Below are 112776 nucleotides of genomic sequence, written 5' to 3'. Positions count from 1 at the left end.
CGCCTCGCCATCAGCCTCGGCATTCCGGCGAGCTACCTCTCTCGTTTGATCTCTGGTGACCGCTCCATCACTGCCGAGCGAGCCATTGAAATTGAACACGCAACAGGCGGAACGGTGACTCGGCAAGAGTGCCTTCCGGATATCCAGTGGAAGAACGCTTCGTAAGTTCGACCCGTCACGCCAATCCGTTGAAGCCAGATTAGAAGAGAGCGGTCCCCATGGAAACGTCCAGTCCAAGACATAGCGCCCAAACCCGTGACCAAGTGCTGGTGGCGCACGCGGCAAACCAGATCGCCCGAACCAGCCTGAGCCAGGACGATTTCGCGCAATCACTGGCCCGAGAGATCTATCTGCGAGTTCCGACGGAGAAGATCAAGGAATCGAAAGTTCCTGACTTCAATGAGTTGGCTCGCCTTAACGACGTGAGCGAATTCGTGAAAGCGACCGGCCGCTGGCTGAAGCGTGTGCAGCGCTGGCTTTCGGGTGACCAGGAAATGCTGTCGTGGCTGGAAGAGTCTTGGGTGAATGCTCTTGAGCCAGAGTATCGCGACCACTGCATCAACGAGCTGGCAGGTCGCCATGGCCTGACAGGCGCCCGCCAGATGCAGAGTGATCAATGCGCCAACAAAAGCTTCGGCGCGCTGATCCGTGCCCTGGGCGACGTGATCGATACCGGCAGCGAAGTATTTGACGACCAGGTGATGTGCGAAGAGGACCTGCCGCATCTTCCGGCGTTCGCCGAGCAATGCCGCCAGGTTGAAGCGCGGGCAGGGGAGCTTGGTCGGAAGGCTGAAGAGCTGATCAAAAAGCACCGACCGAATTTGAAGATTGCCTGAATCCCGGGCACAAAAAAGCCGGGATTGCGCCCCGGCTGATTCATTACCACTTGATGAGGCCGATTATGCAGAGCCAACCCAATTCGAGCAATACCCCTACCAATGTCGCGCCACGTTTTCAGAATTCGCAAAACGTGGCGCGGACTATGTCGTCTGTCGAGATCGCCGAGCTGACCGGGAAGCTGCACAAGAACGTGCTGGCTGATATCCGCTCGATGCTCGCTGAGCTTGAAATCGACTCGGCTGATTTTTCAGCCCAGTACAAGGACAGCACCGGGCGCTTCCTGCCGTGCTTCAACCTCAACCGAGAGATGACCGACACGCTACTGACCGGCTATAGCGCCAAGATGCGCCTGGCTGTCGTTCGCCGCTGGCGCGAGCTTGAAGCAGTCATTGCCCAGCCTCGCGAGCTTTCTCGCATGGATCTGATCCAGCTGGCCTTTGAGGCCGAGCAGGCCCGGCTTCAGCTGACCATCCAGGTCGAGGCCCAGGCTACCAAGATCCATTCCTTGGAGAACCTTTTCAAGGAAGGCATGACCCACACCCAATTCTGCAAGGGCCTCAATGGGGTCAACGTCATGCAGGTGGGCAAGTACCTGGAGAGCCGTAACTGGCTCTACAACGAGAGCAAGTTCGGCCTGCGCCTTCGTGTGGCTTCCTACGCCCGTGACAAGTACATGACCGAGCACCAGCACGAAGTCACTCCTCACGGCAAAGAGGCCTTCATTTCCTTCACGCCAGTCTTGCTCAAGAAGGGCGCTGTGCGCCTGTACGACCTGTATCTGGCTGGCGAGCTGCCTATGAAAAAGACCTGGGACGGCCTGTTTACTCACGACAAGGCCTTGCGAGGTGCCGCGTGAGCATGGTGCCTACGACTTCATGCCCTGTCTGCGGCGACTCCAGCCAGGAAGCTCGCAATGCCATGTATTGCTATTCCCTTGAGGTGCCAGGCGCATCTGTCTGTGGAGAGTGCGCGGAACGAATTGCGAACGCCTATAGCAAGAAGCATGGCGGTACCTGGCTTACCTGGCCGAACGAAGAGGCGCCAAGGCCCAAAAAAACTGTTATCGGCCAATCCATAAGAACCCAGGTTTTCGAGCGCGATCTGTATCGCTGCCTGCGCTGTGGCGATCACAGAAACTTGCGGGCCGATCACATTTGCCCTGAAAGCTTGGGCGGGGAGGCCGTTTTAGAGAACCTCCAAACGCTTTGTGCCAGCTGTAATAGCTGGAAGGGCGTGAAGGTCATTGATTTCCGCAGATCGGCGGAGGCCTGAAATGCAATTCACCATCACGATCAACCAGGTGAAGGCGCTCGAATGGGGGCTGAATTCTCAGCAGGCCCTGCTGTTCGCCTTTATCTACGGCTGCCCGAGCTGGACCAAGCCGGTCAAGACTGACGATGGGATCTTCTTCGCGCTGAGCAAGGCCAAGATCATCGAGGAGCTGCCGCTTCTCACCGACAAGCCAGATACCGCTTACCGCATGCTGAAGGCCCTTGAAGAGGCCGGTTTGATTGAGCTTTCCAGCACTTCTAACATTACGCTTTTTCGCCTAACCGTGAAGGCTATCGAGTGGAACCAGAAGCTTGATGGGTCGGAGAAATATCCGACCCCTCCAAACAATAAGGGTCGGAAAAAAATCCGATCTACCTCGGAAAAATCTCCGAGCAAGGTCGGAAAAAAATCCGAGCAAGGGTCGGAAAAATCTCCGACAAATCAGGATACCAATCATCAGGGTACCAATCAGGAAACCAATCAGGATTTGCAGGACGCCACCGGCAAGCCGGCTCAGTCCCGCGGCTTGGTGCTGGTGGTTGATCGCACCGACACTCCACGGGTCGAGATCCCCGCCGACATGCCTGGCCCCAAAGACCAGGCCTGCAAAACCTTCAAGGCCTGGGCGAACTACGCCATGGCCTACCGCAAGCGCTACAGCACTTGGCCGGTGTGGAATGCCAAAGTCGGTGGCCAACTCGGCCAATTGGTCGACCGCCTCGGCGCCGATGTCGCCCACCATGTCGCGGCTCACTTCCTGAAGAACAGCGATGCCGGTGTCGTGCGCAAGTGCCACAGCCTCAACGAGCTTCTGGCCAATGCCGAGAGCTATCACACCCAGTGGGTCACCAATCGCCAGATGAACGGGACCACCGCTCGGCAGATCGAGCAGACCCAAACCAACTTCAGCGCTGCCGAGCAGGCCATTGAAGCGCTTCGAGCCAAGAGGGTCGCGACCCATGCTGAATGACGCACAGCAAGAACAACTGCTCCTATCCCTGTTTGCCACTGCTGAGGTCATGGGGCAGCAACTCACCCAGGCTGCGGCATTGGTGATGGTCGAGGATCTGCGCGGACACGCCGAGCCTGTGCTTGCCGCAGCGCTTCGTAGCTGCCGTATCGAAGGTGGTCGACTCACGGTTGCATCGATTCTGAAACATGCCCAGTCGGCTGATGGGCGCCCGGGTAAGGACGAGGCCTGGGCCATCGCCATGACCACCAACGACGAATACGAAACCGTGGTGCTGACCGATGAAATCCAGTTGGCCCTGGCCGCGGCAAAGCCTGTCCTCGATGCCGGCGATAAGGTAGGCGCGCGGATGGCGTTCATCAGCGCTTACGAGCGCTTTGTGGGACAGGCTCGTGAGGATGCGAAGCCGGCCAACTGGCACGTCTCTGTGGGATTCGACGCCAACCGTCGTATTCAAGCCGTAACCAAGGCGATTGAGCTGAAGCGTATCCCGAGCGAGCACGGCCAGAAGTACCTGGCAGACCTGAGTGTTGAGCCTGTCTCCGAGGACGGGCGGGCAATTGCCGGGCTGCTCACCGGTGCTGTTACCCAGCCTGCACCGGAGCTTCGTAACAAGCTTGAACTGGTGAAGAACTCAATGCTTGAAATGCGGAAGGCTGCGGCCGAACAACAAGACGAAATCCGGATAAAAGCGGCCAACGAATTGGCGGATCGCCGGGCGCTTCTGATCAAGCAGGCCCAGGAATTGGAAGAGAAGAGGGCGGCGCAATGACCAAGCCGGCCAAACCCCGCCCGATGCCCGTTTACCTCGTGCTGCGCCGCCTGGTCGATCCGGCCACTGGCAAAGAGGTTGCCGCGTTCGTGCCTTGCTCCGACGCTGACCGCTCGCTTCTTCGGGAACGGGAGTTTCGGATCAACACGAAGATACGTGCAGACCTCAAACAGCCACGTAACCCACGCTTTAACGGTCTGGTTCACGGCCTTGGCCGGGTTCTGAGCCAGAACATCGATCGGTTCTCTGGAAAGCAATCCCACGACGCGATCAAGGCGCTGCAATTGGAGTCGGGCGTGTACTGCGACGAGGAACTGTTCGATATCCCCGGGCTCGGCCAGCTCACACGCAAGATACCCCGTAGCCTTTCCTACGACTCGATGGGGGAGGAGACATTCCAAGACTTTTGGCGCCAGTGCTGCGCATACCTGGTGCTGCATGACTGGCCGACTCTCACTGAAGAGCGCCTGACCGAAATGGCCGAGTTCGAAGCATTCAAGGAGGCGGCATGAAGCGCACCCCACTGCAGCGCAAAACCCCGCTCACTTCCGGCGGTCCACGTCGCAAGCGCTGCCCGTCATGCCGAGTAATGTTCACGCCCTCCAGAAGCTCGCAGGCGGTGTGCGGCGAGATCGAGTGCGCGATCGCTCATGGAAAGTCGGAGAAAGGTCAGGAAAGAGCGGGCAAGGCCTTGGCGGAAGTAGGTCGCCGCGAGATCAAGGTCCGCAAGGAGAAGCTGAAGAGCAGGGCGGATCACTTGCGCGAGGCCCAGGCGGCCGTGAATGAGTACGTGCGCCTGCGTGACGCGCACCTGCCGTGCATCAGCTGTGATTCGACGTCGAATGACAGCGACCTCATGACCGGGAGCCGTTGGGACGCCGGGCACTACCGTTCCGTCGGCGCCTGCCCGGAGCTGCGCTTCGAACCGCTGAACATCCATCGGCAGTGCGTGAAGTGCAATCGGAATCTGTCCGGCAACGCCGTGGAGTACCGCATTCGCCTGGTGCTACGCATCGGCGCCGAGAAGTTGGCTTGGCTTGAAGGACCACATGAGGCACGCAAATACACCGTCGATGAGATCAAGGCCATCAAGGCTGAATACCGAGCAAAAACCAGAGAACTCAGAAAGGATGCAGCAGCATGAAGATCAACTCGGCGCGCCAGGCATGGCATGACTGCGGTTATAACCCGGCCCCCGGCCAGACATCTGACACAGAGATACTTGGGGTAGTGGTTCAGAAGACAGAACGAGGCCCCACAGCGAATCATGCCGTACATGGCGCACTGGCAGGACATATCCAGTCGGCTATTGCGAGGCTGCATCCTCAGATACGTGTGTTCGGCGACTACATGTACGCAGCCGACCAGGATGACGATGTCCGGGAGGCAGCGGAGGAGGTGGTATTCCTGATGGTGCAGAGTAAGTCGCCGCGGATGACTGCGATCAAACGGGAGAAGCTTGAGTTCGTGGTGAAAGGCGTAATGCGTCGGTACCGGCACATGCACCAGGGCGGCCAATCTTCTAGCGAAGACCCATTGGCAAACGCGGAGAAATTCCGATCCTGGCTTTGGCAGGTGTACGAAATTCGTCTTGAGTCGTGCAACTGGGAGCGCGATTGGGGAGGTGTAATCCAATTGATTTTCGAGTGCTGTGAGGATATTGATCGACGTGCACTGAGTCCTGTAGCTGCAGTAATTTATAAGATGAAAGAGGCTGCTTGACTTCCCGTGCGGCTGGTGGCAATATTTTCCCACTGTTAGAGTTTTGCCTACGGCAACTCTCTTTGAAAAATTGAAAACCCGGCCCGTGAGTCGGGTTTTTTATTGCCCGTTCATCGACTCAAATGCACGCGGCTCGCCGGCAAGCTTCCAACTCATACGGCCCAGATAGTCTTGGCCTTAATGGTGAGGTGGCTATGTCTACCAATACGAGTTTTCAAGATCAAACCCAGAGTTCTATCCCATCCAGCCCTGAACCTGGTTCAGACGAGCCAACGCTCGATCCTGAAGATCCCAACAAGTACGATCCTTTGAAGAATCCAACAGAAGATCGTCCGGACGATTGGAAGGATCCAGGTGAAAGGACGACGCCAGAGGCGGATGAACAAACGCCGCTATCCGACGATATGCGGTAGAAGAGATACCCGCCAGAAAGCAAAAAGCCCCGACAAGTTCGGGGCTTTTTCATGGGCGCGGTAAAGAGAGGGCGACTTCAGAAGGTGCGCGAACACCCAACGAAGCCGCCAGATCGCAGAGCTAGCCTGCAAGCCGGCCAAGGCCCTCACTGCTCGCGCGAGCGGTACGGAGCCTAGCAGAAAAACAAATGGACTTGCAGATGTTAAAAGAATGCAGATGTGGCAAATGCAGAAGATTACTCGCCCGTGTGGGTGAGTTCACAGAGCTCCAGATCAAATGTTCCCGATGCGGGACGTTGAATCATGTGAAGGCCTCGAGCCTCGAGCAATCGCCTTTGAGCGACATGAAAGCGGAATTCTCCGCGACCAATCATTCGACTCAATAGGTGACAATATGGCTTGGATTCGATACGACTTTACCGACAATGGCTCTTCTATACTGCCGGCTCGCTACTACATGGCGCCGAATCAGTATCTGCAGTCTCCCAACAAGCGCTTCAAGCTGATTTTTCAGGCTGATGGCAACCTTGCGCTCTATGACGGCGCCCAAGCGGTATGGGTCGCCGACCAGAACACTCCCTTCACGAATTTGAGCAAGGGCAACAAAAAAGACCCCATGATGGTCTTCATGAACTATGGCTTCGTCCTAGATGACCCATTGCGTGGTCGTATTTGGTCGACTACCCCGAGCGATCCCACTATGGGCTCCCGTGAAGATGCATCGCTGCGCGCGTTCACTCAGGTTCAGGATGACGGGAACATCGTAACTGTCGACACCATCCCTCACTGGTATGCACCTAACGGCCGTCCGTTCACTCCAGGAGTGGGGGCCGCAATGATTATCGGCGGTAATACTGAGCTGGTTCCGGGTCAGTTCTATAGCGCCGGTGACCACTCCCTTGTTTTCCAAGGTGATGGCAACCTGGTCGTTTACGGTCCGAACTCCAGCGTTGTTTGGGCGACTTACACCCAGAACAAAGGCGCCGTGAAGTGCGTGATGCAGGCCGACGGTAACCTGGTGATCTACGCAGCAAACAATGTCCCAGTGTGGCAGAGCGGCACTGGTGGTCATCCTGGTGCAACTATCCGCCTGCAGGCGAATGGTAGCTTCTCGATCGTAACCGAGCGCCCGATCTGGGCTCGTTTCGGGTACACCCCGACAATCAAGCCGCCTCGTGTTTTCTATCCGGACCACAAGTGGAAAACCGGTAGCTACACCTGGGACAACGTGTTCTAAGAAACCACATGGAGCCCCGCGATAATGCGGGGCTTTTGCATATTGCCTTCAAGGTCCCGGTGGGTTGCTTCTGCAGCCCGCCATTCGAGAAAGCCAAGAGCTTCAATTCATCGCCTTTGAGCGACATGAAAGCGGAATTTTCCGCGACCAATCATTCGACTCAAAAGGTGAAAAAATGGAACCAGTAAAAATTGGCACGCACTTCAAGTCTGACTCTTTTTCTCGAGTCACTCAGATCATTAATCCCGTTGATAACGTGAATGGTGTGGTGATCAGAACAGGCGTTTTCAGTGGCTCTGGCGGTGGTTCCGTACAAACCGGAACCGCGGCACCTATGTATCCATATGACACAACCAAACCGGTTATCGCTCGATTGGAGCAGACTGCGAGTTATCTGCAGTATCCAATTGAAATTCCGGCGGGTCATGGATTGTGGGTCAGTCCAAATCCTTCCGGATATGTGTGGATCACATATGACCTGCTGTAACCTAAAATAGATGCGGCGATCCATTTAGTGCGGCCACGTCGATAAGGATAGTTGTGGTCGCAGATTGGAACATCGACCCAGCTCATCAGAAGGTCATCATGAGCCCTCGGCTTTCGTCGAGGGCTTTTTCGTTTTCGGCTCCACCACACCCATCGCTCCGAGCCGGGAGTGCTGCTGGGGCTGATTCAAATCTGTAGGTCACGGCCTGCAACATTCCTAACTCCCTGACGGGGAGGAACCGAGATGTCCAACATGCCAGACAAACCAGACACCTGGGCGATTGCGCTTGCGTGGTTGAGCCAGCACTCGCCAATCCTCTATGCGGCTGCGTTGTCCTGCGCGATGGCAGTGCTTCGAATTACCTACGGGGGCGGCACTCGACGCCAAATGATCGTGGAGGGTGCTATCTGTGGCGGCCTGTCCTTGACGATCATCAGCGGTCTTGAGTTCTTCTCGCTACCCCAGAGTATGGCCACCTTTGTGGGTGGCTGGGTTGGCTTCCTGGGTGTTGAGAAGATCCGATCGATAGCTGACAGGGTGACTGACTTCAAACTGCCCAGTCGGAAGGTGGAGTAAGTCGCGACACGTTTCGCGAGTAAGCAAATTGTGTCGCGACATTGGAACATTACCTGCGAGCGCCCAAGCAGATGTTCAGTGTCTTGTTTTTTTCCGAAAGGGAGAGTGCTAGCTGTTCTCTCTGTGCGCCTTTTGGGGAAAACGCATCATGGCTTGAGCGCTGAAGCAGTTTCTCGATCTCGGCTATCTGAAGCCTTACCGGAGTGCAAGGATCACTTGCCTTTGCCAGTCGAGCTAATTGCTCCAGCTGAATTTCTTGAGCTTTGATTTTTGTGTCCGCTTCTTCCAAAAGTTTTTTTGTGTATTTGTTATCGACCTGCTCGGTTAGCAGCTGCTGATGGAGGGTATCTATCATTGACTGTTTCTGTTTTTTTTCTTCTTGGAGCTTCAGGTTTTCAGTCTTGCTCTCTTCAAGCTGTTTGATCGTGATGGTAAGCAGGGCTTTGGTTTCGCCATTTGTAGTTGACTCAACCTTTGAATCGTTCCACATCGTGTAAGCAATTGTTATGAGCGCTGCGGCCCCGGCTCCTTGAATTGAGATTCGAATGATGGTCCGAGCGACTGCGGGGATGGAAAGTGCCATTCATGTAATCCTAAATAAAGAATCACCAATACCGGCAACACGCCACTATTTCAATTCTACCTTCGGATCTACCTGAGACAATTTATGACAACCAAGCAACCCGACTGGGAGGCAATCGAACGCGCCTACCGGGCCGGTTCGCTTTCCATCAGGACTATTGCAGAGCGCCAAGGCGTGAGCGACACCGCAATCAGGAAGAAGGCCAAGGCCCTTGGATGGGCGAGAGACCTTTCCGACCAGGTGCGCAAAGAGGTTCGCAGCAAGCTGGTTCGCGGAGAGGTTCGCAACGACCAAGGCGCGAACTGCGAACTTGACGCAGAGATCATCGAAGAGGCCGCAGAGGAAGGCGCTCGGGTGGTTCGCAGTCATCGCCGCGACATACGCAAGGCCTCGAACCTTGCGAACCTGCTGATGGATGACCTACTCAATACCATCCAACGTCGCGAAGAGATCGAAGACGCGATCATCGACGAGACAAGCGAGGACAACAACGGCATGCGCCGGGCTTCGATGCTTGCTGCTGTCGCGCTACCCAGCAATTCCAAAACCTTGTTCCAGCTTTCCTCTGCAATGAAGAACCTGCAAGTCCTGGAGCGTCAGGCATTCAGCCTGGACGAGAAGGAGAAAACGGACGACGCCGATGAGATCTCGAAGATGATGGATGAACTAACACAGGACGCCTGACATGAAACCCGAGCACATGAAGCTGCTTCGGGATCGATTCTGGCGACTGAATAATCTCTACTTCATCACCGACAAGCAGGGTAAGAAGGTTCGCTTCCGCATGACGCAGGAGCAGATCGATTACTTCCGGGGGATGCATACCCGAAACATCATCCTGAAGGCTAGGCAGCTCGGCTTCACGACACTGGTGTGCATCGTCCAGCTGGATGCGGCGCTGTTCGAGGCTGCGAAGTGCGCCCTGATCGCTCACACACTCAACGACGCGAAGCGGCTTTTCCGGGAGAAGGTCAAGTACGCCTACGACAACCTCCCGAAAGAGCTCCGTGCTGCAAACCCGGCGCGTAACGACGCTGCGGGTGAGCTGGTGTTCAGTAAGGGCGGCTCGCTCTACGTCTCAACCTCGTTCCGGGGCGGCACGCTGCGCTACCTGCACGTATCCGAGTTTGGGAAGATCTGCGCCAAGTTCCCGCATAAGGCGCGGGAGATCGTCACCGGCGCTTTCGAGGCGGTGGCCGCTGAGTGCTTCGTCACCATCGAGTCAACGGCAGAGGGCCGGGCGGGGTATTTCTTTGATTACAGCCAATCGGCGGAGAGGCAGCAGCTTTCCGGTGTACCGCTGGGCCTGCTCGACTGGAAGTTCTTTTTCTTCAGCTGGTGGAACAACAAGGCCTACAGCCTTGACGCGACCGACGTGGTCATCCCGCAGCGCCTGACCGATTACTTCAACGAGCTGCACGCCAAGCACGGGATCGTCACGAACGACGGCCAGCGCGCCTGGTACGCAGCTAAGGAGAAGATGCTCGGCGACGACATGAAGCGGGAATACCCGTCCATTCCTGCCGAAGCCTTCCAGCAGTCGGTCGAGGGCGCTTACTACGCGCAGCAGCTGACCAAGCTTTACGCCCAGCAGCGGATCGGGGTGATACCCGACAATAGCCACCTTCCAGTGATGACCTTCTGGGACATCGGTGTCGGCGACTCCACGGCCATCTGGTTCGTGCGCCAGGTCGGCGAAGAGTTTCACGTCATCGACTACTACGAAAACTCAGGCGAGGGCCTGCGGCACTACATGAAGGTGCTCAAGGACAGGGGTTACACCTACTCCGAGCACTGGGGACCGCACGACATCGACAACCGAGAGTTCGGCAGCGATGCCAAGACCCGTCGAGAGCTGGCCCGTGAGGGCTATGACATCGACGGTCAGAAGTACTGCATGACGTTCCAGGTCGTTCCGAAGCTCGGCGTCAATGACGGCATTGAGCAGGTTCGGGAGATCCTGCCCAAGTGCGCATTCGATGACTCGAAGTGCGAGCAGGGAATTTCCTGCCTTGAGAACTACCGCAAGGAATGGGACGACAAGCGCGGCTGTTGGAAAGACAAGCCGCTTCACGATTGGACCTCTCACGGCTCCGACGGATTCCGTTACTTCGCTGTGGCGAAGAGCGCTAGGAAACCGGCCACCTCTATCAAAATGGGATACGCCCGATGAGCAATGACGTCTCCTTCAAACGGGCGGACTACATTGAAGCGCTGGCCCGCTGGGCGACAGTGCGCGACGTGTGTGCTGGTCAGCACAGGGTTGTCGACCGACTGCCGTACATCAATGCACACGACAAGTCGTCGGAGAACCAAGATCGTAACCGGGCTTACCGTGAGCGCGCGGTGTTCAAGAACGCCACCGGGCACACCCGTAACGGGTTGCTGGGCCTGGCCTTCCACAAAGACCCGACACTGACGGTATCGAAAAAGCTGGAGTACCTGCAGGACAACGCCAACGGTTCCGGCGTGAGCATCTACCAGCATTCCCAGGGCACGCTTGAGAAAGTGCTGGAGGCTGGACGGCATGGGCTCTATGTCGACTACCACCAGGACAACAGCATCGGTGGACACTCAGTGATCCTGTCCTACTGCGCTGAGGACATCATCAACTGGCGTACCGGGATGGTGAATGGTCACAGCGTGCTGACCCTTGTGGTGCTGCGCGAAGCTCCGGAAGAGGAGGACGGATTCGGTTTCAAGGTGATTGAGCAGTATCGAGAGCTGGCATTGGAGCCTGATGGCTTTGTCTGCCGGGTCTGGCGTCGGTCTGGCCCGAAGGGCGGCGGCCCGCTGGCCATCGTTGAGGAGTTCAGGCCGGAAGGCATCACGGGTCGATTGAAAGAGATTCCGTTCACTTTCGTGGGGGCCCAGAACAACGATCCAAGTATTGATGAGTCGCCGCTCTACGACATTGCCATGATCAACTTGGGACACTACCGAAACAGCGCTGACTACGAAGATAGCGTCTTCTGGTGTGGCCAGGCTCAGCCATGGATTTCTGGCTTGACTGAGCAGTGGGTGAAGCTGCTCGAAGAAAAGGGCGTTTACGTCGGCTCTCGTGCGCCCATGCTGCTTCCGGTCAATGGAGCTTTCGGCTACGCGCAGCCTGCGCCAAACACGCTGGTCAAGGAGGCCATGGCTGACAAGAACCAGATGATGATCGAACTGGGAGCGAGGATGGTGGTTGCTTCACTTGCCACCAAGACCGCCACTGAGTCGCGCGGTGATCAATCGGCATCGACATCGGTCCTGGCTGGCTGCGTGGCAAACGTCAGCGAGGCTTATACCCGGGCAATCATGTGGTGCTGCGCCTACATGGGTATCGCTGAAACGAAGGTCGCCTACCAGGTGAATCAGGAGTTCGTCGAGCTGACGGCTGATCCGCAGATGATCACGGCCTTGGTTGGCTTATGGCAGAACGGCGGCTTCGCGAAAGCGGATCTTCGGGCCTACCTGCGCAAGCTTGGCCTGATTGCGCCAGAGCGCACCGACCAACAGATCGACGGCGAGTTGGAAGAGCAGGGCGATGGCCTTGGCCTGGATGACGAGGTAACACCAAATGGCGGCAAACCAAGCAATCCTTGACGCCACGATCCGGCACGCTGTCTTCCTCGAAAAGCTGAAGGCGGGGGAGGTGGGCAAGTTCGCCCCCTTCCTCAAGGAGATTGACCGCTCGATCCGGGACCGGCTTACAAGATCGGACCTGACCGAGTACAACGTCAAGCGCCTGGAAGCGCTGCTGAAGGAGGTCGATAGCCTGCTGCTGGGCATCTTCGATCGCTACAGCGCGCAATTGAATCTCGACCTGGTGGATATCGCCAACTACGAGGCTGAGTTCGAAGCGACCAGTTTGGCCAGGTCGGTGCCGGTTGGTGTGTCGCTCGATGTCGTAGCGCCGACGGCTGCTGCAATTCGCACAGCAGTGCTGACGAATCCGCTCAGTGTGCGTGGTACCGGCGGCGGAAAGCTGCTGAAGGCCTTCATCAAGGGCTGGACCGTTGCTGAGCGCGAACGCGTCACTGGCACGATCAGGCAGGGTTTCTTCGAAGGACACACCAACTTCCAGATTATCCGCAATATCCGAGGCACCAAGGCTGCTGGCTACAAAGATGGGATCCTCGCAACCACCAGCCGCAACGCAAGCACTGTCGTGCACACCGCGATTCAGCATGTGTCGTCACAGGCGCGGATGGAGGTGGCCAAGGCCAATACGGACATCGTGTCCGAGATTGAGATGGTCGCCACGCTGGACAGGAAGACCAGTCAGCTCTGCCGAACGATGGATAAGCGACGGTTTCCTGTCGACTCCGGTCCTCGGCCACCGTTTCACCCTAACTGCCGCACGACCTTCGTTCTGCTGACCAGACTTAGCCAGGTGTTCGCCAAGGGCGCTACCCGGGCTTCGGTTGGCGCGAATGGCCCCGGGCAGGTCAGTGCCAGTATTGATTACTACAATTGGCTCCAGCAGCAGCCGGCATCGTTTCAGGATGCAGCGATTGGTCCAAAGCGGGCGAAGCTGTTTCGTGAGGGCGGGTTGAGCGTGGAGCGCTTTGCTGAGCTGCAGTTGGATCGCAACTTTGCGCCACTGACTCTGAAGCAGATGAAAGTGCTGGAGCCACTCGCGTTCGAACATGCGGGCTTGATACTTTAAGGGGGGGAATAGTCTTAAGGTAAGTGGCGATGTTCAGTAAGCTGCAGGATCATGAGAAAGAGGAGTTATGTGCGCATTTTGTCGACGCTATGACTGGCGACCCACATGGATTTTCAGCGATTTCTGGTAGGAAGGGGGTAAAGCGTTTTTTTGAAGATGCTATTCAGCGCGGAGTGCTCATTCCAGAGCAAGATCTGTTGCTGGTTCTGGATCATTTTTTGAATTTCAATTTTTTGAATGACAATGTCCTGCGTCAAGTGAACATTGTGAATGACCTAAACTCGTCGGAGTCAGCTATTGAAGCAGCGAAGGTTGCGATTTTGAGCACTATAGCGCGTACCCATGAATTTCATGAGTTTGACCCAAGTTTGACTGTTCTTGATTGGAACGACATTTAAAACTCAATTATTAGAAACCCGCTTCGGCGGGTTTTTTTATGCCTGCAAAGCGGGCGAACAAACCCAAGGGGTGCATCAACGTGGCAGAAGAAAACGAAATCGACCTGGAAAACCCGGCAATCAAGGCCGCTATCGCGACTGCCGTTGAAGCATCCGTTTCGGGCTTGAAAACCAAGAACTCGGAACTGCTGGGCAAGCTGAAGGAAACCACCGGCAAGCTCACCCAGTTCGAAACCCAGTTTGAAGGCATCGACATCGATGCCGTGAAAGGTCTGCTCAGTCGCGCGGGCCAGGACGAAGAAACCAAGCTGCTGACCGAGGGCAAGGTGGATGAGGTCTTCAACCGTCGCACCGAGCGCCTGCGTGGTGATTACGACAAGCAGCTGAAGACCATCAGCGAACGCGCCGAGAAGGCTGAGTCCTTTGCTGCCAAGTTCCAGGGCAAGGTCCTGGGTGACTCGGTACGTGGTGCCGCACTGAAAGCCGGTGCACTGCCTGAGGCAACCGACGACATCATCCTGCGCGCCAAAGGCGTGTTTACCCTTAACGAAGATGGCGATGCAGTCGCTGTTGATGAATCCGGCCAGGTCATCCTCGGCAAAGACGGCAAGACCCCTTTGACTCCGCTCGAATGGGCGGAATCTCTGCGCGAAAGCGCACCCCACCTGTGGCCAAGGGCTTCAGGAACATTTGCCCCGGGCGGGGGTAGCGGCAAGGCTGCATTCAAGCGCTCCGAAATGACCTCCGAGCAAAAGCGCGACTTCCAGCGCAAGCACGGCCAAACCGCATATTTGCAATTGCCCAAGTAAGGGGATTGACCCATGGCTACAACCGTAAACAGCGACCTGATCATCTACAACGATGAGGCGCAAACCGCATACCTGGAGCGTGTCCAGGACAACCTGGATGTGTTCAACGCATCCTCCAATGGCGCGATGGTGCTCGATAACGAGCTGATCGAAGGTGATTTCCGCAAGCGTGCTTTGTACAAGCTCAATGGCTCGCTGGAGCACCGCGACGTCAACTCTGACGGCAAGGTAACCGCGAAGAAGATCAGCGCCGGCGAAGCTGTCGGCGTCAAGGCTCCCTGGAAGTACGGCCCGTACCAGACCACCGAGGAGGCGTTCAAGCGCCGTGGTCGTCCGGTCGAGGAGTTCTCCCAGATCGTTGGCGCGGATGTGGCCGATGCGACTCTGGAAGGCTTCATCCAGTACGCCACTGCTGGTTTGCGCGCCGCGATCGGCTCCAACGCTGAAATGGTGGTTTCGGCCAACATCGAAACCGATGGCAAAAAGACGCTGACCCGTGGCATGCGTAAGTTCGGCGACAAATTCGGCCGGATCGCTCTGTGGGTCATGCACTCCAGTGCCTACTTCGACATCGTCGACGAAGCCATCACCAACAAGATCTACGAAGAAGCGGGCGTTGTGATCTACGGCGGCCTGCCTGGCACTCTGGGCAAGCCGGTACTGGTGACCGACACGGCTCCGGCCGACGTGATCTTCGGCCTGTTGCCAAATGCGGTGACTATCACTGAGTCACAAGCCCCAGGCTTCCGTTCCTACGACGTGAACGACGAAGAAAACCTGAGCATCGGCTACCGCGCTGAAGGCACTGTGAACATCGATGTGCTGGGTTACAGCTGGAAAGCCACCACTGGCGGCTCCAACCCGACCCTGGCTGCAGTTGGTTCTGCAGCCAACTGGGTCAAGCACGCTGGCAGCAACAAGGTCACCGCCGGCGTGATGATCAAGCTGACTGCAACGCCTCCTGCCTCTGGTGGTTAAGCCTCAACTCAGCGCGCGGCCAGTTATGGCCGCCTTGGAGAACCCTATGGAACTGACTTACAGCAACCAGCTTGACGGCTTCGACCCGGAGAAGCGTTACCGCAACCCAGAACACTTCGATAAACCCGAAGCGGGTGTGACCAGTGTGCTGGTGATTGGCGATTGGCCGAGCGTGGTCGACGCGTATGGAGCGCTCGGCATCGACGTGTCGGTGAAGGAGGCTAAGCGGGTGCAGATTACTGGCGCCGCCAATCAGGCCGATCTGGAACAAGTCATCGCGCTTTTGCGTGATGAACATGGATCGATCCAGATCTTGGTTGACGGCCTGGGCGCTGGCGAGATTCATCGACCCGAGTCTGGCGAGCTGGCGTTGCGCTTGTTTGATGTGCTCGGCACCATCCATGCTTCGGTTGGCGAACTGACCACCGAGCGCGATGGGCTGCTCTCGACCGTCGATGCACTGCGCGGTGAGGTCGAAGCGTTGAAGAAGGCCGCTGCTCCGCTGGCTGATGACGCAAGTGAAATTGCCGCGCTGAAAGCGAAGCTTGACGAGGCGAAGGTTCAGTACCGTGCCAATGCCTCAAAAGAATCCTTGGAGAAGCTCGTCGCTGATCTGCCCGGGGCGTGATACTGATGGCTGCTGGTGATCCGGCGGCCAATCTTCAAACCATTCCAGCGAGTTGACGCATGACACTCATCATCGAGGACGGCACCGGCAAGCCTGAGGCAGAAAGCTATGCGAGTGCCGCGGATCTGGCCATGTATGCCGTGAAGTTCGGCGTTGCCATTCCCGCTGAGATACCTGCACAGGAAGCATTGCTTCGCCGAGCCGCCTTGGCGATGGATGGCATGACCTGGAAGGGGCGCAAGACCAACAGTGAGCAGGCCCTGTCCTGGCCCCGCCGGGAAGTGCTGTTGGATCAGGAGATCAAGCCAAACAACTACCTGCCAGCGCGGATTCAATACGGCCAGATGGCCCTGGCCGCCGAGATCCATCAGGACGACATTGATCCGGTGGAGAAGCGCAAGGGTGCGGTGCTGCTGGATCGTGTTGAGGGAGCGGTGACGCGGCAGTATGCGGCGATCCCGTCCACCAGCAACAGGCTCTTGCCTGCGGCGCCGGACCGGCCAAGTGCTACGCAGTTTGCTGATTACTTGCTGCGGCGTGGGCTGTTTGCCATACGCTCCTAATCAGTACCTTTGGGCGTGATCCACTAGATATTGTCCGAATACGTCATAAAGCATTTCGTCTGTGCTTTGAGCTATTGAGTTGCATAGCGCATTAAATTTGGTGTGATCAAAAGGTTGGGAGCGATGAACAAAGTCGTTGCATATTTGCTCCAGATAATTCTGTGCACATGTGCTTTCAAGGAGAGTAACTAGCTCCTTCCGAAGTCTTAATTTCACAATTAGCTTTTCGGCAGAGAACGTTGCTGTAGCGAGTTCAACAACGTCTCCTCCCAGTCGAAGACGTTCAGCAATGTCAGCATTATCCATTTTCATTCCTGCCGAGGGGCTTAAAGTGTCATTCTACTTTGAGATGGCTGCGGTTGCTCTTGAGATGATCTCCGAGTTCGGCCAGGCCGTGACCATCCGCGACGTCATCAAGGGTGAGTACGACCCGGATACCAGCACGACCTCACCTGACTCAGTGGTTGAGCGCATAGCCCAAGGCATCCTGCTGGACTTCACCGGGCAAGAGTTCCAAACCAACTCGCTGATCAAGGTCGGCGACAAAAAACTGAAGATCGCGGCCGCCGGTTTGGGCCCGGCTCCCAGCCTGCTCAGTAAAGTGGTGGCCCAGGGGAAAACCTGGACGATCATTCCCCCGCTGAAAGAAATCAACCCCGCCGGTACGCCGATCCTGTACGAACTGCAGGTCCGATCATGAGCAGTCGGTACGCGGGTATGAACGGCAGCTTCGCCGAAAACATCCGCCAGTTCGCTGAGCAGGCCCAGGCAGGTATAGACGCCACCATCCGTGAAGTCGTGATCGAGATCGGCAGCAGCGTGATTCGCATGTCGCCAGTGGGCAATCCGGAGATCTGGGCAGCTAACGTGGCGCATCGAGCGAGCAATACACGTGCAGCTGACGAATACGACTTCAAAGTGGCCGTCCGCAACACGCTGATCAATCTGGACGAAGGCAACTTCACCAAGTCGGGCAAGCTGCGACGCGGTGTGAAGTACGCCAAACCCCTGACCAAGACCGAGCGAGACCAAAACTTCAATGTGAACGGTCTGGTCGCGGGCAAGGATTACGTTGGCGGGCGTTTCCGGGGTAACTGGCAGTTCTCGATCGATATCCCGGCCGACGGCGTGTTGGATCAGATTGACCCGTCGGGCGGTGTGACAATCGCGGTGCTTCGGACGCAGGTGCAGTCACTGACGGCGGGGCAGACGGCCTACATAGTCAACAACCTGCCGTACGGCATTCCGCTCGAGTACGGCCACTCCAGGCAGGCGCCCGGCGGCATGGTGCGAGTGACACTGGCCCGCTTTCAGCAAATCGTCGCCGAAGCCATCAGGAACAACCAAATATGAGCCACTTGATCATCCGGCAGCTGTACGAGAAACGCCTGAGGGACTGGGCTTCGGCACGGCTTAAACCGCTGCGAATTGCCTATGAGAACGTCGAGTTCACGCCTGCGGACGGTGAAACCTACTTGCGGGCCTTTGCTATCCCGGCCGGCACCGACAGCAACACCCTCAGCGGTGATCACAGAGCGTTCACGGGCGTGTTCCAGGTTAGCGTCGTGACGCCTTCGGGTTCCGGCGCCGGCGCTGCTGAGTCAATCGCTGAAGAGCTCGCTGCGTTGTACCCGATTTACCTGCGGCTACAGCGAGCCAGCTTCGAAGTGGTGACCATGACCCCGGTCGAACCAGGCCCAGGCATTCCGGACGACAGCAGCTACACAGTCGCCGCGTCGTTCCAGTACCGCGCCGACACCAACTGATTCCGCCCATCGGGCAACCCCACAGACCCGCCATTGAGCGGGTTTTGTTATTTCTGAAGAGAGGAAACACCCAATGGGATACCGAATTCCTAACGGCGGCACCTTCCAGCACGCAGCCACCTATGAGGTTGCGCTGCCGTTTACCGCCATCTCCAACGCCGCAGAGGCGGTGGCCACGGTCGTCGGTGCTGATCTCGATGCCGGTGACATCGTGCTGATCACCTCCGGCTGGAGCAAGTTGGATAACAAGGTCGTGCGCGTGAAGGCAGCGACAGCGACCGCCATCACCTTGGAAGGTATCGACACCATCGATACCCAGATCTTCCCGGCCGGCAACGGCGCGGGTACCCTGAAGAAGGTGCTGACCTGGGTACAGATCCCGCAGGTAACTGACCTGGCCTTCTCCGGCGGCGAGCAGAACTACCTGGATGTGGTGTTCCTCGAGAACGACCAGGGCAAGCAGATCCCCACCGACAAGTCGGCGGCCAGCATGGTTCTGACTATCGCTGATGATCCTGCACAGCCTTTCAACGGTGTGCTGATGAAGGCCGATGCCGGGAAGCAGGTCGAAGCCGCTCGCTTGAACCTTCCAGGTAACGACACGCTGTTCTACGGGGCATACACCTCGTTCTCCAAGCAGCCGGCCGTTTCCCGCAACAACCTGCTCACTCGTACTGTGAGCCTGGCGTTGCAGTCCGAGCCCACTCGCTACCTGACTGCGGTGATCTAACCCATGGCCAAGTTCACGCTGATCCAGAAGCCGACCTTTCACACCACCGTAATGGTTCCTCAGGTGGCCGGTGATCCAGTGCAGGTCGGGTTCGAGTTCAAGTACCTGGACCGAACCGCGCTTGCCGATCTGTATGCCGAATGGGGGGAGCGCCACAAGGCGCTTGGCTTGAAGGTCGAGGAGATGGACCTCAAGTCGTTTACCGCGGCCCAGATCGATCTGCAGGTGGACCAGGTCAAGGCGGTGGTGGCCGGCTGGGAGTTTGAGGAGGAGTTGAACGACGAGAATATCCGCATCCTCGTCAGCTCCATTGTCTCGGTACCCAGCGCTGTGTTGGGAGCCTACTCCGAGGCGTTCAACCAGGCCCGCCTGGGAAACTCCTAAGCGCCGCACGCGCGCTCTACGCGCAAGGCCCTTCGGCTGAAGAGCTGAAGACCTTTGGCTTCTTGGTCGGCGATCTCTCCGGACAGGACTGTGAGGTCTGGCCAGATAGCTGGCCGGCCTTCACCGTCTTCGAAGCAATGAGCACCCAGTGGCGCGTGGGTGCGTGCGGCGCTACCGGTTTGGACTATGCCGTCCTTCCGAGCGTCATTCGAATGTGTGGTGTGCCCGCCAGCGAACGGCAAAGCATCTTCAGCGATATCCGGCACATGGAAGCTGAGGCCCTGCAGGTGATGGCGGAACAGAGAGACAACAAATGAGCACCAACTTCGCATCGCTTGGCATTGCAGTTGAGTCGTCGGAAGCCGTGAAAGCGGCCGAAGATCTGGGAAAGCTGGTAGTCGCTGCCGAGGGCGCGGAGAAGGCTGTAGATGATCTGGGCAAGGCCGGCGATGGATTGGCCAGCACTGGCAAGAAGATTGTTCAGGCCGAAACAGAGGCCGCTCAGGGGATCGACAAGTCCACCGGCGCGCGGGAGCGGCAGGCCGGCGCCCGGCGGAAAGCTACCGAAAGCGCCACCAGCGAAATAGCTGTTATCAGCCAGCTCGACAAGGCGATGACGGGTAGCCTCGACAGCATCCAGCAACTGATTCAGGCCGAAGGGCTGCTGGAGCGCGCACGCAAGGGCGGCCTGGTCACGATTGAGGAGCAGACCCGCTACCAGGATCAACTGGGCAAGGCCTACGACAAGATCGAAAAGGCGGAAGTTAAAGAGGCGGCACAGAAGCAACGACTGATCGAGGCTGAGAATCGCCAAATTGAGGCTCTGAAGCGCACCGTCAACAGCATTGATCCAGTAACGGCAAAGCTCGCCAAGCTCGAGGCGCAGGAGAAGGCCCTGGAGGCCGCTCACAAAGCCGGTGTGGTTGATGCCAACCGTTACAACGAGGCGCTATCGAAGATTGGGAGTGATCGCGCTGCACTGACCGCAACTGAAACTGCTTTCGACAAACTGAAGCTTGGCTCTCGTCAGGCTCAGGAAAACGTAATGCAGCTCAGTAATGCGCTTTCCTCGGGCGACTGGGGAAGTGGGGCCAGAGCAATTGCACAACTGGGGGCTGGGGCGGGGGCTTCTGCGAAAAGCATGGCAGCATTGCTACTGCCTGCTGGCGCGCTTGCCGGAGTGATTGCCGGACTGGGCTACGCGTTCTTCGACGCAATGAAGCAGGCCCGGGAATTCAATAGCGCAATCAATGGCGGATCAAATGACGCAGGTCAGACGATATCTAGCCTAAAGGCTATGAGCGAATCGGCTGGCATGCTGACTGGCAATTTGTCAGGCGCTCGCGAAGCCGTGATCGCCCTGGCTTCTGGAGCCGCTACCAGCGGTGTTCAGATGCAGAATCTGGCACAGGCTGCCGCTGCGATTGGTGAGGTCACCGGTAAAGGAGCAGGTGATATTGCCAAGTCGTTGGCGAACGCTGGCGACACCGCTACAGAGGCCGCCTCAAAGATCAGTGATCAGTACGGCCTGCTGACGCTTGAGCAGTACCAGGTGATCAAGGCGATCGATGAGCAAGGTGATCATCAACGCGCCTTGGATGTGTTAAGCGAGAATCTGAACCAGTCGGCTCAGGAGCGGCTGAAAACCTACCGGGCATCGTTGTCTGATATTGAACGCGACTGGGATGACATCAAGGTCGCTATCAAGGGGGCTTATTCGGCGATTCGGTCGGAAGTCTTTCCTGATCTTGCCAAGCAAATCGAGATCACCCAGCGGGTGCTGGACACGCGCAAAGGTGGCGGTGTTGCGGGAGCTGTTTCCAACGGGCTCAGTTCGCTCAACTCCTTCTTGGGTTTGGGTGACGGCGAGAATGACGACTCGACGCCGGCATTGGAGGCCAAGCTCGCTGCGCTCAAAGCTCGGCAGTCTGCCAGCGAAGGACTGACTGCAACGACAGGCGAGAACACTCACGCGAACAGAGAGCTGATTGCGGTCCAGAAGGAACTGGACAAGCAAATGGAGAATTTGAACCCTCTCGCTAAGCGGCAGGAGGCATACAAAAAGCTCGACGACCAGTTCACCACGCTTTATCAGGACGCCGAAAAGACTGGCCAGAAGTCGGCGCTGCTGGATGGCGTTCAGTTTGACGGGAAGAAGTTTTTCGGCGGCGCATACGACCAGTTGCGCAAGGCGATCGACGAGCAGAAGAAGGACCCAAAGTCTGCCGCTAGTGCAATAGACCTGACTGCGTTCAACGACTCAAAGAACACGCTCACCGGCATCCTGGCCGAGTACAAGAATGCCCAGAAGGAACTGGACGCCGCGCAGAAGGCTGGCCTGGTCTCTCAGGCCGATTACCTGCTGAAGCGCCAGGCCATGATTGGCAACGAGCGCGACGAGGTTTCGGCGGCGTATGACGCCGAGATCGCAGCGCTCGAGGCTGCGAAAGGGAAGGCCGGCACGTCGGCTGCGCAACGTATCCAGCTGGACCAGAAGATCGCAGATGCGCGCGCGGCCATGGTCAAGGCGCAGAAGGATGCCGACAGCGAGCAGGAAGTGCTGGCCACAGCCGAGAAAGGTCGCCTCGACAAGCAAACGTACGCCGTCAGCCAGTACGTTGCAGCCCTTGGGCAGCAGCAGAAGGCTTTGGCGCTTGCAGGTCAGCGCGCCGTCATCGGCGTGGGCCAGGGTGATCGGCAGAATGCACTGTCCGGCGAGCTGAACAGCCAGCAAGACCGGTTTGCTCAGCAGTCCCTGGAGCTGGAAAACCAGCGTTCCGACCCATCCAGAAACATGGGCCCGGAGGAGTTCAAGCAGAAGTCGCAAGCCCTCGCAGATGCAAACAAGGCCGCCACCGACCAGATCCGGCAGAACTATGCCGACGTCGAAGCGGCGCAGGGTGATTGGACGAAGGGGGCTACATCGGCCTGGGCCAACTACCTGGATTCGGCGCGGGACATTGCCGGGCAGACCAAGAGCCTGTTCACCAACGCCTTCAGCTCGATGGAAGACGCGATCGTCAATTTCGCCATGACCGGGAAACTCTCGTTCGCGGACTTCACCAAGTCGATTCTCGCTGACATGGCTCGCATTGCAACACGCCAGGCCAGCTCGGCGCTGTTGAGTAGCTTGGTGGGTGCAACAGCCAGCTACTTTACCGGAAGTGGCTCAACTACGACTTCTGCTGGCTCCACCCAGGCTGGGTATACCGGTGTCGACTTCTCTGGCTACAGAGCTGCTGGCGGACCGGTCGATCCAAACTCTCTGTATCAGGTGAACGAGCTTGGCCCCGAACTCTATAACGAGGGTGGGAAGTCCTACCTGATGACCGGTGCAAACGGCGGTAGCGTGACGCCGCTTACTGCTGGCGGTGGGCCTGCAATGGCTGCGATGACTGGTCGCGGTAGCGGCGGAGGGACCTCGGTGAGCCTCACCATGCCGATCATGGTCATGACGGACGAAGAGTCGGGCAAGTCGGAGGGCGACGAGCTTGATACAGAGCTGTTCCAGCGAAACATGCAGGAGCGGATGCGGACTGTTGCTAGGGAAGAAATCGCCAAGTCGTGGCGCCAAGGCGGCGTGAGCAGCCGAAACGTAAAAGGATGATTTATGGCAATCGAACGATTTACCTGGGCGACGGAGAAGGGCGCGGAGGGTGAGATCAAACAGCGCGTGCGCACCAAGCAGTTTGCCGACGGCTATGCGCAGTCAATCGAGGACGGGATCAACAACAAATCCCAGTCCTGGCCGGTTACCTTCACCGGCATGAAGGATCGGATCAAAGACATCATGGACTTCATCGATCGGCACAAGGGGGCAAAGGGATTCCTCTGGGAGCCCCCCCTGGGCGATCTGGGCCTCTACAAGTGCAACGGCTATAAGCCAGTCCACCGCGGCGGCTCGGTCTACGCAATCACCGCAACCTTCGAACAAACCTTCCACCCCTGAGATAACCACCCATGGCACTGATCACGGACATCCAGAAACTGGAGCCCGGCGCCGAGATTCGCCTGTTCGAAATTGACGGGACGGAGTACGGCGCGGATTACCTGCGTTTCCACGGGCACGCAATTCCGCATACGGCCGAAGAGCTGCTGGCTTATGAGCATTCGGACCAGGATCTGCCCGCTAAGTCGATTTGTTGGCAGGGCGCCGAGTACGCAGCCTGGCCCGTGCAGATCGAGGGCATTGCCTCGGGCAGTGACGGCACGGCGACCAGGCCAACCTTCGCCGCCGGCAACGTCAATGGGCGCGTCACGGCGCTGTGCCTGGCCTTCGAGGACATGCTCAAGTTCAAGCTGACGGTCCGCGAGACCCTGGCCCAGTACCTGGACGCGGCCAACTTCCCGGACGGCAACCCAACCGCAGACCCGACTCAGGAGGCGCTGGAGATCTGGTACATCGACCAGAAAACCAGCGAAGACGGCGAGGCGGTAGTCTGGGAGCTGTCTTCCCCGGGCGAGATCGATAACCACGGGCTGCCCGGCCGGCAGATGACAACGTTCTGCCACTGGGCGATGACCAATGGCTACCGTGGGCCAGATTGCGGCTACACCGGCGCGGCGATGTTCGATGACGAGGACAATCCGACAGCTGATCCGGCCAAGGATCAGTGCAAGGGTTGTTTGTCGTCCTGCAAGTTGCGCTTCGGCGAGAGCAACGAACTTTCCTTCGGCGGATTCCCCGCCGTGTCCCTTATTGCCCGGAGCTGACCATGCGCAAGCACATCATAGCGGCGATCCAGGCGCATGCGGCGGCGGAGTATCCGCACGAGTGCTGCGGCGTGCTGTTGGCCGTTGGGCGTGCGCAGAAGTACTTCCCGTGCACGAACATCTCCACGGAGCCAAACGAAGAGTTCAGGCTCGACCCTGAGGACTACGCCGCGGCGGAAGACTTGGGCGAAGTGATCGGCATCGTTCACTCACACCCGGATGCCACCAGTAGGCCGTCACCGCATGACTTGGCCATGTGCGAGGCCACCGCCTTGCCCTGGCACATTCTGAGTTGGCCCGAGGGCGACATAAGGTCGATCACGCCCACGGGCAGCACGCCGCTGCTCAAGCGCCCGTTCGTACACGGCGCCTGGGACTGCTGGCAGGTTTGCGCTGATTGGTATCAGCGGGCGTGGGGGATTGAGTTCCAGGCCTTCCAGCGCATCGATGGCTGGTGGGAGAGTGCAGAGAACGTAAGCCTGTACGAGAAGCACTACGAAGCAGCCGGCTTTGTGCGCGTCGATCGACCGCAACGCGGCGACATGATCGTCATGCAGGTTGGCCGGACAGCTCACCCGAACCACGCTGGCATATACCTTGGCACCGATCCGTCGCTGCCTGGTGAGGATTCAGGTGCGTTCGGTCTGGGTCCGTTCCTGCTGCACCACCTTTACGGCAGGCCGTCCGAGATCATCGTCTACGGCGGCCCCTGGCATGACAGAGCGCGCCTGATCCTCAGGCACAAAGACGCAAGACAACCAACATGACGCGGCGTGGCCGTGGGAGGCGAGCATGGGCGATCTATCAGATTGGCTCGAAAGTGAGAGTCTCGCAAACCTTGCAAGATACGCAGGCCGACCTGCAGAGCATTTGCGTTGCGTAATAGTCACCGAAGCGATGAAGGATGCGGCTATGGAGTACGTCTATAGCTTGTACGACCAAAATATAACGACCTTCATGCTGGACGACATTTACAGGATCATGTCAGCTCTTCATCCGGCAGATCTGGTACGCAAAGCAGAGCTTCCCTCACCCGTGCATGCGTGTCATCAAACGATTCAAGCGCCTTGTCCTTCACAAAACTAGGAACGTCAGGAGCTGATAGTGTTGCAATTGTCATCATCAGAGTGTTGACGTGAAGCAGGCCAAGCGAAATTGATTTGAGCGCTTGAATGGTGAATAGCTGTGTCCCGGTAGCGTTTCCGTGGTTCATGCTCAAGAAGTTGGTGGCTGTTGCAGACTCTTCACCTTCCGGTGATAAGCCCCAATGCCAGTGAGCAACGACGTTTCGAGCGCTTGAGAGCTTTCGGTAGTCAGCAACACATGAATCAATACGCGAAAGGAGGGCTGGGTAAATCAGTGATTCGTTCGACCTACGAAACGCAATGAGCAAATCAAGCAACGCCCCGGCTTTGAGCTTCAAGGATCGAGTAATTACAACGGACTGACTTTCTTTCAATCCGGAAATCGCTGCGAAAAGACCGTATAGCCCTTGATCGCATAAGGCATGGTTTATCACAACCTGACCAATTTCCTGCTTCATTGCATCGCTAGGGCCAGCGAGATAGCCGTACTGTTCACTCACATCGACCTCCAGGTCATAAACGCGCCGATATTGGCGCAACCCCAGTCCTTGGGCTTACAGGCGAAGGACTGGGACGAATCCTATTCCTCGCCAGCCTCGCTTGAGTCGATATAAAGCTTGCGGGAATCTTCTTCGAATCGGACTTTACGGCCCTCGTCCTCCAGCCTTTCGGTCAAAACCTCCACAAACTCTACGTCCGAAGTGCCAATTCTGACGATGGTATTGAGCGATCCGGACTTGGCATCGTCCGCGATTTCCATTTTTACGCCCATGAAAAGGTCTCTGAACTGTTCATTCTTCTTGCCTTGCTCTGCGCGTGCGCGAGTGTCTTCCGCATCATCATCGAACATCTTTTTGTCCTTAAAGCCATTTGAGGTTACGCCGCCCGAAAATAGCAGCCATCAAAAAGCTACTACGCCTGAATGAAATCCCGCTACTGGCATTCCATCCACGCTGGATGGGTGCACAGGGTCTGATATGCTGACGCCTATAATTTGTGACGGAGTCGTAACGTGACTAGGTTTAGCAACGATGAGCTTAGGGAACGCTTCATTGCAGCGATGGGAGAGGATCTAGGCATTTGCTTCTGGCACCTCAACCAAAAAGTGCTGAACCTTCATATTGTGTGGCAGCAATACACGCAGTTATATGGCGATAGCGAAGACACTGTGAGTGTGCTGAATCGTCGCGCTGGATTCTTTTTCCGAGTTGTGCAGGGCGAGTTATGGGATAGCGTTTTATTGGGGATATCCAGGCTTACAGATGCGGCCGAAACACGAGGAAAAGTGGTTGGGAAAAACCTCTCCGTGCGAGCGCTCCCAGGACTTGTTTCGGATGTAACCTTGAGTACTCGATTGCTTGAGTTGAGTGAGGCTGCATTCCAGGCTGCTGAGTTCGCCCGAAAGCATCGAAATAAGCGTATCGCTCACCAGGACAGGGACTATCTCAATAGCGATACACATCCACTTGAGCGAATCAGTAGGCAACGAATCGACGCAATGCTCCAAGCGCTACGCGATGTTTTGAATGCTGTGAATCTTCACTTCTTCGAGTGCACTACTTTTTACGAAGACGTATCAGCGCCTGGTGGTGCCGCATGGCTCGTCGAGCAACTTCGTGAAATCCGTTAGCTATTACCAGCGGGCAATGATCGACAGAAGTCAGTATGTGGAGCTTTTTTGCTTCAAACCGTCGTTGTTGCCATCCCGCTAAACCAAAGAGGGACCGATATGGATGTGGCGCTGAAATTTATCCCGGATAGGTTGACACATGGGCAGGCTTGATCAGTTAAACGAACTGCTATGCGAGCATGATTGTGTTATGTCGATCAACATCAAATTCGACGATTTCAAATACGATTTGGTTTTGGTGCTTTCTGCCAATGCGTCAGATTTGGATGCGGTGACACTAATTTTTCATGATGTCAGCGCTCTTGATTTGAGCGGGTTTGGAGGTGGACTGACCCAGTTCATGCATCTTGAGGCGTCTCGTGTAGATGATGGCCTCGACAGAATCCGCTATGAAATTAGAGATCAGGGTGGCGAGAGGATATCGTTTAAGTTTTTCACTTTCAGCGGGTCAAATATTTAGGGGTGATCATGCGGATTTTGATAGCGGCGGCAGCGGTGGCGATGCTGGCGGGGTGTGCCTCGTCTGCGATTTCAGTGAGGGATGCGAAGCCGGTGCCTTCGGATGAGGTCTATGCCTTCCAGACAAAGCCGGCCGGTGAAAGCGGGAAGGTCACGGTTGTGCGTGACTCCGGCGCTGTTGGTTCAGGCTGCGATATCGTCGTCTATGTAGACGGGCGCAAGGCTGCGAAAATTGGCACCGGTCAGCGGGCGACCTTTTATCTTCCGCCAGGCTCACCAAGCCTCGGAGCCGGCCTTGCCGGATCAGGTCTGTGCGCAGGCGCTGCAATTCGCACCATCGCAGCCATGGTGCAGCCCGGCAAAGAAAGCCTATACCGCATCAGCGGCGACATGGCCGGCTTTTACATTGGTCCCTACGTCGACTACAACTAAAAAACGAAAATCATAAAGCCGCCTCCGGGCGGCTTTTTCATGCTCGGAGAAAATGATGCAGGCTTCAGCGATCAACTACCAACCGATGACAACGATTCGCCTGTATGGGCAACTCCGCCAGTTCGGGAAAACCTTCAGGCTTGCGGTGAAGTCACCGGCCGAGGCCATCAAGGCGCTTTGCGTCCAGATCCCTGGCTTCGAGCGCTTCCTGTCGAACGCCAAGTCGCGAGGGCTTGAATTCGCAGTTTTTCGCGATAAGCCCAACATCTTCGAGAAGGAACTGACCTACAGCGGTGCCGGTGATATTCGCATTGCGCCAGTGGTGGTGGGCAGCAAGCGGGGGGGAGTCCTTCAAACGATCGTCGGCGCGATCCTTATCGTCGTCGGTGTCATTTTTTCAGCCACGCCGTTCGGCACTCCGCTCATTGGCGCCGGTATTGGCCTTGTCGCCGGCGGCGTTATCCAAATGCTGAGTCCACAAGCCTCAGGCCTCAAAACCAGCGCCGCGCCCGAGAACACGCCGGGCTACGCTTTTGGCAGCGCCAAGAACACCACGGCGTCCGGTAACCCAGTTTCGCTCTGCGCAGGCCGCCGCCGGTGGGGTGGCGCAATCATCAGTGCAGCCATCTACGCCGAAGACCAGATGTAGTCGCAACGCTTAACACCGCAGCCGCCCATGAGGCGGTTTTTTATTGCCTGGAGAAAAGTATGGGCGCAGCAGAGAAGATCGAGATCCACGGCGCCAAAGGCGGTTCAGATAAACCCAAAACACCTACCGAGGCGCCGGACAGCCTTCGCTCTGTTGCCATCGCCAAAATGCTGATCGCTGTGGGTGAGGGGGATTTTGAAGGCATCCCCACAGGCCGCGACATCCTTCTCGACAACACGCCACTGCAAGACCCTCAGGGGAATATGAATTTCCCGAACGTGAAGTGGGAGTGGCGCACCGGTGCCGTTGATCAGCCCTACATTCAGGGCATCCCTTCGGTAGAGAACGAGACTACGATCAGCACCGAATTGCGTAGTGGCACGCCGTGGGTTCGGGCGATCTCAAATATCCAGCTTTCGGCTGTGCGCGTGCGTTTCGCATGGCCGGCTCTGCAGTCCGTTGATTCTGGCGGCAACATCAACGGTTATTCGATCGGCTACAAGGTCGAGTTGGCCACAGACGGCGGCGCTTACCAGGAAGTGCTGAACGAGGCTGTATCTGGCAAGACCACCAGTCTCTATGAGCGCACCCGTCGTATCAATTTGCCGCGAGCCACGACTGGTTGGCTGCTGCGGATCACTCGTCTGACCCCAAATCAGAACAACAACAAAATCTCCGACACCATGCAGATCGCTGGTTTCACGGAGGTAATCGACGCCAAGATCCGGTACCCGAACACTGCACTGCTTTACATTGAGTTTTCAGCCGAGCAGTTCCGCAGCATCCCTGCGGTAACCGTCGAGTGCGATGGCCGGAAGTGGCAGGTACCGACTAACTACGATCCTCGGACTCGCACCTATTCGGGTATTTGGGACGGCACCTTTAAAGAGGCGTGGACCGACAACCCGGTCTGGCACACCTACGGCATCACCACGAACGACCGCTTCGGCCTGGGCCGGCGCATCAAGCCTTGGATGGTGGACAAGTGGGAGCTGTACCGGATCTCGCAGTACTGCGACCAACTGGTGCCGGACGGGAAGGGGGGCCAGGAGCCGCGCTTCATCTGCAACCTGAACCTGCAGAGCAAGGCTGATGCCTGGTCACTGCTGCGTGACATCTCGGCGATCTACCGGGGCATGACCTACTGGGCACAGGGCCAGGTCTTCACCCTGTCGGATATGCCGCGCGCCACTGACTTCGACTTCGCCTACACGCGGGCAAACGTCATTGATGGCAAGTTCACGTATTCGAGCGCTTCGGAGCGCACACGCTATAGCCGGGCGCTAATTAGCTACGACAACCCAGCAAACAATTACGACACGGACGTCACAGCTGTGACCGATCCGAAGCTTCAGCGCCGCTACGGCGACAACCCACTTGAGGTCAGCGCAATAGGGTGCACGCGCGAGTCTGAGGCGCAGCGCCGCGGTAAGTGGGCATTGCTCACGAACTCCAAGGACAGGGCTGTTACGTTCAAAGTCGGTCTGGACGGACGTATCCCGCTGCCTGGCTACGTGATTCCGATCGCTGACGAATTGCTTGCGGGTCGGCCGGTGGGCGGGCGCATCTCGGCGGTGAACGGCAAGGTCATCACGCTGGACCGTGATACCCAGGCCAAGCCCGGCGATCGTCTGATCCTTAACCTGCCAGATGGTAAGTGTGAGGGGCGTACCGTTGAGCTTGTGAGCGGCCGGCAGGTCACCGTCACGGTGGCTTACTCCGTGGCGCCCGAGCCGGAGTTGGTGTGGGCGCTGGATGCTGATGACCTGGCCATCCCGCTTTATCGAGTAGTGAGTGTTGCTCGGCCAGAGCCTGGCGTTTTCGAAATCTCGGCAGTTCAGTACGACCCGAGCAAGTTCGATCACATCGACACCGGCGCGCGCTTGGAGGAGCGGCCAATCAGCGTTGTACCGACCACCGTGGTGCCGGCGCCGTCGAGTGTCGACATCACGTCGAACTACTCGGTGGACCAGGGCCTAGCGGTCAATACCATGAACGTCTCCTGGCCTGCTGTGACCGGTGCAGTCGCGTATGACGTGGAGTGGCGCAAGGACAACGGAAACTGGATCAAGCTGCAGCGGACTGGATCGACCAGCGTAGACGTCACTGGCATTTACTCGGGCGCTTACCTGACCCGGGTCCGCTCGGTGAGCGCCTTCGAGATATCCTCGATCTGGAAGAGCTCCAACCTGACCAACCTGGAAGGCAAGACGGGCCTGCCGCCGGCGGTGGCGTTCCTGTCCACCACCAGCGAACTGTTCGGCATCGGCATTCGGTGGGGCTTCCCGCCCGGTGCCGAGGACACCCAGCGTACTGAGCTGTGGTACGGCCAGGCCAATGATCTGTCGGCGGCCACCAAGCTGGCCGACTTGGCGCACCCGCAAAGCAACTACAGCATGCAGGCGCTTTCTGCTGGTGCTCAGTTCTTCTTCTGGGCGCGCCTGGTGGACCGCACCGGCAATGTGGGTCCTTTCTATCCCGTCGGCAATGGCGTGATGGGGATGGCCAGCGCCGACGCGGCGCCGGTGCTTGAGTTGATCGCCGGGCAGATCGGCCGCACTGAGCTGGGCGACGACATCAACGATGAGCTCGACAAGATCCCAGGCTTGCAGGCGCAGATCGATGCGCTCGACGGGCTGTCGGCCTATGACCCCGATTCGGTCTACCTCGAGGGTGACCTGGTGGTGGTCGGCAAGCGGATCTATCAGGCCACCAAGCTGGTGCCGGTCGATACCTCGCCGCCGAACATCGACTACTGGGTGGACGTTGGCCAGGTGCTGGTCACGGCCAATGGCCTGGCGCGCCAGGTGGAGACCAACACCACCAGCATCACTGAGCTGGATGGTGTGGTCACCGCCCAGGCGTCGAGCCTCCAGGCTCTGCAGGCGTCCTATCGGGACGACAACGGGGAGGGCGATCTTGCCGATGCGCTCCAGGGCTACAACGCTTCGGCGAGTTTCGCGCAGGAAGTGAAGACGCGCGCCTCGCAGAACGAGGCCTTGGTGCAGCGGCAGACCGAGCTTACAGCTGAGGTGGGCGATGTCAGTGGTTCGGTGAGTGAGCTCGAAAGCGTGGTGGTTACGGATCGCGAGGCGACTTCTCAGGCAATTCAGCAGGTCAGGGCAGAAATTGGAGAGACTTCGGCGGCCGTGCAGGTCGTGAGCGAGGCCCAGGCCGATACCGACGGCAAGTTCAAAACGATGTACTCGGTGAAGATGCAGGTTAACGCCGACGGCCAGTTGGTGGCGGCTGGTTTTGGTCTGGGTATCGAGCAGGACGAAGAGGGAGTGCTTCGAAGCCAGTTCCTGGTGAGTGCTGACCGTTTCGCGATTGTCAGCACGCTGGCAGGCGGGCAGGTGTTCACGCCGTTCACGGTGGATAACGGGCAGGTCTTCATGCGCTCGGCGTTCATCCAGGACGGCAGCATCACCATGCTCAAGATCGGCCAGGCCCTGCAATCGGACAATTACGTCGCCGGCGTGCAGGGATGGCGCCTTGATAAAGCCGGCAACCTGGAGTTCAACGGACCTGCACCTGGTGGTGGACGCCTGACCATGACCAACCGTGCAGTCAAGGTCTACGACGAAAACGGAGTGAAGCGCGTACAGCTTGGAGATCTGACGGCATGAGTTTCGGTATGAGGATATGGGGCGCCACAGGCGCCCTTGAGTTGGATGAGAGCTCCTTTACCGTCGGGATAGTTTATTCCGCAGTAATCTCTGGTTCCGGCAGAAGTGTATTTATATCAATTCCCGGAATCACACCATCTACACATTCCGCTGTTTGTGTTCCTGTAACGGATTACAGAACGGATGGCCAAAGCATTGCGGCGATTCAATTCACTCCGGTTGTCTCATCCGGCGGGGTCACTGTTTATTTTGGCTGCCCAGCAACCTCAACCGGACCTGTAGGGATTACCCCACAAAGGCTCCTAGTTATGAGGTACAGGTAATGTCTTATGGACTGACATTTGTAAATAACAGCAATGTTGTGGTTTTGGACTCTGAGTTTTCTAGGCTCGTCGTTGTCGCTCGTGGAACCTGGAGTGGTAACGGTTCTGGTGTTGGGGTTTCCTTCCCTGCTGTAGTGACAACCGCAGAACCGCCCTTGGTTTTCGTTAGGCCAAATCAGTCAAACATGTTCTGTTTTTGCAAGATATCGGGATCTCCTGGTGCTTGGACAGGATTCTCGTTTGTTGGTATTTCAGGGCAGGGAACATCGGGCTCATGGTTTTCTGCTGCCTTCAAGTCTAACGAGACGGCAAAATTTGGCATGAGGCTTTGGGATGGTGCATCAAAATTACTATTTGATAATGGTACGCCGGCAGCCCAGTTTACAAGGACAATCGTGGGCTGGACCTACCTTGGCGCCGAACAAACAAGCCAAGGAGTGTACAGGTTAAGTTGGACCGCTTATTCGCCACTTAGCACGGGCGACTATATGTTGCTTAATAATATTGCGATGGATGTTGCAGGCAGTACTTCCAGGCAAGGGAATATGTACGCTCTTTGGCAGTATGAAAGCGACAGGTTGGTAATTCAGGCTGTAGGCGTTGATTTGCAGAGAACTCTATACACCCCGGTAGTATTTGCAAAACCTATTTCCTAGGGGAAAGAAATGACATGGTATAAAACGGGTACGGTTTCCGTTACCCAAAGTTCCAATGCGGTTATTGGTACGGGCACCTCTTTCATTGCAAACTCGCGTGTGGGTGATGCGTTCCGCGGGCCTGATGGTGAGTGGTACGAAGTTACCAACATCGCGAGCGACATCGCTCTATCCATCGCGCCGAGTTATCAGGGCGAGCCTGTTTCAGGCGGGATCTACTCGCTTGCACCGATGCAGGGGTACGTCAAAGACTCGGCCGATGCTCTGCGCGCTGCGACCGGTGTGATTGCCAGCGGCGTGGCGGACATGCAAGAGCAAGTCACGGCTGCAACCGAAGCTGCCGCGACTGCGGTTCAGGCTGAAGCCGTGGCTGTGGCCAAGGCGGATATCGCAACTGCTGCCGCTGACCTGTCGACCCAGAATAAGGAGTCGACCTCGCAGGATGCGACGTCAGCCGGCCAAGCGGCTCTGCGGGCTGAGGCGGCAAGGGATGCCGTTGTTGGCTCTGAGGAAGCAGCTGCGGCGTCGGCTAAGGCTGCCGCGGAGTCTGCGGAAGAAGCCGAAATGGTCACCCGGGGTAAGGCGGCCAGCGGCGCGAACAGCGATATCACTTCGCTCTCCGGGCTCACCACGCCGCTGAGCATGGCGCAGGGCGGTACGGGCTCGAAAACGGGCGTTCCGACCATGGTCGGGGCTACGGCTTCGACTGCAGGCGTTAAGGGCCTGGTGCCGGGTTCGGCGGCCGGGGACCAGGTAAAATTTCTGCGCGCTGATGGGACGTGGGGCGCCCTCACAGATCAGGCAGATTTACAGACAGCCTTGGCGGTCAAGGCTGACACTGCGAACCTGGTGTTTTCCAAGAAGTGGACGAGTTCACCATTCAATCCTACCTTCGGATCCATGAATGTGCTGACCCACAACTTCGGGATAGAACCTAAGTCTGCCAAACTTACTTTTACGTTTACGACCGCATACGCCGGATGGGCTGTAGGGGATAGGGTATTGCTACAGCAGAACGGGGATTACTACGGAGTTGCACAGAAGGGTTTTGGGTCACAACTCGCCAGACCCACCACAACTCAGCTAACCCTTGTCGTGGCCGAAGGTGGGTTGATTGTGCTATCTACTGCGGGTCAGCCGCTAAGTATTCCGGCAGGTAATTACGGCAGCCTTATTGTGGAGCTATATGCATGATTACCGAAATATCGACTGAAGAACAATCGATCTATGAAACTGTTGGTGGCACACGCCGCTACTACGTGTCAGAGGCAGGGGTTTATTTGGGGTCGACCGACGACGCTCCCCTTAGCGAGTTTGAAGTGCCGGATGGCCCCGGACGAGCTGACCAGCCTTGGCAGTTTCCTGGATGGGGCAATAGCCCATCGGCGCTCAGGGATATCGAAAACGAATGGCGCGAAGCTGAGATGCCCCACGCCCGCGAAAACGTGACCGCTATCGAATTTGGCGACGACTCAATCCCCGGCACATCGGCTCAGTGGAAAGCCTACTGGCTCGCACTGCGAGCTTGGACCGAAGGCGCCGAGGGTTACCCGGACGCAACCCACCGGCCACTCAAGCCAACCTAATACACCGCCACCCGCCATCGAGCGGGTTTATTTTTGCCTGAGGAAACACCATGCCCATCACCCAGCAGCAGTTGCTGCAGATCCTCCCCCAAGCCCGCCAAGTCGCGGGCTTTTTTGTGCCCGCGCTGAATGCAGCGATGACACGTTTCAAGATCAACTCCCCGGTGCGCATGGCGGCCTTCATCGCCCAGGTCGGGCATGAGTCCGGCCAGTTGACCCGAATGGTCGAGAACCTCAACTACAGCGCCGATCGGCTCCAGGCCGTCTGGCCGAATCGCTTTGATGCCGCCCTGGCCGCGCAGGTGGCACGCAAGCCGGAGCAGATCGCGAATATCGCGTACGGCGGCCGGATGGGTAACGCGTTGCCTGGTGACGGCTGGAAGTATCGAGGCCGGGGCCTGATCCAGTTGACCGGCGCGAACAACTACCGCGCCGCCGGCGCCGCCCTGGGCCTGGACCTGGTAAATCGCCCTGAACTGGTGGAGCAGCCCGAGACTGCCGCCCTGGTCGCCGGGTGGTTCTGGCAGTCGAACGGCCTCAATGAACTGGCCGACTCCGGGCAGTTCGCCAAGATCACCCGAACCATCAACGGCGGCCTGACTGGCCAGGCGGACCGCGTCGCGCTGCGCGACCTGGCCGCGAAGGTGCTGGCGTGAGTGGCGCAATCTGGCGCCTGTGCGGCGTGGCTCTCGTCGTCCTGTTGCTGATGGCCGGGAGCGGGTGGGCCGCCTGGGAGTGGCAGGCCAACAGCTACGAGCGCCAGTTGGCCACCCAGGCCGAGGTGCATCAGCGTGAGCGTGAGCAGGCGGCGGTGGCGGTGATCGAGTGGCAAGACCGCCAGCAGGTTGAACGCCGAGCGCTGGAAGACCGCCTGCAGGCGAATGACAAAACCCATTACCAGGAGTTGACCAATGCTCAAAAAAGCCAAGCTCGGCTGCGTGACAGGCTTGCTACTGCTGACCTGCGGCTGTCAGTCCTTGTCGAAGCCACCACCCCGAGTAGTTGCGATGGGCTGCCAGCCGGCCCCGGCACCGGCAGCTTGGTTCATGGAACCGCGCGCGGTGAACTTGACCCAGCGGCTGCTCAACGAATTGTCGCCATCGCCGGCGACGGTGACCAAGGATTGATCGCGCTGGCAGCTTGTCAGGCCTACGTCAAAGAAGTTGACTCGTGTGCTGACTGCTATCGGCCGAGCCTGTAAAAGTGCACAACTATTTTGAAACCCTTGTTTCTAAATTGAACCTACCAACGCTTGGTAGTGTTTCTGCACGGCTTTGGTTGACCAATTGCAAGGCTTATTGAGCTTTTTCATCATATGCCTCAAGAGCAGGAGACAGCGCGGCAATAACCGTCGAACCAACGGCTGGAAGTCCAATCAAGACGGCGCTAAGAACCTCTTGCCTTGAGGCCCCATGCGACCTTGCTGAATGCACATGAAAGGGCACGCCAGATATGTTTCCCGTGGCAGCAAGCACCGCAATATATGCCAGCTCTTCGGTTTTTTTATCCAAAGCACTAGCCTCATCAAGAGCCTTTACAGCTTGCATCCATGCGTCTGCATGGGCGGGTGCGTCCTGGATAAACGTTGTGAATGCTTTAGAGATACTCATTATCTACTCTCTTGGTTCATTGGCTCTCGGACCGTTATTTCAAGATATACCAAGTACGCACTTCTCTCAAAAGATCTTAATGAAGCATGTTTCACTACTAGTAGTTCATGGAGTGCGCCAGACTTGCCCCAACGCATGCTCAACGAATTGTCGCCATCGCCGGTGACGGTGATCAAGGACTGATCGCTTTGCGGGCGTGTCAGGCGTACATCCTTAGCCCGAGCACAATCGGCGTATGGGTAGAGCAAGGTGATGGGTTGCCTTCGACCGATACCTTCCATTTGCGACGGCAGCAGTCGGCCAATTGCTGCCGCTCGCAGAAAGACAGTATCCGACCCATAGCGGACTCTGACCAGCATTTGGTTAAGGGGGTAGCACGTCCCATTGAGCGAAGTGAACGATTTGAACCAGTTGTTATGTAAGTTTTACTAGCCGTTTCTTTAAATGATACAGATTAGTCCCGATTGGGCGATCCTCAAGAACACCATAAATCTCATACCCATGCCGCTCATAGAACTTTTTAGCATCAACGGTTTTTAAGAATGCAACTACCGCCCCATTGTTGGCACCAATCGCTTCTGCTTTTTCCAAAAGCATAGATCCTACTTTTTTACCGCGATGAGATTCCTTAACCCAAAAGGTGTCAATTTCTAAGCCATCCCAGTAACAATTACAGCTTATTGCACCGATGTAGTCGCCTGCTTCATCGTGTGCAACCACCATAAATATTTTATCTTCCGATTCTGGCGGAAGATTTGGATATTGAGTTCGAAGATATTCTGAAAACCTATTATTCAGAACTCCTTTATCCTTTTCTGTTGGAGAACCCAATATATCAATCTTGATTTCCACTTTATTACTCCTTAAATTAAACTTTGAGGCGCCGAACGGATTTTGGCATAACATTCCATGTTCATGCTTAATGCCTTGAGCAATCAAAAAATCGAGATTGCAAACGCGACATCAAGAAGGGGAAAAGCGACACATTACTTTGCACATTACTGACGTATTAGCTGCGTGTCCATGGTCTGCTTCTGGCCGAAAGCAGCCTGACGCGAAGGGCTACAACCGGCCAGAAGCGAACGTTCGCAAGTGGCCGCTAACGGCCAAAAGCGGTCACTCGCGACCGACTGTTTTCGACCCATAGCGGACATCGGCGAAACTTAGGTGTACGAGTACTGAGTAAGCGTCCGGAAACTCACTTTCCGAACGGTAAGCACCAGTGGAAATTCGCTAGCTGGCCCAGTTTTTGTTGCTGGCGCTTGCTGTAGCGTATGCCTACACTCCAAAAGCCTATCTTACCAGTGCAGGACGGCGGACAAGCTCTTCAAGGGCGTTCACAAGGATATGTCGAGTTGGATCGTGAGCAATTACCTACCAGCAGGTGCATTTTGAAAACAAAGCCGCGCTGGGGAGCGTTGCTTGCGCTGGGAGGCTTGTTGGTGCTGAGTATGCCCTGCGTGGAAGCACGTACGCTGTCCCAAATTCGGGAAAGTGGCGTCCTGCGCGTATGCGTGGCTGGCTCAAGCGCTTCCTTCTACCGGACCAATGCGGAGGCGTTCGCGCAATCACTTGGTTTACGCCCACAGGTAACGGAACTGCCGAGTTTCGATGCGCAGTTTCACGACGATCGGGGCGAGACTGTACGCGAGGCAAGCTACGACCCGAAGCTACTCGCCGACGGCAGCTGTGATCTTTATCCAAATGACTTGCAGATCGTCCCTTGGCGCGAAACGAAGATGTTGCTTGTGCCCTACTACAGGGTGCGCAACCTGGTCATCGCCCATCGCTCCAACCAGTCCCTGGGCAACGAGGTGTCTGATTTGCTCGGTCTGACGGCGGCAGTGCAGAAGGGCACGGGCTACGAGCAGTGGATCGATGAAGCCAACCGCGGACCTCTCTCCAGTCAGCCGGTCAGAATAGTCTATGCGCCAACCGAACAGGCGGTGAAACTGGTCGCCGATGCGAAGGTGGATTTCACGGTGTTGGGTAGCGAAAGCGCGCTCCGCTGGGCCCGTGAAGATCCCGAACGTCTCTCCATTGCGTTTCCGGTCAGCGAAGCGACCAGCGTTGGGTGGGGTGTTGCGCGCAACGCCCCGGATCTCGCGCGAGCGCTGGAGCGGTTCTTCCAGTCCAGCAATCGCATTGATTCGCCGCTCGATGCGAGCTGGCGGCGGTACTATCGCGTATCGCTCATGGAATACCGGCTGTTCGAGGAGTCCTTCAACGAGGACGGCCTCGATATCAAAACCGTAATGAGCTGGGCGATTCCGAGTTTGGTCGCGGTCCTGCTGTTGCTCGGCGCCATGCTGGCCTGGAACCGACGCCTCAACCGCGAAGTGGACGAGCGCAAGCGCGTTGCCGCAGAGCTAGCCGAGCGCGAGGCTTTCACCCGCGCGCTCATGGATACCAGCCCCGCCAGCCTGGTGCTGGCAGATCGAAACGGGGTCGTCAGGGAAGTAAGCCAACGCTTTTCACAGGCGACCGGTTATGTCAACGAGGACCTGCTCGGGCGCAACGCCACGAGCCTGTATGTCGACCCTGAGGAGCGCGAACGCTTCCTCGAACTGCTGACACGAAACGGCAAGGTCGAAAACTTCGAGACCCGCCTGCTGCACAAAAATGGATCAATTCTCTGGGTTCTGGTCGGTGCATCATTCGTGACAATCCACGGTGAGACTCTGGTCGCCAGCTGGGTGCGCGATGTCACGGACCATCATGCGGCAGCAGTGGCGCTTAGCGAAGAACGCGCGCGGCTGCAGGCAATCCTCGATACGAGTCCAATCAACATAGCCTTTTCTACCCAGGGCGTGATCCGCTTCGCCAACCCCCGCTTTTGTGAAACGTTCGGCGTAGGCGTCGGTGACGCTGCTTCGCAGATTTACTCGAATGGGCACGATCGCGAAGCCATCGTCGAACGCCTCACGGACGACGGCATCGCAAAGGACCAGGAAGTACCGATGCGTGACCGGCAGGGGCGCGAACGCACCATACTTGTCACCTACCTGCCAATCCAGATCCAGGGGGAGCAGGGGCTGCTCCACTGGCTGCAGGACATCACCGAGCGCAAGGCAGCAGAGCACGTGCAGCAGCGGGCGAAGGAGATTGCTGAAGAGGCGACGCGGGCAAAAAGCGACTTCCTTGCAAACATGAGTCACGAAATCCGCACGCCCATGAATGCGATCATCGGCATGTCCTACCTTGCGCTGAAGACTTCGCTGGACCAGCGGCAGCGCGATTATGTCTCGAAGATCCACAACGCGGGCACTTCGCTGCTTGGCATCATCAACGACATCCTCGACTTCTCCAAGATCGAGGCCGGCAAGCTCAGCGTCGAGGCAGTGCCGTTTGAGATCGATGCGGTGCTCGACAACGTGTCCTCGCTGATTGCGCAAAAGGCCTACGACAAGGGCATTGAGCTGCTGTTCGACCGGGCGTCGGACGTTCCCGAGACGCTGCTTGGAGATCCGCTGCGCCTGGGCCAGGTCATCCTGAACCTGGTAGGCAATGCAGTGAAATTCACCGAGCATGGGCAGGTGACGGTCGTGGTTCGCAACCTGGGCCGCACCGGCGACAAGGTTCAACTGCAGGTTCGTGTACGCGATACCGGTATCGGCATGACTCCCGAGCAAGCCGGGCGACTCTTTGAGGCCTTTGCTCAAGCCGATAGCTCCACCACGCGACAATTCGGCGGTACCGGCCTGGGCCTTGCCATCTCGAAGCGCATCGTCGAGCTGATGAGCGGAACGATCGCGGTAGACTCCGAACCGGGCACCGGCAGCACGTTCTCTTTCAGCGTCTGGCTTGGTCTTGACCAGCACATGCGTACGCAGCGCCAGATTGTCCCTGCGGAGCTCGCCGGAGCGCGCGTCCTGGTCGTTGATGACAATGCCGACGCGCGCCAGATCCTTTCCGACATGCTTCGCGTAGCGGGACTTTCGCCGGTCGCGGTGGCGTCAGGCGAGGCTGCTCTGGAGAGCCTTCGCGGTGCTGCGGCCGACGACCCGTTCCGGGTGCTACTGGTGGATTGGCAGATGCCAGAGATGGATGGCATCGAGACGACGCGCCGGGCGCTTGGCCTGCAGCCTGCACTGTACGCCGTCATGGTCAGTGCATTTGGGCATGACGAAATGCACGCCGCTGCGCAAGCGGCCGGCATACGCGCGTTCCTGGTCAAGCCGGTCAACCAGTCCTCGCTGGTAGAGGTACTGGTCAACTTATTCGCGCCGCAAACGGGCGTTGTGGCGGCAACCGTACCCATTGCGCAGGCGCGGGTGCTCGCTGGAGTGCGCCTGCTCGTCGCGGAGGACAACGAAATCAACCAACAGATTGCCAGGGAGCTTCTCGAGGCTGCCGGTGCCCTGGTGGAAGTTGCCGGCAACGGCTGCGAGGCGCTGTCGATGTTGGCTGCAGCACAATACGACGCGGTGCTGATGGACGTACAGATGCCGCAGATGGATGGTCTTGAGACGACCCGGCGTATTCGCGTCGAGCCTCACTGCGCACAGATCCCGGTGATTGCTATGACCGCACATGCCAGGGTCGAGGACCGGGAGCGCTGCATCGAGGCGGGCATGGTCGACCATGTGACCAAGCCCGTGGATCCGCAAGCACTCATCGCGACTGTTCTGCGCTGGGTCGTACCTCGGTCGGTTGCAGTGGAGCCGTCCAGCGCCGTATCGGGCGAGGAGCGCCTACCGGACATTCCAGGGCTAGATAGCGCCGACGGACTGAGGCGAGTGGCAGGCAATCGCCAGCTATACATCAAGCTGCTGGGTCAATTTGCCGACCGCAGGGCTTTGGAAGGGCAAGTGCTGGGGAACGCGCTGCGCGCGGGTGATCGGGCGACGGCCGAGCGAATGGCCCATACCGTGAAAGGTGTTGCAGGCAACCTCGGTTTCAGCGGCCTGCAAGTCATGGCCGGTAAGCTGGAAACCGCAATCAGGGAGCACGCTGAGTCGGACGTATTGGTGAATGAATTGATCGAAGCGCTCTCGCTGGCTGTGCATGCGATCCGCCAAGCGCTGGGTAGCGATCAGGCAGCACCGGCAATGGTATCGAGCGTCGACTGGGCACAGCATGCCATAGCGCTCATGCACCTGCTGGAGGCCAATGACGGAGCAGCGCCGGATTATATTGAGCAGTATACGGATTCGTTGCGCGGAGCACTTGGCCAGGACAGTTTCGAGCAGTTGCTGAATGAGGTGAACAACTTTGACTTCGAGGCCGCACGGCTAACACTCAAACGTGCATCGACGGCCCGCGATACCCCGTGTTGGAGGGAGCATCATGAGTGAAACGCTAAACTACTCACTTAGCCCGATCATCCTCATTGTCGATGATACGCCGGAGAACATCACGCTGATCAATGGCTTGCTGAAGGACACCTACCGTACGCGGGTGGCCATCAGCGGTGAACGCGCGCTGAAGGCAGCGGTGCAGGAGCCTCGCCCGGATCTGATTCTGCTCGACATCATGATGCCTGATCTGTCGGGGTATGAGGTGGCAGAGCAGCTCAAGCGCGATCCGCGCACCGCTGATATCCCGATCATCTTCATCACCGCCATGGCGACAATGGAAGACGAGATCCTGGGTTTGCAGATGGGCGCCGCGGACTACATCACCAAGCCGATCAACCCACCCATCGTGCTGGCAAGGGTGGAAACCCAATTGAAGATCAAGGCGGCCGCCGACTTTTTGCGTGATCAGAAGGCTTACCTTGAGCAGGAAGTCCAGCGCCGCACCGCCGAGGTCATCGCCATCCAGGATGTGACCATTCAGGCCATGACCTCGCTGGCCGAAACCCGCGACAATGAGACGGGTAACCACATTCGACGAACTCAGCACTACGTCAGACTACTGGCCGAGATGCTTCGCGAACATCCGAGGTTCCAGCATTTTCTCAATGACGAGAGCATCCTCCTGCTGTTCAAGTCGGCTCCGCTGCATGACATCGGCAAGATCGGCATACCCGATGACATACTGCTCAAGCCGGGACGCCTCACGCCGGAAGAGTTCGAGACGATGAAGACACATACGGTACTGGGGCGCGATGCCATCCGGCATGCCGAAGAGCAGTTGGGCACCTCGGTGGCATTTCTGCGCCTTGCCAAGGAGATCGCCTACAGCCACCATGAGAAGTGGGATGGTACCGGTTATCCCGACGGGCTGAGGGCCGATGACATCCCCATCAGCGCCAGGCTCATGGCGGTGGCGGATGTCTATGATGCGCTGATTAGCCGACGCGTATACAAGAAGAGCATGTCACACGATCAGGCGCTAGAGATAATCCGCCAGGGACGTGCTACGCATTTCGATCCAGAAATCTGCGAGGTTTTCCTGGCCAACCATGAGCAATTCCAGGCTATCGCGGTGCGTTTTGCTGATAGTGGTCAGGATGGCTAAACAGCGCATCGCCGTGAAATCAATGCCCAGGGCTTTTGGTGATATTTTTGAGGCTTTGAAATGCCCCGCAGAGGCAATGCCCACTCCATCGATCATTTGGTATCACATCTGCTTGAACGTCCGTTATGGGTCGAAAACGGACAAGGCGAGCGGCTGCTTCCGGCCGATTCTGTTGAAAAAGTCGGATTTTCAGCTCGCCTGAACTCAGGCACGACCACCACCGGAGAACCTACTCACCACATTGAGTGGTTTTTCGGCCCTTCGTTGAGCTTTGCAGCTCGGTTAGTGGGTTAGTTTGAGGTTTTTTGCTTCGTGCAGGCGCACCTATCCCGTAGCAGGTGGCCCTTGAGAGGTAAATTTGGCCAGACGTCGCAGGTTCTGCACCGCGGCGGCCAGCGTGAACTCATCGGACGCGCCACTCATGCCACGTAGTCGCAAGCGATCCAGTTTCAGGATGCGCTTGAGGTGGGCAAACAACATTTCGACCTTCTTACGTTCGTGGCGAGAGCGCTGATACGCCGGCGTCGCCGCGATGCGTCGAGCCACATCACGAGCGGCTTCATGGACGCTGCGGACGATCTTGCGAATCGGAGTGTTCGGGCAGCACTTGGCTTTCATCGGACATGTCGCGCAGTCGGTCTGCCGGGATCGGAAGATGATGGTGTTGGCTTTGGTGACGTGCGAACGCTCGTTCTTGAAGGCTCGCCATTCGCTGCGCAATACGTTGCCGGCCGGGCAGCAGTATTCCTCAGCCTCTTCATTCCAGTGGAAATCGTTACTCGAAAAGCTGTCGTTCTTGCGCTTAGTTTTGTCCCACACCGGCACATGCGGTTCGATGTCTTTGTCCTCCACCATCCAGGCCAGCATCGGCGCTGTGCCGTAAGCGGTGTCGCCAATGAGGCGCTCTGGCTTGATGTCGAACTGCGCTTCGACCCGATCGATCATCGTCTTGGTGCTCTCGACTTCTGCGGTGCGATGAGCCGGTGTGGGTTCCACATCCATGATCACGCCGTGCTCGGTATCGATCAGATAATTCGTGGAGTAAGCGTAGAAAGCTGGGCCGCCTGGAGCCGCGGTCCAGCGAGCTTGAGGATCCGTCAGCGACAGGCGCTTCGGTAGCGTTTCGGCCAAAGCCTCTTCATCGAGGCCTTCAAGGTACTCACGCACGGCGCGGGTGCTCAGGGCCGGATCGCTCCAGTTGATCGGTTCATCACCCGGTACGCCGCGCTGTCGACTCGCATCCGCTTTGATGATGCTGGCGTCCACGGCAAAGCCTTCGCCTTTAACCAGGCCTGCGTCCATGCAGCGACGCAGCACTTCATTGAACAACCAGCGAAACAGATCACTGTCCCGAAAACGGCCGTGTCGGTTCTTGGAAAAGGTCGAGTGATTGGGTACTTCATCTTCAAGGCTTAACCGGCAGAACCAGCGATACGCCAGGTTCAAATGGGCCTCTTCGCACAACCGCCGCTCGGAACGAATGCCGTAGCAATAGCCCACGATCAGCAGGCGGATCATCAGCTCAGGATCAATCGACGGACGCCCAATCGGGCTATAGAAATCGGCGAGGTAATGGCGCAGGTCGTTCAGATCGAGACACTGATCAATGCTGCGCAAAAGGTGATTGGCTGGGATGTGATCTTCAAGGTTGAACGAGTAAAACAGTCGCTCCTGCCCACTCGATAACTGTCCCATCATGCTGCGTGCTTCCCTGCTGGCCAATGCAGAGATTTTGCCGCAGGCCAGACAGGGGAGCTACTCTTTCAACAGAATCGGCTAAAAGTAGTCACTCATTTTCTCACTGCGCAAACGACTTACTGATTGCCACCTTAAGCATAGGTTTTGCTGCCTCACGCAATAGCTGACCATGAGCGCCGACAACATGTTCAAAATCAAGCGCCAGCAATCTCTCGAAGTCAGGGGCCAGGCTCCCACCCTGCGGAGTAACCCGTTTCAACCATGGCCCACCAATCAGTAATGTCAGCTCAAAACCCATCAGCCGCAGAATGCATCGGGTCAGGAAAGTCGTGTAACTCCAGTCGGCCCAATATTGAATGCTGTCAGTGGTGATCAGTAATTTCAGATCCTCCAGAAGCAGGCAGGCTTCCGGGAACCTCGCCGCCTCGTACACAAAAAACTGCGCATTGGGCACCGGTGGAATTGCTGCGCTGCTGATTACATGACTTGCTATGGGGAGCTTATAAGTATCCGGTGGTGATTGGCTCCAGAATTCTGCCTGATATCGATCCACGTAAAATCGATCATCCAGACCATGGAAATCCCCAAGGCGCATGACATGGCTAACGGAGCCCAAGCGTTCCAGCGTAATGAGTGCTTCATCGTTCAGGCGCACAGGATTGATGAGGGTCAGCTCGTCCCCATTTTTGACGATGACCATGTTCCTGTTCATGCGCATTCCGGGGCCGATCCTGATGCTGCCATGTACTAGATAAACGTTTTCGAAAATGGGGGTGATCGGGTCGTGAGGGAAGGCGGTTGGGTACACTGTCTATTCCTTGTGAAGTTCATTCCATCCACTCCCTTGCGTGCAAAAATCAACACAAGAGTGGGAACGCTAACCTTACCTTGGGACGGTCCGAGCATCCATAACAAGACATGGCCCGACAACGCTCGCCGACCGTTCTCTGTTTGACGTCGTTGTTTTCCTGTCTCGAAAGGCGCCTTCACCGATCAGTCTTCTGGCAATTTGAGAAAACCGACTTTTTCAACAGAATCGGCCAAAAGCAGACGTTCACGAATGGCTGTCAATGGCCATTTCCGGTCAGTTGTGACAGGTATCGGTACATCCCTTCTTCTCAATGCCACATTTTTTACATGTCATGTCGCAGATAATTGATTACCTGCGACAGACTCACGCGACATCGAAATGCCTTTGCCATCAGGCCCGAATGAGTCGTCGTATAACTCAGGAGTAAGGCGACAGCTAAGGCTTGGCTCGACGTGTAGGTCGGGCCAAAAGCAAACGGTGGACAGTCCACTAATGCATCAGTAATGATGCCCCCATCACTGCCGCGCTTACACAATCAACTTTTAGGGTAATCAAGAGGTTATGTGTGGCGACGGAAAGTTATACAACGTGCACTCAGCGAGTCTGCGACAGAGACGTCGCCTAATGAATATTCAGGAGTAATTATGAAACTTACCGCCGCACTTACAATTTTGTTATTTTCATTAGCAGGATGCGCTACAACTGGGAGCCAATCGCCACAGCAAGCCGCACAATCTGCGGCAATTTTATTTGAGCAACAAAAATTCAATTTAGTTTGGGTTCCCGCGGCGAATAACGGCATTTCCGGGGCTATGGCATCCGCGTTTATCGGAAGTGCAGGTTTAGACTCCCCAATTGTATCAAGCATCCACCAAATAATTGCTCCTGCAAGCAAAGTTGATGTTCGTGTCGCCATCTCAGGAACTGATAGTTCTTTTGCAGCCAACTCAGCCATTGCTGCCTTAAGTAATACATCAAACATGCTCCCTAAGTTGCAACTTGCATTTATCGGCTCGAAATCAGACGCACAGGCAGTGCGCTCGGCAGTTGAAGCTAAAGGCGGTAAATTCTTGAACTCCACACCAAATGGCTCCTAACTAGCGGTTGCTGCCTGTCCTGATAGACGTCTGTCGGCCAGAAGCGGACTTTCGAATCAGTCCATGAATTTAAGAGCAATTCACCTTTTAATGCCGCGTGGTGCTTTATCTAGCTTTATTAATAAAGCCCTGCAGACGTTGTTATTCGGAGTTGTTGGTTTTTTTCCTTAATGCCAGAGCACAACCGGCGTGTCGCTGGTGAGGCAGCTTCCCGCGCCGTCCTGGTGCTTGCCGACGTGTTCAAGCGCGCTGATGAAAGAGCGGGAGACCTGGCGGCTGATGCTGATCAAAGCCGGAGCAGGGGAGTGACGTGCGAGCAGGCTTATGACGGAGTAGTGAAGGCCGCACACGGCGCGCCTTTATAGACTTGGGCCATTACGGCGCCGCCAACAGCTGCTGTCGCTGTAGGCCGGCGGCTTCCAAGGCGATGTGGAGGTTTTCCAGATCCTGGGGGTTGAGGGCGCTGAGCAATTCTAGGGCTTCGCAAAAGCCCACGCCGCGCGCGGTGGCGATCAGCACTGCCTGCGGGCTGTCGGCGCGCTGTATGTCGCCCAGCAACTGCAGGGCCTTCGCTAGTATGGCGGGGCTCAGAGCTAAGTGGCCTAGGATACTGTTGTAGGGGGCACGGTCGCTCATGGGGTATTGACCTTCAGACGCCGAATCGCCTGGGCGCTGGCCTGCTGCCGCGCCTGCTCCAAGGCCTCGAAGTTTTCGTTGTCGATCACCTGGGCTACCAATAAGGCGCTGATCCAACCGCCAGTGCGCCCTAGTCTGAATGCTAAGGCATCCGGACTTGTGACCTGGTTGAACGCATGCAGTTCTTCAGCCCAAGCATCTTGTAGCTCAGGGGTTGGTAGAGGTGATTGATCAAGCATGGGCATAAGGATCCTTTCGAGCGAGGGAGAGCTGTGCGTAAAGGCAGCCTAAGTGGGACTGGCCTGCTCGTCTAGGGATGTTGGTTTCGACGGCTCAAAAAAAGGCCCCCGCACCTGGGCAAGGTGTGGGGGCCTGTTTTACATAATGGGCGATATTCGAAGCGCAATTACACCCGGCCGGCCTTTTCGATCAGCTTGATCAGCGTGGCCTTTTTGGTATCCGACTTTTCATAACGAGCAAGCTCACTCAAATACGCCTGCGCTACATCACCACCAGCCTCGGCTAGCGCTGCATAGATCGCACTGCGTTCATGGCCGGTCGTCGCGCGCTCGGCGCACACAATCAAATTTTCCACATCTACGTTGCCTTCATTTGCCATGTTGACTCCTCGTATTGCGGGACGGCCGCTCCATGATGGCCCGACCGGGATTCCTTTCTCACGGCTTCAAATACCCTGCAAAGGGTGGGGAATTCCTTTCAGGCGTATGTCAGGGTAGTCGCTCCTTGAGCATCATGTCGGTTCCAAGCCCCATTTCCCTCAATAAGTGATCGCGCTGGTGTCTGATCTGCTCAAGGCTTCCAAGCTTACTGAGCATTTCAGACGCCTCACCGGTCAGGCGCGCGATCTGAATTTTCGCGTTTTTCATTTCGGCAATGAGCCTCGACTTGTCCTTGGCAAGCTGGTCGTTCATTTGAACCAGGCCGAAGATGTCGGATCTGGCTTTGCGCAGCTGACGGTTCAAGTCGTCGACCTCATTCTCCAGCAGCAGAATGTGTTGCTTGCAAGACTCCAGGGGAGTGGGCAGGCCAAGCCAATCGTCGGTGTTTTCTATCTCGATGTGATCCATAGCAAGGCCTTAATTACGCTGTATGCACATACAGTAATTGAGGCATAGGCAAAGCGCGATTTACGCCGACGAGCTGTAGAGGTTTGGGATTGTGTTCGGTCGGCAGGACGCCGAGGAGGCAGGGAAATCTGAATAGTTTTGTAACGAGCGCCAAATAGTTTTGTAACGCATCGCCTCCGAGTGGCTTTTCACCAAACCACAGAAACGAAAAAGCCCTGAATAATCAGGGCTTTAACGTACAAATATGGCGGAGGCGATGGGATTCGAACTCATGGACCTGTTACAGTCGACGGTTTTCAAGACCGTTGCCTTAAACCACTCGGCCACACCTCCGTATTGCGTTGCGGGCGCCATAATACCCGAATGAAACACACTGTCAAACTCTCTGCGTAGCTTGTTGCAGAGCGTCTGTTATGATCTTTGCCACTGAACGTTTCAAACCAACAGGAGTGTCGCCATGCGCGAACAGGATTACGCAGTTAATAACGGCGTGCAGGCTGAGCAGCTAGAGGTTAGCCGCGTCCTGCGCAACACTTACGGCTTGCTGGCTCTCACCCTCGCATTCAGCGGCGTGATGGCTTTTGTGGCTCAGCAGATGCGTGTCGGTTACCCGAACATTTTCGTGGTGCTGATCGGCTTCTACGGCCTTTTCTTCCTCACCAACAAACTCCGTGATTCGGCCTGGGGCCTGGTGTCGGCGTTTGCCCTGACCGGTTTCATGGGCTTCCTGCTGGGCCCGATCCTCAACCGCTACCTGGGTATGCAGGGCGGCGCTGAAGTGGTCAGCTCGGCCTTTGCCATGACGGCGCTGGTGTTTGGTGGTCTGTCGGCCTATGTGCTGATCACCCGCAAGGACATGAGCTTCCTCGGTGGTTTCATCACCGCAGGCTTCTTTGTCTTGATGGGCGCAGTGCTGGCCAGCTTCTTCTTCCAGATCAGCGGCCTGCAACTGGCGATCAGCGCGGGCTTCGTGCTGTTCTCGTCGGTGTGCATCCTGTTCCAGACCAGCGCCATCATCCATGGCGGCGAGCGTAACTACATCATGGCGACCATCAGCCTGTATGTATCGATCTACAACCTGTTCATCAGCTTGTTGCAGCTGTTTGGCATCATGGGTCGCGATGACTAATCGTCTGCCCTGAATAGAAAAAGCCCGCTTCGGCGGGCTTTTTGTTGCCTTCAGTTTTGTGTGGCGCACATAAAAGGCGCTCTCGCGGGCGATCAGCCCATGGGCGGCAGGCGGCGTTTGACTGGGGTTTTCTTGACGATGGCGGTGTTGGTTTCAGCGTAGGTGTTCAGGTGATCGAGGAGGGTGTCCAGTTGCTCCATGGAGCGCACGTGCAGGCGGGCGATAAAGCAGTCATCACCGGTGACCTTGTCGCACTCGGTGAATTGGGCGATGGACTGGATCTGTCGTTCGACCTCCTGCAACTTGCCCGGCAGGGGGCGGATGCGGACGATGGCCTGCAACTGGTAGCCAAAGAGTTTAGGGTCGACTTCCACCGTATAGGCCTTGAGCACGCCGCGTTCTTCGAGGCGGCGCAGGCGTTCGGCGACGCTGGGGGACGACAGGCCGCTGATCTGTGCCAGAGCCTTGAGCGAGCGGCGTGAATCCTCCATCAGGGCGCTGATCAGCGCCTGGTCTATTTCGTCGATCATCGCAGCCTCTTAGGTGAAGTACGGATTGTGCCTTGATAAAAAAGGCATACGGCGGTTTTTGCCTATCGCAAGCGCTGGAGCGGCCCAGGGCGGCATTGTCATACTTTTGGCACCTGTTGAGGAGCCTGAAGATGGACAAAATGACACGCCGCGGTTCGCTGGAAATGACCGCCGCCATGCTGATTTCCGGAACCATTGGCTGGTTTGTGCTGGTGTCTGGGCAGCCGGTGCTGGATGTGGTGTTCTGGCGCTGTGTGTTCGGCGCCGGCACCTTGCTGCTGATCTGCGCCGGGTTCGGTTTCCTGCGCCCGGGCATCCTGACCCGCACCACCTTTGCCCTGGCAGTGCTCAGCGGGGTGGCCATCGTCGGTAATTGGCTGCTGCTGTTCGCCTCTTATTCCCGCGCCTCCATTGCCATCGGCACCGCGGTGTATAACGTGCAGCCCTTTATGCTGGTTGGGCTGGCGGCGCTGTTTTTGGGCGAAAAAATCACCGCGCAGAAGCTGTTCTGGCTGGGTGTGTCGTTCGCCGGGATGCTGGCGATTGTCAGCGCCCATGGCCAGCAGGGCGCCGGTGGCGATGATTATCTTGCAGGCATCGGCCTGGCCCTGGGCGCGGCGCTGCTCTACGCCTTTGCTGCGTTGCTGATCAAACGCCTGACGGGCACGCCACCCCATCTGATCGCCTTGATCCAGGTCTGCACCGGGGTGCTGTTGCTGGCGCCCTGGGCCAACTTTTCGGTGTTGCCGGCGCAGCCTTCGGCCTGGGCCAGCCTGCTGACCCTGGGCATGGTGCACACCGGCCTGATGTATGTACTGCTGTACGGCGCGATCCAGAAACTGCCCACCGCGTTGACCGGCGCCTTGTCGTTTATCTACCCGATTGCGGCGATCTTCGTCGATTGGCTGGCTTTCGGGCATCGTCTTGAGTGGCTGCAATGGCTGGGGGTGATCGCGATTTTGCTGGCCGCTGCCGGCATGCAACAGGGCTGGACCTGGCGTTTGCGGCGTGCGATCACGCCCTGAATCAGATCTTCCAGTGTTCCGCGCTTTTGGCCAGACGCTGGCGCATATCGCCCAGGTTGGCCACCAGTTGCCGGGTCAGCAGGCGGTAGCCATCGAGCGCCGAGTACACCGGGGTAGTGTTGGAGGGCTGCAGCAGGCTGTCGTCAAGGCGTCGCCCCAGGCGTTTCGAGGCGCCGGATTGCAGGGCCCGGGCCATGCCGATCAATTGCACGCGCACCAGGCGGTTTTCCTGTTTCAGCAGTTGTTGCAGGTGCGCCAGGGCTTGTGGGTCGCTGACATCGGGGCGGGTGTTGGCGAGGATCTCCAGGGTGCTGAAGCACATGCGCAAGTTGCGCTGGATGGCGTCGAGCTCGGTCATGGAAATACGCACCTCCTTGGACACCGAGGGCATCAGCGAGCGCAGTTGCAGCAGAGTCGCGTTGAGCCGGCTGAGCAGCTTGAGGTGTTCATCGTCGGTGACCGACTGGCCGTTGACGATGCGTCCGTACACGGTGGCGCAGTCACGCAGGGCGCTGGCCAGGTTGTAGCGCCAGGAATAGACCGCGTACAGCGGGATGGCAAAGGAAAACGCCAGCGCCAGGGCGATACCGATCAGGATATCCACCGCCCGCCACAGGCCGTCGGTGATCTGGTTGTCACCATGGCCGGCCACGATAAACACGGTGATCGCCGACAGCAGGGCGGTGTAACCCCCCTTACCGATGGCGTGATAGGAAAAGAAGCCGCAGACCACCGACATCCCCAGATATGTCACCCAGGGCAGGCCCAGGTAAGCCTGTTGCAGCACCAGCAGCAGGCCGACCCCGGCCCCGATCAGGGTGCCGATGGCCCGCTCGGCGGCCTTCTTGCCGATATTGCCGTGGTGCTGCAAACCGCCGATCACCACCAGCATGGTCACCGACGCCCACTCACCGTGGGGCAGGTTGATCCCGGTGGTCAGCAGGATGGTCGCGATCAGGCCCAGGGAGACCCGTACCGCATGGATCAGCCTGGCGTGGCGGTAGCGCCGATACGGGTCCAGCAAGGGACGCAGGAGTCGGCGCAACAGCAGGGGCATTCGGGAGGTTCGCAGGTCGCTCATCGGGCTCGGCTATGGGCTCCAGTCAGGGGTTTTAGAATATGTAATCGGTGGTCAAAAAGCTCGACTCGCGATTACGGATGATGTCGCTGATCAATTCCTTGTTGCTCTCCAGGAACTTGGTCGCCACCAGGGTGCGGATCGAGAAGGTGCGCAACGCATCATGTACCGACAGCGTGCCCTCGGCGGAGTTCTTGCGTCCGTTGAACGGGAACGTATCGGGCCCGCGTTGGCACTGGGCGTTGATATTGATCCGCCCGACCTGGTTGGCGAAGGTGTCGACCAGGCGCCCGACTTCAGTGGAGTTGGTGCCGAAGATGCTCAACTGCTGGCCGAAGTCGGATTCGAGTACGTAATCGATCACGGTGTCGAGGTCGCGGTAGGGCACGATCGGCACCACCGGGCCGAATTGCTCCTCCTGGTACACGCGCATCTGGGTGGTCACCGGGTACAGCACCGCCGGGTAGAAGAACGAGGCCCGGGCTTCGCCGCCGCCACTGTTCACCACCTTCGCGCCTTTGCTGGTGGCATCGGCTACCAGCGCGTGCAGGTAGTCGACCTTGCCCGACTCCGGCAGCGGCGTCAGGGCTACCCCCGGCTCCCAGGGCATGCCGGGCTTGAGGTTCTGCAGCTTGGCGTTGAATTTCTCGATAAAGCGCTCGACCACCTCTTCATGCACGAAGAGGATTTTCAACGCGGTGCAGCGCTGGCCATTGAACGACAGCGAGCCGGTGACCGCCTCGTTGACCGCGTTGTCGAGGTCGACCTCGGGCAGCACGATGCCCGGGTTTTTCGCATCCAGGCCCAGGGCGGCTCGCAAGCGGTGGGGCTTGGGGTGGAGTTTTTTCAGGTCGCTGGCGGCCTTGTTGGTGCCGATAAACGCGAAGATGTCGATCTTGCCGCTGGCCATCAAGGCGCTGACGGTCTCGCGGCCGCTGCCGTAGATGACGTTGATCACCCCGGCCGGGAAGCTGTCGCGAAAGGCCTCCAGCAGCGGTCTGATCAGCAGCACCCCGAGCTTGGCCGGCTTGAATACCACTGTGTTGCCCATGATCAGGGCCGGAATCAGAGTGGTGAAGGTTTCGTTCAGCGGATAGTTGTACGGCCCCATGCACAGCGCCACGCCCAGTGGCACACGGCGGATCTGGCCGAGGGTGTCCTGCTCCAGCTCGAAGCGGCTGGAGCGGCGGTCCAGTTCCTTCAGGGCATTGATGGTTTCGGTGATGTAGTCGCAGGTACGGTCGAACTCTTTTTCCGAGTCCTTGAGGTTTTTACCGATTTCCCACATCAGCAGCTTGACCACCGCCGAGCGCTGTTCGCGCATGCGCCCGAGGAAGGCTTCGACGTGCTGGATGCGTTCGGCCACGCGCATCGTCGGCCATACGCCTTGACCCCGGTCATAGGCCTGCACTGCGGCGTCGAGGGCGGTGAGGGCGGTGTCGGCATCGAGCAGCGGCGTGCTGCCCAGGATCACCTGCTCATCACCGTTGGGCCCGGCCAGGTACACCGGGCTGCGTACCACGGCCAGGGGGCCGGTCCAGGTCTTGAGTTCGCCGGCGACCAGGTACTCGCGTTGTTCGGTCTGGCCGTCCAGGCGGTATTGCTCGGGAATATCAGCGGCGGCAGGAAACAAGTGCTCGAGAAGATTGGCTGTGGTCATGACTCTATCCCGTTTGAATGCGCGGACCTGTGGGGCGGTCCGCTGGCGAATGACAGTCGACAAGCGGCTACAAGGGTTATACGCCTGTATGGCGCCAGTCTTTAAGCGGTCTGGGGTAATGCGTGGCAGGGCAGGCGGGTGATGGTCTGGGTCTTTGGCCCAAGAGTAGACCTTTTTCTCTGCCCGGCGCGAGGACTCAAGCCTCAGCCGGCACTGAACAGCTGGCGGATCAGGCGCGGGGTGCTGCCGGTCCAGCGCTTGAACGAACGCCGGAAATTGGCCGCATCGTTGAAGCTCAGGTACTGCGCCACGTCGTCGTTGCTCCAGCCCTTGACCTGATACAGGTACAGCGCCACGTGCTTGCGTACCAGGTCGACCTGATGCTGAAAGCAGGTGTCGTGTTTCTGCAGTTTGCGCTTGAGCGTCGCCGGGCTCATGGCGAAAGCCAGTGCGGCCTGTTCCAGGTTCGGGGTCTGGCGCACATGGGTTTGCAGGTAGCGATAGAGGCAGTCGAGAAACCCCGAGCCCAGGCCCAACTGCTCCAGTTGCGCGGTGGCCTGCTGGCGCGCCACCTGGCCGGCGGTGGCCGAGGCATTGGGCCAGGGCTGGGTCAGAAACTCCCGGGGGATGCGCATCAGGTCCAGGGGGCGACGGAACTGCGTGTGCTCCCCGAGGTGCACCCAGTACTGCTCGACATAACGCGGTTCGGCGTGGCTGAAGCTGCATTCCCAGGGCAGGCGCTGGCCGCTCAGCCACTGACTCATGGCGATCAGCGAGGTCATGCTGGCTTCGAGCAGAAAGCGCCACTGCTCGCCGGCGCCGCAACTGTCGAGCCAGTAGCAATAGGCGTACTGCTCATCCAGCAACAGCCGTGGCGCCACCAACGGGCTGAGCAAGGCCTGTTGCTGGATCAGGGTGTCGAGGGCCTGGTGCAGGTTTTGCGCATGTTGCAGCGCATGGCTGGCCGCGCCGTAATGCCCCGGCAGCAGGCGTTGGCCGAACAGAAAGCTGCTGTCGTCGGCGTCCAGCAGGCGCCGGCTGTTACCAATCAGGGCGAGGAATTGTTGTGGGCTGAGACGGGTCTGACCCGCCAGGATGTCTTCGTGGAACAGGCCGGTGCCACGCAGCAGGCGGTGGCTGTCGATGTCCCGGGACAGCGCCAGGTCGATCAGGGTCGCTGGCTGGTAATGCCCGGGAATAAAGCGGCTGTCGGTTTCATACCAGAGGGTCTTGAGCGTCATTGGGGCGGCCTCAGGCGGTCTTGGCCAGGGGCTGCTTGGCCCGCGCCAGCGCCAGGTTGAGGCGCTTGAGCAGGGCCTCCGGGGCTTCGCTCAGGGCCATCACCACCGCGGTGCTGGCCGAGAGTTGCAGGCGTTCGCCGTGCTGCCGGGTCTTGTGGGCCAGGCCTTGCACCGCCTGCTCCAGCTCCAGGGCCAGCAGCCGCGCCTGGCTTTCGCCGGTGTTGGGCAGCAGCACCACAAAGCGGTCGCCGGCCAGGCGACACAGCAGGTCCTGGCGCCGCAGGTTGAGCAGCAGCAGATGGCTGATGGCCTGCAACACCGCATCGCCCTCGGCATGCCCGTAGTCATGGTTGATGGCGGCAAAGCGGTCCAGGTCCAGGGCTAGCAGTGACAAGGGTTGCTGGCGTCGCGCGCTGTCTTCCAGGGTGCTGGCCAACTGGCGCTTGAAGTAGTCGGCGCCACCCAGCGGCGTGAGTTTGTCGAACAGCCGATGCTCGCGGAACAACCGTTCGCGTTTCTCCATCTGCGCGCTGATGGCCAGCTGTTCGCGGTGCCAGTGATAGATGCCGATGGTCAGCAGGATCATGCCCACCGGCATCGGCCCGGACTCCAGCCAGTGGTCCCAGGTGATGCTGTCGGGCAGGCGGATAAACTCATCCAGGCTGTCGATCCACCAGGAGAAAAAGATGCAGCTCAACCCCAGCGCCAGGTAGTTGGTGACGCGCCCGGCCGGCCGGCTTTTCAGCACCAGCCCCAGCCACACCAGGGCCAGCAGTGCCGAGCCGCCTTCGCCGACGATGTCCAGCCACTCCCATTCGCTGACCGCCTTGAGATCGCCGCAGGCCAGGTGCAACAGCAAACCGGCATTGGCCGCGAGCAACAGCAGGGTGAGTTTCAAGCGATGGGGTTTGAGCACTGAGAACATGGCCGGCGACCTGGGTTGAAGGCGGAATGGGCGTCAGCTCAGCAGATGGATGTGACAGTCCGGTGACGGCGTGCACTACACCCCGGGAGGTCGAATCAGCTCACCGCGGCTGGGCATTTTTTTCGCTGCTGGCTGCCAACCAGCCGATTTCCCGGCGCCGCCAGGCCGTTTCCGCTATCCGCTCGGGCGCTGCCGACGGGCCCGAGAGGTCATATCAGCTCACTTTGCCCACCGGCCCCCTGGCAAAGCGCCTATTTCGCGGGTCAGCGCCGACCCCTGTCACAGAACCGTCATTCGCCGACCCTAGCGTGCCCTCCCAGTTGCCGGGCCGATTGCCTGGCGTTAACGGACTCTTTGGGGGAGGACAGGATGGAAACGCGCAGCAATCATCAGCGCAACGGCACGCTCGGGCTGGTCGGCTTCACACTCACCGCGCTGGCCCTGGCCGTGGCCAGCGAGCGCCTGAGCGCGGCGCAAATGGACGCCGGCATCGAGCACGTCGAAGTGGTCGGCCAGGCCGCCAGCATTGACCAGGCGCTCAAGGAGCAGCGCAGTTCCGACAGCATCAAAAGCGTGGTGCACGCCGATGGCGTGGCCCAGTTGCCGGATGAAAACGTCGCCGAGGCGGTACAGCGCCTGCCGGGGATCAGCGTCGAGCGCGATCAGGGCGAAGGCCGGTTTGTCAGCGTGCGCGGGCTGGGGCCGGACCTCAACAGTGTGACCATCAACGGCACCCTGGTGCCTTCGCCGGAGAGCGCGCGCCGCGCCGTGGCCCTGGATGTGCTGCCCTCCGAGCTGGTGCAGTCGCTGTCGGTGATCAAGACCCTGACCCCGGACATGGACGCCAACTCCCTGGGCGGCACTGTCGATGTGCAGAGCCTGTCGGCGTTTGACCACAAGGGCCTGTTCTACACCGGCAGCAGCGAAGCCAGCTACGACCAGAACAGCCACCAGACCAGCCCCAAATTCTCCGGCGCCGCCAGCAACCGCTTCAGCCTCGGCGACGGCATCGACAACTTCGGCGTGGCCGCGGCCCTGAGCTGGCAGAAGCGCGATTTCGGCTCGGACAACGTCGAGACCGGCGGCGCCTGGGACTTCCAGCAAGGCGCGCGACTGCAAGAGTTTGAACAACGGGACTACGACATCAGCCGCGAGCGTGCCGGTGGCGGCCTGAACTTCGACTACAAGCCCGACGACGACTCCCGCTATTACCTGCGTACCCTCTACAGCCGCTACAAGGACAGCGAGACGCGCAACTCCACCAGCATCGAATTCGCCGACCCCCAGGCCTCCGGTCAACTGGGCGACGCCGAGGGCAAGCGCAAGCTCAAGCAGCGCGAAGAGACCCAGGAAATCCAGTCCTACGTATTCGGCGGCGAGCGGATGGTCGGGCTCTGGACCCTCAGCGGCCAGGCCGGCTACAGCCGGTCCAGCGAAGACAGCCCGGGGCATATCGCCGGTGCCACCTTCGAAGGCAACAGCGACTTTGCCGACAGCGGTTTCTACGACACGCAAAAGCCGCGGCCGATCATCGGCGCGGGCTTCTATGACCCGGCCAACTTCACCCTGGACAAGGTCGACTGGGAACAACAGAAAACCACCGACACCGAGAAAAACCTGCGCCTGGACCTGGCCCGTGACTACGACTTCAGCGGCTACGCGTCCCAGGTCAAGTTCGGCGGCAAGGTCAGCCGGCGCAACAAGGACAACGACCTGGATGCCTGGGTCTACAAGGACTTCGACACCCTGGGCTTCAGCGACCAGCAGCTCAACCTCACGCAGTTCCAGAAGGGCAGCGTCGATTACCGCCTCGGCCGGTTCGGCCCTGGGATCAGCGGCTCGGCGATCAAGGACCTGATCGGCAGCCTCGATCGCGCCGACTTTTATGACGAGCAGGAATCCCGGGTCAACGACTTCACCATTCGCGAAGACATCAACGCCGGCTACCTGATGAACACCCTCGACATCGACGACTGGCGCTTTATCGCCGGCCTGCGCTACGAAGGCACCGAGTTCGAAGCCAAGGGCACCGGGGTCACCGACGGCGCCTACACCGCCACCGAGACCCAGCGCCGTTATCACCACTGGCTGCCGGGCCTGCATGCGCGCTACCAGCTGGATAAAAACACCCAGGTGCGCGCGGCCTGGACCAAGTCCGTGGTGCGCCCGACCTTTGGCCAACTGGCCCCGGGGTTTGTCATCGACGGCGACGAAGCCACCTTCGGCAATCCCGACCTCAAGCCGCTGGAGTCGAGCAACCTCGACCTGGGCATCGAGCACTACATGGGGCGCGCCGGCACCGTCTCGGCCTTTGTGTTCTACAAAGACATCAAGAACTTCGTCTACAACACCGACCTCGCCGGCACGGGCGCCTGGGCCGGTTTCTCCGAAGCCCACAGTTTCGACAACGGCGACAGCGCCAAGCTGTATGGCCTGGAGCTGGCCTACTCGCAGAAGTTCGACTGGCTGCCCGCGCCCTGGAACGGCCTGCTGGTCGGCGCCAACAGTACCTTCAGCCGCTCCAGCGCCAGCATCGAGGGCTTCGACCAGGCCAGTGGCCGCAATCGCAAGCGTGATATCGCGCTGCCCAACCAGTCGGACACCGTGGGCAACCTGATGCTCGGCTGGGAAGACGACACCGTCAGCCTGCGCCTGTCGGCCAACTACAAATCCGACTACCTCTACGAGCTGGCGTCGATCAACGACAAGGCCCACGACCTGCACGTCGATGCCCAGACGTTCGTCGACTTCAGCGCGCGCTACTCGCTGAGCAAGAACCTGCAACTGAGCTTCGAGGCGCAGAACCTCACCGATGAGTCGTACTTCGTCTACACCGGCCATCGCGCCTACAACGGCCAGTACGAAGAGTACGGCCCGACCTACAAGCTCGGCCTGACCTTTACCCACTTCTGAACCCCGGCGGCGCTGCTGGCCGGCGCCGCCCCGGATGAACCACAAGGATTTCTACCGTTGATGAAGATTCAGCCGTTCTCCAAGCCAACCTTGCTGGCCACGCTGTTGGCCCTGGCCTCAACCGCGGTCTTGGCCGCGCCTGCGGTGCCCAGGCTGCAACTGCAACCCTGGGCCGCGACCCAGCACCTTGAGCTGAGCGCCCTGAGCTTTCTGCCGGCGCAACTGGGGCCTGAGCGCCTGGCCGCCAGTGAGCGCGACGGCTTGCTGTTGCTCGATGCCCAGGGCGCGGAGCTGGCGCGTTTGCCGGGGTCGTTCAGTGCCCTGGACAGCCGCGCCGCCGGCCAACAAGTGCTGGTGGCCAGCCTCGACAACCAGCGCCAGCAAGCGCTGCTGGTGAGCCTCGACCCACGCACCCGCAGTTGGGGGCAGCCGGTGTATCTGCCGGCCCGCGACTACCCGGTAAACGGCCTGTGCCTGTACCGCGACGAGGCCAGCAACCTGTTCCTGTTCCTGGTGGGCGAGGAGGGCAAGGGTGAACAATGGCTGGTGGGTAATGGCGCGCAACTGAACCCCCAACCCCAGCGCGTGCGCGGTTTGCCGCTGCCACCGGCGGCGCAGTTTTGCCAGGTCGACGATGGCGCCAACCAACTGCTGGTCAATGAGCAACACGTGGGCTGGTGGGCCTATCCGGCGCACCCGGAAGCCGATGTCGAGCGACTGCCGGTGGCCTTGCGCGCACCCTTCGGCGACCTCAAAAAAGCCGCCGGGGCCATGGCGCTCATGCCGGGCGGGGTGCTCGGCCTCGACCCCAAGGCTGCACAACTGCACCTCTACCAGCAGCAGGGCGAGCTTTGGCAAGCCGTGGCCGCGCTGCCGTTGCCGGGCCTGGTGGAACCGGAAAACCTGGCCCTGCAAGCCACCGCCACAGGCGTTCAAGTGCTGCTGCGCGATGACGAGGACGGGCGCCTCTATCAGGGCGAGTTGAACTGGCAGGCGAGCCCGGTGCCGCTGTCACCGCCACTGCCCAACGTGGCGGCGGCCAGCCAGAGCGACCCGGTGGGGCGCCAGGGCGATGCGGCGGACGATCCGGCGATCTGGATTCACCCCCAGCAACCGGCCTTGAGCCGGGTCCTGGGCACCAATAAAAAACAGGGCCTGCTGGCCTATGACCTGCAAGGCAAGCTGCTGCAAGAGCTGCCGGTGGGGCGCCTGAACAACGTCGACGTGCGGCCCAACTTCGCGCTGGGCGAACTCAAGGTCGACCTGGCGGTGGCCAGCAATCGCGATCACAACAGCCTCAGCCTGTTCGCCATCGACCGCAGCAGCGGCGAGTTGCGTGAAGCGGGGGAGATCCCTACGCCGCTCAAGGAAATCTACGGCATGTGCCTGTTCCAGCCGGCCAGCGGCGAGTTGTACGCCATCGCCAACGGCAAGGACGGGACCTTTGTCCAGTACCGCCTGAGTGCGCCCAACGGCGTGGTGCAGGGCGAGCTGGTGCGCCAGTTCAAGGTCGCGAGCCAGCCTGAAGGCTGCGTGGCCGACGACCAGCGCCAGCGGCTGTTTATCGGCGAGGAGGATGTTGGGGTGTGGGCGGTGGACGCCCGTCCCGAGCAGCCGGCAACCCTGAGCACTGTGATCAAGGTCGGCCCGCAACTGCATGCCGATGTCGAGGGCCTGGCCCTGTACCAAAGCAATGCGCGGGACTACCTGGTGATTTCCAGCCAGGGCAACGACAGCTACCTGGTGCTCGACGCCGAGCCGCCCTTTGCTTCCCACGGTGCGTTCCGGGTCGGGATCAACGCCGCCGCCGGTATCGACGGTGCCTCGGAAACCGACGGCATCGAAGTCACCTCGGTCAACCTGGGCGGGCCCTGGAGCCAGGGCATGCTGGTGGTGCAGGACGGGCGCAAGCGCATGCCCGAGCAGACCCAGAACTTCAAGTTCGTGCCCTGGGCCGAGGTCACCCGGGCGCTGAAACTGCCCTGAGGCGGGCTGTCATCAATCGGTCATCACACTTTCATCCAATAGCCCGCGGGCAGTCGCGCATCGACTGTTCCCGGGCTGGCACACAGGAGCGACACCATGCAAGCGACACTGGAACACATGACGATCTGGGGGCTGATCAGCGATGCCAGCCTGTTGGTCAAGGCGGTGATGCTGATCTTGCTGCTGGCCTCGTTGCTCAGTTGGTACCTGATCATTCAACGCAGCGCGGTCTTGAGCCGTTGCGAGCGGCAGATGAACGACTTTATCCAGCGCTTTCGCAGCGCCCCGGAGCTGCCGTCGCTGTACCGCGAGAGCCAGCACAGCGGTGATCGCGAGGGCGGGGTGGAACCGATCTTCCTCGCCGGCTTCCAGGCGTACAGCCAGCTTGGACAGCAACCCGGCAACCCGGCCGACGTGGTGCTCGAAGGGGTCGAGCGCTCGTTGTCCGTGGCCATCAGCGAACAGGAAGTGCAGTTGGAAAAAGGCCTGCAGTTCCTCGCCACCGTGGGTTCGGTCAGCCCCTACATCGGCCTGTTTGGCACCGTGTGGGGGATCATGAATTCCTTCCTCGGTCTGTCCCAGGTGCAGCAGGCGACCTTGTCGACGGTAGCGCCGGGGATCGCCGAAGCCTTGATCGCCACGGCCATCGGCCTGTTTGCGGCGATTCCGGCGGTGATTGCCTACAACCGTTTTTCGGCCCGGGGCCAGACCTTGCTCACCCGCTATTACGCCTTCGGCAACGAGCTTCAGGCGCGCCTGCACCGCAAGCTGCATGGCGCCCCGTTGAACCTGGCCGTGGCCGCCTGAAAGGAGAATGCACATGTTAGTCAGGCCGCAACGCAAGCACGGGCCCAAGGCGGAGATGAACGTGGTGCCTTACATCGACGTGATGCTGGTGCTGCTGGTGATCTTTATGGTCACCGCGCCGATGCTGACCCAGGGCGTGAAGATCGAGCTGCCCAAGGTCGCCAGTGAGGCCCTGGCCAACGATACCCGGCAGCAGATCCTCACGCTGTCGGTCAAGGCCGAGGGCGGTTACTACTGGAACCTGGGCGGCGAACTGGACACCAGCAGTCAGACCGACAGCGCCGTGGACCTGGATGAAATGCGCGCCAAGGTGGCGCAGATCGTGGCCCGGCGTAGCGATACTCAGGTGTATATCCGCGCTGACAAGGATGCTGGCTACGGCAGTGTGGTCGCGGCCATGGCCGCCCTGCAGCAGGGTGGGGTGAGCAACCTCGGGCTGGTGACCGAGGCCCCGCAATGAACGCGATGATCATGCCCGGCCCCACTTTGCACCTGTCGCCGCTGGCCCCTGGCAAACGCCTGCCCAACGTGCTGGCGGCGGCCTTGGCCCTGGCGTTGCACGCCGGGGTCCTGGCCTTGCTGGTGGCCGGCTGGTCGGTGGACAAGCCGCCAGTCGAGCCGCCCAGGGTGCTCAAGACTCAATTGGTGATGTTGCCGCCAGCCCCTGTACCCCAGGCTCCCGAGCCACTGCCGGCCGAGGTCGCACCGAGCCCGCCGCCGGCCGCATTGCGCGAGCCGGTGTCGGAGCCGCCCAAGGTTGTGCCCGAGCCGCAGGTGCAGGCGCAAAAGCTGGAACAGGCGGCCCTGGCCCGCAAGCGGGTCGAGGATAAAAAACGCGAACAGCAGGTCGAGCAACAGCGCCAGCAGCGCGAACGCCTGGAAGCCGAGCAGCAGCATCAGCGCGAAGCCCAACAGCAACAGGTCGCCCAGGCGCAGCGTGAGGCCCAGGCGCGCCAGGCCGCCGAGCGCGCCCGCCAGCAAGCCGCCCAGGCCGCTGCCGACAGTCGCCAATATTTACCCCTGAGCAAGGAGGCTCCGGACTATCCCCAGCGCGCCCTGGATAAAAACCTCGAAGGCGACTGCACCGTGGAGTACACCGTCACCCCCCAGGGCAAGATCGATAACCCCAAGGTCCTGGAGGGCTGCCATCCGCTGTTTATGCGACCTTCACTGGCGGCGGCGCAGACCTTTCGCTACCAGCCGCGAATCATCGATGGCCAGGCCGTGGCCGTGCCGGCGGTGCGTAATACGTTTCATTATCGAATCAAGTGACAGGGAAGGGCGGGGAGCGGCTGCCGAAGCTTGAGCAAAGTCTGTTTTTACCGGTCGCAGTCCCCACAAACCCGGGGCCTGCGGGTAAACTCCGCGCTTTCTTCAAGGAGTCGCTATGAGTTACTACCAGCCGGGCATTCTTGCTGCCCCCGTTCCGTCCCAGGCGCGTCATTTGTTTTTCACCCTCGACGCCATCGACGCGCTGCCGGCGGCCCTCGATCAGTTGCTGACATTGGTCGACGGGCAGACGGCGGTAGTGGGTTTTGGTGCTTCGCTGGTCAAGGCCTTGGGCGGGCGTGTACAGGGGCTCAAGGCGTTCCCGGCACTGAGCGGTGTCGGCGTGGATAACCCCTCGACCCAGCACGCGTTGTGGGTCTGGCTGCATGGCGATGAGCGTGGCGAACTGCTGCACCGCAGCCGCGCCCTGGAGGCCGCCCTGGCCCCGGCCCTGCGCCTGGTGCAGATGAACGAAGCCTTCCGCCACAAGACCGGGCATGACCTGACCGGTTATGAAGACGGCACCGAAAACCCCCACGACGAGGCCGCCATCGCTGCCGCCCTGGCCCCTGGCGCCGATGGCTTGCGCGGTGGCAGTTTTGCCGCGATCCAGCAGTGGCAGCACGACCTCAGCGGGTTTGCCGCGATGACCGGCGAACAGCGCGACAACATCATGGGCCGCCGCCTGAGCGACAACGAAGAACTGGACGACGCGCCGATCTCGGCCCACGTCAAACGCACCGCCCAGGAAAGCTTCACCCCGGAAGCCTTTATGGTGCGTCGCTCGATGCCCTGGATCGAAGGTGACCGCGCCGGCCTGATGTTTCTCGCCTTCGGCCACACCCTGAACGCTTTCGAAGTCCAGCTACGGCGCATGAGCGGCCTGGAAGACGGCATCACCGACGGCCTGTACCGCATGAGCCGCCCGATCACCGGCGGTTACTACTGGTGTCCGCCACTGCTCGACGGCCGCCTCGACCTGCGCGCCCTGGCTGCCACAGCCTAACGCCCTGATACCCTACGGCGCCCTCAAGGGCCAGCGCGGCCTCGCGCTGCTAGCGGCTACAGCTGTAGCCGCTGCCGAAGGCTGCGCCGGCCAGGAGGGACGTCTGGAGCCTGGGAGGGACGAAAATAACGCAGGCGCACGTTTCGGGACCGTTACGCAACCAGCGGTATCCAGCTCCTCGCCACCCCCATCACCTGTCTTTCGAATTGGGGTAGCAGTTCCCAGTGACGAGCACTCGATACGCCTTGGCAATGCGTTCTTTGAGAGGGAGTGGAGGATGGCGTTTAGAACCGTCGTTGTGCTCCAGGCACCAGGTTGCAGCCGGCGCGCCCAGTGTCCGGGATGCTTTTTTCAAATAGGCTTTGGCGGACTCCCTATCTGCAAAACGTTTCTGCGTGATTACTGGCGGGTCGCCGATTGGAGAGACTGCGCCGGTGGGGATTTTCATGCGTCCGTCACAGGCTCGGTTAACGACCACATATTCACCGCTTTCACCGGTCGTCCCTGAGCCAGGGCCGTGGTGGAAGATTTCTCCGACCCAGACGATATCGTCTATATCAATGTCCATCTCTATCAGCACGTCGTTGTTGGTGTAAGGCCCGGTGCCCCATGACGTCAGCCCATCGACCGGGAACCAGAAATGACTCAAATCCATTTGAATGGCCGCTTGCTGAGCGTTGTACAGCCGGGTTGCGTAGCCTTCGGAAGTTTTTTCCAGATCCTTTACTGAGCGCTGGAGTTTTATTGTTTTTCCTGGCGGGTTCAGGTAGCTGCGCGTACATGCCTGTATATCGAGGATCTCTTGGCAGATGCGGTCCAATTTCGCTGGGTTGGCGATTAATGCTTTCAAAAAACTGTTGAGTACGACGGCATTTTTGTCGCTGGGTTTCTCCCGTGCGCGCGAATCCGGGTGCCATGGAAAGCGCTCGACCTTCAAGGCCCGCATCACCAGCCAGGTCATCAGTCCATAGGTCAGATGGTTAAGACCGCCGGAAGGCCAGGGACTAAAACCGCGATTGTTGCCCTTGTCCCATGTCAACAATTCAAGCAGGTCGGGGTCCAGGATTTGATACAGCGCAGGCGTGGAGGGGGCGGTCATGCGAGGTCTCTTTTCATTGTTCATCCATGAAGGCGCAGGCTCTCGTGAGCCTTGGCGCAGCCGGTGCCGAGGGCGGGCCTAGTATGCCAGGGGACTCGCCTTTCTCAGACCGATCACCGGCTCTTGTCAGAAAAATCCGAGAGGAGTACAAATGTACTCCATGACGACTCTCAGCCCCCGCCGCAGTGCCATCCTGACTTTTATCCGCGAGCGAATCGCCGGTCAGGGTCAACCCCCCAGCCTTGCCGAAATCGCCGAGGCCTTTGGTTTTGCCTCGCGCAGCGTGGCGCGCAAGCATGTGCTGGCGTTGACCGAGGCCGGGTTTATCGAGGTCAACCCGCATCAGGCGCGGGGCATCCGCCTGCTCGATCAGCCCGCCCGCGCCGAGTTGCTGGACATCCCGGTCCTGGGCCGGGTCGCCGCCGGGCGGCCGATGGGTGCTGATGCCGAGGTCCACAGTCGCCTGTTGCTCGACCCCGGGATGTTCTCCCGCACCCCGGACTACCTGTTGCGGGTGCAGGGCGATTCGATGATCGAGGACGGCATTCTCGACGGCGACCTGGTGGCCGTGCACCGCGAGGCCGAGGCGCGTAACGGGCAGATCGTGGTCGCGCGGCTGGACGGCGAAGTCACCATCAAGCGTTTCCAGCGCACGGCCGAGGGCGTGCGCCTGCTGCCACGCAACCCGGCCTATGAGCCGATTCTGGTGCGCGACGATCAGGACCTGGCCATCGAAGGCGTGTTCTGTGGCCTGGTGAGGCAAGGCTGATGGGCGCCGTGGTTGCACTCGACACCCTGTTCAATGCCGGCCGGGTGTGGAAGGGCCGGCCCAGTGCGCCTGCCATCAGCCCCCAGCCCACCGGGCATGCGGCGCTGGATGCGGCCTTGCCCAGTGGTGGCTGGCCGGAAGCGGCGCTGACGGAAATCCTGGTTGCGGCCCAGGGCGTGGGCGAGTTGCAGCTGGTGTGGCCGACCCTGGCGCGCCTGAGTGCGGCGGGGGAGCGCATCGTGCTGGTGGCGCCGCCTTATGTGCCTTACCCCCAGGCCTGGCAGAACGCCGGTGTCGATGTGCGCCAGCTGTCGGTGATCCAGGCCGGCGAGCGCGATGCCTTGTGGGCGGCCGAGCAGTGCCTGCGTTCCGGCAGTTGCGGCGCGGTGTTGTGCTGGCCGCAGCAGGCCGATGACCGGGCCTTGCGTCGGTTGCAGGTGGCGGCCGAAACCGGGCAGACCCTGGCCTTTGCCTATCGCTCGTTGCAGGAGGCGGTCAACCCGTCGCCGGCCTCCCTGCGCATCGCCGTGGATGCACGGCCGGCACAGCTGCGGGTGCTCAAGTGCCGGGGCGGACTGGCCCAGGCCGCGCCCATCGCCTTTACGGCCGGGCACTGAGGTTGGCATGCGCTGGGTGTGCATTGTGTTCCCGCAATTGGCGTTGGATGCCGCGCTGCGCCAGCGCCCCGAACCCCAGGAGCCGCTGGCGCTGCTGAGCGGCACCGCGCAGCGCCGGGTGATCCAGGCGGTGAATGGCGCGGCCCGCGAACTGGGCCTGTACCCGGGGCAATCGCTGACCGCTGCCCACGCCATGACCAAAGCCTTTGCCAGTGCCGAATACGACGTCGATGAGATCGAGCATTGGCAACAGTTCCTGGCGGCCTGGGCCTACCGTTTCAGTTCCCAGGTCAGCGTGCGTTATCCACGCACGCTGCTGTTCGAGATTGAATCGAGCCTGGGTCTGTTCGGGCCCTGGCCGGCGTTCGAGGCGCGGCTGCGTGCGGAATTGGCGGCCCTGGGCTTTCGCCACCGGATTGTCGCCGCGCCCAACCCGGCGGCGGCCCGGGTCTTGGCCAATGCCTACGATGGCCTGGCGGTGGCCGATGACGGGGCCTTGCGCCAGGCCCTGGGCCCGATGCCCCTGGACCGCCTGGGCCTGGAACCCCAGGCCGCCACGGCGTTGTCGCGCATGGGCCTGCGCAGTTTCGAGCAAGTGCGGGCGCTGCCCCGGGCAACCCTGGCCCGACGCTTCGAGGCCGGCCTGCTCAAGCAGCTGGATGCCCTGCTCGGCGAGCGGCCCCTGGCCCTGGCGTTCTATCAGCCGCCGGACCGCTTCGACCTGCGCATCGAGCTTAATTTTGATGTGCAATCGCACCAGGCGCTGCTGTTTCCCCTGCGCCGGCTGACCGGCGACCTGGCGGCGTTTCTCTGTGGCCGCGACAGCGGGGTGCAGCGCTTCGACCTGCACCTGGAGCACGGGGAGCTGGCCGACACCCTGGTCAAGGTCGGGCTGCTCAGCGCCGAGCGCGCCCCGGCGATGCTGTTCGAACTGGCTCGCGGGCGCCTGGAACAGATCCAGGTGCCCGCGCCGGTGCGCAGCCTGCGCCTGGTGGCCGAAGACCTGCCGAGCTTTGTGCCCGAGCGCCGCGAACTGTTCGATGAACGCCCCCAGCAGTCCCTGCCCTGGGAACAACTGCGTGAACGCCTGCGCGCGCGCCTGGGGGATGAGGCGGTGGTCAGCCTGGGGTTTCAGGCCGACCACCGCCCCGAATGCAGCTGGCAACTGGGCGCCGCGCACCAGCCCTGCGTGGCCATCCCCGGTCTGTTGCGCCCGGGCTGGTTGTTGCAGGAGGCGCTGCCGGTGGCGGAAGGTTCGGCGCGGATCCTCATGGGCCCTGAACGCATCGAGTCCGGCTGGTGGGACGGCGCCGATGTGCGCCGCGATTACTACCTGATCGAAACCCGCAGCGGCCAGCAGGGCTGGGCTTATCGTGCGGTCGGCGCGGGCGGGCCGTTGCTGTTGCAAGGCTGGTTCGCATGAGGGGGTATGCCGAGCTGCACTGCCTGTCGAACTTCAGTTTCCAGCGCGGTGCCTCCAGCGCCCGCGAGCTGTTCGAACGGGCCCGGGATCAGGGCTATCAGGCCCTGGCGATCACCGATGAGTGCACCCTGTCCGGGATCGTGCGCGCCTGGCAAGCCTCCCGGGACAGCGGAGTGGCGCTGATTGTCGGCAGCGAACTGCGCATCGAGAACGGCCCGAAACTGCTGCTGTTGGTGGAGAACCTGGAGGGTTACCAGAGCCTGTGCCGGCTGATCACCCGTGCCCGGCGCCGGGCGGAAAAGGGTCAATACCGGGTGCTGCGTGAGGATTTCAGCGAACCCTTGCCTGGCCTGTTGGCGCTGTGGCTGCCGGATGCGCTCGATGCACCGGCCGACGGCCATTGGCTCAAGGGGCTGTTTGGCGAGCGGTTGTGGCTGGCGGTGGAGTTGCACTGCGGCCAGGACGATGCCCGGCGCCTGGCCGGGTTGCTGGCGCTGGCGGCGCAGTTGCAGATCAGGCCCCTGGCCACGGGCGACGTGCACATGCATGTGCGCGGACGCCGGGCGCTGCAAGACACCATGACCGCGATCCGTCATCACCTGCCGGTGGCCGAAGCCGGGCAGCGCCTGCACCCCAATGGCGAGCGCCATCTGCGCAGCCTCGAAGCCTTGCGCAGCCTGTACCCGGCGGCGCTGCTCGAGGAGTCGCTGCACATCGCCCGGCGTTGCACGTTCGACCTGGGCCAATTGCAGTACCAGTACCCCCGGGAGCTGGTGCCCCAGGGGCATACCTCGGCCAGTTGGTTGCGGCAGCTGACCACCCAGGGCTGCGCCTGGCGCTGGCCACGCGGTGCACGGCCCGAGGTGCTGGCACAGATCGAGAACGAGCTGGAGCTGATCATCGAGCTCGGGTACGAGAGCTATTTCCTCACGGTGCACGACATCGTCAACTTCGCCCGCAAGCAGCACATCCTGTGTCAGGGCCGTGGCTCGGCGGCCAACTCGGTGGTGTGTTTCGCCCTGGGCATCACCGAGATCGATCCCGATCGCTCGACCATGTTGTTCGAGCGCTTTTTATCCCGCGAGCGCAACGAGCCGCCCGATATCGACGTCGACTTTGAACACGAGCGCCGCGAAGAAGTGCTGCAGTACGTGTTCCGCCGTTATGGTCGCCATCGCGCGGCGCTGACCGTGGTGGTCAGCACCTACCACGGCGCCGGCGCGGTGCGCGATGTGGCCAAGGCCCTGGGCCTGCCGCCGGACCAGGTCAATGCCCTGGCCGACTGCTGCGGCCACTGGAGCGACACCCCGCCCAGCACTGAGCGCCTGCAGGAAGCCGGCTTCGACCCCGACAGCCAGGTCTTGCGCCGGGTGCTGAGCCTGACCGGGCAGTTGATCGGTTTTCCCCGGCACCTGTCCCAGCACCCGGGGGGCTTCGTGATTTCCGAGCAGCCCCTGGACACCCTGGTGCCGGTGGAAAACGCCGCCATGGCCGAGCGCACCATCATCCAGTGGGACAAGGACGACCTGGACATGGTCGGCCTGCTCAAGGTAGATATCCTGGCCCTGGGCATGCTCAGCGCGATCCGCCGCTGCTTCGACCTGATCCACGCCTATCGCGGCCAGCGCTGGAGCCTGGCGTCGATCCCTGCCGAGGACGCGGCGACCTACGAGATGATCAGCCGCGCGGACACCATCGGCGTGTTCCAGATCGAGTCCCGGGCGCAGATGTCGATGCTGCCCCGGCTCAAGCCCAAGACCTATTACGACCTGGTGATCGAGGTGGCCATCGTGCGCCCGGGGCCGATCCAGGGCGGCATGGTTCACCCTTATCTGCGGCGGCGCAATAAACAGGAAGCGGAAACCTACCCGTCAGCCGAGCTTGAGGCCGTGCTCAAGCGCACCCTGGGGGTGCCGCTGTTTCAGGAGCAGGTGATGCAGATCGCCATGGTCGCCGCCCAATACACCCCCGGCGAGGCCGACCAGTTGCGCCGCTCCATGGCCGCCTGGAAACGCCACGGTGGCCTGGAGCCGCACCGCGAGCGCCTGCGCGGGCGCATGGTCGACCGAGGCTACAGCGAAGCATTTGCCGCGCAGATCTTCGAGCAGATCAAGGGCTTCGGCAATTACGGCTTCCCCGAATCCCACGCCGCCAGTTTTGCCTTGCTGACCTACGCCAGCTGCTGGCTCAAGTGCCATGAGCCGGCGGCCTTTGCCTGTGCCCTGATCAACAGCTGGCCCATGGGTTTCTACAGCCCGGACCAGATCCTCCAGGATGCCCGTCGCCATCAATTGCAGATTCGTCCGGTGGACGTATGCGCCAGCGCCTGGGATTGCAGTCTGGAACCGCTGCCCGGTGCGCAGCCGGCGCTGCGCATGGGGTTGCGCATGATCAAGGGCTTTCGCGAGGAGGATGGGCGACGCATCGAGGCGGCGCGCCAGCAGCGAGGGTTTGTCGATATCGCCGACCTGGGCCTGCGGGCCGAGCTCGACACGCGCGCCCAGGAACTGCTGGCCGATGCCGGGGCCCTGCGCGGCCTGGCCGGCAACCGCCATCGGGCGCGCTGGGAGGTGGCGGGGGTGCAACAGCAACTGGGCCTGTTCGCCGGCCTGCCGAGCCAGGAGGAAGCGCCGGTGGCCTTGCCGGCCCCCAGCGTGGCGCAAGACCTGCAAGCCGACTACCTGAGCCTGGGCACCACCCTCGGCCCGCACCCCCTGGCCTTGCTGCGCGGCGAACTCAAGGCTCGGCGTTGCCGCAGCTCGCGGGAACTGCTGGCGCTGGAGCACGGGCGGCCAGTCAGCGTGGCCGGGCTGGTCACCGGGCGCCAGCGTCCGGGCACGGCCAGTGGCGTGACCTTCGTCACCCTGGAAGACGAGTTCGGCAACGTCAATGTGGTGGTCTGGCGTGACCTGGCCGAGCGTCAGCGCCGGGTGCTGGTGGGGGCGCAACTGCTCAAGGTCGACGGCACCCTGGAAACCGAAGGCGAGGTCCGGCACCTGATCGCCGGGCGCCTGACTGACCTTAGCCCGCTGCTCGATGGCATCAGCGTGCACAGTCGCGATTTTCGCTGAAGCCGCCCCAGGCCCGACAGGCGGCCGGTTGTACCTGGTAAAACCCATGGCGAAGGGTGAAGCAGGGCCGGTTTTTTGGGTAATTCGAGCTTCTGTGAGCGCGCCTTGAAACCATCTGCAGCGCCTATGCTCAAAGCCTGTGGGTTGGGTTATCTTGTGCCCCGCCGGGCGCCATGCCCGCGCTTCTTTTTCTGACCACGATCTAACCGGGTTCGTCGATGCCGTTCTTATCTGATCACCATGGGTGCCAAGGCTGGCAAGGCGAGATGGCAGGCCGCATTCGCGCCTTTGACTGGGCCGTCACCGACCTGGGCGCGCTCGAGCATTGGACGCCCAGCCTGCGCAGTACGGTGCAGTTCATGCTCGCCTCGCCGGTGCCGCTGGTGATGCTCTGGGGGCCGGTGGGCTACATGATCTACAACGACGCCTATGCGCAATTCGCAGGCGGGCGCCACCCGTACCTGCTGGGCTGCCCGGTGGAGCTGGGTTGGCCGGAAGTCGCCGATTTCAACCGTGAAATCATGCGCACCTGCCTCGGCGGCGGGACCTTGTCGTTTCGCAACAAAGAACTTGAATTGCTGCGCAACGGCGTGCCGGAACCGGTCTGGCTCGACCTCTATTACAGCCCGGTGGCGGGGGATAACCAGGCCCCGGCCGGGGTCATGGCGATCGTGGTGGAGACCACCGCCCACGTTATTTCCGAGCAGCGCCGGCAGGCCGCCGAGCAGGCGTATCGGGCGGAGAACGAGCGGGTGCAACTGGCCTTGAACGCCGGGGCGTTGCTGGGTTCGTTTGTGTGGGACATCAAGGCCGATCGGCTGTCGGGCGATGAGCGTTTTGCCCGGACCTTCTGTTATCCGCTGCATCAGCCCCTGGACAATCTGCCCAGCGAAATCGCCGAACGCCAGATGCACCCCGATGATCTGCCACGGGTCCGCGAACTGGTCGATTACAGCGTGGCCAAGGGTGGTCCCTACAACGCCGAGTACCGTGTGCGTTGCGCCGATGGCAGCTACCGCTGGCTGCTGGCGTGCGGCCGTTGCGAGTTCGACAGCGCGGGCGAGCCCTTGCGGTTTCCCGGGGTGCTGATCGATATCCACGAGCGCAAGATCGCCGAAGAAGCCTTGCGCCAGCTCAGCCGCAACCTCGAACAGCGGGTGGCCGACGAAGTCCAGGCGCGCCTGGCGGCCGAAGAACAACTGCGCCAGGCGCAGAAACTGGAAGCCATCGGCGGCCTCACCGGCGGCGTGGCCCACGACTTCAACAACCTGCTGCAAGTCATCTCCGGCAACCTGCACTTGCTGGCTCGGCACGAGCCGGACAACGCCAATGTGCAGCGGCGGGTGCGCACCGCGATTGCCGCGGTAGAGCGTGGCGCCAAACTGTCGACCCAACTGCTGGCCTTTGCCCGGCGCCAGCCCTTGTCGCCGGCGGTGTACAGCCTGGACAGCCTGTACGAGGGGATGGAAGAGTTGCTGCAACGGGCCCTGGGCGAAACCATCCGCATCCAGGTGCAATTGCCCGAAGCGCCGTGGTGCATCCGGGTGGACCGCAACCAGCTGGAAAACGCCGTGCTCAACCTGGCGATCAACGCCCGCGACGCCATGCGCGGTGAGGGCACTATCCTGATCCGTGGTGAAAACATCAGCCTGGATCGTGAGTTCTGCGCCGACAGGGGCATCGCCGCCGGTGACTACGTGCGCCTGTCGGTGGCCGACACCGGCGGCGGCATGGCGCCAGAGGTGCTGAAGCAGGCGTTCGAGCCGTTTTTCACCACCAAGACCGAGGGCCAGGGCACCGGGCTGGGGTTGAGCATGGTGTTCGGTTTCGTCAAGCAGAGCGGTGGCCATATCGACATGCTCAGCATTCCGGGGGAGGGCACCCAGGTGCAGCTGTACTTCGCCCGCAGCCTGGAGCCGGAGGCGAGTGATCCGGTACTTCCCGTGCCCCGCAGCGGCGGCGGCCAGGAGCGGATCCTGGTGGTGGAAGACAACGAGGATGTGCGCAACGCCGCGGTCGAGCTGCTGGAAAGCGCGGGTTACCAGGTGCTGACCGCGATCAACGGCGATGCCGCGATGCAGTGCCTGATGGACGGGCTGGAAGTGGACCTGATCTTCACCGACGTGGTGATGCCGGGCCTGATCAAAAGCTCCGACCTGGCGCTGTGGGCCAAGTCCCGCACCCCGCCGGTCGCGGTGCTGTTCACCTCCGGACATACCCGCGACATCATCTCGCGCAATCACCAGCTCAGCCCCGACACCCACCTGCTGAGCAAACCCTACGGACCCCAGGCACTGACGAGCATGGTCAGGTCGGTGCTGGGTAGCTGAACCCCGCGGCCTAACTGTGAAGCAGTGCATAAAACCGACAAACATCGGCGACAAGCCCTGGGGCAGGCTATAGGCTGCAAAGTTGTACTAACTTGAACTGAAACGACACCGAAAAAAGTGTCGACAGGGCCTCATGACAACAGACTTCGTCTTGCGCGGGTTGAACTAGACAATTGATTGGGACGTACCACTGTGATCTCCAACCTTGAACTGCGCAAAATCGTCGAATCAAGTTTTCTGCCCCTGTACTGCCAATGCACCATCGGTCACGACGGGGTGATGACCGTGCGCATCAGCGACCCTGACAGTGGCCGGGTCGACCTGCTGGTGACCGGCATCGCCACCGCGGCCTTGACCAGCTCCCGGGCAATTGCCGAACTGATTGCCGAGTTGCGCTACGACCTCAATCACACCGGCCTGAGCGATAACCTGGGGGGCCGCCAGTTTCGCGCCTGAGCCCCGCGGCGCTGCCACCGCCGGGCCACCGCAAGAGAGCCGGGCGAGCACTGGCATTGAACATTCAGCGCCTGTCGTTGCCCCAATAGCTGGGCGGCCTGCCTGCGTCGGCGATGCATCGCGCCGGGCAACTGTGTGATGATCCGCGGTCTGGTCGCTCTTCACTTCCTGGCACCCGACACAAGGCTGGCTCATGACTTCGCAGCGCACACCGTCCCCTGATTCCACAGCGTCCTCCCTGCCTTTGAACAGCTCGGGTTTCGTCCGGGTGCGTGGCGCCCGCGAACACAACCTGCAGAACGTCGACGTCGATATCCCCCGCGATGCCCTGGTGGTGTTCACCGGCGTCTCGGGCTCGGGCAAGTCGTCCCTGGCGTTTTCCACCCTGTACGCCGAAGCCCAGCGTCGCTATTTCGAATCGGTGGCGCCCTATGCCCGGCGCCTGATCGATCAGGTCGGGGTGCCGGATGTCGACTCCATCGAAGGCCTGCCGCCGGCCGTGGCCCTGCAACAGCAGCGCGGCACACCCAGCACCCGCTCTTCGGTGGGCAGCGTAACCACCTTGTCCAGTTTGATCCGCATGCTGTATTCCCGCGCCGGCAGCTACCCGCCGGGGCAGCCGATGCTGTATGCCGAAGACTTCTCGCCCAATACCCCCCAAGGCGCCTGCAGCCAATGCCATGGCCTGGGCCGGGTGTATGAGGTGACCGAGGCATCGATGGTGCCCGACCCTTCGCTGAGCATCCGCCAGCGGGCCGTGGCTTCCTGGCCCCTGGCGTGGCAGGGGCAGAACCAGCGGGACATTCTGGTGACCCTGGGCTATGACGTGGACATTCCCTGGAGCCAGCTGCCGAAAAAACAGCGCGACTGGATTCTCTTCACCGAAGAAACCCCCACGGTGCCGGTCTACGCCGGGCTGACCCCGGCCCAGACCCGCGAAGCCCTCAAGCGCAAGCAGGAGCCCAGTTACATGGGCACCTTCAGCGGCGCCCGGCGCTACGTGCTGCACACCTTCAGCCATAGCCAGAGCGCGCTGATGAAAAAGCGCGTGTCGCAGTTCATGCTCGGCAGCCCGTGCCCGCTGTGCGACGGCAAGCGCCTCAAGCGCGAGGCGCTGTCGGTGACCTTTGCCGGGCTGGATATCGGCGAGTTGTCGCAGATGCCCCTGCTGCAACTGGCCGAGGTGCTGCGCCCGGTGGCAACGCAAGGCTACCTGGCCGAGGCCGAGGAGGGCGGCGCGGTGCTCAGCCACCAGCAGACAGCGGCGGTGCGCCAGCAGCGGGTCGCCCAGGGTGCGCCGGGGCATGCCGGGGCGCCGGATGTGCGGCATACGCCGAACCTGTCCCTGGAAAAACGCCTGGCCGCCCAGCGCATCGCCCAGGACTTGCTGGAGCGGGTCAGCACCCTGACCGACCTGGGCCTGGGCTACCTGGCCCTGGAGCGCAGCACGCCGACCCTGTCCTCCGGCGAGCTGCAACGCCTGCGCCTGGCGACGCAATTGGGCTCGCAACTGTTCGGCGTGATCTACGTGCTCGACGAGCCTTCTGCCGGCCTGCACCCGGCGGATGCCGAAGCCTTGTTCGAGGCGCTGCAACGGCTCAAAGCCTCGGGCAATTCGCTGTTTGTGGTGGAACATGACCTGCAGACCATGCGCCGCGCCGACTGGTTGATCGATGTCGGCCCGGCAGCCGGCGAGCAGGGCGGGCAGGTGCTGTACAGCGGTCCGCCGGCCGGCCTGGCCGAGGTCGCCGCGTCCCAGACCCGGGCCTATCTGTTCGGCGAGCAAGCCCCGGTGCCGCGCACGCTGCGCAAGGCCGAGGGCTGGCTGCGCCTGGAGGGCATCACCCGCAATAACCTGCGCGACCTCAGCGTCGAATTCCCCCTGGGCTGCTTTACCGCGGTGACTGGGGTGTCGGGTTCGGGCAAGTCGAGCCTGGTCAGCCATGCCCTGCTGGAACTGGTGGGCGCGCACCTGGGCAAGGCGTCGAGCAACGAGGAACCGGAAGAACTCAACCTCGAGGACGACGCGCCGCAAACCAGCGGCGGCCAGGTCAGCGCCGGGCTGGAGCAGATCAAGCGCCTGGTGCAGGTCGACCAGAAACCCATCGGTCGCACCCCGCGCTCGAACCTGGCGACTTACACCGGGCTCTTCGACCAGGTGCGCAAACTGTTTGCCGCCACCCCCGAAGCCCGAGAGCAGGGCTACGACGCCGGGCAGTTTTCCTTCAACGTCGCCAAGGGCCGCTGCCCGGCGTGCGAGGGTGAGGGTTTTGTCAGCGTCGAACTGCTGTTTATGCCCAGCGTTTATGCGCCGTGCCCGACCTGTCACGGGGCCCGCTACCACCGGCAGACCCTGGCCATCCAGTGGCAGGGCTTGAACATCGCCCAGGTGCTGCAACTGACGGTGCTCGAAGCGCTGGCAGTGTTCGCCGAGCAGCCGGGCATTCGCCGCGCGTTGCAGGTGCTGCACGATATCGGCCTGGGCTACTTGCGACTGGGGCAGCCGGCCACCGAGCTGTCCGGGGGCGAGGCGCAGCGCATCAAGCTGGCCACCGAGCTGCAACGCAACCCGCGCGGCGCCACCCTCTACGTACTCGATGAGCCCACCACCGGCCTGCACCCGCGGGACGTCGATCGGCTGCTGGAGCAGTTGGACAACCTGGTGCAGGCCGGCCACAGCGTGGTGGTGGTCGAGCACGAAATGCGCGTGGTGGCCCAGGCCGACTGGGTGATCGACATGGGCCCGGGAGCGGGCGACCAGGGTGGCCGGGTGGTGGTCAGCGGCACGCCGCAGCAGGTGGCGAAAAACCGCAAGAGCCGCACCGCGCCATTTCTGGCCCAGGCCCTGGGGCAGGCATGATCTGGCGCAAGGATGGACGACGAACGGTTACCGCTGGTCCGATTGGCGGTCGACAGACCCCGGGGGGCGAGGCCATTCTGGTAGGCGACACGCGCGGTAACGTGCTTGTTTCCGATCAATAAACGGAGGTGTTCCATGCCGGTGATTCACGACATTTATCAAGACCTGAGCCGCAGCAAAGAAGACATTCAACAGTGCCGGGCCAACGACCCCCACTTGAATGCGCTGTTCGACAAATACTCCACGATCGATGCTCAGGTCGTTCAAGCGGAGGCCGCTGCCGCCGCCGATGATGAAGTGAGGAAACTCAAGGAAAAACGCCTGCTGATCAAGGACGAAATCTCCCAGAAACTCACCGCCCGTTCCTGACACCATCCTCACCCTCAACCCGCGGCTACACCCGTAGCCGCTGCCGCAGGCTCGGGCCGCGTTCGGACGCTGGCCCTGACCGACGCCGAAGATATGCCTGACAAACCTCCGGCGCTTTCCAGGGTCAGCGCAGTCTTGTGCCTCGGCAGCGGCTACGGGCTACGGGTGTTTTTGCAGCGCCAGGTTCAGGGGCAGGCGCGCCATGTGGCGGGCGGTAAGTGAGCCGAAATACAGGTGGTCGCCGTACTCGCGCACCGTGGTGATCGGCGAATAATTGCCGCTGCTGGCGTCCTGCAGGTTGGCAATCACCCGGCCCTGGGTATCGAGGCCCAGGACAAAGGCGCGTTTCTCCACCGGTTTGGGCAGCACCGTCAGCGCCCGCACCACCATCTTGCGGACCAACGGGTAACCGGCCGTGGCGTCGAGCAACGGATTGCGCGGGGCATACAGCGCCACCCAGAACCGGTCACGGCCATTGAAACTCAGGTTGTCCGGCAGCCCCGGCAGGTTGTCGATAAACAGATCATGGCTCCCGGCGCGCTCGCCCTTGAGCCAATAGCGGCTGATGCGATAGGCGCCGGTCTCGTTGACCAGCACATAGGCTTCGTCCGGCCCCAGGGCGATGCCGTTGGCGAACTCCAGGCGGTCCAGCAGCACCTCGGTCTTGCCGTTCTGGAAGTCATAGCGCAACAAACGCCCGTCGCCGCCGTGCTCAATCACCGCTTCGCCATCCTGGCCGTAACCCCAGCGGCTGCTGGCGTCGCTGAAATAGGCGTAGCGCCCGGCGGCGTCCACCGCCACATCGTCGGGGAAGCCGAATTTCAAGCCATTGGCCTCGGTGCTCAAGACACTCAACTGGCCTTGGGTATCCAGCGCCAGCAGGCCCTTGATCCCGTCGGCAATGATCAGCCGCCCATCGGGGTGGCGCGCCAGGCCCAGGGGCCGGCCGCCGGTATTGACCAGGACCTTCAGCAGCTTGCCATCGAGGCTGGTCTGGATCACTCGACCATCGTGCAGGCCGCTGAGCAATTGGCCGTCTTCCAGCAGCAGGGCTTCGGGGCCGTCGATATCCCGGGCACCCACCCCTTCAAGCCCCTTGAGGCGCTGGTTGTCGGCATAGGGGCCGTTGCTCAGGGACGGCGCTGGCGAAGGGCTCCAGGCCACGGGCTGGACCCGGGTCGGGAGCAGCAGCAAAAACGCGGCAAGGGCGACAATCAGCAGCAACAGCAGACGACCCGTTTTGAATCGGCGGGGGGCGATCGGGTTCATGGCACGGTGACTCCTGTCCGGGGCAATGTCAGTCGGCGGTGTACGCGGCGGCGGGATTCGGGGGAATGGCCTGTTGCGCCATTTCGCACAATGCCAGCAACGAGTCCGAAGATTCGCGCTCGATCCGTCGCTTGAATAACAGCTGATTGCCCAGGCGCATCAGCCACCCGCTGAAACCATACTCCAGGGTCCGCACAAACCGCGTGTGGCCGGTGTCCAGCGCCTGACATTCGTAGGTCACCTGCAACTCCAGGCCATGGTCGCCACGGGCCCGGGCGCTCCAGCGCTGGCCCGGCAGGTATTCGCCGACCTGCCAGCTCAGGTGTCCGCTGCGCCCGCCGGCATGAATCTCCTCCTCGAACCGTGCTCCGGCGTACAGCGGGCCGCTCGGGCCTTCGACCGTGAGCGACGACGGATGCCACTCCGGCCAGCGGCTCGCGCTGCTGGCGTAGGCCAGGGTCGGGACGGCGCTGCGGGGGATGTCGATCTGATGCTGCATGCGGGTCATGGGCAGGCTCCGGGGCTCGGCGGTAATGGGTTCGGGCTCCCAGTACAGGGTGCCGAACAGGTAATCCATCAACGGCAGGACAATGTTGAAATTACGCCGCTGCATCAGCTCGCGGCGATGGTGCAGCTCGTGCAGGCGGCGCATCTGGCGAATCCACGGCAGGCGCGCCAGCGGGTGCTCGGCGGGCAAGTGCTCGCAAGCGTGAAACCACTCATAGGCCAGGTAGCCGATCAGCATCGCACCGGCAAACAGTGCCGCGACATTGGCGTTGAACGGGCGCATCAGCCACCACAGGGGCAGGGCGAACAGCAGGCTGTGGAACACGATCAGCCAGGTCGGAAACAGGATCACCCGCCAGTCGCGCGCGCCGTCGTAGGTCATCTGCCCCGGGACAAAAAAGCTGTGATGGTCGCCGGTATGCCGCTTATAGAACAGCCGGGCAAAGGCCTGTTTGTGATGCCCCAGCCAGCGGTGCACGACGTAGATGCACAGGTTGAAAAACACCAGTCCCAGGGGCAGCGTCAGCCATTCCAGAGGCTGCACCTGCTCCAGCGTGCCGGCCAGCAGGGCGATGCACAGCACGCCGTAGCCCAACACAAAACCGCCGTGCAGCCACGGGTTGTAACGCGGGCTGACGGTCGCTCGGTACTGTTGGCGAAAATGTTCGGTGGTGTCTCGCATGGCCCTGTTCCCGTTGTTGTTTTTATCGGCAGCAGCGTAGCCGCCGGCTGGCTATCCAGCCAATGGGCAGGGCCAAGGCCCGAGGGCTACCAGGGTCTCAAGCCCGCCCCAGAGGGTTTGGCGCAGTTGAACCGGGGTGGCGACCTCGGGGACAATCCACGGCTTTGAGCGCACTGCAGGGAGCAACCGATGGAAAAGACTGTGGCATTGGCGATTGAGGCCCTGGAGCCGGAGGAGGCCACCCGGCTGGTGTGTGCCCTGGCATTGGGTTTGTTGCGCGCGGTGCAGGATGAAGCCATTGACCTGGAGGAGGCCGAGCGCCTGCTGTTTTCTCCACGCACCGCTCATACCTTGCAGCACAAGGGCCTGGGGCCCGAGCTGCCGCAGCTGATTCTCGAGTGCTGCGAACTGGAAGATGTGCTGAGCCTGATACCCGAGCGCTTCGCACACAACGTGGAGGCCATGGCCGAGCGCTTTTCCAGCCTGCTCAAGGGCGATGCCGGCTACGAAGAACGGACCAGAAAGAAGGCTGGACGGGTCGATCTGTATGTCATTCGCTGATGACACGCCGAGGTGCTCCATGACGCAAGCGAGCTACCCGCGGGGCAAGGTGTTCATGGCCTTCCTGCTGTGCCCGCTGATACCGGGTTTTATCGCCGGCCTGGTCAATAGCGGGCTGCTGGTGGCCCACCTGGCGACTCATCCACGGCTGATCGGCGAGGTCAGGGGCGGTGAAATCCTGCTGATGCCGCTGCTGACACCACTGGTGGCGTTTCTGGTGTTTCTCCTGCCGATGTTTGCCCTGGCCCTGGGGGTGGTCCTGCTGAAAGTCAGGCGTTCAGCCTTCAGTTGCAACGCCTTGGCGTTGCTCGGCAGCGTGACGGTGACAGGTTGGGTCCTGCTGTTTATCCGGGCCGTGGTCAATGGCATCGAGCGCGCACGCTACGTGGACTACCTGCCGGGCGTGCTCCTGCTCTGGCTGGCCGCTGCCGTCACCTGCTGGCTGACCGCCCGTTGCTTCCTGCCTTCACCGGATAGCCCGCCCGTGTGCCGAGCCTCGCCGGACTGATCCCCCGGAGCGCGACGCGGGTCGTGTCAGCGAGACGGCGGGTTGGGCCAGCCCTGGGCGCCGCGCCAACCTTCATAGGTCTTGGCCACTTGCAGCAGCCATTGATCGGCAAAGCGCGGGGCGATCATCTGCAGGCCGATGGGCAAGCCCTCGGCGCTGAAGCCGCAGTTGATCGACAGCGCCGGTTGTTCGCCCATGTTCCAGGGCAGGGTGAAGACGATGTGCTCGAACGGCTGTTGCGGATTGTTGGTGGGAGATGGCCACTCGGCGGGAAAGCTGTTGACCTGGTTGGTGGGCGACAGCACCAGGTCGAACTCGCTGAACACCTGGGCGGCGCGGCGGCGCATCTCGAAGGTCTGGTTAAAACCCCGGACCGCCTCAACCCCTGAAAGATCGGCCCCCGCTGCCGCCCAGTCGCGAATATAGGGCAGCACCCTGGCCAACTGCTCGGCGCCCAGGGCCGACAGTTCCGCCCATTGCCGGGCCCGCCAGAAGCGATCGAGGCCATCCAGTTGGGCGCGGTCCATGATCGGCGCCAGGGTCCGCACCTGGGCCCCGTGGCGTTCGAACAACCGCGCGGCGCCCTGCACCGCCTCGCAGACAAAGCCTTCCGGTTGCAGCCCGGCGCCAGGTTCCAGCATCAGGCCGATCTTCAGGCCATGGACCGACAGTGGCTGGTCGCTCCAGTCGCTGGCCAGCGGTGGCAGGCTGGTGGCATCGCGGGCATCGGGCCGGGCCAGGTAGCGCATCATCAGCACCGCGTCATCCACGCTGCGGGTCATGGGCCCGGCACAGCGCCCGGTGTAATAAGGGTCGATGGGAATCCGCCCCAGGGTCGGCTTGAACCCCACCAGGCCGCACCAGGCGGCGGGCAGGCGCACCGAACCGCCGATATCGGTGCCGATATGCAGCGGCCCGTAACCGGCTGCGGCCGCGGCGCCCGCCCCGGAACTGGAGCCGCCGGGGTTGCAGGCGCGGTTCCAGGGGTTGCGGGTGATGCCATGGAAACTCGACAACCCGGAAGACAACATGCCGAAATCCGGCACCGTGGTCTTGGCCAGGATGATCGCCCCGGCTTCGCGCATTCGCGCGGCTGGCGGCGCATCCTGCACGGCAGGCTTGAGCAGGGTGGCGGCGCTGCCCAGGGGAATTGGCGTGCCCCGGGTGGCAATCAGCTCCTTGATCGTGACCGGCACCCCGTCCAGCGGACCCTGGGGCGAACCCTTGTGCCAGCGCTCGGTGGAGGTCCGGGCCTGCTGGAGCACCTGCTGCGGATCGAAGGCGTAGAGCGCGCGGATATGCGGCTCCCAGCGCTCGATATGGGCCAGCAGATGCTCGTAATAGTCCAGGGGAGACAGGGTGCGGCCGGCGAACCGGGCCAGCAGTTGGGAGGCTTGGAGCTCGTGCAGATCAGTCATCGAACGCATCCTTGGGCCGGGCGTCAGTCGGGTTGCCGATGATTTGACTGTAGCGTCTCCACCCGGGCCCAACCATCATCCGTGGCGCTGCCCTGATGACCTTGTTCAGCCGTAGGAGCCGGCAAGCCGGCTCCTACGGGGGGCATGTGTCAGGGTTGAAGAGGTTGTGCCCGCAGCTGGCGCCCCAATACATCCAGCACATCACAGCCATCGCGCAACGGAATGGCGCAGACCAGCGCGAGCTCCTGCAACACCAGGGCATCGCCGGGGATATCGGGCCGCGCGGCGAAGTTTTCCAGCAGTTGAGTGACGGCGCGGATGCGATAGGCGGCCGCTTCGTACAGCACATCGGCGGGGGCCTGGGTATCGATCAGCAGGGAAGGGATGGTGCAGTCGTGGCCGGTGATCGGCATGTATCTGTTCATAAGTAACGCCTCGGTCGGTTAGGAGCGCCACTCGATCGTCGCCAAACGAAGGGTGGCAGCTGTACGCAGGTTGGCGAACCGGGACCGCGGAGCCGGCAGACCCGAAGGTCTCCCGCGTACAGCCGCCATAAGGCAGCGTTACAGATGCGAAAAGCCCTGCAAACAAGCGCAGGGCTCTCGCACACGGTCATAGGGTCGCCAAACCCGATCGTCACCAGGACGACGCAGGACTATAGGCACGCCCCCAGGAACAGGACAAGGCACTGGCACGACAGGAATTTCTGAGATTGCTGTAGGACTCAGGAGCGCGAGTGTGAATCAACCACGCCGGAGGTTCAACGCCCTGCCTCAGTCGAAGCCGATGCGCGAGGTCTGGCGGGTTTCGCGGTCATGCAGCTGATTGATATCGGTCTCGTAACTGCATTGCCCGCTGCAACGGTGTTCGACACTGATCGGGGCCTTGAACTGCAACTTCAGTGTCGGCGCAGTGGGTTCGGGCGCTGGCGCCGCGGTCGTGGCCTCTGCCAGCGGCGGCTGCGGGTAGCTCAGGTCCAGGCTGGCGGCCTGGGCCGAGCAGGCCAGCAGGCTGAGTAGGACACCGGTAAAAAACGCTTTGCAACTGCACATCATCAACATCGCACTGTCATAAAAGGGTTGCCGATTATAACGAACCAGGGTCGGTAAATTTAATAAAAAGGCTCTGCAATGGGGTTCTTCAGTCGTTTTGAGCGTGACGGATGCTCGCACCATGAAACATTTGTCATGCCCCAGGCCCCCAGGCAGCTCCTACACTGCAGCTCATTCCCATGGCCACGGACACCCCCATGACGGCAAAACCAGCAGCGAGCATTCTCGACACGGTTGAAGGCCAGCGCCTGCAAGGCGCCGAGGCCGGCCACTGGCGCGAATGGGGGCCTTACTTGAGTGAGCGGCAGTGGGGCACGGTGCGCGAGGACTACAGCGCCGATGGCGACGCCTGGCGCTACCTGCCCCATGACCACGCGCGCAGTCGGGCCTATCGCTGGGGCGAGGACGGCCTCGCCGGGTTCTCCGACAAGGCCCAGCACTGGTGCCTGGGGCTGGCGCTGTGGAATGAGCACGACAGCATTCTCAAGGAGCGGCTGTTCGGCCTGAACAACGCCGAAGGCAATCACGGCGAGGACGTCAAGGAGCTGTATTTCTACCTCGACGGCGTGCCCAGCCATGCCTATATGCGCATGCTCTACAAGTACCCCCAGGCGGCCTTCCCCTATGACGACCTGGTGCGCGAAAACGCCCGGCGCGGCCTGGGCGATGCCGAGTACGAGATCCTGGATACCGGCGTCTTTGAAGACCAGCGCTACTTCGACGTGACGGTGGAATACGCCAAGCACCAGGCCGACGACCTGTTTATGCGGGTCACGGTGCACAACCGTGCCGATCAGCCCGCGCGGCTGCACGTGCTGCCCCAAGTGTGGGCGCGCAATAGCTGGAGTTGGGGCGACGATCCGCGCCGGCCGAGCCTGATACTGGAGGGCGAGCGCGTGCTGGCGCGCCACCCGCAATTACCCGAACGCCAAGTCACTGCCTGGGGCCCCGAGCCCTGCCAGTGGCTGTTCTGCAACAACGACAGCAACTTCCCCAGGCTCGACGGGCTGGCTGCGCCGGGGCCGTTCAAGGATGGCTTCAACGATTACCTGGTGGGCGGCGTGGCCAACGCCATCGCCCGGGACGCGGGCACCCGGGTCGCCGCGCATTTCAGCCTGGCCCTGGGTGCCGGCGAGAGCAAAAGTGTCTACCTGCGCTTTGCCCCGGCAGGCGCCGAGCCGGTCAGTGCCCGCCAGGTGTTCGAGCGTTGTCGGGCCGAGGCCGATGATTTCTACGCGGCCCTGCAAGCCGGCCTCGACCAAGATGCGCGCAACGTGCAACGCCAGGCCCTGGCCGGCTTGCTGTGGTCCAAGCAGTTGTATTACTTCGACGTCAAGCAATGGCTCGACGGCGATCCCGGCCAGCCGCCACCGCCGCCCGAGCGCGAGCATCTGCGCAACAGCCACTGGCGGCACCTGGCCAACTTCGACATCGTGTCGATGCCCGACACCTGGGAATACCCCTGGTACGCCTCCTGGGACCTGGGGTTCCAGGCGGTGGCCTTTGCCCTGATCGACCCCGGGTTTGCCAAGCACCAGTTGCTGCTATTGGTCAAAGACCGCTTTATGCACCCCAATGGCCAGTTGCCGGCCTATGAATGGCGCTTTGACGACGCCAACCCGCCGGTGCATGCCTGGGCCAGCTGGCGCGTGTACCAGCAAGACAAGGCGCTGACCGGCGAAGGTGACCTGGATTTTCTCGAGCGGATCTTCCACAAGCTGCTGCTTAATTTCTCGTGGTGGGTCAACCGCAAGGACGCCGAAGGCCGCAACCTGTTCCAGGGGGGCTTCCTCGGCCTGGATAATATCGGCCTGTTCGACCGCTCGGCTGCGTTGCCGCCGGGCTACACCCTGGATCAGGCCGATGGCACGGCCTGGGTCGCGGCCTACGCCCTGGACCTGATGCGCATTGCCCTGGAACTGGCCAAGCGCAACCCGGTGTACGTCGATATCGCGGTGAAGTTCTTTGAACACTTCCTGTATATCGCCGGCGCTATCAACCGCGTCGACGCCGCCGCCGAAGGCCTGTGGGACGAACAGGACCAGTTTTTCTACGACGTGTTGCAGCACCCGGACGGGCTCAGCGAACCTCTGCGCCTGCGCTCCATCGTCGGCCTGATGCCGCTGTTCGCGGTGCAGGTGCTGGAGCAGCACGAACACGAAGGGCTGCCGGGGCTGCGTGAGCGCTTGCTGGGCTTTATGCGCCATCGGCCGGACCTCGCCAGCCTGGTGTCGCGCTGGACCGAGCCGGGGGAGGGCAACCGCATGCTCCTGGCGCTGCTGCGTGGGGAGCGGACCAAGGATTTGCTCAAGCGCATGCTGGATGAGGCGGAATTTCTCAGTGAGTTCGGCGTTCGCTCGCTGTCCAAGGCCTTCGCCGAGCAGCCGTTTGAGTTGCAGGTCAATGGCAACCCGTTAAACGCTCGCTATGTGCCGGCCGAGTCCGACTCGCGGCTGTACGGCGGTAACTCCAACTGGCGCGGCCCGCTGTGGATGCCGATCAACTACATGTTGATCGAAGCCTTGCGCGAGTTTCACCGCTACTACGACCAGAACTTTTCTGTGGAGTACCCCAGCGGTTCAGGCTACCTGGCGTCGCTCAAAGAGGTCGCGGACGGCCTGAGCCAGCGCCTGACCCGTTTGTTCCTGCGTGATGAGGACGGGCTGCGGCCCTCCATGTGCGGCTATCCGCAATTGCAGGCTGACCCGATCGATCGTGACCTGGTGCTGTTCCATGAATACTTCCATGGCGAAACCGGACGCGGCCTGGGGGCGTCCCACCAGACGGGGTGGACGGCGTTGGTGGCGCTTTTGCTGCAACCTGAGTGGCAGCAACGGCGGTGATGGAGGCGCAGCGGTTATTTCGCTTGCACCTCCTCCAGTTTTTTCGAGACATCCGACACTACCCAATTCAGGGTCGCGACCGGAACCGTGATCGCCTTGCCATCGGCGTACAGCGCGCAGAACGAGGTCGAGCACTGCATGACCCGGTAAGTGCCTTTGTGCCCATCGGGGTCATTGACGGTCACCAGTGGCGAGTTCTTGAAGCCGTCTTTCAGATCGTCGGCGGCTGAATCCTTACCGATCAATGAAAAAGGGGTAATGGTGATCATCAGGATGAACGAGATAAAAAACATCGCGACAAACAGGCCGTAGCTCGGGATGAAAATATACAGCGCGCATTTCCCCATCTCTTTCAATAAGGACGGCGCGGGGGTGGTGGCCTGCTGCTTGCTCGACTGCTTTTTATCATTGAGCGTTTTGGTGAGCTTGGCGATCAGGTAGTTGAAGCCACCGAACACCACGATGGTCAGCACGCAGACCAGGGTTGCCCATAGCCAGTGCTGCCCGATGAATTCAAAACTGCCTTTCAAGCCATTGGTCATGGCGTGATACCAAGCCAGCACCGCGGTGACGAAGGTGCTGGAGGTGTCCATGGGAAACATCGAGGTTTCCAGCTGGAAGTAGCCCAGGTATCCGTCGTGGTAAGCCTTGCCGTTCAAGTAGAAGAACGGGGTGGTGATGGCCAGGATCACCGAGCCGATCATGCCCCAGGCGATCGGGCTCTTACCGGTGGTTTCCTGGGCTTTTTCTGTTTCTTTAAGCTTGGCGTTCACTCTCATTCCTTAAGATTTTCCAATGGCGTCTTTCGTGCTCAAAGCCCTGCGCCGGGCAAAACCATAGCAGCTGTTTTCTTCTCTGCGATCAAAAAAAACGGGTGCGACCGGGTCATGGCCGCAGCGGATGTGGCGCTTATTGGCCGTACCAGCGAGGCACAACACTGGAAAAACCGGCGAAGTCCTCCCAGACCTTTTGCGTGCGTTGCAGGCTGGCGTGGATTTGCTCTTCGCCGAAGGCCATGGCCCAGATCACGCTGAAGAAGGTATCGAACGCGACGTACAACGCCATGCGGGTGAAGAACCCAGGGTCGGCCTTGCCCGCGCAGTAGCCGTCGATCTGGCCGCGGGCGAAGTCGCTGCTGAGATTGCAGGAAAACAGCGCCAGCCTGTTGAAGTCTCGCGCCGGATCGCCGAGACGACAGCGGTTGAAATCGATGATCGACAATTGGTCATCGGCGCCCACGATCATGTTGTTCAGGTGATAGTCGCCGTGCAGGAACACCCGCGGCGCGTCTGTCAGCAGATGAAAGTGCTGCTCGATAAATTGCAGGAAGTCTTGCTCATGGGCCACTTGATAGCCGCAGCTCCGGTACTGTTCGAGCTTTTTAAGGTAGAGGGCACGCATCTGCTGTTCGGCGTTCTCGGTGCCTGGAGGCACAGCAACGCTGTGTATCTGCTGGAGTATCCGACCGGCTTGCAGGCCCAGTTCATGACAGGCAGCGGCCGGACGCTCGGCAACCCAGTGCGCGCCATCCTGGCCTTCGATCCACGACAACAGCGAGTAGACCTGGCGCCCTGAATCAAACAGGCCAAAGGCCAATGGCTGGGACATGGCGATGCCCTGTGCCGCCAGGTGTTGGGTCCACTGGAATTCGTGGTGCTTGCTGGTGTGCTGGGCGGCGTCGCTGGTGCGCAAGAGCAGGTGCTGGCCCTGTGCATCGACGATGTGAAAGATCCGATCGCTGGACCAGCCCAGGGTCTGTTCTTCGATGCTGCGCCACGTGGAATGGCCGGGAATGTCGTGCATATCGCCTCCTGGCAAACAGTTGCCGCCCCAGTGGGGCGGCAACAAAAAGGCGGCGATATTACGTGGCCTGGCGGTGCATTGAAAGTCGCCGGTCAGGCGGCTCAGCCCACCAATGCCACTTCCCGGGGTTGCGCCCAGTCTTCGATCAAGCGCTGCGGCGTGCAGCAGGTTTTGCGCTTGTAGACGAATGCCGCGCATTTTTCGGCGAAGCCCTTGCGGTTGTGCACCATGTCCTGGTGCATTTCCTCCAGCTCGGCATTGCGGCAGTGCTGCATCAGTTGCGGGTCGGCCTGGGCCTTGCGCTCGCGGATGGCCTGGTAGCGGCTATCGCTCAGGGCGCTGTTGGCTCGTTGCAGCAGCCACAGGGCGAACTCGTCCGGGCAGCGCGGGCCGATCTCCTGCACCATGCCCATCTCCAGGGCCTGGAGGGTGCTGATGGGCAGGCATTCCTCGGTGAGCCGCTGGGCCATGGCCTGGCCCACGGCGCGGGGCAGGCTGTAGGTCCAGTATTCGGAGCCGAACAGGCCCATGGTCTTGTAATGCGGGTTGAGCACCACATCGGACCGGGCCAGGACGATGTCCGCCGCCAGCCCCAGCATCAGGCCGCCGGCGCCGGCGCTGCCGGTCAGGCCGCAGACCACCAGTTGCCGGGCGCTGAGCAGCTCCTGGCAGACGTCGTCGATCGCCTGGATGTTGGCCCAGGCTTCGAGGCCCGGTACGGGGGCGGCCTGGATCACGTTCAGGTGCACGCCGTTGCAAAAGGCGCCACGTCCGCCCTTGATCAGCAGCACCTGGGTGTTCTGTGCCTTGGCCCAGCGCAGAGCACGGGTCAGGCGCTGGCATTGTTCGGTGCTCATGGCGCCGTTGTAGAAGTCGAAGGTCAGCTCGCCGACATTGCCTGACTCGCGGTAGCGAATCGGCTGATAGGCCTCATTGCACAAAGGCGAGTTTTCGATTGACCAGTCCAGGTGCGGCAGGCCCTCCAAATGTTGCGCCAGCACATGCCGCGCCGGGCGCTTGAAGGTCTCGGCACCGGGTGCTGCCTTGGGTTTGAGGGCGCCGATCCACAGGCTGTGGTCGCCGGCGGCCACCAGCACGGCGTCATCGTGCACGGCGAGCAGTTCCCCGGGTGTACCGCTGCGTGCATCCAGGTGGGCGTCATACAGGTAGTACTGGCCGCCGGCCAGGCTCGCCAGCACCCCTGGCTGGCCGTCGGCGGCGTCGATGGAGCGCTTGATGAAACGCGCGCAGTCGTGCCAGCTGAAGGTACGGTCGCTCTGCTTCATGTTGGGCTGCAAGCGGCCACGGACGTTGGGGTCCAGGTAGTTCAGGGGGATCGGGGTGAAGCCGCTGGTGAATTTTTTCACCACGTCCTCGATGCACTGCAACGCGGCGTCGCTGATCAGGCCGTTGTACAGCTCGGATTTACGCAGGTTGGCCGGCAGGGTGAATTCGTGGGTCGACCAGATCGGCCCGGCATCCATTTCTTCCACGGCTTGCAGGGCGGTGACGCCCCAGCGGCTGACCTCATTGGTAATCGCCCAGTCCAGGGCGCTGGCGCCACGGTCGCCAACGATCCCCGGGTGGATGATCACCAGCGGCCGTTGGGTATTGGCCCACAGTCGCTGCGGCACCCGGTCCTTGAGAAAGGGACAGATCACCAGGTCGGCGTTGGCGTCTTCGATCTGTTGGCAGACCGACTCTTCGTCGGTGAACAGCACCACGCTGGGGCGGTGCCCGGCCTGGCGCAGGCTCAGCCAGGCTCGTTGGGTCAGGCCGTTGAAGGCGCTGGACAGCAGAATGATCTTCAGTGATCCCATGGGGTGACTCTTCCTTGAGTGATAGGCACGACCGGTCGCTCCGATCAGCCGTCCCTGGCCTGTGATGGAGACGCCAGAGTAGAGACCTGCGCAAAACCGAAACTGACTGAGATCAATCAAGCGTGCCGCCAGCCAAACAAGGTGCCCGACGGTCATCCCGCAAACCCCGTAGCCGCTGCAGCCGCTGCCGAGGCACGAGGCTGCGCTGGCCCGTTTGGGCACGGTGACCTATCAGGCGCATTCGCGGCGTCGCGCAGGCCAGCGTCCGAACGCGGCCTGAGCCTGCGGCAGTGGCTACAGGTCATTGCATTAATCGGCAGGGGCCAGAAACGACGAATCCCGCCACAGGGGCGGGATTCGGGTACAACCGGACCGCGAGGGTCTTAGGCTGGGAACAGCTCGCTCAGTTTCATGGCCAGCATCATGTCGCCTTCAGCGCGCAGTTTGCCGCCCATGAAGGCCTGCATGCCGTCGGTTTCGCCGCTGACGATGCCGTCCAGGGTTTCGCCGTCCATCACCAGGGTGACCTGGGCGTCAGGGTTTTCGCCTTCTTGCAGCTCGCAGGTGCTGTCTTTGACGATCAGCGAGAAGTTCTTGGTGTCATCGATACGGAAACCGAAAACCAGGTCCAGGCCGGCGGCGGCAGCTGGGTTGAACTTGGCTTTCATGGCTTGTACGGCGTCAGCTACGGAGGTCATGGTTCGATCCTTTTCTTGGGGTGATTACAGCAAGGGTCACAGTGAGCCGGGCTCATCGGAAAGTGATGAGTTCCGGGGCCTTCAACAGTTGCAGATGGGCATGACCGTTGAAGGAAGCCAGGGCCACCTCGCGCCCGCGGAACTTCAGCTGGTTGAGCGAGGTGTTGACGATTTGCCAATTCAGTTCGAAAGCCTGCCGCGCAGGCATCCGGGTAATCAGGTGGAGCAGGGCGGTAATGGTGCCGCCGGAGGTGAACACGGCGATCTTGTCGCGATTGTCGGCCTGTTCGAGGATGCGTTGCAGGCCGCCCTGGACCCGCTCGACAAACCCCAGCCAGCTTTCCAGCCCCGGTGGGTCATAGGTGCCGGCCAGCCAGCGCTCGATGATCAGGGCGAAGATGCGCTGGAACTCGGCGCGGTTCTGCGCGGCGTTGCGCAGGGTTTCCAGGGCGTTCGGCTCCTGGCTCAGCAGGTCGGGCAGCAGGGCGCGGATAATGGCGTCGGCGTCGAACTCGTTGAAGGCCGAGTCGATCTCCAGGGCCGGTGTCGGCAGGTCGGCGGCGAGCATTTGCTCGCGGGCTTCGTTGGCAGTGTGTTGCTGGCGGCGCAGGTCGCCCGACAGGCAGCGGTCGAAGCTCAGGCCCATTTGCGCCAGGTGCTGGCCGAGCACTTGCGCCTGGCGCACACCGTTGGGCGACAGAACGTCATAGTCGTCTGCACCAAAGGAGGCCTGGCCATGTCGAATCAAATAGATGCTGCCCACGTCCGCGTCATCCCGGCACGTTGAAAGTTTTGCGAGGTTATGAGGATGCCGGTGAGCTGTCAATGAAAAAACATACGCTTGTTTGAAATGATTGTTGGAGCTTGGTTACACAAGGTTTCGCGGCTGGTGGTGGACCGGCCGCGTCGGTATGCTGGCGTCCATTACGCCGCTCGTTGGCAGCGGCACAGATGTTTAAGGAGTCGCTGTGGATTTTATTGCGGAGTACGCAAGTTTTCTGGCTAAAACCGTCACCCTGGTGGTGGCGATCCTGGTGGTGCTGATCACCGCGGCAGCCCTGCGCAGCAAAGGGCGGCGCAAGTCGGCCGGCCAGTTGCAGGTCAGCAAGCTCAATGACTTTTACAAGGGCCTGCGCGAGCGCCTGGAGCAGAGCCTGCTCGACAAGGACCAACTCAAGGCCTTGCGCAAGTCCCAGGGCAAGATCGAAAAAAACCAGAAAAAACTAAAGAAGCAGCCCGAGGCCAAGTCCCGGGTATTCGTGCTGGACTTCAATGGCGACATCAAAGCCTCGGCCACTGAAAGCCTGCGCCACGAAATCACCGCCTTGCTCAGCCTGGCCACGCCCAAGGATGAAGTGGTGCTGCGCCTGGAAAGCGGCGGCGGCATGGTTCACAGCTACGGCCTGGCGTCCTCGCAACTGGCGCGTATCCGCCAGGCGGGCGTGCCCTTGACCGTGTGCATCGACAAGGTCGCGGCCAGCGGCGGCTACATGATGGCGTGCATCGGCGAGAAGATTATCAGCGCGCCGTTCGCCATCCTCGGCTCGATTGGCGTGGTGGCGCAGTTGCCCAACGTCAACCGCCTGTTGAAGAAGCACGACATCGACTTTGAAGTGCTGACCGCCGGCGAATACAAGCGCACCCTGACCGTGTTTGGCGAAAACACCGAGAAGGGCCGGGAGAAGTTCCAGGAAGACCTGGACATCACCCACCAGCTGTTCAAGAACTTCGTGTCCCGCTACCGCCCGCAACTGGCCATCGATGAAGTGGCCACCGGCGAAGTCTGGTTGGGCGTGGCGGCGCAAGAGAAGTTGCTGGTGGACGAGTTGCAGACCAGCGACGAATACCTGGCCGACAAGGCCAAGAGCGCAGAGGTGTTCCACCTGCACTATGCCGAGCGCAAGAGCCTGCAGGAGCGGGTGGGGCTGGCGGCCAGCGGTTCCATTGACCGCGTGCTGCTGACCTGGTGGAGCCGCCTGACTCAGCAACGCTTCTGGTAAACCGCGGAGGGCGGTGCGACAGCCACCGCCATTTCCTGCAGTGCCGGATACAAAAAAGCCCTGAGCCGGTTTCCCGGTCCAGGGCTTTTTTTATGCGCCAGGTTTAGCGGCGACGGAACAGCGGCAGCGGTTCGTCGGTGGCGGCCTGGTAGGTCACCGAGAAGTCCTTGAGGCTTTCCAGGGCTTCGTACGGGTCTTTGTCAGCGCGCAGGGCGTAGGCATCGAAACCGCAACGGTGCAGGTAGAACAGTTGATCGCGCAGCACGTCGCCGATGGCCCGCAGCTCGCCCTTGTAACCGTAGCGGTCACGCAGCAGGCGGGCGTTGGAGTAGTTGCGTCCATCGGTAAAGGCCGGGAAGTTCAGGGCGATGACCTGGAACTGGTCGACGTCATCACCGATTTCCTCGGCTTCTTCTTCAGCGTCCAGCCACACGCCCAGACCGCCATCGCGGGCCTTGAGGGCGTGAGCGTGCTCGCGCCACAGTGCCAGCGGCACGATCAAGTCGTCGCAGTTGGAGATGCCATCGAGGGTCGCGTCCTTGGGCAGCAAGTGCCAGGTTTCGTCGACGACCTCGTTGTTCTTAATGATTCGCTGCATAGACACGCTCCTTGAAGAGGTCGATACCGATACGTTGGTAGGTGTCGATAAAGCGCTCGTCTTCGTTACGTTGTTCCACGTAGACGTCGATCAGCTTGGAGATCACATCCGGCATGGCGTCCTGGGCGAAGGACGGGCCGAGGATCTTGCCCAGGCTGGCATCGCGGCTGGCGCTGCCACCCAGGGACACTTGATAGAACTCTTCGCCTTTCTTGTCGACACCAAGGATGCCGATGTGGCCCACGTGGTGGTGACCACAGGCGTTCATGCACCCGGAGATGTTCAGGTCCAGTTCGCCGATGTCGAACAGGTAGTCCAGGTCGTCGAAGCGACGCTGGATGGATTCGGCGATCGGGATCGACTTGGCGTTGGCCAGGGAGCAGAAGTCGCCGCCCGGGCAGCAGATGATGTCGGTCAGCAGGCCGATGTTCGGGGTGGCGAAACCGCGTTCACGCAATTCGCCCCACATGGCGAACAACTGGCTCTGTTCAACGTCGGCCAGGATGATGTTCTGCTCGTGGGAGGTACGCAGTTGACCGAAGCTGTAGCGGTCGGCCAGGTCGGCCACGGCGTCCAGCTGTTTGTCGGTGAGGTCACCCGGGGCCACGCCGGTCGGTTTCAGCGACAGGGTCACCGCCACATAGCCCGGCTTCTTGTGGGCCAGGGTGTTGCGCGTGCGCCAGCGGGCGAAGCCTGGGTGCTGCTGGTCGAGTGCTGCCAGCTCGGCGGTTTGGTTTTCCAGGGCCTTGTAGTCCGGGTCGACGAAGTGTTTGGCCACGCGATGCACTTCGGCATCGGTCAGGGTGGTCTGGCCACCGCGCAGGTGTTCCATCTCTGCGTCGACTTTTTGCGCAAAGACTTCAGGCGTCAGGGCCTTGACCAGAATCTTGATCCGCGCCTTGTACTTGTTGTCACGACGGCCATAGCGGTTGTAGACCCGCAGGATCGCGTCGAGGTAACTCAACAGGTCCTGCCACGGCAGGAACTCGTTGATAAAGGCGCCAACCACCGGAGTACGGCCCAGGCCGCCACCCACTAGTACGCGGAAGCCCAGCTCGCCAGCGGCGTTGTACACCGGCTCCAGGCCGATGTCGTGGACTTCGATGGCCGCGCGGTCCGAGGTCGAGCCGTTGATGGCGATCTTGAACTTGCGCGGCAGGTAGGCGAATTCCGGGTGGAAAGTGGTCCACTGGCGGACGATTTCGCACCAGGGGCGCGGGTCGATTACTTCGTCGGCAGCGACGCCGGCGAACTGGTCGGTGGTGACGTTGCGCAGGCAGTTGCCGCTGGTCTGGATCGCGTGCATCTGCACGGTGGCCAGCTCAGCCAGGATGTCCGGGATGTCTTCCAGGGCCGGCCAGTTGAACTGCACGTTCTGCCGGGTACTGATGTGGGCATAGCCCTTGTCGTAGTCGCGAGCGATCTTGGCCATCATTCGCGTCTGGCGCGAAGTCAGCTGGCCATAAGGCACGGCGACCCGCAGCATCGGGGCAAAACGTTGGATATAGAGGCCATTCTGCAAGCGCAGAGGGCGGAATTCTTCTTCGCTCAGCTCGCCTGCCAGATAGCGTCGGGTCTGATCACGGAACTGCTTGACGCGGTCCTCGATGATTCGCTGATCGTACTCGTCGTATACGTACATATAGGTCCTGTTCTCAGGCTTATCAGGTAACCGGAGAGGCTGCGGTCACCTCAGCAATTCTGCGCGCACGGCCGCGCACTCCCAACGGAGCCGGCGCACGATACCAGTTTGCAGTTATGCGCAAAAGTGATGTTTGAGTATATGCAAAGAACTAAAACGACTAACGGTACAAGACCACATTTGTGGTAAGGGAAAAGCTGGTCTTAACTCTGCGGGAGTCTTCGAGCAGTCACCGATAAAACCGACAAGAGGCGATGCTATGAGCAATCCGACCAAGGCAAGGAAAACCGACAGCAGTGTCGATGCTTGGGCCATTCTGTTCCTGATCATTCTGGTGGTGGGAACGGCGGTGTTCTGGGTCAGTCATCAATAGCTAACGGGCAGAAATAACCCGGATTGTCCGACAAAATCGACGATGTCACTGACAGTTGCCAGTATTTTGCCCGCTATAATGCGCGGCATTATCTTGGGGTTCGCGTGACGATGTTGAAGGTTTTGTGCAAGGGCTTGCTGCTGCTGAGTCTGCCGTTCTGGGCAGTGGCTCACGCCACTTCAGTGCTTTTTCTCAATCCGGGCACTTCCACGGAAACGTTCTGGGTCAATTATTCGCAATTCATGCAGGCCGCGGCCAAGGACCTCGGCCTGGATTTGCGTGTGCGTTATTCCGAGCGCAACCCCGGCAACACCCTCAGCCAGGCCCGTGAGGCGCTGCAGGGCGACCAACGGCCGGACTACCTGATCCTGGTCAACGAGCAATATGTCGCGCCGGAGATCCTGCGCCTGTCCCAGGGCAGCGGGGTCAAGCTGTTTATCGTCAACAGCGTGCTCACCCCCGACCAGTTGCGTTTGCTCAACGAGCGCAATGACCAGCGCTCGGAGTGGATCGGCAGCCTGGTGGCCGACGATGAAAAGGCCGGCTATCAGACGCTCAAGGAACTGATCCGCCAGCATGGCCCGGTTGCGCCGGGGCAAACCGTTGATCTGCTGGCGTTCTCCGGGATGAAAATCACCCCGGCCTCGCAATTGCGCGAGCAGGGCCTGCATCGGGCACTGGCTGAACACCCCGAGGTGCGCCTGCGCCAACTGGTGTACGGCGAATGGACCCGGCAGCGGGCCTATGAGCAGGCCCAGCAGCTGCTCAAGCGCTACCCGCACACGGCGTTGATCTGGTCGGCAAACGATGAAATGGCGCTGGGTGCCATGGCCGCCGCGCAAGAACTCAAGCACCAGCCGGGCAAGGATGTGTTGTTCAGTGCGGTCAACAGTTCGCCCCAGGCCTTGCAGGCGCTATTGGACGGACGCTTGAGCGCCTTGAGTGCCGGGCATTTCACCCTGGGAGGCTGGGCCCTGGTGTTGCTGCACGATTATGAGCAGGGAGTGGACATGACCCGGCACGGTGGACCGTCCTGGCAGGTAGGGTTGTTTCAATTGATCGACAAGCCCCTGGCCAGGCGCCTGCTTGCCGTGCAGGCGACCCAGGACTACGGCATCAACTTCCGGGCGCTCTCGGCCAAGGGCAAACCGGACAGCTATCGCTACCCTTTCGACCTGCAAATGTTGATGCGCTGACGCGCTTTCAGATCCCCGCCAGGTGCAGCACCAGCTTGACGATGCCGAACAGGGTCAAGGCAAATACCGCAGTGAACAGGATGCCCATCGCCACGAAGTGGCTGGGCTTGCCGTGGGTAAAATCCCGGGCGCGGTTCTTGCCGCTCTGCACGCCGAACGCCGCCGCTACCACGCTGTGCAGCATCTGCCAGAAGGTCGGCGGCTTGCCATTGATTGGGTCGTCCATAAATCCCTCGACACAGGTGTGTGTGCAAAGAGCATAGACAATCTGGCCAAGGGCGAGCCGGCTATCCCCGGGCCAATCTCGCCCGGTGATAGCCGGCGCTCACCCCATGAGCGGCCGGAGGGCGGCTATCAGTTGTCGTAACCCAGGTTGGGTGCCAGCCAGCGCTCGGTCACGGCCAGGTCCTGGCCTTTGCGCGCGGTGTAGCTCTGCACCTGGTCCTTGTCGACCTTGCCCACGGCGAAATACTGCGCCTGCGGGTGGGCGAAGTACCAGCCGCTGACCGCCGCGGCCGGGAACATGGCGTAGTGCTCGGTGAGGAACACGCCGCTGCGGCCGGCATGCATTTCGTGGGCCTCTGGGTCGAGCAGCTGGAACAACTGGGCTTTTTCGGTGTGATCCGGGCACGCCGGGTAACCCGGGGCAGGGCGGATGCCGCTGTACTGTTCCTTGATCAGCGCTTCGTTATCCAGCTGTTCGTCCTTGGCGTAGCCCCAGTGTTCTTTACGCACCTGCTGGTGCAGCCACTCGGCGCAGGCTTCGGCCAGGCGGTCGGCCAGGGCCTTGACCATGATCGAGTTGTAGTCGTCGCCGGCATCCTGGTAAGCCTTGGCCACTTCTTCGGCGCCGATACCGGCGGTGGTGATGAAACCCCCGATGTAGTCGGTCACGCCGCTGTCCTTGGGCGCCACGAAGTCGGCCAGGGAGAAGTTCGGCTTGCCGTCGGTCTTGATGATCTGCTGGCGCAAGTGATGCAGGCGCGCCAGGGGCTGGCCGTCATCGCCGTAGACTTCCAGGTCATCGTCCTGCACCTGGTTGGTCGGCCAGAAGCCGAACACCGCACGGGCGCTGATGAGTTTTTCGTCGATCAGCTTCTTGAGCATTTCCTGGGCGTCGGCGTACAGCGCGGTGGCTGCCTCACCGACCACTTCATCGGTCAGGATGCGCGGGAACTTGCCGGCCAGGTCCCAGGAGATAAAGAACGGGGTCCAGTCGATGTACTCGGCCAGTACCTTGAGGTCGATGTTGTCCAGTACCTTGGCGCCGGTGAACGTCGGTTTGACCGGCTGGTAGCTGCTCCAGTCGAACTGCGGCTTCTTGGCGATGGCCGCCGGGTAGCTCAGGCGTTCGGTGCGGGCGCTGCGGTTGGCGGTGCGCTCGCGCACTTCCACGTATTCTTCCCGGGTCTTCTGCACGAAGCCGGCCTTGAGCTCTTTGGACAGCAGTTGAGTGGCCACGCCCACCGCGCGCGAGGCGTCGGTGACGTAGACCACTGCGTCGTTGCTGTACTTGGGTTCGATCTTCACCGCGGTGTGGGCCTTGGAGGTGGTGGCGCCACCGATCATCAGCGGCAGGTGGAAGTCCTGGCGCTGCATTTCACGGGCGACGTGTACCATTTCGTCCAGGGACGGGGTGATCAGGCCGGAGAGGCCGATGATGTCGCACTTCTGCTCCTTGGCCACCTGCAGGATCTTCTCCGCCGGCACCATCACCCCCAGGTCGACGATGTCATAGCCGTTGCAACCCAGGACCACGCCGACGATGTTCTTGCCGATGTCGTGCACGTCGCCCTTGACCGTGGCCATGAGGATCTTGCCCTTGGCTTCCGGCTTGTCGCCTTTTTCCAGCTCGATGAAGGGAATCAGGTGGGCCACCGCCTGTTTCATCACCCGCGCCGATTTCACCACCTGGGGCAGGAACATTTTGCCGGCGCCGAACAGGTCGCCGACGATGTTCATGCCGGACATCAGCGGGCCTTCGATCACTTCGATCGGGCGGCTGAAGGACAGGCGCGACTCTTCGGTGTCTTCGACGATGTGGGTGGTGATGCCCTTGACCAGGGCGTGCTCGAGGCGCTTGTTGACCTCCCAGCCGCGCCATTCCTCGGTCTCGGCTTCCTTGACGCTGCCGTCGCCCTTGTACTTGTCGGCGATCGCCAGCAGGGCGTCGGTGCCGTTAGGCGTGCGGTTGAGCACCACGTCTTCCACGGCGTCGCGCAGCTCGGCCGGGATCTGGTCGTAGATCTCCAGCTGGCCGGCGTTGACGATACCCATGGTCAGGCCGTTGCGGATCGCATACAGCAGGAACACCGAGTGAATTGCCTCGCGCACCGGGTTGTTGCCGCGGAACGAGAACGACACGTTGGACACGCCACCCGAGGTCAGCGCATACGGCAGCTCGTCGCGGATATAGGCGCAGGCGTTGATGAAGTCCACGGCGTAGTTGTTGTGTTCTTCGATGCCGGTGGCCACGGCGAAGATGTTCGGGTCGAAGATGATGTCTTCCGGGGGGAAGCCCACGTCATTCACCAGGATGTCGTAGGAGCGCTTGCAGATTTCCTTCTTGCGCGCCTCGGTGTCGGCCTGGCCGGCTTCGTCGAAGGCCATCACCACCACGGCGGCGCCGTAGCGTTTGCACAGCTTGGCGTGGTGAATGAACTGCTCGACGCCTTCTTTCATGCTGATGGAGTTGACGATGCCCTTGCCCTGGATGCACTTCAGGCCGGCCTCGATCACTTCCCACTTCGAGGAGTCGATCATGATCGGCACCCGCGAGATGTCCGGTTCGCCGGCAATCAGGTTGAGGAAGGTGACCATCGCCTTCTTCGAGTCCAGCATCCCTTCGTCCATGTTGATGTCGATCACCTGGGCGCCGGCTTCGACCTGTTGCAGGGCGACCTCCAGGGCTTCGGTGTAGTTGTCTTCACGGATCAGGCGGGCGAATTTGGCGGAGCCGGTGATGTTGGTGCGCTCGCCGACGTTGACGAACAACGAGCTGCGATCGATGGTGAACGGCTCCAGGCCCGACAGGCGGCAGGCTTTGGGAATGTCCGGGATCGCCCGCGGCGCGTAGCCGGCCACGGCCTTGGCGATGGCTTCGATGTGGCCCGGGGTGGTGCCGCAGCAGCCGCCGACGATGTTGAGGAAGCCGCTTTGGGCGAATTCCTCGATGACCTTGGCGGTTTCTTCCGGCAGTTCGTCGTATTCGCCGAATTCGTTGGGCAGGCCGGCGTTGGGGTGCGCCGAAACATGGGTGTTGGCCTTGTTCGACAGCTCTTCCAGGTACGGGCGCAGTTCGCTGGCACCGAGGGCGCAGTTGAGGCCGACCGAGATCGGCTTGGCGTGGGCCACGGAGTTCCAGAAGGCTTCGGTGGTCTGGCCGGACAGCGTGCGGCCGGAGGCGTCGGTGATGGTGCCGGAGATCATGATCGGCAACTCGAAGCCCAACTCGTCGAACACCCCTTGCACGGCGAAGATCGCCGCCTTGGCGTTGAGGGTGTCGAAGATGGTTTCGATCAGGATCAGGTCGGCGCCGCCTTCGATCAGGCCCCGGGTGGCTTCGGTGTAGTTTTCCACCAGCTCATCGAAGGTCACGTTGCGGTAGCCGGGGTTGTTGACGTCCGGCGACAGCGAGCAGGTGCGGCTGGTCGGCCCGATCACGCCGGCGACGAAACGGGGCTTGTCCGGGGTTTCCAGGGTCTTGGCGTCGGCCACCTTGCGCGCCAGGCGTGCACCTTCGACGTTCAGCTCGTAGGCCAGGCCCTGCATGCCGTAATCGGCCAGGGACACCTGGGTGGCGTTGAAGGTGTTGGTTTCCAGGATGTCGGCGCCGGCGTCGAGGTAGGCCTTCTCGATGGAGCCGATCACGTCCGGGCGCGTCAGCACCAGCAGGTCGTTGTTGCCCTTGACGTCGCTTGGCCAGTCGGCGAAGCGCTTGCCACGGTAGTCCTGCTCCTCGAGCTTGTAGCTCTGGATCATGGTGCCCATGCCGCCATCGAGAATCAGGATGCGCTCTTTGAGAGCTTGCTGGAGGGCTTGAAGGCGAGCACTGCGATCGGACATGGGGACTACCTGGTAAGGCCATTGCGAAGGGCGGCGATCATAGCAAACCTGTGCGCTATTGGAGCATGTGCTGCTTTTGCATGAATATCGCTCATGTTGATATCAGCCTGACCTCGGTAGAATTGCGCGGTTTTCTACGCCCAGGACCAGAGACATGCCGTATCGCGTCAGTATCAGCGCGTTTTTATTACTGCTGATAAGCAGCACCACGCAGGCAGAGACTCCGGTTCCGGCGCTCTCTTACACCCGCGACATCCAGCCGATTTTCACCGAGAAGTGCGTGGCCTGCCATGCCTGCTATGACTCCGCCTGTCAGCTCAACCTGGGCAGTGCCGAGGGCGCAGCCCGGGGCGCGTCGAAGATCCCGGTCTACGACGGCGAGCGGCGCCAGGCCCAGGCGCCGACCCGGCTGTTCTACGACGCGTTCGGCAAGGCCGCCTGGCAGCGCAAGGACTTCTATTCGGTGCTCGACGCCCAGGGCAGCCAGGCGGCGCTGATGGCGCGCATGCTGGAGCTGGGGCACAACACCCCATTGCAACCCAATGCCAAGCTGCCGGAGGACATCGTCCTGGGCCTGAACCGGGAAAACATGTGCCCGCAGCCCGGCGAATTCGACGCCTATGCCGGTGCCCATCCCAAAGAAGGCATGCCGCTGGCGGTGACCGGCCTTACCGATCAGCAGTACCAGACCCTGCAGCGCTGGTTGGCGTCCGGAGCGCCGATCGACCAGCAGGGCCTGGCCCCCAGCGCCCGCGAAGCGATGCAGGTGCTGCAATGGGAAGGCTTGTTCAACGCCCCCGGCGCCCGGGAAAGCCTGGTGGCACGCTGGTTGTTCGAGCACTTGTTCCTGGCCCATATCTACTTCGAGGACGGTGAGCCGGGGCATTTCTTCCAGTGGGTGCGTTCGCGTACGCCCAGCGGCCAGCCCATCGACCTGATCAACACTCGGCGCCCCAACGATGACCCGGGGACCCAGGTCTATTACCGCCTGTGGCCGGTGCAGGGGGTGATCGTGCACAAGACCCACATTACCTACCCGCTGAGCGCGGCGAAGATGGCCCGGGTCAAGAGTCTGTTCTACAGCGGGGATTGGCAGGTCACGGCCTTGCCCGGTTACGGACCGACGCGCCGGGCCAACCCGTTCGAGACCTTCGAGGCGATCCCGGCCAAGGCCCGCTACCAGTTCATGCTGGATAACGCGGAGTACTTCGTACGCACCTTTATCCGCGGCCCGGTGTGCCGGGGACAGATCGCCACCGATGTGATCCGCGACAATTTCTGGGCGTTGTTCCAGGCGCCGGAACATGACCTGTACATCACCGATCCGGCGTACCGGGGTCAGGCCACGCCGCTGCTGGCGATGCCCGGGCAGAACGACGATGTCGGCAGTGTGCTGAGCCTGTGGCTGGCTTACCGCGACAAGCGCAATGACTACGAGGCCCTGCGCCGCGACTCCTATGCCGATTCGCCAGCGCCGAGCTGGTCGAGCCTGTGGGCCGGCAACGACAACGCCTTGCTGAGTATTTTCCGCCACTTCGACAGCGCCTCGGTGACCAAGGGCCTGATCGGCGAGGTGCCGCAGACGATGTGGCTGTTCGACTACCCCTTGCTGGAGCGCACGTACTACCAGTTGGCGGTGAATTTCGACGTGTTCGGCAACGTCTCGCACCAGGCCCAGACCCGGCTGTACTTCGATTTGATCCGCAACGGCGCGGAGCAGAACTTCCTGCGCCTGATGCCTGCCGGCACCCGCGAGGATTTCCTCGACGACTGGTACCAGAGCAGCGGCAAATTCAAGATGTGGCTGGATTACGAGTCCATCGACGACGACAAGCGCAGCGCCTTGAAGCTCGACGAAAAAGACCCGAAACGCGATTTTGCCAAGCAATTGCTGGCGCGTTATGGCGACCTCAATGCTCGGCCGGACCCAATCAACCGCTGTGATAGCGCCTATTGTTCCCGGCCCGGCATCGACCCGCAGTTGCAGGATGCCGAACAGGCCCTGAGCCGCCTGACCTCGCGTCCGGCCGCCGGGCTCAAGGTCATCGATCAGTTGCCCGAGGCCAGCATGCTGCGCATCCAGACCCGGAGCGGGCAGCGGGTGTTCTACAGCCTGTTGCGCAACCGGGCCCACAGCAATGTGGCGTTCATGCTGGGTGAGCAGCTGCGTTATCAGCCGGGGCTGGACACCTTGACCCTCTATCCGGGCGTGCTCAGCAGCTACCCGAACTTCATCTTCAATATCCCCGCCGATCAGGTGCCGGAGTTCGTCACCGCGATGGAGAACGCCAAGGACGCCCATCGCTTCGAGAAGATTGTCGAGCGCTGGGGGATCCGCCGCAGCCATCCGCAGTTTTGGCAGTATTTCCATGACCAGACCCGCTTTCTTGAAGAAACCGACCCGGTGGAAGCGGGTGTGCTGGATATGAATCGCTACGAGAATCTTTGATCGACCTTTGCTCGCTGCCTGCGGTCCCAAGCTTTAGGCGCCTGAGTGGTTCAGGCGCTGTCGGGGCTGGCTGGGGAGGGCACGAGGATGTTGATTTCGGTACAGGCGCTGCGGGCGCTGGCCGCCTGGACGGTGGTCTGCCACCACTTCATGCAGATCTTTTTCGACTTCCACGCCAGCAGCGCCCTGGGTCAATTGTTTATCGACAAGGGCGCGGTGGGGGTCGATATCTTCTTTGTCATCAGCGGGCTGGTGATCTTCCTGTCGACTGAAAACAAGGACCTGCCTCCCGGGCGTTTCCTGATGTACCGGCTGTTTCGGATTGTCCCGGCCTATTGGCTGTACACGCTGCTGATGGGCCTGCTGGTGGTGTTTGCGCGGCCGGCGTTTGCCGATCAGAGCGTCGACTGGTGGCACTTGCTGCTGTCGCTGCTGTTTATCCCGACCCAGAACCCGGGTGGGTATGGCATCTACCCGACCCTGAACGTGGGCTGGACCCTGAACTACGAAATGCTGTTTTACCTGCTGTTCGCCTGGACATTGCTGTTCCGCCTGCACCTGCGGTTGCTGATCGTCGCGGCGCTGCTGTTTGCCGTGAGCCAGGCCTGGACCGGGTTTGGCTGGGTCAGCGATTTTTATCGCTCGGACATCGTCTATGAGTTTTTGCTGGGGATCGGCCTGGGCATGCTCTATCGCCGAGGCTGGATCAAGCCCGGGCTGTGGCTGCCGCTGCTGCTGATCGGCGGCGCGCTGCTGGCGATCTACCAGCTGCCACCGCAGCCGCGGGTGCTGGCCTGGGGCTTGCCGAGTGCCCTGATCGTGGCGTCGAGCATGGCGCTGGAGCGTTATTTCCAGCACAACCGCCTGCTCAAGGTGCTGGGAGACAGCTCGTACTCGGTGTACCTGATGCATGTGCTGGTGCTGTCCCTGGGGGGCTATGTGGCACAACGCTATGGCCTGAACCCCTACGCGGTATTTGCCGGGTGCGTGCTGATCATCGGCCTGGCCGCCTGGGGCAGCTACGAATGGGTGGAGAAGCGCAGCTATCAGTGGCTCAAACGCTGGGCCGACGCCCCGGCCGCTGCCCGCCCGGCCTTGGCGTTAACCCGACAAAAACCCTAGGACTTTGTACGGCGCGCCGATTGGCGTAAACTCCGCCCACGCCTGCGAGGAATTTCCATGACCGCTATTACCATTACCGACGCCGCCCACGATTACCTGGCTGATCTGCTCTCCAAGCAGAACACCCCGGGTATCGGGATCCGCGTCTTTATCACCCAGCCAGGAACTCAGTACGCCGAGACCTGCATCGCCTATTGCAAGCCGGGCGAAGAAAAACCCGAAGACAAGGCCATTGGCCTGAAGAGCTTCACCGCTTATATCGATTCGTTCAGCGAAGCCTTTCTCGATGATGCGGTGGTCGACTACGCCACCGACCGCATGGGTGGCCAACTGACCATCAAGGCGCCCAATGCCAAGGTGCCAATGGTCAACGCCGATAGCCCGGTCAACGAGCGCATCAACTACTACCTGCAAACCGAGATCAACCCGGGGTTGGCCAGCCACGGCGGCCAGGTCAGCCTGATCGACGTGGTTGAAGACGGCATCGCCGTGCTGCAATTCGGCGGCGGCTGCCAGGGCTGCGGCCAGGCCGACGTGACCCTGAGGGAAGGCATCGAGCGCACGTTGCTTGAGCGTATCCCTGAGCTCAAGGGGGTCCGCGACGTGACCGACCACACGCAGAAAGAAAACGCCTACTACTAAGTAAGGCGTTCACTGCACCCAAAAAAACGGCGCCCCGTGAGCGCCGTTTTTTTATGGGCCAGAAAAGGCGCCGTCAACCCCGGGCAAATGACTCTGCTGTACGGGTGGGGAGCAGGTTTGTGGCGAGGGAGCTTGCTCCCGCTCGGCCGCAAAGCGGCTGCCCCCCGTATCTCCGCGCGCCCTACGGGCGATATAAATGCGCATGCCCCGCGCGATACAGCGACGACTCACTGAAATGATCCGTCGCCAGCACCCGGCCCACCAGAATCAACGCCGTGCGGCGAAAACCCTTGGCCGCCACTTTCTGCTCGATGTCGTTCAGGGTGCCCAGCACCCAGTCCTGATCCGGCCAGGTGGCGCGATGGACCACGGCAATCGGGCAATCGGCGCCGTAGTGGGGCAGCAGTTCGGCGACGATTTTCTGCAGGTGGTTGACCCCCAGGTGAATCGCCATGGTCGCGCCATGCTGGGCCAGGCTGGAGAACTCCTCGCCAGGGGGCATCGCGGTCTTGTCGGCGTAGCGGGTCAGGATCACGCTTTGCGACACATCCGGCAGGGTCAGCTCCGCCCCGAGCAACGCGGCGCAAGCGGCGGTGGCGGTGACCCCGGGGACGATTTCAAAGGGGATCTGCAATTGGCGCAGGTGGCGGATCTGCTCGCCGATGGCGCCATACAGGCTGGGGTCGCCGGAATGCACCCGGGCCACGTCCTGGCCCTTGGCGTGGGCGTTCTTGATCAGTTCGATGATCTGTTCCAGGTGCAACTCGGCGCTGTTGACCAGCAGTTCGGCGCTATGCCCCGCCAGCACCGCCTCCGGCACCAGGGAGCCGGCGTAGATAATCACCGGGCAGCGATGGATCAGCCGCTGGCCCTTGACGGTGATCAGCTCCGGGTCGCCGGGGCCGGCGCCGATAAAAAAGACGGTCATGGCTGTTTCCTGTGAAAAAAGGGTCAAGGCAAGCCTGTAGATGAAGATTGCTCATGATCAACGCGGGGGATTATCGGGGTTTTAGCCGCAGCAGGCCATGGCCAGGGTCGCCTGGGCGTACTTTTGGCGGCGGATCAGCAGTTTCGCCGGGCTCTGCGCCAGGCGTTCGGCCAGCGCCAGGGCGGCGCTTTCGGCCACGCCATAGCAGCCGGTGCGTTCGTAGGCGATTTCCGAGCGGTGGCTCAGTTGCAGCGCATAGGGCGTGAGCTGCGAGCTGCTGAAGCAGGTCAGGGGCAGGGCCAGTTGCTCGGCCAGTTGCAGCAGGCCGGGTTCTTCGCGTTTCAGGTCGATACTGGCCAGGCCCCGGACTTGATCCAGCCCGAAGCCATGGGTCTCCAGGACCTGGTCGAGCAATGCGCGCAGCGTGTCCACCGGGCAGCCGCGCTGGCAACCCAGGCCGACCACCAGGGCCGGCGCTGCGTGCCGTTCACTCATGCCGCGTAGTGACCTGCGCTTTTACGCCGGAACAACCAGGCGCTGATCAGGCCCAGGGCCAGCCAGAACGCGGCATTGGTCAGTTGCGAGGCGATTTTGAACTGCGCTTCCAGGGCCTCCGGAGCCAGCATCGAATGCACTTCCGGCTGTGGCGCGCCAATGATGTGCGGCACGGCAATGATGGCGACACCCAGCACCTTCAACAGCCAGTGCTGGGCAAACACGATCAGCGCGATACCGACGGCGGTCGAGGCCGCGGTGCCGACCCACCAGATCTGCCGTTGCGCCAGGTCCGCAGCGGCGGTGCCCGGCAGCTCGGGCGGCAGGCCCATGGTCGGTGCCAGGCAGAAGGTGGCGTAACCGGCCAGGCCCCACAGCAGCCCCTGGGACGTGCGATTCGGCGCGCGCAGGGTGTACAGGCCGGCGAGCATCAGGGCGAAGCCGACGGCCACCACCAGGTTACCGCCAGTGGTCGACAGCACGCGCTGCCAGCCATCTTCCGGTTCCCAGGCTTCGGCATCGTGGGTGTGGCCGGCCATGGCGCCTTCGGCGTGTTCATGGACTTCAGTGGCCGGGGCCTTTTCGTAGGTTTCGGCCTGCAAAATCAGCGGGGCGACCCAGAAGCTTTGCAGCAGGGTCAGCAACAGGGCGGCCAGCAGCCCGGTGAAACCTGCGGTTTGCGCAATACGCTTGATCATGTCAGCAGGTCTCAATGGCACGGGAAGGCGGAGCTGTGACGGGTATCGTGGGCAGCGTTGTGCACTGCTTCGATATGGGAGAACCCGGCGAAATACACCAGGCACGCGCCGAGGATCGAGGCACCGATGGCGGCGACCAGGCGTTGGCTCAGGGTGGAGGTGCTGCTGGCGGATTGACTGGTGCTGCTGATGATCGACATGGCGCATCCCTCTGGTTATCAGCGGGTGGATCGAACGCAGCAAAACCCCGCGCGACGGGCGCACAGGGAATTAACAGCGCCCGCCCACCGCGGGTTTGTTATGTGTCTATTGCGGGCCGGTCTCCGGGCTCGCGAGGGGCGGGGCTTGCGCCTGGCCTGCAAGAATCGCCTTCCCATGCCGGATGACCGGCGCAGTGGATCTGATTCTTCGCTCGCTTACCGTTGCGGGGGCAGCACCGGACTGGTCAAGGCCTTGAGTAAGGCACGTGACGCACCGGTTTCCCGTTTCACCCTGTGAAGGGCACCCGTAACAAGGTGTGTAGGAGAGCATGGGCGGGGGAGGGCCGTCAATTGCCACTCTTTCGCAATGGCGCCGGGACCGGGCAATGAATTTTCCCCGCGCCGGCACCGAGGCTGGCCGACAATGCGCATTGACCGGCCCCTGCGCTCTGCGTAGCCTTGCGCACTCGAGGTTCTTCGGCGCAGTCGGCCGAAGCTAAGAAGGGAACGCGGTCCAAGCCGCGGCTGCCCCCGCAACTGTAAAGGGTCATGGTTGATGCACAGCCACTGCACGCGCTTCAAGGCGTTGGCGGGAAGGCGCGTCAATCGTCGGTTACCACCGGCACACCCTCAGCCAGGAGACCTGCCTCGTGACGAATTCTCACTACAACCGGGCGGGGTGATCCGGTGGCGAACTCTTCCGCGCAGCCATTGCCGCGGTTTTCGTCCCGTATGCCCGCCACCTTGCCAAAGGGCATCCGATGAAAACACTGGCCAAACTTCCCGTCACCATCGTCACCGGCTTCCTTGGCTCGGGCAAAACCACCTTGCTGCGGCACATGCTCGACAACGCCCAGGGTCGCCGGATCGCGGTGATCGTCAACGAATTTGGCGAACTGGGCATCGACGGTGAAATCCTCAAGCAATGCTCCATCGGCTGCACTGAAGAAGAAGCCAGCGGCCGGGTCTACGAGCTGGCCAACGGCTGCCTGTGCTGCACCGTGCAGGAAGAATTCTTCCCGGTGATGCGCGAATTGGTAGCCCGGCGCGGCGACCTTGACCACATCCTGATCGAAACCTCGGGCCTGGCTCTGCCAAAACCCCTGGTCCAGGCCTTCCAGTGGCCGGAAATCCGCAGCGCCTGCACCGTCGACGCGGTGATCACCGTGGTCGACAGCCCGGCCGTGGCCGCCGGCACCTTCGCCGCCTTCCCGGACCAGGTCGATGCCCAGCGCAAGCTTGACCCCAACCTGGACCACGAATCGCCGCTGCACGAGCTGTTCGCCGACCAACTGGCCAGCGCCGACCTGGTGATTCTCAACAAGGCTGACCTGATCAGCGCCGAAGACCTGGCAAAAGTACGCCTGGAAGTGGCTGAAGAACTGCCACCAGCGGTCAAGGTCATCGAAGCCAGCAGCGGTCGCCTGCCGCTGGACGTGTTGCTGGGCTTGGGTGCCGGCTCCGAAGAACACATCGACAGCCGTCACAGCCACCACGACCATCACCATGACGGCGACGATGCCGATCATGACGACCACGATCACGACGCTTTCGATTCGATCTCCATCGAACTGCCGCAAGCCGAGGAAAGCCTGCTGCTCGATGCCCTGACCCAACTGGTGGTCAAGCACGGGATCCTGCGGGTCAAGGGGTTTGCCGCCATCCCCAACAAGCCGATGCGCTTGCTGATCCAGGGCGTGGGCACCCGTTTCGACAAGCACTTCGACCGCCAGTGGGGCGCCGACGAGGCCCGGACCACGCGCCTGGTGCTGATCGGCCAGGAGCTGGACGCCGAGCAACTCGAAGCGCAACTGCGCGCCGCCCTCAGCGTTTAACCCATGCACCTGCTCAGGACCCAGCCCGGCGGTTTCGTGTCGGATGACAACATTGCCGACCTTGGACAAACCCCCGCCGAGCTGGTGATCCTGTGCAGCGGCGACTCCAGCCTGGCGCTGCTGGCGGAGGCGGCCCAGCAGTTGCCGGACGACTTCCCGAGCTTTCGCCTGGCCAACCCGATGCAGGTGCAGAACCACGCCTCGGTCGACCTGTATGTCGACCAGGTGCTGCGTCACGCCAAGGTGATCCTGATTTCCCTGCACGGCGGCATCGGCTACTGGCGCTACGGCGTCGAACGCCTGGTGCAACTGGCCGAGCGCGGGGTGCAGCTGATTCTGGTGCCGGGGGATGACCGCCCGGACCCGGAGCTCAGCGACCTGAGCACGGTGCCGGCGGCCGCGCGCGATCGGCTGTGGCACTTCTTGCGCCAGGGCGGGCGCGACAACGCCCTGAATCTGTACCGTTGCCTGGCCGCCAGCCTGCTGGGCCGCGACTATGCCTGGGCCGAGCCGCAGACCCTGCCGCGCACGGCGATTTACCACCCCCATAAAAGCGCCGCGACCCTGAGCGATTGGCAGGCCGACTGGCACGCCGGACAGCCGGTGGCGGCGGTGCTGTTTTACCGCTCCCATCTGCAGGCGGCCAATACCGGGTTTATCGATGTGTTTTGCCAGCGTTTGCAGGCGGCCGGGCTCAACCCGTTGCCGATTGCCCTGGCCAGTCTCAAGGAGCCCGGCTGCCTGACGGTGGTCGAAGACTTGCTGGATGAAGTCGAGGCCGGGGTGATTCTGAACACCACCGGCTTTGCCCAGTCCAGCCCCGAGGCCCCGCATCTGCGGCCATTTCGGCGCAATATCCCGGTGATCCAGGCCATCTGCGCCCAGGACAACGAACCCGGCTGGCGCGCCAGCGAACAAGGCCTGGGCCCGCGCGACCTGGCGATGCACATCGCTTTGCCCGAGCTGGACGGGCGCATCATCAGCCGGCCCATCAGCTTCAAGGACCTGGCCTGGCGCAGCGAGCGCAGCCAGTCGGACGTGGTCTGCTACCGGGCCCAGCCCGAGCGCATGGATTTCGTCGCCGAACTGGCGCGGCGCTGGATCGAATTGGCCCGGGTGCCCAACGGGCAAAAGCGCATCGCGCTGATCCTGGCCAACTACCCGACCCGCGACGGGCGCATCGGCAATGGTGTCGGCCTGGATACTCCGGCGGCGGCGCTGAATATCCTGCGCGCCTTGCAGGCCGAGGGCTACCCGCTGAGCACCGAGCTACCGGCCAGCGGCACGGCGTTGATCCAGCAATTGCTCGGTGGCGTCAGCAATGACCTCGACAGCATCGACCTGCGGCCCTGCGCGCAAAGCCTGGCGCTGGACGACTACCGGCTGATGTTCAACGCCTTGCCCGAGGCCAATCGACAGGCGGTGCAAGCGCGTTGGGGCAGCCCGGAACAGGACCCGATGTTTCGCGGCGGACGGATGATGGTCGCCGGCCTGCGTTTTGGCCTGACCTTTGTCGGTATCCAGCCGGCCCGGGGCTATCAGGTCGACCCCAGCGCGGTCTACCACGACCCGGACCTGGTGCCGCCCCACGGTTACCTGGCGTTCTATTTCTGGCTGCGCCAGGCCTATGGCGCCCACGGACTGATTCACGTCGGCAAGCACGGCAACCTGGAGTGGCTGCCGGGCAAGGGTGTCGGGCTGTCCGAGAGCTGCTGGCCGGATGCATTGCTGGGGCCGCTGCCCAATATCTACCCGTTTATCGTCAATGACCCGGGGGAAGGCGCCCAGGCCAAGCGCCGGACCCAGGCGGTGATCATCGACCACCTGATGCCGCCCCTGACCCGCGCCGAAACCTATGGTCCGCTGCGCGACCTGGAGCTGTTGGCCGACGAGTATTACGAAGCCCAACTGCTGGACCCGCGGCGTGCCCGCGAGTTGCAGCGCGACATTCTCAAGCTGGTGCGGGAAACCCGCATCGACCGCGAATTGCAGCTCGACGAGAAACTCGACAGCGACGCCGATGCGGCGATCTGGCTGCCACGCCTGGACACCTACCTGTGCGACCTCAAGGAGTCGCAGATCCGCGACGGCCTGCACGTGTTCGGCGAATCGCCCACCGGGCGCCTGCGCCTCGACACCCTGCTGGCCCTGCTGCGCATCCCCCGCGGCGATGGCCGGGGTGCGCAGTCGAGCCTGCTGCGGGCCCTGGCCAAGGCTTTCGAGCTGGGGTTCGATCCGCTGGATTGCGCCCTGGCCGAACCCTGGAGCGAACGCCGTCCGCCGCTGTTGCAGCAGGTCAGCACTGAGCTGTGGCGCACCGCCGGGGATACCCGCGAGCGCCTCGAACTGTTTGCCGGACAGTTGATCGAAAGTGCCCTGCAAGGGCCGCTGGAGCAACTCGAGGAGCCGGGTTGGGCAGAGGTGAAGGCGATTATCGACGGCCTGCGCGACGTGGTCGCACCGCGCCTGGATGCCTGCGGCCCGGCAGAAATGCGCGGCCTGCTGGATGCCCTGGGCGGGCGCTTCGTGCCGGCCGGGCCCAGTGGTGCGCCGAGTCGCGGACGCCTGGACGTGCTGCCCACCGGACGCAATTTTTTCTCGGTGGACGTGCGCAACCTGCCGACCACCACCGCCTGGCGCATCGGCTTTCAGTCAGCCCATCTGATTCTTGAGCGACATCTGCAGGATCACGGCGACCACCTGCGCCAGCTCGGGCTCTCGGTCTGGGGCACGGCGACCATGCGCACCGGCGGTGATGATATCGCCCAGGCCATGGCCCTGATGGGCGTGCGCCCGGTGTGGGCCACCGGCAGCCAGCGGGTCGATGACTTCGAGATCCTGCCCCTGAGCCTGCTGGACCGGCCTCGGGTCGACGTGACCCTGCGGGTCTCGGGGTTCTTCCGCGACGCCTTCGCCAACCTGATCCGGCTGTTCGATGCCGCGGTGCAGGCAGTGGCGGCGCTGGATGAGCCCGATGACCTCAACCCGCTGGCGGCCAAGGTCCGCGCCGAGAGCCAGAGCCTGCTGGAGGCAGGGCTGGATGCCGACGCGGCGGCGCGCCAGGCCGGCTGGCGGATTTTCGGGGCCAAGCCCGGGGCCTATGGGGCCGGGGTCCAGGGCGCCATCGATGGGCGCCTGTGGCAAAGCCGCGAAGACCTGGCCGAGGTCTACCTCAATTGGGGCGGTTATGCCTACGGCGGCAGTGATGAAGGCACGGCGGCCCGCGAGCGGTTCGCCCAGCGCCTGAGCCAGGTGCAGGCGGTGCTGCAAAACCAGGACAATCGCGAGCACGACCTGCTCGACTCCAACGACTACTACCAGTTCCAGGGCGGCATGCTGGCGGCGGTGGAAAGCCTCAGCGGGGCCAAGGCCGCCAGTTACCATGGCGACCACAGCCAGCCGGACCTGCCGAAAATCCGCAGTCTCAAGGAGGAGTTGAACCGGGTGATCCGTTCCCGGGCGGCCAATCCGAAGTGGATCGAGGGGGTCAAGCGCCATGGCTATAAAGGCGCTTTTGAAATGGCCGCGACCGTGGATAATCTGTTCGCCTTCGACGCCACCACCGAACTGATCGATGACCACCAATACGCCTTGCTGGCTGACGCCTATGTGCTTGACCCGTCGACCCGCGAGTTTATCCGGCAGCACAACCCCCATGCCCTGCGCGACATGACCGAACGCCTGCTCGAAGCCCAGCAGCGTGGCCTGTGGCAAGAGCCTGGCGAGTACCGCGAGGCCCTGGAAAACCTGCTGCTGGACATCGAAGAGAGCTAGCCACACCTGTAGCCGCTGCCGCAGGCTGCGCTGTCCGGCACAAGCCACACACAACCAGCGCTCACCCCAATCTTTACGCACCCAGGCCCTGACCGAGACCCCGACATGAGCGATACCCCACATTTTCCGCTGTCCGCCGTGGTTGGCGCCGATGACCTGAAACTGGCGCTGTGCCTGACTGCCATCGATCCGAAAATCGGTGGGGTGCTGATCGAAGGGCCACGGGGCATGGCCAAGTCGACTCTGGCCCGGGGGCTGGCGGATCTATTGGCCAGCGGGCAATTTGTCACCTTGCCCCTGGGCGCGACCGAAGAGCGGCTGGTGGGCACCCTGGATCTGGATGCCGCGCTGGGCGAGGGCCGGGCGCAGTTTTCCCCCGGGGTACTGGCCAAGGCCGATGGCGGCGTGCTGTACGTCGATGAGGTCAACCTGCTGCCCGATCATCTGGTGGACCTGTTGCTGGACGTCGCCGCCAGCGGCACCAATCTCATCGAGCGTGACGGCATTTCCCATCGGCATTCGGCGAAGTTCGTGCTGATCGGCACCATGAACCCGGAGGAGGGCGAGCTGCGCCCGCAACTGCTCGACCGCTTCGGTCTGAATGTGGCGCTGGGTGGGCAGACGCCGCCGAGCGAGCGCGGGCAGATCATTCGTCGGCGCCTGGATTTCGACAGTGATCCCCAGGGTTTCTGCGAGCAGTGGGCGCCGCAGCAAGTGGCGCTGCGTGAGCGCTGCCAGGGCGCACG

Annotated in this window: 110 protein-coding genes, 1 tRNA gene, 2 pseudogenes and 2 riboswitches (2 of these 115 running past the window's edge); of the genes and pseudogenes, 76 read left to right on the top strand and 37 right to left on the bottom strand. The window is 61.1% G+C overall.

The features are described 5' to 3' along the window. The 14 genes from ACOZJV_RS29825 to ACOZJV_RS29760 form a co-directional block, all read left to right on the top strand. Positions 1 to 165 carry the 3' portion of a transcriptional regulator gene (locus ACOZJV_RS29825; protein WP_421549137.1) on the top strand. Its footprint begins 48 nt before the window's first position, so 165 of the gene's 213 nt are visible here — the last part of the coding sequence; the start codon falls outside the window, past its left edge; it ends in the stop codon at positions 163 to 165. A 53-nt stretch (positions 166 to 218) separates the two neighbouring features. After that, positions 219 to 836: a hypothetical protein gene (locus ACOZJV_RS29820; RefSeq protein ID WP_421549136.1), complete on the top strand. Its 618-nt coding sequence runs from the start codon at positions 219 to 221 to the stop codon at positions 834 to 836. A gap of 65 nt (positions 837 to 901) precedes the next feature. Next, positions 902 to 1696 carry a Rha family transcriptional regulator gene (locus ACOZJV_RS29815; protein WP_421549135.1) on the top strand — a complete coding sequence of 265 codons (795 nt, stop codon included), beginning with the start codon at positions 902 to 904 and terminating at the stop codon, positions 1694 to 1696. 2 nt (positions 1697 to 1698) lie between these two features. After that, positions 1699 to 2112 carry an HNH endonuclease gene (locus ACOZJV_RS29810; RefSeq protein ID WP_421549134.1) on the top strand — a complete coding sequence of 138 codons (414 nt, stop codon included), beginning with the start codon at positions 1699 to 1701 and terminating at the stop codon, positions 2110 to 2112. 1 nt (position 2113) lies between these two features. After that, positions 2114 to 3082: a phage replication protein gene (locus tag ACOZJV_RS29805; protein WP_421549133.1), complete on the top strand. Its 969-nt coding sequence runs from the start codon at positions 2114 to 2116 to the stop codon at positions 3080 to 3082. Beyond that, on the top strand, positions 3072 to 3854 hold the full coding sequence (locus ACOZJV_RS29800; protein ID WP_421549132.1) for a hypothetical protein: 783 nt from the start codon (positions 3072 to 3074) through the stop codon (positions 3852 to 3854). Before ACOZJV_RS29805 ends, ACOZJV_RS29800 begins: the two co-directional genes overlap by 11 nt. Further along, positions 3851 to 4366 (top strand): hypothetical protein, encoded by a 516-nt coding sequence (locus tag ACOZJV_RS29795; protein ID WP_201131113.1) that lies wholly within the window; start codon positions 3851 to 3853, stop codon positions 4364 to 4366. The genes ACOZJV_RS29800 and ACOZJV_RS29795 overlap by 4 nt, the downstream gene beginning before the upstream one ends. Continuing rightward, a complete protein-coding gene (locus ACOZJV_RS29790) occupies positions 4363 to 4998 on the top strand; it encodes a recombination protein NinG (RefSeq protein ID WP_421549131.1) in 636 nt (211 codons plus the stop codon). Before ACOZJV_RS29795 ends, ACOZJV_RS29790 begins: the two co-directional genes overlap by 4 nt. Further along, a complete protein-coding gene (locus ACOZJV_RS29785; RefSeq protein WP_421549130.1) occupies positions 4995 to 5576 on the top strand; it encodes a hypothetical protein in 582 nt (193 codons plus the stop codon). The genes ACOZJV_RS29790 and ACOZJV_RS29785 overlap by 4 nt, the downstream gene beginning before the upstream one ends. Before the next feature lie 194 nt (positions 5577 to 5770). Then, the gene (locus ACOZJV_RS29780; RefSeq protein WP_421549129.1) at positions 5771 to 5989 is read left to right on the top strand and encodes a hypothetical protein; all 219 of its coding nucleotides are present in this window, start codon (positions 5771 to 5773) and stop codon (positions 5987 to 5989) included. 200 nt (positions 5990 to 6189) lie between these two features. Beyond that, complete coding sequence (locus ACOZJV_RS29775) at positions 6190 to 6375, top strand: Com family DNA-binding transcriptional regulator (RefSeq protein WP_201132194.1); 186 nt, start codon at positions 6190 to 6192, stop codon at positions 6373 to 6375. An 8-nt stretch (positions 6376 to 6383) separates the two neighbouring features. Continuing rightward, positions 6384 to 7226 carry a putidacin L1 family lectin-like bacteriocin gene (locus ACOZJV_RS29770; RefSeq protein ID WP_421549128.1) on the top strand — a complete coding sequence of 281 codons (843 nt, stop codon included), beginning with the start codon at positions 6384 to 6386 and terminating at the stop codon, positions 7224 to 7226. 64 nt (positions 7227 to 7290) lie between these two features. Continuing rightward, positions 7291 to 7713: a hypothetical protein gene (locus tag ACOZJV_RS29765; protein WP_421549127.1), complete on the top strand. Its 423-nt coding sequence runs from the start codon at positions 7291 to 7293 to the stop codon at positions 7711 to 7713. Between the two features lie 243 nt (positions 7714 to 7956). Beyond that, the gene (locus ACOZJV_RS29760; RefSeq protein WP_421549126.1) at positions 7957 to 8289 is read left to right on the top strand and encodes a phage holin, lambda family; all 333 of its coding nucleotides are present in this window, start codon (positions 7957 to 7959) and stop codon (positions 8287 to 8289) included. Positions 8290 to 8338: 49 nt separating this feature from the next. Here the strand turns inward: ACOZJV_RS29760 and ACOZJV_RS29755 are convergent, their stop codons facing one another. Further along, positions 8339 to 8872, bottom strand: a complete 534-nt coding sequence (locus ACOZJV_RS29755; protein WP_421549125.1) for a hypothetical protein — start codon at positions 8870 to 8872, stop codon at positions 8339 to 8341. An 84-nt stretch (positions 8873 to 8956) separates the two neighbouring features. Here ACOZJV_RS29755 and ACOZJV_RS29750 point away from each other — a divergent pair, with 84 nt between their 5' ends. The 9 genes from ACOZJV_RS29750 to ACOZJV_RS29710 all read left to right on the top strand — a co-directional run bounded on the left by ACOZJV_RS29750 (position 8957) and on the right by ACOZJV_RS29710 (position 16902). Beyond that, positions 8957 to 9556 carry a hypothetical protein gene (locus tag ACOZJV_RS29750; RefSeq protein ID WP_421549124.1) on the top strand — a complete coding sequence of 200 codons (600 nt, stop codon included), beginning with the start codon at positions 8957 to 8959 and terminating at the stop codon, positions 9554 to 9556. Position 9557: 1 nt separating this feature from the next. Further along, positions 9558 to 11045 (top strand): terminase, encoded by a 1488-nt coding sequence (locus ACOZJV_RS29745; protein ID WP_421549123.1) that lies wholly within the window; start codon positions 9558 to 9560, stop codon positions 11043 to 11045. Then, the gene (locus ACOZJV_RS29740; RefSeq protein WP_421549122.1) at positions 11042 to 12460 is read left to right on the top strand and encodes a DUF4055 domain-containing protein; all 1419 of its coding nucleotides are present in this window, start codon (positions 11042 to 11044) and stop codon (positions 12458 to 12460) included. The genes ACOZJV_RS29745 and ACOZJV_RS29740 overlap by 4 nt, the downstream gene beginning before the upstream one ends. Continuing rightward, a complete protein-coding gene (locus tag ACOZJV_RS29735) occupies positions 12435 to 13526 on the top strand; it encodes a minor capsid protein (RefSeq protein WP_421549121.1) in 1092 nt (363 codons plus the stop codon). The genes ACOZJV_RS29740 and ACOZJV_RS29735 overlap by 26 nt, the downstream gene beginning before the upstream one ends. Before the next feature lie 29 nt (positions 13527 to 13555). Beyond that, on the top strand, positions 13556 to 13924 hold the full coding sequence (locus ACOZJV_RS29730) for a hypothetical protein (RefSeq protein ID WP_421549120.1): 369 nt from the start codon (positions 13556 to 13558) through the stop codon (positions 13922 to 13924). A gap of 80 nt (positions 13925 to 14004) precedes the next feature. Continuing rightward, positions 14005 to 14733 carry a hypothetical protein gene (locus tag ACOZJV_RS29725; RefSeq protein ID WP_421549119.1) on the top strand — a complete coding sequence of 243 codons (729 nt, stop codon included), beginning with the start codon at positions 14005 to 14007 and terminating at the stop codon, positions 14731 to 14733. Positions 14734 to 14745: 12 nt separating this feature from the next. Next, the gene (locus ACOZJV_RS29720; protein WP_201131099.1) at positions 14746 to 15711 is read left to right on the top strand and encodes a major capsid protein; all 966 of its coding nucleotides are present in this window, start codon (positions 14746 to 14748) and stop codon (positions 15709 to 15711) included. A 46-nt stretch (positions 15712 to 15757) separates the two neighbouring features. Continuing rightward, a complete protein-coding gene (locus ACOZJV_RS29715) occupies positions 15758 to 16339 on the top strand; it encodes a hypothetical protein (protein ID WP_421549118.1) in 582 nt (193 codons plus the stop codon). A gap of 59 nt (positions 16340 to 16398) precedes the next feature. Next, the gene (locus ACOZJV_RS29710) at positions 16399 to 16902 is read left to right on the top strand and encodes a DnaT-like ssDNA-binding protein (RefSeq protein WP_421549117.1); all 504 of its coding nucleotides are present in this window, start codon (positions 16399 to 16401) and stop codon (positions 16900 to 16902) included. On the opposite strand, the gene ACOZJV_RS29705 is transcribed toward ACOZJV_RS29710, so the two are convergent. Next, complete coding sequence (locus ACOZJV_RS29705; RefSeq protein WP_421549116.1) at positions 16903 to 17208, bottom strand: hypothetical protein; 306 nt, start codon at positions 17206 to 17208, stop codon at positions 16903 to 16905. It lies immediately after the preceding gene. A gap of 25 nt (positions 17209 to 17233) precedes the next feature. Here ACOZJV_RS29705 and ACOZJV_RS29700 point away from each other — a divergent pair, with 25 nt between their 5' ends. The 10 genes from ACOZJV_RS29700 to ACOZJV_RS29655 all read left to right on the top strand — a co-directional run bounded on the left by ACOZJV_RS29700 (position 17234) and on the right by ACOZJV_RS29655 (position 25262). Next, positions 17234 to 17602, top strand: a complete 369-nt coding sequence (locus ACOZJV_RS29700) for a hypothetical protein (RefSeq protein WP_421549200.1) — start codon at positions 17234 to 17236, stop codon at positions 17600 to 17602. Then, entirely contained in the window at positions 17599 to 18255 is a 657-nt protein-coding gene (locus tag ACOZJV_RS29695) for a hypothetical protein (protein WP_421549115.1), read from the top strand. The genes ACOZJV_RS29700 and ACOZJV_RS29695 overlap by 4 nt, the downstream gene beginning before the upstream one ends. Beyond that, on the top strand, positions 18252 to 18668 hold the full coding sequence (locus ACOZJV_RS29690) for a phage tail terminator-like protein (RefSeq protein WP_421549114.1): 417 nt from the start codon (positions 18252 to 18254) through the stop codon (positions 18666 to 18668). Before ACOZJV_RS29695 ends, ACOZJV_RS29690 begins: the two co-directional genes overlap by 4 nt. A gap of 73 nt (positions 18669 to 18741) precedes the next feature. Further along, positions 18742 to 19398 carry a phage tail protein gene (locus tag ACOZJV_RS29685; RefSeq protein ID WP_421549113.1) on the top strand — a complete coding sequence of 219 codons (657 nt, stop codon included), beginning with the start codon at positions 18742 to 18744 and terminating at the stop codon, positions 19396 to 19398. Between the two features lie 3 nt (positions 19399 to 19401). Then, positions 19402 to 19782, top strand: coding sequence for a phage tail assembly chaperone (locus ACOZJV_RS29680; RefSeq protein ID WP_421549112.1), 381 nt, complete (start codon positions 19402 to 19404; stop codon positions 19780 to 19782). A gap of 62 nt (positions 19783 to 19844) precedes the next feature. Next, on the top strand, positions 19845 to 20099 hold the full coding sequence (locus ACOZJV_RS29675) for a DUF1799 domain-containing protein (RefSeq protein WP_421549111.1): 255 nt from the start codon (positions 19845 to 19847) through the stop codon (positions 20097 to 20099). Further along, the gene (locus ACOZJV_RS29670; RefSeq protein ID WP_421549110.1) at positions 20096 to 23389 is read left to right on the top strand and encodes a phage tail tape measure protein; all 3294 of its coding nucleotides are present in this window, start codon (positions 20096 to 20098) and stop codon (positions 23387 to 23389) included. Before ACOZJV_RS29675 ends, ACOZJV_RS29670 begins: the two co-directional genes overlap by 4 nt. Before the next feature lie 3 nt (positions 23390 to 23392). After that, a complete protein-coding gene (locus tag ACOZJV_RS29665; RefSeq protein ID WP_421549109.1) occupies positions 23393 to 23731 on the top strand; it encodes a phage tail protein in 339 nt (112 codons plus the stop codon). 11 nt (positions 23732 to 23742) lie between these two features. Beyond that, on the top strand, positions 23743 to 24495 hold the full coding sequence (locus ACOZJV_RS29660; protein WP_421549108.1) for a phage minor tail protein L: 753 nt from the start codon (positions 23743 to 23745) through the stop codon (positions 24493 to 24495). Between the two features lie 2 nt (positions 24496 to 24497). Then, positions 24498 to 25262 (top strand): C40 family peptidase, encoded by a 765-nt coding sequence (locus ACOZJV_RS29655; RefSeq protein WP_421549107.1) that lies wholly within the window; start codon positions 24498 to 24500, stop codon positions 25260 to 25262. Positions 25263 to 25474: 212 nt separating this feature from the next. On the opposite strand, the gene ACOZJV_RS29650 is transcribed toward ACOZJV_RS29655, so the two are convergent. Next, positions 25475 to 26080, bottom strand: coding sequence for a hypothetical protein (locus tag ACOZJV_RS29650; protein WP_421549106.1), 606 nt, complete (start codon positions 26078 to 26080; stop codon positions 25475 to 25477). Positions 26081 to 26160: 80 nt separating this feature from the next. After that, positions 26161 to 26430, bottom strand: a complete 270-nt coding sequence (locus ACOZJV_RS29645; RefSeq protein WP_421549105.1) for a hypothetical protein — start codon at positions 26428 to 26430, stop codon at positions 26161 to 26163. 162 nt (positions 26431 to 26592) lie between these two features. Between ACOZJV_RS29645 and ACOZJV_RS29640 the strand changes: the two genes are divergently transcribed. From ACOZJV_RS29640 to ACOZJV_RS29595, 10 genes are all read left to right on the top strand, one after another. Then, positions 26593 to 27210, top strand: coding sequence for a hypothetical protein (locus ACOZJV_RS29640; RefSeq protein ID WP_421549104.1), 618 nt, complete (start codon positions 26593 to 26595; stop codon positions 27208 to 27210). A gap of 190 nt (positions 27211 to 27400) precedes the next feature. Beyond that, on the top strand, positions 27401 to 27670 hold the full coding sequence (locus tag ACOZJV_RS29635; RefSeq protein ID WP_421549103.1) for a hypothetical protein: 270 nt from the start codon (positions 27401 to 27403) through the stop codon (positions 27668 to 27670). A gap of 8 nt (positions 27671 to 27678) precedes the next feature. Then, positions 27679 to 28101, top strand: a complete 423-nt coding sequence (locus tag ACOZJV_RS29630) for a hypothetical protein (RefSeq protein WP_421549102.1) — start codon at positions 27679 to 27681, stop codon at positions 28099 to 28101. A 55-nt stretch (positions 28102 to 28156) separates the two neighbouring features. Beyond that, a complete protein-coding gene (locus ACOZJV_RS29625; protein ID WP_421549101.1) occupies positions 28157 to 28750 on the top strand; it encodes a tail assembly protein in 594 nt (197 codons plus the stop codon). A 59-nt stretch (positions 28751 to 28809) separates the two neighbouring features. Beyond that, entirely contained in the window at positions 28810 to 32379 is a 3570-nt protein-coding gene (locus ACOZJV_RS29620; protein ID WP_421549100.1) for a host specificity protein J, read from the top strand. Positions 32380 to 32701: 322 nt separating this feature from the next. Continuing rightward, entirely contained in the window at positions 32702 to 33358 is a 657-nt protein-coding gene (locus tag ACOZJV_RS29615; protein WP_421549099.1) for a hypothetical protein, read from the top strand. Positions 33359 to 33367: 9 nt separating this feature from the next. Beyond that, entirely contained in the window at positions 33368 to 34552 is a 1185-nt protein-coding gene (locus ACOZJV_RS29610; RefSeq protein ID WP_421549098.1) for a hypothetical protein, read from the top strand. Further along, positions 34549 to 34944, top strand: a complete 396-nt coding sequence (locus ACOZJV_RS29605; protein WP_421549097.1) for a hypothetical protein — start codon at positions 34549 to 34551, stop codon at positions 34942 to 34944. The genes ACOZJV_RS29610 and ACOZJV_RS29605 overlap by 4 nt, the downstream gene beginning before the upstream one ends. Positions 34945 to 34994: 50 nt before the next feature. Continuing rightward, a complete protein-coding gene (locus tag ACOZJV_RS29600) occupies positions 34995 to 35600 on the top strand; it encodes a glycoside hydrolase family 19 protein (RefSeq protein WP_421549096.1) in 606 nt (201 codons plus the stop codon). A gap of 50 nt (positions 35601 to 35650) precedes the next feature. Continuing rightward, entirely contained in the window at positions 35651 to 36145 is a 495-nt protein-coding gene (locus ACOZJV_RS29595) for a lysis protein (RefSeq protein ID WP_421549199.1), read from the top strand. A 94-nt stretch (positions 36146 to 36239) separates the two neighbouring features. On the opposite strand, the gene ACOZJV_RS29590 is transcribed toward ACOZJV_RS29595, so the two are convergent. Beyond that, positions 36240 to 36554, bottom strand: coding sequence for a carboxymuconolactone decarboxylase family protein (locus ACOZJV_RS29590; RefSeq protein WP_421549095.1), 315 nt, complete (start codon positions 36552 to 36554; stop codon positions 36240 to 36242). Positions 36555 to 36670: 116 nt separating this feature from the next. On the opposite strand from ACOZJV_RS29590, the pseudogene ACOZJV_RS29585 reads away from it, so the two are divergent. Then, a pseudogene (locus ACOZJV_RS29585) lies at positions 36671 to 36766 on the top strand (lysis protein); the annotation flags it as partial. Between the two features lie 202 nt (positions 36767 to 36968). Here ACOZJV_RS29585 and ACOZJV_RS29580 read toward each other — a convergent pair. Then, positions 36969 to 37406: a GNAT family N-acetyltransferase gene (locus ACOZJV_RS29580; protein ID WP_421549094.1), complete on the bottom strand. Its 438-nt coding sequence runs from the start codon at positions 37404 to 37406 to the stop codon at positions 36969 to 36971. 503 nt (positions 37407 to 37909) lie between these two features. Between ACOZJV_RS29580 and ACOZJV_RS29575 the strand changes: the two genes are divergently transcribed. Genes ACOZJV_RS29575 through ACOZJV_RS29565 form a run of 3 tightly spaced genes read left to right on the top strand, consistent with a single transcriptional unit; the run spans position 37910 to position 43161 of the window. Further along, on the top strand, positions 37910 to 41851 hold the full coding sequence (locus ACOZJV_RS29575; RefSeq protein WP_421549093.1) for a response regulator: 3942 nt from the start codon (positions 37910 to 37912) through the stop codon (positions 41849 to 41851). Next, positions 41844 to 42959: an HD-GYP domain-containing protein gene (locus ACOZJV_RS29570; protein ID WP_421549092.1), complete on the top strand. Its 1116-nt coding sequence runs from the start codon at positions 41844 to 41846 to the stop codon at positions 42957 to 42959. Before ACOZJV_RS29575 ends, ACOZJV_RS29570 begins: the two co-directional genes overlap by 8 nt. Next, the gene (locus ACOZJV_RS29565) at positions 42952 to 43161 is read left to right on the top strand and encodes a hypothetical protein (protein ID WP_421549091.1); all 210 of its coding nucleotides are present in this window, start codon (positions 42952 to 42954) and stop codon (positions 43159 to 43161) included. Before ACOZJV_RS29570 ends, ACOZJV_RS29565 begins: the two co-directional genes overlap by 8 nt. A 122-nt stretch (positions 43162 to 43283) precedes the next feature. Here ACOZJV_RS29565 and ACOZJV_RS29560 read toward each other — a convergent pair whose 3' ends face one another. Beyond that, complete coding sequence (locus ACOZJV_RS29560; protein ID WP_421549090.1) at positions 43284 to 44657, bottom strand: transposase; 1374 nt, start codon at positions 44655 to 44657, stop codon at positions 43284 to 43286. Between the two features lie 100 nt (positions 44658 to 44757). Then, on the bottom strand, positions 44758 to 45465 hold the full coding sequence (locus tag ACOZJV_RS29555) for a hypothetical protein (RefSeq protein WP_230139448.1): 708 nt from the start codon (positions 45463 to 45465) through the stop codon (positions 44758 to 44760). 647 nt (positions 45466 to 46112) lie between these two features. Between ACOZJV_RS29555 and ACOZJV_RS29550 the strand changes: the two genes are divergently transcribed. Beyond that, the gene (locus ACOZJV_RS29550; RefSeq protein ID WP_421549089.1) at positions 46113 to 46565 is read left to right on the top strand and encodes a hypothetical protein; all 453 of its coding nucleotides are present in this window, start codon (positions 46113 to 46115) and stop codon (positions 46563 to 46565) included. A gap of 194 nt (positions 46566 to 46759) precedes the next feature. Next, a pseudogene (locus ACOZJV_RS29545) lies at positions 46760 to 46930 on the top strand (DUF2514 family protein); the annotation flags it as partial. 10 nt (positions 46931 to 46940) lie between these two features. Here ACOZJV_RS29545 and ACOZJV_RS29540 read toward each other — a convergent pair. From ACOZJV_RS29540 to ACOZJV_RS29520, 5 genes are all read right to left on the bottom strand, one after another. Continuing rightward, positions 46941 to 47201, bottom strand: a complete 261-nt coding sequence (locus tag ACOZJV_RS29540) for a hypothetical protein (protein WP_421549088.1) — start codon at positions 47199 to 47201, stop codon at positions 46941 to 46943. Further along, positions 47198 to 47440: a hypothetical protein gene (locus ACOZJV_RS29535; RefSeq protein WP_153050176.1), complete on the bottom strand. Its 243-nt coding sequence runs from the start codon at positions 47438 to 47440 to the stop codon at positions 47198 to 47200. The genes ACOZJV_RS29540 and ACOZJV_RS29535 overlap by 4 nt, the downstream gene beginning before the upstream one ends. A 167-nt stretch (positions 47441 to 47607) precedes the next feature. Next, entirely contained in the window at positions 47608 to 47820 is a 213-nt protein-coding gene (locus ACOZJV_RS29530; protein WP_421549087.1) for a hypothetical protein, read from the bottom strand. A 109-nt stretch (positions 47821 to 47929) separates the two neighbouring features. Further along, positions 47930 to 48289 (bottom strand): hypothetical protein, encoded by a 360-nt coding sequence (locus ACOZJV_RS29525; RefSeq protein WP_421549086.1) that lies wholly within the window; start codon positions 48287 to 48289, stop codon positions 47930 to 47932. A 245-nt stretch (positions 48290 to 48534) separates the two neighbouring features. After that, positions 48535 to 48622 (bottom strand) — tRNA-Ser (locus ACOZJV_RS29520). Positions 48623 to 48746: 124 nt separating this feature from the next. Between ACOZJV_RS29520 and ACOZJV_RS29515 the strand changes: the two genes are divergently transcribed. Next, positions 48747 to 49418, top strand: a complete 672-nt coding sequence (locus ACOZJV_RS29515; RefSeq protein ID WP_020297396.1) for a Bax inhibitor-1/YccA family protein — start codon at positions 48747 to 48749, stop codon at positions 49416 to 49418. A 92-nt stretch (positions 49419 to 49510) separates the two neighbouring features. On the opposite strand, the gene ACOZJV_RS29510 is transcribed toward ACOZJV_RS29515, so the two are convergent. Then, positions 49511 to 49948 (bottom strand): Lrp/AsnC family transcriptional regulator, encoded by a 438-nt coding sequence (locus ACOZJV_RS29510; protein ID WP_020297397.1) that lies wholly within the window; start codon positions 49946 to 49948, stop codon positions 49511 to 49513. 131 nt (positions 49949 to 50079) lie between these two features. Between ACOZJV_RS29510 and ACOZJV_RS29505 the strand changes: the two genes are divergently transcribed. After that, positions 50080 to 50973 (top strand): DMT family transporter, encoded by an 894-nt coding sequence (locus ACOZJV_RS29505; RefSeq protein WP_421549085.1) that lies wholly within the window; start codon positions 50080 to 50082, stop codon positions 50971 to 50973. Position 50974: 1 nt separating this feature from the next. Here the strand turns inward: ACOZJV_RS29505 and ACOZJV_RS29500 are convergent, their stop codons facing one another. The 4 genes from ACOZJV_RS29500 to ACOZJV_RS29485 form a co-directional block, all read right to left on the bottom strand. Continuing rightward, the gene (locus tag ACOZJV_RS29500) at positions 50975 to 52030 is read right to left on the bottom strand and encodes an FUSC family protein (RefSeq protein ID WP_178102898.1); all 1056 of its coding nucleotides are present in this window, start codon (positions 52028 to 52030) and stop codon (positions 50975 to 50977) included. 55 nt (positions 52031 to 52085) lie between these two features. Then, positions 52086 to 53711, bottom strand: coding sequence for an NADP-dependent glyceraldehyde-3-phosphate dehydrogenase (locus tag ACOZJV_RS29495; RefSeq protein ID WP_421549084.1), 1626 nt, complete (start codon positions 53709 to 53711; stop codon positions 52086 to 52088). 203 nt (positions 53712 to 53914) lie between these two features. Then, complete coding sequence (locus ACOZJV_RS29490; protein WP_201131525.1) at positions 53915 to 54952, bottom strand: AraC family transcriptional regulator; 1038 nt, start codon at positions 54950 to 54952, stop codon at positions 53915 to 53917. A 10-nt stretch (positions 54953 to 54962) separates the two neighbouring features. After that, complete coding sequence (locus tag ACOZJV_RS29485) at positions 54963 to 55877, bottom strand: GGDEF domain-containing protein (RefSeq protein ID WP_421549083.1); 915 nt, start codon at positions 55875 to 55877, stop codon at positions 54963 to 54965. Positions 55878 to 56246: 369 nt separating this feature from the next. Between ACOZJV_RS29485 and ACOZJV_RS29480 the strand changes: the two genes are divergently transcribed. The 6 genes from ACOZJV_RS29480 to ACOZJV_RS29455 all read left to right on the top strand — a co-directional run bounded on the left by ACOZJV_RS29480 (position 56247) and on the right by ACOZJV_RS29455 (position 63858). After that, positions 56247 to 58790, top strand: coding sequence for a TonB-dependent receptor (locus tag ACOZJV_RS29480; protein ID WP_421549082.1), 2544 nt, complete (start codon positions 56247 to 56249; stop codon positions 58788 to 58790). Positions 58791 to 58850: 60 nt separating this feature from the next. Next, the gene (locus tag ACOZJV_RS29475; protein WP_078468720.1) at positions 58851 to 60776 is read left to right on the top strand and encodes a phytase; all 1926 of its coding nucleotides are present in this window, start codon (positions 58851 to 58853) and stop codon (positions 60774 to 60776) included. A 96-nt stretch (positions 60777 to 60872) separates the two neighbouring features. Next, positions 60873 to 61583, top strand: a complete 711-nt coding sequence (gene tolQ / locus ACOZJV_RS29470; RefSeq protein WP_421549081.1) for a protein TolQ — start codon at positions 60873 to 60875, stop codon at positions 61581 to 61583. A gap of 13 nt (positions 61584 to 61596) precedes the next feature. Continuing rightward, positions 61597 to 62043, top strand: a complete 447-nt coding sequence (gene tolR / locus ACOZJV_RS29465) for a protein TolR (RefSeq protein ID WP_078468722.1) — start codon at positions 61597 to 61599, stop codon at positions 62041 to 62043. Further along, positions 62040 to 62855, top strand: a complete 816-nt coding sequence (locus tag ACOZJV_RS29460) for an energy transducer TonB (protein ID WP_078468723.1) — start codon at positions 62040 to 62042, stop codon at positions 62853 to 62855. Before tolR ends, ACOZJV_RS29460 begins: the two co-directional genes overlap by 4 nt. A gap of 115 nt (positions 62856 to 62970) precedes the next feature. Further along, positions 62971 to 63858, top strand: coding sequence for a Dyp-type peroxidase (locus tag ACOZJV_RS29455; protein WP_421549080.1), 888 nt, complete (start codon positions 62971 to 62973; stop codon positions 63856 to 63858). Positions 63859 to 64048: 190 nt separating this feature from the next. On the opposite strand, the gene ACOZJV_RS29450 is transcribed toward ACOZJV_RS29455, so the two are convergent. After that, positions 64049 to 64957 (bottom strand): hypothetical protein, encoded by a 909-nt coding sequence (locus ACOZJV_RS29450; RefSeq protein WP_421549079.1) that lies wholly within the window; start codon positions 64955 to 64957, stop codon positions 64049 to 64051. 151 nt (positions 64958 to 65108) lie between these two features. On the opposite strand from ACOZJV_RS29450, the gene lexA reads away from it, so the two are divergent. From lexA to ACOZJV_RS29410, 8 genes are all read left to right on the top strand, one after another. Beyond that, positions 65109 to 65726, top strand: coding sequence for a transcriptional repressor LexA (gene lexA / locus ACOZJV_RS29445; RefSeq protein WP_421549078.1), 618 nt, complete (start codon positions 65109 to 65111; stop codon positions 65724 to 65726). After that, on the top strand, positions 65726 to 66343 hold the full coding sequence (imuA, locus tag ACOZJV_RS29440) for a translesion DNA synthesis-associated protein ImuA (RefSeq protein WP_421549077.1): 618 nt from the start codon (positions 65726 to 65728) through the stop codon (positions 66341 to 66343). The genes lexA and imuA overlap by 1 nt, the downstream gene beginning before the upstream one ends. A 7-nt stretch (positions 66344 to 66350) precedes the next feature. Continuing rightward, entirely contained in the window at positions 66351 to 67766 is a 1416-nt protein-coding gene (locus ACOZJV_RS29435) for a Y-family DNA polymerase (RefSeq protein ID WP_421549076.1), read from the top strand. Next, entirely contained in the window at positions 67763 to 70837 is a 3075-nt protein-coding gene (locus tag ACOZJV_RS29430) for an error-prone DNA polymerase (RefSeq protein ID WP_421549075.1), read from the top strand. Before ACOZJV_RS29435 ends, ACOZJV_RS29430 begins: the two co-directional genes overlap by 4 nt. Positions 70838 to 71055: 218 nt before the next feature. Further along, positions 71056 to 73167 (top strand): ATP-binding protein, encoded by a 2112-nt coding sequence (locus ACOZJV_RS29425; protein ID WP_421549074.1) that lies wholly within the window; start codon positions 71056 to 71058, stop codon positions 73165 to 73167. Positions 73168 to 73359: 192 nt separating this feature from the next. Further along, on the top strand, positions 73360 to 73623 hold the full coding sequence (locus ACOZJV_RS29420; protein WP_020296920.1) for a DUF1652 domain-containing protein: 264 nt from the start codon (positions 73360 to 73362) through the stop codon (positions 73621 to 73623). 193 nt (positions 73624 to 73816) lie between these two features. Further along, positions 73817 to 76483, top strand: coding sequence for an excinuclease ABC subunit UvrA (gene uvrA, locus ACOZJV_RS29415; protein ID WP_421549073.1), 2667 nt, complete (start codon positions 73817 to 73819; stop codon positions 76481 to 76483). 135 nt (positions 76484 to 76618) lie between these two features. Further along, positions 76619 to 76852, top strand: coding sequence for a DUF465 domain-containing protein (locus ACOZJV_RS29410; protein WP_078468732.1), 234 nt, complete (start codon positions 76619 to 76621; stop codon positions 76850 to 76852). A gap of 159 nt (positions 76853 to 77011) precedes the next feature. Here ACOZJV_RS29410 and ACOZJV_RS29405 read toward each other — a convergent pair whose 3' ends face one another. Both ACOZJV_RS29405 and ACOZJV_RS29400 read right to left on the bottom strand, forming a co-directional pair. Next, positions 77012 to 78121 carry an SMP-30/gluconolactonase/LRE family protein gene (locus tag ACOZJV_RS29405; RefSeq protein WP_078468733.1) on the bottom strand — a complete coding sequence of 370 codons (1110 nt, stop codon included), beginning with the start codon at positions 78119 to 78121 and terminating at the stop codon, positions 77012 to 77014. A gap of 28 nt (positions 78122 to 78149) precedes the next feature. Continuing rightward, positions 78150 to 79310 (bottom strand): SRPBCC family protein, encoded by a 1161-nt coding sequence (locus tag ACOZJV_RS29400; RefSeq protein ID WP_421549072.1) that lies wholly within the window; start codon positions 79308 to 79310, stop codon positions 78150 to 78152. Positions 79311 to 79499: 189 nt separating this feature from the next. On the opposite strand from ACOZJV_RS29400, the gene ACOZJV_RS29395 reads away from it, so the two are divergent. Together ACOZJV_RS29395 and ACOZJV_RS29390 are read left to right on the top strand one after the other, a co-directional pair. Further along, entirely contained in the window at positions 79500 to 79871 is a 372-nt protein-coding gene (locus ACOZJV_RS29395; RefSeq protein ID WP_078468735.1) for a DUF3969 family protein, read from the top strand. 19 nt (positions 79872 to 79890) lie between these two features. Continuing rightward, positions 79891 to 80379: a hypothetical protein gene (locus tag ACOZJV_RS29390; RefSeq protein WP_421549071.1), complete on the top strand. Its 489-nt coding sequence runs from the start codon at positions 79891 to 79893 to the stop codon at positions 80377 to 80379. Between the two features lie 26 nt (positions 80380 to 80405). Here ACOZJV_RS29390 and ACOZJV_RS29385 read toward each other — a convergent pair whose 3' ends face one another. From ACOZJV_RS29385 to ACOZJV_RS29375, 3 genes are all read right to left on the bottom strand, one after another. Next, positions 80406 to 81797, bottom strand: a complete 1392-nt coding sequence (locus tag ACOZJV_RS29385) for an amidase (RefSeq protein WP_421549070.1) — start codon at positions 81795 to 81797, stop codon at positions 80406 to 80408. Positions 81798 to 81946: 149 nt separating this feature from the next. Continuing rightward, positions 81947 to 82222, bottom strand: coding sequence for a hypothetical protein (locus ACOZJV_RS29380; RefSeq protein WP_078468738.1), 276 nt, complete (start codon positions 82220 to 82222; stop codon positions 81947 to 81949). Between the two features lie 348 nt (positions 82223 to 82570). Beyond that, positions 82571 to 82858 (bottom strand): hypothetical protein, encoded by a 288-nt coding sequence (locus ACOZJV_RS29375; RefSeq protein ID WP_421549069.1) that lies wholly within the window; start codon positions 82856 to 82858, stop codon positions 82571 to 82573. 188 nt (positions 82859 to 83046) lie between these two features. Here ACOZJV_RS29375 and ACOZJV_RS29370 point away from each other — a divergent pair, with 188 nt between their 5' ends. Beyond that, positions 83047 to 85692 (top strand): MGH1-like glycoside hydrolase domain-containing protein, encoded by a 2646-nt coding sequence (locus ACOZJV_RS29370; protein WP_421549068.1) that lies wholly within the window; start codon positions 83047 to 83049, stop codon positions 85690 to 85692. A 14-nt stretch (positions 85693 to 85706) separates the two neighbouring features. Here ACOZJV_RS29370 and ACOZJV_RS29365 read toward each other — a convergent pair whose 3' ends face one another. From ACOZJV_RS29365 to ACOZJV_RS29345, 5 genes are all read right to left on the bottom strand, one after another. Further along, positions 85707 to 86465: a hypothetical protein gene (locus ACOZJV_RS29365; RefSeq protein WP_421549067.1), complete on the bottom strand. Its 759-nt coding sequence runs from the start codon at positions 86463 to 86465 to the stop codon at positions 85707 to 85709. Between the two features lie 136 nt (positions 86466 to 86601). Continuing rightward, positions 86602 to 87495: an aminoglycoside phosphotransferase family protein gene (locus tag ACOZJV_RS29360; protein ID WP_421549066.1), complete on the bottom strand. Its 894-nt coding sequence runs from the start codon at positions 87493 to 87495 to the stop codon at positions 86602 to 86604. Between the two features lie 101 nt (positions 87496 to 87596). Further along, complete coding sequence (locus ACOZJV_RS29355) at positions 87597 to 89315, bottom strand: hydrogenase maturation protein (RefSeq protein ID WP_421549065.1); 1719 nt, start codon at positions 89313 to 89315, stop codon at positions 87597 to 87599. 383 nt (positions 89316 to 89698) lie between these two features. Beyond that, the gene (locus tag ACOZJV_RS29350; protein WP_020296906.1) at positions 89699 to 90013 is read right to left on the bottom strand and encodes an SCP2 sterol-binding domain-containing protein; all 315 of its coding nucleotides are present in this window, start codon (positions 90011 to 90013) and stop codon (positions 89699 to 89701) included. A 52-nt stretch (positions 90014 to 90065) separates the two neighbouring features. Beyond that, on the bottom strand, positions 90066 to 90776 hold the full coding sequence (locus ACOZJV_RS29345; RefSeq protein WP_078468743.1) for a histidine phosphatase family protein: 711 nt from the start codon (positions 90774 to 90776) through the stop codon (positions 90066 to 90068). Positions 90777 to 90981: 205 nt separating this feature from the next. Between ACOZJV_RS29345 and sohB the strand changes: the two genes are divergently transcribed. Further along, positions 90982 to 92013 carry a protease SohB gene (gene sohB, locus ACOZJV_RS29340; RefSeq protein WP_020296904.1) on the top strand — a complete coding sequence of 344 codons (1032 nt, stop codon included), beginning with the start codon at positions 90982 to 90984 and terminating at the stop codon, positions 92011 to 92013. Positions 92014 to 92116: 103 nt separating this feature from the next. Here sohB and ACOZJV_RS29335 read toward each other — a convergent pair whose 3' ends face one another. Beyond that, positions 92117 to 92611: a DUF934 domain-containing protein gene (locus ACOZJV_RS29335; protein WP_020296903.1), complete on the bottom strand. Its 495-nt coding sequence runs from the start codon at positions 92609 to 92611 to the stop codon at positions 92117 to 92119. Beyond that, entirely contained in the window at positions 92595 to 94253 is a 1659-nt protein-coding gene (locus tag ACOZJV_RS29330; RefSeq protein ID WP_421549064.1) for a nitrite/sulfite reductase, read from the bottom strand. Before ACOZJV_RS29330 ends, ACOZJV_RS29335 begins: the two co-directional genes overlap by 17 nt. Before the next feature lie 483 nt (positions 94254 to 94736). Between ACOZJV_RS29330 and ACOZJV_RS29325 the strand changes: the two genes are divergently transcribed. Next, positions 94737 to 95822: an ABC transporter substrate-binding protein gene (locus ACOZJV_RS29325; RefSeq protein WP_421549063.1), complete on the top strand. Its 1086-nt coding sequence runs from the start codon at positions 94737 to 94739 to the stop codon at positions 95820 to 95822. A 7-nt stretch (positions 95823 to 95829) separates the two neighbouring features. Here the strand turns inward: ACOZJV_RS29325 and ACOZJV_RS29320 are convergent, their stop codons facing one another. Both ACOZJV_RS29320 and metH read right to left on the bottom strand, forming a co-directional pair. Further along, positions 95830 to 96048 (bottom strand): DUF2970 domain-containing protein, encoded by a 219-nt coding sequence (locus ACOZJV_RS29320; RefSeq protein WP_201131503.1) that lies wholly within the window; start codon positions 96046 to 96048, stop codon positions 95830 to 95832. A 128-nt stretch (positions 96049 to 96176) separates the two neighbouring features. After that, positions 96177 to 99887 carry a methionine synthase gene (gene metH / locus ACOZJV_RS29315; protein WP_421549062.1) on the bottom strand — a complete coding sequence of 1237 codons (3711 nt, stop codon included), beginning with the start codon at positions 99885 to 99887 and terminating at the stop codon, positions 96177 to 96179. 154 nt (positions 99888 to 100041) lie between these two features. On the opposite strand from metH, the gene ACOZJV_RS29310 reads away from it, so the two are divergent. From ACOZJV_RS29310 to nfuA, 3 genes are all read left to right on the top strand, one after another. After that, entirely contained in the window at positions 100042 to 102336 is a 2295-nt protein-coding gene (locus tag ACOZJV_RS29310; protein ID WP_421549061.1) for a fatty acid cis/trans isomerase, read from the top strand. An 87-nt stretch (positions 102337 to 102423) separates the two neighbouring features. Beyond that, positions 102424 to 103458, top strand: a complete 1035-nt coding sequence (locus ACOZJV_RS29305; RefSeq protein WP_078468749.1) for an acyltransferase family protein — start codon at positions 102424 to 102426, stop codon at positions 103456 to 103458. Positions 103459 to 103515: 57 nt separating this feature from the next. Beyond that, positions 103516 to 104100: a Fe-S biogenesis protein NfuA gene (gene nfuA, locus ACOZJV_RS29300; protein WP_078468750.1), complete on the top strand. Its 585-nt coding sequence runs from the start codon at positions 103516 to 103518 to the stop codon at positions 104098 to 104100. Between the two features lie 181 nt (positions 104101 to 104281). Here the strand turns inward: nfuA and cobM are convergent, their stop codons facing one another. From cobM to ACOZJV_RS29280, 4 genes are all read right to left on the bottom strand, one after another. Further along, positions 104282 to 105028, bottom strand: a complete 747-nt coding sequence (cobM, locus tag ACOZJV_RS29295; protein WP_421549060.1) for a precorrin-4 C(11)-methyltransferase — start codon at positions 105026 to 105028, stop codon at positions 104282 to 104284. A gap of 81 nt (positions 105029 to 105109) precedes the next feature. After that, positions 105110 to 105523, bottom strand: a complete 414-nt coding sequence (locus ACOZJV_RS29290) for a cobalamin biosynthesis protein (protein WP_201131499.1) — start codon at positions 105521 to 105523, stop codon at positions 105110 to 105112. After that, positions 105520 to 106221, bottom strand: coding sequence for a CbtA family protein (locus ACOZJV_RS29285; protein WP_078468753.1), 702 nt, complete (start codon positions 106219 to 106221; stop codon positions 105520 to 105522). The genes ACOZJV_RS29290 and ACOZJV_RS29285 overlap by 4 nt, the downstream gene beginning before the upstream one ends. 11 nt (positions 106222 to 106232) lie before the next feature. Next, positions 106233 to 106421 (bottom strand): CbtB domain-containing protein, encoded by a 189-nt coding sequence (locus tag ACOZJV_RS29280; protein WP_020296891.1) that lies wholly within the window; start codon positions 106419 to 106421, stop codon positions 106233 to 106235. Positions 106422 to 106518: 97 nt separating this feature from the next. Further along, positions 106519 to 106745, bottom strand: a riboswitch (cobalamin riboswitch). Between the two features lie 129 nt (positions 106746 to 106874). Beyond that, positions 106875 to 107086, top strand: a riboswitch (cobalamin riboswitch). Positions 107087 to 107182: 96 nt separating this feature from the next. On the opposite strand from ACOZJV_RS29280, the gene cobW reads away from it, so the two are divergent. The 3 genes from cobW to ACOZJV_RS29265 form a co-directional block, all read left to right on the top strand. Next, complete coding sequence (cobW, locus tag ACOZJV_RS29275) at positions 107183 to 108256, top strand: cobalamin biosynthesis protein CobW (RefSeq protein WP_020296890.1); 1074 nt, start codon at positions 107183 to 107185, stop codon at positions 108254 to 108256. Positions 108257 to 108259: 3 nt separating this feature from the next. Beyond that, positions 108260 to 112030, top strand: coding sequence for a cobaltochelatase subunit CobN (cobN, locus tag ACOZJV_RS29270; RefSeq protein ID WP_421549059.1), 3771 nt, complete (start codon positions 108260 to 108262; stop codon positions 112028 to 112030). 105 nt (positions 112031 to 112135) lie between these two features. After that, positions 112136 to 112776: the 5' portion of an ATP-binding protein gene (locus ACOZJV_RS29265; protein WP_078468755.1), read on the top strand. 367 nt of this gene lie beyond the right edge of the window; only the first 641 of its 1008 coding nucleotides appear in the window; the start codon lies at positions 112136 to 112138; its stop codon lies beyond the right edge, outside the window.

Source organism: Pseudomonas sp. QD4 (genome assembly GCF_049199125.1).
In the GTDB taxonomy this organism is placed as follows: Bacteria; Pseudomonadota; Gammaproteobacteria; order Pseudomonadales; family Pseudomonadaceae; genus Aquipseudomonas.
Note: the sequence above shows the minus strand (reverse complement) of the source record. Positions and strands in the feature narration are given on the sequence as shown.

Coding starts and splice junctions, on each gene's coding strand:
- ACOZJV_RS29505 (WP_421549085.1), top strand. CDS start 50,080: ATGGACAAAATGACACGCCGCGGTTCGCTGGAAATGACCGCCGCCATG.
- ACOZJV_RS29795 (WP_201131113.1), top strand. CDS start 3,851: ATGACCAAGCCGGCCAAACCCCGCCCGATGCCCGTTTACCTCGTGCTG.
- ACOZJV_RS29790 (WP_421549131.1), top strand. CDS start 4,363: ATGAAGCGCACCCCACTGCAGCGCAAAACCCCGCTCACTTCCGGCGGT.
- ACOZJV_RS29820 (WP_421549136.1), top strand. CDS start 219: ATGGAAACGTCCAGTCCAAGACATAGCGCCCAAACCCGTGACCAAGTG.
- ACOZJV_RS29805 (WP_421549133.1), top strand. CDS start 2,114: ATGCAATTCACCATCACGATCAACCAGGTGAAGGCGCTCGAATGGGGG.
- ACOZJV_RS29455 (WP_421549080.1), top strand. CDS start 62,971: ATGAGTTACTACCAGCCGGGCATTCTTGCTGCCCCCGTTCCGTCCCAG.
- ACOZJV_RS29730 (WP_421549120.1), top strand. CDS start 13,556: ATGTTCAGTAAGCTGCAGGATCATGAGAAAGAGGAGTTATGTGCGCAT.
- cobM (WP_421549060.1), bottom strand. CDS start 105,028: ATGACCGTCTTTTTTATCGGCGCCGGCCCCGGCGACCCGGAGCTGATC.
- ACOZJV_RS29755 (WP_421549125.1), bottom strand. CDS start 8,872: ATGGCACTTTCCATCCCCGCAGTCGCTCGGACCATCATTCGAATCTCA.
- ACOZJV_RS29660 (WP_421549108.1), top strand. CDS start 23,743: ATGGCACTGATCACGGACATCCAGAAACTGGAGCCCGGCGCCGAGATT.
- ACOZJV_RS29685 (WP_421549113.1), top strand. CDS start 18,742: ATGGGATACCGAATTCCTAACGGCGGCACCTTCCAGCACGCAGCCACC.
- ACOZJV_RS29525 (WP_421549086.1), bottom strand. CDS start 48,289: ATGGATCACATCGAGATAGAAAACACCGACGATTGGCTTGGCCTGCCC.
- imuA (WP_421549077.1), top strand. CDS start 65,726: ATGGGCGCCGTGGTTGCACTCGACACCCTGTTCAATGCCGGCCGGGTG.
- ACOZJV_RS29390 (WP_421549071.1), top strand. CDS start 79,891: ATGACGCAAGCGAGCTACCCGCGGGGCAAGGTGTTCATGGCCTTCCTG.
- ACOZJV_RS29485 (WP_421549083.1), bottom strand. CDS start 55,877: ATGTTCTCAGTGCTCAAACCCCATCGCTTGAAACTCACCCTGCTGTTG.
- ACOZJV_RS29290 (WP_201131499.1), bottom strand. CDS start 105,523: ATGAGTGAACGGCACGCAGCGCCGGCCCTGGTGGTCGGCCTGGGTTGC.
- ACOZJV_RS29710 (WP_421549117.1), top strand. CDS start 16,399: ATGACACTCATCATCGAGGACGGCACCGGCAAGCCTGAGGCAGAAAGC.
- ACOZJV_RS29720 (WP_201131099.1), top strand. CDS start 14,746: ATGGCTACAACCGTAAACAGCGACCTGATCATCTACAACGATGAGGCG.
- ACOZJV_RS29750 (WP_421549124.1), top strand. CDS start 8,957: ATGACAACCAAGCAACCCGACTGGGAGGCAATCGAACGCGCCTACCGG.
- ACOZJV_RS29330 (WP_421549064.1), bottom strand. CDS start 94,253: ATGTACGTATACGACGAGTACGATCAGCGAATCATCGAGGACCGCGTC.
- ACOZJV_RS29615 (WP_421549099.1), top strand. CDS start 32,702: ATGTCTTATGGACTGACATTTGTAAATAACAGCAATGTTGTGGTTTTG.
- ACOZJV_RS29630 (WP_421549102.1), top strand. CDS start 27,679: ATGCGGATTTTGATAGCGGCGGCAGCGGTGGCGATGCTGGCGGGGTGT.
- ACOZJV_RS29535 (WP_153050176.1), bottom strand. CDS start 47,440: ATGCTTGATCAATCACCTCTACCAACCCCTGAGCTACAAGATGCTTGG.
- ACOZJV_RS29695 (WP_421549115.1), top strand. CDS start 17,599: ATGAGCAGTCGGTACGCGGGTATGAACGGCAGCTTCGCCGAAAACATC.
- ACOZJV_RS29480 (WP_421549082.1), top strand. CDS start 56,247: ATGGAAACGCGCAGCAATCATCAGCGCAACGGCACGCTCGGGCTGGTC.
- ACOZJV_RS29510 (WP_020297397.1), bottom strand. CDS start 49,948: ATGATCGACGAAATAGACCAGGCGCTGATCAGCGCCCTGATGGAGGAT.
- ACOZJV_RS29355 (WP_421549065.1), bottom strand. CDS start 89,315: ATGGGATCACTGAAGATCATTCTGCTGTCCAGCGCCTTCAACGGCCTG.
- ACOZJV_RS29610 (WP_421549098.1), top strand. CDS start 33,368: ATGACATGGTATAAAACGGGTACGGTTTCCGTTACCCAAAGTTCCAAT.
- ACOZJV_RS29595 (WP_421549199.1), top strand. CDS start 35,651: ATGGCCGGGAGCGGGTGGGCCGCCTGGGAGTGGCAGGCCAACAGCTAC.
- ACOZJV_RS29770 (WP_421549128.1), top strand. CDS start 6,384: ATGGCTTGGATTCGATACGACTTTACCGACAATGGCTCTTCTATACTG.
- ACOZJV_RS29400 (WP_421549072.1), bottom strand. CDS start 79,310: ATGCGAGACACCACCGAACATTTTCGCCAACAGTACCGAGCGACCGTC.
- ACOZJV_RS29425 (WP_421549074.1), top strand. CDS start 71,056: ATGCCGTTCTTATCTGATCACCATGGGTGCCAAGGCTGGCAAGGCGAG.
- ACOZJV_RS29285 (WP_078468753.1), bottom strand. CDS start 106,221: ATGATCAAGCGTATTGCGCAAACCGCAGGTTTCACCGGGCTGCTGGCC.
- cobN (WP_421549059.1), top strand. CDS start 108,260: ATGCACCTGCTCAGGACCCAGCCCGGCGGTTTCGTGTCGGATGACAAC.
- ACOZJV_RS29305 (WP_078468749.1), top strand. CDS start 102,424: ATGTTGATTTCGGTACAGGCGCTGCGGGCGCTGGCCGCCTGGACGGTG.
- lexA (WP_421549078.1), top strand. CDS start 65,109: ATGTACTCCATGACGACTCTCAGCCCCCGCCGCAGTGCCATCCTGACT.
- ACOZJV_RS29735 (WP_421549121.1), top strand. CDS start 12,435: ATGGCGGCAAACCAAGCAATCCTTGACGCCACGATCCGGCACGCTGTC.
- ACOZJV_RS29740 (WP_421549122.1), top strand. CDS start 11,042: ATGAGCAATGACGTCTCCTTCAAACGGGCGGACTACATTGAAGCGCTG.
- ACOZJV_RS29475 (WP_078468720.1), top strand. CDS start 58,851: ATGAAGATTCAGCCGTTCTCCAAGCCAACCTTGCTGGCCACGCTGTTG.
- ACOZJV_RS29635 (WP_421549103.1), top strand. CDS start 27,401: ATGTCGATCAACATCAAATTCGACGATTTCAAATACGATTTGGTTTTG.
- ACOZJV_RS29760 (WP_421549126.1), top strand. CDS start 7,957: ATGTCCAACATGCCAGACAAACCAGACACCTGGGCGATTGCGCTTGCG.
- ACOZJV_RS29385 (WP_421549070.1), bottom strand. CDS start 81,797: ATGACTGATCTGCACGAGCTCCAAGCCTCCCAACTGCTGGCCCGGTTC.
- ACOZJV_RS29405 (WP_078468733.1), bottom strand. CDS start 78,121: ATGAACCCGATCGCCCCCCGCCGATTCAAAACGGGTCGTCTGCTGTTG.
- ACOZJV_RS29530 (WP_421549087.1), bottom strand. CDS start 47,820: ATGGCAAATGAAGGCAACGTAGATGTGGAAAATTTGATTGTGTGCGCC.
- ACOZJV_RS29540 (WP_421549088.1), bottom strand. CDS start 47,201: ATGAGCGACCGTGCCCCCTACAACAGTATCCTAGGCCACTTAGCTCTG.
- ACOZJV_RS29550 (WP_421549089.1), top strand. CDS start 46,113: ATGAAACTTACCGCCGCACTTACAATTTTGTTATTTTCATTAGCAGGA.
- ACOZJV_RS29690 (WP_421549114.1), top strand. CDS start 18,252: ATGAGCCACTTGATCATCCGGCAGCTGTACGAGAAACGCCTGAGGGAC.
- ACOZJV_RS29785 (WP_421549130.1), top strand. CDS start 4,995: ATGAAGATCAACTCGGCGCGCCAGGCATGGCATGACTGCGGTTATAAC.
- ACOZJV_RS29515 (WP_020297396.1), top strand. CDS start 48,747: ATGCGCGAACAGGATTACGCAGTTAATAACGGCGTGCAGGCTGAGCAG.
- ACOZJV_RS29620 (WP_421549100.1), top strand. CDS start 28,810: ATGGGCGCAGCAGAGAAGATCGAGATCCACGGCGCCAAAGGCGGTTCA.
- ACOZJV_RS29280 (WP_020296891.1), bottom strand. CDS start 106,421: ATGTCGATCATCAGCAGCACCAGTCAATCCGCCAGCAGCACCTCCACC.
- ACOZJV_RS29670 (WP_421549110.1), top strand. CDS start 20,096: ATGAGCACCAACTTCGCATCGCTTGGCATTGCAGTTGAGTCGTCGGAA.
- ACOZJV_RS29320 (WP_201131503.1), bottom strand. CDS start 96,048: ATGGACGACCCAATCAATGGCAAGCCGCCGACCTTCTGGCAGATGCTG.
- tolR (WP_078468722.1), top strand. CDS start 61,597: ATGTTAGTCAGGCCGCAACGCAAGCACGGGCCCAAGGCGGAGATGAAC.
- ACOZJV_RS29625 (WP_421549101.1), top strand. CDS start 28,157: ATGCAGGCTTCAGCGATCAACTACCAACCGATGACAACGATTCGCCTG.
- ACOZJV_RS29350 (WP_020296906.1), bottom strand. CDS start 90,013: ATGACCTCCGTAGCTGACGCCGTACAAGCCATGAAAGCCAAGTTCAAC.
- ACOZJV_RS29810 (WP_421549134.1), top strand. CDS start 1,699: ATGGTGCCTACGACTTCATGCCCTGTCTGCGGCGACTCCAGCCAGGAA.
- ACOZJV_RS29565 (WP_421549091.1), top strand. CDS start 42,952: ATGGCTAAACAGCGCATCGCCGTGAAATCAATGCCCAGGGCTTTTGGT.
- ACOZJV_RS29360 (WP_421549066.1), bottom strand. CDS start 87,495: ATGCACGACATTCCCGGCCATTCCACGTGGCGCAGCATCGAAGAACAG.
- ACOZJV_RS29410 (WP_078468732.1), top strand. CDS start 76,619: ATGCCGGTGATTCACGACATTTATCAAGACCTGAGCCGCAGCAAAGAA.
- ACOZJV_RS29645 (WP_421549105.1), bottom strand. CDS start 26,430: ATGTTCGATGATGATGCGGAAGACACTCGCGCACGCGCAGAGCAAGGC.
- ACOZJV_RS29430 (WP_421549075.1), top strand. CDS start 67,763: ATGAGGGGGTATGCCGAGCTGCACTGCCTGTCGAACTTCAGTTTCCAG.
- ACOZJV_RS29600 (WP_421549096.1), top strand. CDS start 34,995: ATGCCCATCACCCAGCAGCAGTTGCTGCAGATCCTCCCCCAAGCCCGC.
- ACOZJV_RS29335 (WP_020296903.1), bottom strand. CDS start 92,611: ATGCAGCGAATCATTAAGAACAACGAGGTCGTCGACGAAACCTGGCAC.
- ACOZJV_RS29715 (WP_421549118.1), top strand. CDS start 15,758: ATGGAACTGACTTACAGCAACCAGCTTGACGGCTTCGACCCGGAGAAG.
- nfuA (WP_078468750.1), top strand. CDS start 103,516: ATGACCGCTATTACCATTACCGACGCCGCCCACGATTACCTGGCTGAT.
- ACOZJV_RS29815 (WP_421549135.1), top strand. CDS start 902: ATGCAGAGCCAACCCAATTCGAGCAATACCCCTACCAATGTCGCGCCA.
- ACOZJV_RS29460 (WP_078468723.1), top strand. CDS start 62,040: ATGAACGCGATGATCATGCCCGGCCCCACTTTGCACCTGTCGCCGCTG.
- ACOZJV_RS29380 (WP_078468738.1), bottom strand. CDS start 82,222: ATGAACAGATACATGCCGATCACCGGCCACGACTGCACCATCCCTTCC.
- ACOZJV_RS29370 (WP_421549068.1), top strand. CDS start 83,047: ATGACGGCAAAACCAGCAGCGAGCATTCTCGACACGGTTGAAGGCCAG.
- ACOZJV_RS29570 (WP_421549092.1), top strand. CDS start 41,844: ATGAGTGAAACGCTAAACTACTCACTTAGCCCGATCATCCTCATTGTC.
- ACOZJV_RS29560 (WP_421549090.1), bottom strand. CDS start 44,657: ATGATGGGACAGTTATCGAGTGGGCAGGAGCGACTGTTTTACTCGTTC.
- ACOZJV_RS29775 (WP_201132194.1), top strand. CDS start 6,190: ATGTTAAAAGAATGCAGATGTGGCAAATGCAGAAGATTACTCGCCCGT.
- ACOZJV_RS29705 (WP_421549116.1), bottom strand. CDS start 17,208: ATGGATAATGCTGACATTGCTGAACGTCTTCGACTGGGAGGAGACGTT.
- ACOZJV_RS29310 (WP_421549061.1), top strand. CDS start 100,042: ATGCCGTATCGCGTCAGTATCAGCGCGTTTTTATTACTGCTGATAAGC.
- ACOZJV_RS29450 (WP_421549079.1), bottom strand. CDS start 64,957: ATGACCGCCCCCTCCACGCCTGCGCTGTATCAAATCCTGGACCCCGAC.
- ACOZJV_RS29605 (WP_421549097.1), top strand. CDS start 34,549: ATGATTACCGAAATATCGACTGAAGAACAATCGATCTATGAAACTGTT.
- ACOZJV_RS29680 (WP_421549112.1), top strand. CDS start 19,402: ATGGCCAAGTTCACGCTGATCCAGAAGCCGACCTTTCACACCACCGTA.
- ACOZJV_RS29395 (WP_078468735.1), top strand. CDS start 79,500: ATGGAAAAGACTGTGGCATTGGCGATTGAGGCCCTGGAGCCGGAGGAG.
- ACOZJV_RS29655 (WP_421549107.1), top strand. CDS start 24,498: ATGCGCAAGCACATCATAGCGGCGATCCAGGCGCATGCGGCGGCGGAG.
- ACOZJV_RS29745 (WP_421549123.1), top strand. CDS start 9,558: ATGAAACCCGAGCACATGAAGCTGCTTCGGGATCGATTCTGGCGACTG.
- tolQ (WP_421549081.1), top strand. CDS start 60,873: ATGCAAGCGACACTGGAACACATGACGATCTGGGGGCTGATCAGCGAT.
- ACOZJV_RS29665 (WP_421549109.1), top strand. CDS start 23,393: ATGGCAATCGAACGATTTACCTGGGCGACGGAGAAGGGCGCGGAGGGT.
- ACOZJV_RS29590 (WP_421549095.1), bottom strand. CDS start 36,554: ATGAGTATCTCTAAAGCATTCACAACGTTTATCCAGGACGCACCCGCC.
- ACOZJV_RS29495 (WP_421549084.1), bottom strand. CDS start 53,711: ATGACCACAGCCAATCTTCTCGAGCACTTGTTTCCTGCCGCCGCTGAT.
- ACOZJV_RS29490 (WP_201131525.1), bottom strand. CDS start 54,952: ATGACGCTCAAGACCCTCTGGTATGAAACCGACAGCCGCTTTATTCCC.
- cobW (WP_020296890.1), top strand. CDS start 107,183: ATGAAAACACTGGCCAAACTTCCCGTCACCATCGTCACCGGCTTCCTT.
- ACOZJV_RS29800 (WP_421549132.1), top strand. CDS start 3,072: ATGCTGAATGACGCACAGCAAGAACAACTGCTCCTATCCCTGTTTGCC.
- ACOZJV_RS29325 (WP_421549063.1), top strand. CDS start 94,737: ATGTTGAAGGTTTTGTGCAAGGGCTTGCTGCTGCTGAGTCTGCCGTTC.
- ACOZJV_RS29780 (WP_421549129.1), top strand. CDS start 5,771: ATGTCTACCAATACGAGTTTTCAAGATCAAACCCAGAGTTCTATCCCA.
- metH (WP_421549062.1), bottom strand. CDS start 99,887: ATGTCCGATCGCAGTGCTCGCCTTCAAGCCCTCCAGCAAGCTCTCAAA.
- ACOZJV_RS29375 (WP_421549069.1), bottom strand. CDS start 82,858: ATGTTGATGATGTGCAGTTGCAAAGCGTTTTTTACCGGTGTCCTACTC.
- uvrA (WP_421549073.1), top strand. CDS start 73,817: ATGACTTCGCAGCGCACACCGTCCCCTGATTCCACAGCGTCCTCCCTG.
- ACOZJV_RS29500 (WP_178102898.1), bottom strand. CDS start 52,030: ATGCCCCTGCTGTTGCGCCGACTCCTGCGTCCCTTGCTGGACCCGTAT.
- ACOZJV_RS29435 (WP_421549076.1), top strand. CDS start 66,351: ATGCGCTGGGTGTGCATTGTGTTCCCGCAATTGGCGTTGGATGCCGCG.